The organism is Streptomyces sp. NPDC007983, assembly GCF_042958345.1.
Lineage (GTDB): Bacteria > Actinomycetota > Actinomycetes > Streptomycetales > Streptomycetaceae > Streptomyces.
Window position 1 is genome coordinate 168,202 of record NZ_JBIBJI010000012.1, and the last position, 93,966, is coordinate 262,167.

Consider the following 93,966-nt stretch of genomic DNA (forward strand, 5'->3'; position numbering starts at 1 on the left):
ACGCCGAGGACAAGCTGCGCACCCTGCTGTGGGGGTGGGCCGGGGAGCCGCTGCCGGACGACATGCTGGAGGTGCTGCGGCGGCTGGCGGACCAGCTCGCCGACGACGGCCCGCTCCACGCCCGGCTGGCGAAGCTGATCACCGAGGCCGAGATCGAGGCGCTGCGGGCCCGGGTGGCGGCCCTGCTGCGGACCGGGGTGCACCCCGCGCCCAGCGGCCAGTGGCCCGCCATTCCGTGGCCGCCGGTCTGAGCCGAGGGCTCACGGGGCGGCTACGGAGCGGCCGCAAAGCAGCTCGCGGCCGAATGCGCAAGACCGCCTATCCGGCCAACAAACGGTCAGCGGGGCCGGTCCGGTTCGTATCCGGAACTGGCATCCGGTTACGCTCATTGCATGTATGCCTGGCCCGCTTCCGAGGTTCCCGCCCTGCCTGGCAGAGGCCGCGACCTGAGGATCCACGACACCGCGACCGGGGGACCGATCACCCTCACCCCCGGCCCCGTCGCCCGCATCTACGTCTGCGGCATCACGCCGTACGACGCGACCCACATGGGTCATGCGGCGACCTACAACGCGTTCGACCTCGTTCAGCGCGTGTGGCTCGACACCAAGCGCCAGGTCCACTACGTCCAGAACGTCACCGATATCGACGATCCGCTGCTGGAGCGGGCCGTGGCGAACGGCGACGACTGGACGGCCCTCGCCGAGCGCGAGACCGCCCTCTTCCGCGAGGACATGACGGCCCTGCGGATGCTGCCCCCGCGCCACTACATCGGCGCCGTCGAGTCCATACCGGGGATCGTGCCGCTGGTGGAGCGGCTGCGGGACGCGGGCGCGGCCTACGAGGTCGAGGGCGACATCTACTTCTCCGTGGAGTCGGACCCCGCCTTCGGCTCGGTCAGCCGCCTCGACGCCGAGGCCATGCGGCTGCTGTCCGCCGAGCGCGGCGGCGACCCGGAGCGCCCGGGCAAGAAGAACCCGCTGGACCCGATGCTGTGGGTGGCCGCCCGTGAGGGCGAGCCGAGTTGGGACGGCGGCTCGCTCGGCCGCGGCCGCCCCGGCTGGCACATCGAGTGCGTGGCCATCGCCCTCGACCACCTCGGCATGGGCTTCGACGTCCAGGGCGGCGGCTCCGATCTCGCCTTCCCGCACCACGAGATGGGCGCCTCGCACGCCCAGGTCCTCACCGGCGAGCGGCCGTTCGCCCAGTCCTACGTGCACGCCGGGATGGTCGCGCTGGACGGCGAGAAGATGTCCAAGTCCAAGGGCAATCTGGTCTTCGTCTCCGCGCTGCGCCGCGACGGCGTCGACCCGGCCGCCATCCGGCTCGCCCTGCTGGCCCACCACTACCGCTCGGACTGGGAGTGGACCGACGGCGTCCTGCGGGACGCCGAGGCCCGCCTCGCCCGCTGGCGCGCCGCCGTCTCCCGGCCGGACGGCCCGTCGGCGGACGCGCTGGTGGAGGAGGTGCGGGAGGCCCTGGCGAACGACCTCGACTCCCCGGCGGCCCTGGCGGCCGTAGACCGCTGGGCCGCCGCCCAGTCGTCCTCCGGCGGCCCGGACGAGGGAGCCCCGGGCCTGGTATCCCGGGCGGTGGACGCCCTGCTGGGCGTAGCCCTGTAGGCCTCAGCGCCTCAGCCCGGCACCCCGACCCCAGGAGTGAAGCCCCCAGGACCCCGGGTCCTGGGGGCTTCACCGCAGCCCTGCCTCGCCCCGGTCCCCCGAGGGCCCCGGTCCCCCGAGGGCGGCCCGGGCGCTCGCCGGGGTCAGCCCCGGTCGTCCGGGCGGTCGTCCGGGCCGGTGCTGCCCGCGTCCTCGTCGCTCCCGCCGGGCTCGCCAGCGCCCTCGTCGTCGTCCTTCGCGGACGGCTTCCGGGGGCGGGGGTGGCCGCTGCCGGGGTCGCGCAGGTACGGGGCGCCCTCGCGGCCGTCGGCCACGCCGCCGGTGCCCGTCTCCGTCGCATGGCCGCCCGGCGTGCCCGGTGAGCCGTCCCGGCGGCGCAGGTAGCGCTCGAATTCGCGCGCGATCGCCTCGCCCGACGCCTCCGGCAGCTCCGCAGTGTCCCGGGCCTCCTCCAGCGACTGGACGTACTCGGCGACCTCGCTGTCCTCCGAGGCCAGTTGGTCCACGCCGAGCTGCCAGGCGCGCGCGTCCTCGGTCAGCTCGCCGAGCGGGATGCGGACGCCGATCAGATCCTCGAGGCGGTTCAGCAGGGCCAGGGTCGCCTTCGGGTTCGGCGGCTGGGAGACGTAGTGCGGGACGGCCGCCCACAGGCTCACCGCGGGGACACCGGCGTGGGTGCAGGCCTCCTGGAGGATGCCGACGATGCCGGTCGGCCCCTCGTAGCGGGTCTCCTCGAGGTCGAGGCTGCGGGCCAGGTCCGGGTCGGAGGTGACACCGCTGACCGGCACCGGCCGGGTGTGCGGCGTGTCGCCGAGCAGTGCCCCGAGGACGACGACCATCTCGACGCCCAACTCATGGGCGTAGCCGAGGATCTCGTTGCAGAACGACCGCCACCGCATGCTCGGCTCGATACCGCGCACCAGCACCAGGTCGCGGGTCTTCTCGCCGCCCTCCGCGCGGACCACGGAGAGCCGGGTGGTCGGCCAGGTGATCTTGCGGACCCCGTTGTCCAGCGCGACGGTGGGCCGGTTCACCTGGAAGTCGTAGTAGTCCTCGGCGTCGAGGGAGGCGAAGACCTCGCCCTTCCACTCCCGGTCCAGGTGCCCGACCGCGGTGGAGGCGGCGTCTCCGGCGTCGTTCCAGCCCTCGAAGGCACAGATCATGACCGGGTCGATCAGCTCGGGAACCCCCTCAAGCTCGATCACCCAGCGCCTCCTTCCGACCGGGGCGGACGGGATGGTGCCGCCCCCGGTTGCAGTTCGTTTGCGTGCGCCCCAAGCCTACGGCTTCGAGGGGCCCCCGCCGCAGCCCCCGTACAGGAACCCACACTCATTCATCCGACCTGTTTCCCGAAAGTTGCGGCACACCTCTGGACGAGACCCCCAAGTCAGCGCTATACATCGGATCACCGATAAAGGTCCGATGTTCTATTGCGCGTCGTTCAGGGAGCCCCCCATTGAGTTTGCGCCCGACCGTCACTGAGTTCGAGGTCCATGACATCCGGTTTCCCACCTCGGAGCAGCTCGACGGCTCGGACGCCATGAATCCGGACCCCGACTACTCCGCTGCCTATGTGGTGCTCCGTACGGACGCCGATGACACCACCGACGGCACCGCCGGGGCGGAAGGCCACGGTTTCGTCTTCACCATCGGCCGCGGCAACGACGTGACCGCCGCCGCCATCGACTCCCTGCGCCCCCATGTCGTCGGCCGCCCCGCCCCGCTCACCGCGGCCGGACTGGCCGACCTCTACCGCGACCTCACCCACGATTCGCAGCTGCGCTGGCTCGGCCCGGAGAAGGGCGTCATGCACATGGCGGCGGGCGCGGTGGTGAACGCCGCCTGGGACCTCGCTGCCCGGCAGGCCGGAAAGCCGCTGTGGCAGTTCCTGGCCGACATGTCGCCCGAGGAGCTGGCCGACCTCGTCGACTACCGCTATCTCAGCGACGCCCTCACCCGCGACGAGGCGCTGGAGATCCTGCGCGCCGCCGAGCCCGGCCGCGCCGAGCGCGCCGCGCGCCTGCGCGAGCGCGGCTACCCCGCCTACACCACCTCGGCGGGCTGGCTCGGCTACTCCGACGAGAAAATGATCAAGCTGGCGCAGGAGGCGGTCTCCGACGGCTTCGATCAGATCAAGCTCAAGGTGGGCGGCGACCTCGACGAGGACCTCAGACGGATGCGGCTGGCCCGCGAGGCGGTCGGCCCGGACATCCGGATAGCCGTCGACGCCAACCAGCGCTGGGACGTCGCGGAGGCGCTGCGCTGGATGCGCGCGCTGGCGCCGTACGACCCGCACTGGATCGAGGAGCCGACCAGCCCGGACGACGTCCTCGGTCACGCCGCCATCCGCGCCGGGCAGCCGGTCAAGGTCGCCACCGGTGAGCATGTCGCCAACCGCGTCGTCTTCAAACAGCTGCTTCAGGCCGAAGCCGTCGATTTCGTGCAGATCGACGCGGCGCGCGTGGCCGGGGTCAACGAGAACCTGGCGATCCTGCTGCTCGCCGCCAAGCACGGGGTGCCGGTGTGCCCGCACGCGGGCGGCGTCGGGCTGTGCGAACTCGTACAGCATCTGGCCATGTTCGACTTCGTGGCCGTCTCGGGCAGCTGGGAGGACCGGGTCATCGAGTACGTCGACCACCTCCACGAGCACTTCGCCGATCCGGTGGTCGTCGAGGGGGGCCGGTACCGCGCACCGGCCGCCCCGGGCTTCTCCGCCCGGATGCTCCCCGAGTCGATCGCCGCCTACCGCTTTCCCGACGGGCCCGAATGGCAGGCCCGGAACGCCGCACCGCAGGCGGCGCCGCAGTCGGCACCGCAGTCCGTACGACAGGAGGAGACCCCTTGAGCCCCACCGGCGACTTCGAAGGGCTGGCCGCGCTCGTCACCGGCGGCGCCTCGGGCATCGGCGCCGCCATCGCCGCCACGCTGCGCGACCGCGGTGCGCGGGTCGCCGTGCTCGACCGGGACCCGTCGGGCGCCCCGGCCGGCACCCTGCCGGTCAAGACGGACGTCACCTCCGACGAGGGAGTACGGACCGCGGTGGAAGCGGTGGTGGCCGAATTCGGCGCCCTGCACACCGTCGTCGGCAACGCGGGGATCGGCGCGATCGGCACCGTCGAGGACAACTCCGACGAGGAGTGGCAGCGGCTGCTGGACGTCAACGTGCTGGGCCTGGTGCGCACCGCGCGGGCCGCGCTGCCGCATCTGCGCGCGGCGGCGGCCGACCGGCCCGGCGCCGTCTCGATCACCCACACCTGCTCGATCGCCGCCACCGCCGGACTGCCGCAGCGCGCCGCGTACAGCGCGAGCAAGGGCGCGGTGCTGTCGCTGACCCTCGCCATGGCCGCCGACCACGTACGCGAGGGCGTCCGCGTCAACTGCGTCAACCCCGGCACCGTCGACACCCCGTGGGTGGGGCGGCTGCTCGGCCAGGCCGCCGATCCGGCGGCCGAGCGCGCCGCCCTGGAGGCCCGTCAGCCGACCGGGCGGCTGGTGTCGGCCGAGGAGGTCGCCGCGGCCGTCGCGTATCTGGCGAGTCCCGCCGCCGCGGCCGTCACCGGCACCGCGCTGGCCGTCGACGGCGGGATGCAGGGGCTGCGCCTGCGCCCGGCCACCTGAGCCCCACACCGGCCGCCGCTCCCGCGCCGTACGACGCGCCGCGCGGCACCGAACCGCGCCACCGCACCGAACCGCGCCACCGCACCACACCGCGCCGCCGCGCCCGCACCGCACACCGCCCCGCGCGGCGCCGCACCCCGCACGACCGCACCCCGCACGACCGCACCCCGCACGACCGCACCACTGCACCAGACATCCGCACCGCGCACCATCGCACCCCGCACCACGCACGTCGCACCACTCGACCAAGGACGGGACTCGATGACGAGACTCCGCACGACCGGAGCCGCGGCCTGCGCCGTGCTGCTCGCCGTCGCCGGGCTGGCCGGCTGCAACCGTGAGAGCAACGGCGCCGGAGGCGGCAAGGTCGGTATCGACATGCCGCGCACCGACACGGACTTCTGGAACTCCTACCAGCAGTACCTGGAGAAGGGCATCGACAAGGGCACGGTCTCCGCGCTCCCGCTGTCCAACTCGCAGAACGACATCTCCAAGCTCGTCTCCAACGTCCAGGCGTTCACCGACCAGGGCGCCAAGGCGATCGTCATGGCGCCCCAGGACACCGGGGCCATCTCCTCCACCCTGGAGCAGCTGGAGGAGAAGAAGATCCCCGTCATCAGCGTGGACACCCGTCCCGACTCCGGCAAGATCTACATGGTGGTGCGGGCCGACAACCGGGCGTACGGCACCAAGGCGTGCGAATACCTCGGCCGACAGCTGGGCGGCAAGGGCCGGGTCGCCGAACTCCAGGGCGACCTCAGCTCCATCAACGGCCGCGACCGCTCGCAGGCGTTCGCCTCCTGCATGAAGAAGAAGTATCCCGGCATCACGGTGCACGAGCTGCCCACCGACTGGAAGGGCGACGTCGCCTCCGCGAAGCTGCAGAGCCTGCTGGCCCAGCACCACAAGCTCGACGGCATCTACATGCAGGCGGGCGGCGCCTTCCTGCAGTCCACCCTGGCGCTGCTGGAGCAGAAGAAGCTGCTCAAGCCCGCGGGCCGGACGGGCCACATCACGATCATCTCCAACGACGGCATACCGGAGGAGCTGGACGCGATCCGCTCCGGGAAGATCGACGCCACCCTCTCCCAGCCCGCCGACCTCTACGCCCAGTGGGCCCTGAACTACGCGAAGGCGGCGCTGAACGGCGAGAAGTTCAAGCCCGGACCGACCAACCACGGCTCGAAGATCGTCAAGATCGAGAACGGTCTGGAGGACCAGCTTCCGGCGCCGCTGGTCACCAAGAAGAACGTCGACGACCCGAAGCTGTGGGCCAACCAGCTCGAAAAGAAGTAGTGATGACAGCGGCAGCACAGCCCACCGTGGTCCGGGCGCGGGGCATCGTCAAACGCTTCGGACCCACCGTCGCCCTGGACCACGCCCACCTGGCCGTGCGCCCCGGGGAGGCGCACGCCCTCGTCGGACGCAACGGGGCGGGCAAGTCCACGCTGGTGTCCGTCCTCACCGGCATGGAGCGCCCGGACGAGGGCGAGGTGACCTTCTCCGACGAACCCGCCCCCGGCTACGGCGACACCCAGGCCTGGCAGCGCCGGGTCGCCTGCGTCTACCAGAAGTCGATGGTGGTCCCGCATCTGACGGTCGCCGAGAACCTCTACCTGGGCCGCTTCCAGGGCACCGGGCGCATCCGGTGGCGCGCCCTGCGCGAGGAGGCCCGGGCGCTGCTGGGGGAGTACGGCGTCGACGTGGACCCCCAGACCCGGGCGAAGGACCTCGGCGTCGAGCAGCGGCAGTTCGTGGAGATCGCCCGCGCCCTGTCCTTCGGCGCCCGGCTGATCATCCTCGACGAGCCCACCGCACAGCTCGACGCGGGCGGCATCGACCGGCTCTTCACCAAGCTGCTCGAACTGCGCCGCCAGGGTGTCGCCTTCCTGTTCATCTCGCACCACCTCCAAGAGGTCTACGACCTCTGCGACACCGTCACCGTCTTCCGCGACGCCCGCCATGTGCTGACCGCCCCCGTCGCCGACCTGCCCAAGGAGGACCTGGTCGCGGCGATGACCGGCGACGGCGAAGCCGCCCGGGAGGGCGACTCCCGGGCCGCCGTCCACGCTCCCGTCACCGTGCGGAAGGCCGACCAGGGCGGCGAACCGGTGCTGCGCACCGAAGGGCTCACCCTGGAGGACGAGTTCGCGCCGCTGGACCTGGTGGTGCGGCCGGGCGAGGTGCTGGGTCTGGCCGGGGCGACCGCCAGCGGCAACACGGCGATCGGCGAGACCCTGGTGGGCCTGCGCAAACCGGGCGGCGGCCGGGTCTTGGTACGGGGCAGGCCGGTACGCCCCGGCAGCGTGCCGCACGCCATCGACGCGGGCATCGGCTACGTCCCGGAGGACCGCCACGACCAGGGCCTGGTCCTGGGCCGCAGCGTCGCCGAGAACGCCACGCTGACCGTCACCGACCAGCTCGGGCCGTACGGCACGGTGCTGCCGTCCCGCACCCGCGCCTTCGCCCAGCGCATGATCACCTCGCTCGACATCAAGACCTCGGGGCCCTCGCAGCCCGTCTCGGGCCTGTCCGGCGGCAATCAGCAGAAGGTCGTCATCGCCCGGGCGCTGGCCCGCGAACCGAGCGTGCTGGTCGCGATCCGGCCGACCGCCGGGGTGGACGTGAAGTCCAAGGACGCCCTGCTCGGCGTCGTACGGGATGTCGCGGCGGCCGGGAGTGGCGCGCTGATCGTCTCCGACGAGCTGGACGACCTGCGGGTCTGCGACCGGGTCCTGGCGTTCTTCCACGGGCGGGTCGTCGCCGAGTTCGGCAGCGGCTGGACCGACCGCCAGCTGGTCGCCGCGATGGAAGGCATCACGGAACCGGGCACGACGAGCGACACGGGCACGACGAGCGACTCGGGCACCACGGGCGCCACGGGCACCGCCAGCACACGAGGCACGCACGGCACGGCGAACGGCACGGCCGGGGGAACCGAAGACCGCACGGGAGGACCACAGACATGATCGGTACCGCACGGCAGCAGCCCGCCGAGGCGGTGGCGGACGGGGCGACGGGGGCCCGCAGCCGTCCGCGGATCGACATCGCGCGCTGGCGCGATCTGTCCCTGGTCCCGGTGATCTTCGTCCTGGGCGTGATCGGCTTCATCGTCTCGCCCGCCTTCCTCACCGAGGACAACCTGATCGGCGTCGTCCAGCAGTCCACCGAGCTGGGGCTGCTGGTGCTGGGCGAGGCGCTGATCCTCATCAGCGGCCGGATGGACCTCTCCCTGGAGTCCACCATCGCCGTGGCGCCCGTGATCGCCCTCTGGCTGGTGCTGCCCTCGCACGGCGCACGCTTCGAAGGGCTCGGGCTGCTGCCCGTATGGACCGCCATTCCGCTGTGCCTGGCGGTCGGCGCCCTGATCGGCGCGGCCAACGGCTTCCTGATGCTCAAGCTGCGCGTCAACGGCTTCATCGCGACCCTGGGCATGCTCACCATGCTGCGCGGACTCCAGGTCGGCATCGCGGAGGGCCAGTCCATCGTCAACGTCCCCGAGTCGTTCCGCTACCTCGGCAAGGCCGACTGGCTGGGCGCGCCCGCCGCCGTCTGGCTGTGCCTGGGCCTGTACGCGCTCGGCGGCCTCGCGCTGGGCTATCTGCGGCACGGCCGCGCCCTGTACGCGATCGGCGGCAACCCCGAGGCGGCGCGCGCCGCCGGTATCCGCGTCGACCGCATCACCTGGATCGTGCTCAGCGTCGGCGGCGTGCTGGCCGCCTTCGCCGGAATCCTTTACACCGGCCACTACGGCTCGGTCGCCGCGACCCAGGGAAACGGCTGGATCTTCCAGGTGTTCGCCGCCGCGGTCATCGGCGGCATCAGCCTCAAGGGCGGCCGCGGCACGCTCTTCGGAGCCCTCACGGGTGTGCTTACGCTGCAATTGGTCGTCAATGTGATGACCCTCGGCGGCGTTCCGCCACTGTGGAACCAGTTCATCAACGGCTCCATCATCATCGTCGCGCTGATCATCTCCCGCTACGCGAGCGGCGAGAAGCAGGACTGACGCACAGCACCGGGAAACAGGGAACAGAGGCGAGGAATCATGGCGCAGGTACCCCAAGGGACGCGCGAACTGGGGCGCTCGGGCGTCTACGTACCACCCCTCGGCCTCGGCTGCGCCCCGCTGGCCAATCTGTACGCCGCCGTGCCCGAGGAACGCGCCCTGGCGACCGTCCACACCGCCCTGGAACTCGGCTGCACCTACCTGGACACCGCGCCGCACTACGGCGTCGGGCTCTCCGAGGAGCGGCTGGGGCGCGCGCTCGCAGGTGCCGGGCGCGGCTCGTACACGCTCTCCACCAAGGTGGGGCGGCGGCTGCGGGACCGCGCGCCCGGCGAGCCCGTCCAGCCGGACGGCTTCGCGGACACCCCCGACCGCGTCCGCGAGTGGGACTTCTCCCGGGACGGCATCCGCGCCTCCCTGGAGTCCTCCCTGGAACGCCTCGGGGTCGACGCCCTCGACATCGTCTACGTCCACGACCCGGAGAACCACATCCGCGAGGTGTACGAGACGGCCTTCCCGGCGCTCGCCGAACTGCGCGACCAGAAGCTCGTCCGGGCCATCGGCTTCGGCATGAACTACAGCGACATCCTCGCCCGCTTCGTCGCCGACCTCGATGTGGACGTCGTCCTGTGCGCCGGGCGCTGGACCCTGCTGGAGCGCACCGCCTACGACGACCTGCTGCCGGAGTGCGAGCGGCGCGGCACCTCCGTGGTGGTCGGCGGCGTCTACAACTCCGGCCTGCTCGCCGACCCCCGCCCCGGCGCGCGCTACAACTACGAGGAGGCGCCGCCGGAGATCGCCGAGCGGGCCCGGCGGCTCGCCGCCGTCTGCGCCGAGTTCGGGGTGCCGCTGCGGGCCGCCGCGCTGCGCTTCCCCTTCGGCCACCCCGCCGTGGCCGCGGCCGTCGTCGGCTGCGCCTCCCCGGCCGAGGTGCGGGACAACGCCGAGATGTTCGGCCACGACATCCCCGACGAGCTGTGGCACGCGCTGGTCGAGCGCGGTCTGCTCGACGACGACATCCCGTTGCCGCTCTGACGGCCCGATCCCGAGGAAATTCCGTGCCGCTCAGCCGAATCGACGCCCACCACCACCTGTGGGACCTGTCCCGCCGGCCGCAGCCGTGGATGGACGGCCCCTGGGCCGACCCCATCAACCGCACCGTCACCCCGGCGGACCTGCTGCCGCATCTGGACGCCCACGGGATCGACGCCACCGTCCTCGTCCAGTCCAGCTCCTCGTACGACGAGACCCGTGAACTCCTCGCCCTGGCGGGTGCCTCGGACCGGATCGCGGGCGTCGTCGGCTGGGCCGACCTCACCGACCCCGAGCTGCCCGCGGTGCTCGCCGCCCTGGCCGCGGGACCGGGCGGTGACCGGCTGGTCGGGCTGCGGCACCAGGTGCAGGACGAGGCCGACCCCGACTGGCTGGCGCGCCCCGACGTACGGCGCGGCCTCGCCGCCGCGGCCGACGCGGGGCTCGTCTACGACCTGCTGGTCACCCCGCGCGAACTGCCCGCCGCGATCACGGCGGTACGGGAACTGCCCGGCGTGCGCTTCGTCCTCGACCACGCGGCGAAGCCGCCCGTCGCGAGCGGCGAGCACGAGCCGTGGACCGGCCTCCTGACGGAACTGGCCGCCCTGCCCAACGTCGACTGCAAGCTCTCGGGACTGGTCACCGAGGCCGACTGGACGGCCTGGAAGCCGGAGCAGGTGCTGCCCTACGCCCGCCATGTGCTGGAGGTGTTCGGCCCGGAGCGGGTGCTGTTCGGCTCGGACTGGCCGGTGTGCGAGCTGGCCGCGACGTACGCGGACGTCGTGGCCCTGGCCGACCGGGCGACGGCCGGACTCACCGACGCCGAGCGCGCCTCGGTCTTCGGCACAAGCGCCACTCGCGCGTACGGCCTGAAAACCTAGCGCGCTGCCCACCCCGCCGCGGCCGTTCGCCGGCCTGGGCCCGGTGCGTGAGGGCGGCGCCCCGGTGGCCGCCCGGGCCCCGTGCCTCGGCCGAGGGGCTGATGTGGGCCCCGAGGGGGGAGGGCAGTGTCCCGGTGGGCGCCGGGCTCTGTGCCTCGGCGCGGTCGTCCTGGGCATTGGGCCGGGGGCAGGGGCGAAGCCCCCGGCGGGCTCCGGGGAGGAGCGTCCGAGGGGCCCGGGGTGGCGCCCCGAGCCGCGGGGCGGGGGCGGTGCCCCGGTGGGTCGGTCGGGCCCGTGCCTCGGCGCGGCCGTCCTGGGCTTTGGTCCGGGGGCCTGGGGCGAAGCCCCCAGTGGGTCAACCGGGCCCCGCATCCTTGCGCGGCCGTTCTTCGGCCTCGGGCCGGGGGCTGGGCGGTGCCCCGGTGGGTCGCCCTGGCCCCGCACCCCAGAGTGGCCGGTCCTCGGCCTCGAGCCGCCCGGGCAGGGGTCTGAGTGTGAAGCCCGAGTGGGTCGCCCGGGCCCCGCGCCTCGGCGCGGTCGTTCCTGGGCATTGGGCCGAGGGTCTGGGGCGGAGCCCCAGCGGGGGCCGGGGGCGGAGCCCCGGTTCGGGAAGGGGCGGGGTGGGGAAAGCAGCCCCCCGCCGTCACAGCGTCGAGCGCAGCCACTGCTCCACGCTCGCCACATGCACCGTCGCCCACGACCGCGCCGCCTCCGCGTCCCGGTCCCGGAGCGCGCCCAGGATCGCCCGGTGCTCGTGCAGGGTGCGGCTGACCGCGTCCTCCTGCGTGAGGCCGCGCCAGACGCGGGCGCGGGTCGTGGGGCCGGAGAGCCCGTCCAGGAGGGAGCAGAGCACCGAATTGCCCGACGCGTGGACGATCCCCCGGTGGAATTCGAGATCGCAGGCGACCAGCTCCTCCACGGACGGCGTCTGCCCCAGCGCGTCCAGCTGTGCGCCGAGCGCGTCCAGCGCGGCGTCGCTGATCCGGCCGCACGCCTGCGCCGTGGCCGCGGGCTCCAGGATGCGGCGCACCGCCAGAAACTCCAGGACGGTGTCGTCCCGGTGGAAGTCCACGACGAAGCTCAGCGCCTCCAGCAGCAGCTGAGGGTCGAGGCTGGTGACGTACGTACCGTCGCCCTGCCGTACGTCGAGGATGCGGATCAGGGACAGCGCGCGGACGGCCTCGCGCAGCGAATTGCGGGACAGGCCCAGATCCGCGGCCAGCTCGCTCTCCTTGGGAAGCCGGTCACCCGGGCGCAGCGCACCCGAGACGATCATGCCCTTGATTTTTTCGATCGCCTCGTCGGTTACCGCCATGATGGACCTCCGGGTGAAACATCCGATGTATGGGTCCATTATGACGCGCGCGGACCGGCGGCGTCTTCAGGGGACGCCGCCGGTCCGCTGCCGGCTTCCGCCGAGGTGGCTCAGAAGGTGAAGGGGCCCGGGGACTGGGCCGAGGTGGCGGTGCAGTTGACCGTGATCAGGCCGAAGACCACCAGCTTCAGCGACTTGGCCGCCAGCACGTCGCCCGCGGCCACGGTGCCCTTGAGCGGGCCGGTGGTCACATCGGCGCCGGTCTTGATGGCCGGGTTGGCGTTGCCGGTGAAGGTCGTGGTGCCGGAGCCGTTCTTCGACAGGGTCAAGGTCGAGGCGACCGCGCCCGCCGGAATGTCGATCGGCGCCTTGACGGCCGCCGAGGAGAGGGTGATGGTCGCGGCGGTGCCGTTCTGCGTGGCCGTCAGCGTCGCCAGGCCGGAGCCGTACGTTCCGCAGTCGGCCGTCAGGGTCGCGGTGGTCGGGGTGACCGCGACCGCGCTCGGCGCCAGCGCGAGCGCGCCGGCGGCCAGTGCTGCTGCTCCCATTGCCGTGCCGATCCCGAGCTTGATGCGTCTCATGGGGGACTGCCTTCCGGAGTGGGGGAAGTGAGCGGTGGGCTTGTGGGGGGTGCGCTGCGCCCGCACGCTCTGACGGTCCGTCATGTGACGTGTGGGCGGAAGCTATTGATACGCGCGCAGCCGAAGAAGGCAAGAGTGATTCCGCAACTTTTTAACGCGCGAGTAAGGTCGCGCCCCGCACAGCGACAAGCAGCGACAGCAGCGACAAGCGGCAACAGGCGGCGACAAGCGGCAACAGGCGGCGACAAGCGGCAACAGGCGGCGACAAGCAGACGGCCGGGTGAGGAGAAACGTCTCCTCACCCGGCCGCCCGTATGCCCTCAGCCGCGCTTGGCCAGCAGCTCCTCGACCCGCCCGCGGATGCCGTCGTCGTCCAGACCGCGGATCGTCAGCGTGGTGCGGCGGCGCAGCACGTCGTCCGCCGTCTGCGCCCACTCGTGATCACGGGCGTAGACGACCTGGGCCCAGATCTCCGGGGCGTCCGGGTGGATCCGCTCGGCGAGCGCCGCGTCGCCGCTCGCCAGCCGCGCGATGTCGAAGGAGAGCGAACCGTAGTGGGTCGCCAGGTGGCGCGCGGTGTCCGCGGCCATGCGCGGGCCGGGCGTGCCGCCGTCCACCAGCAGCCGGTGGGCGACCGCGTGCGGATTGGCCAGGCCCGGCAGCGGCATGTGCTTGGGCAGCTGCCCGACCGGCTCCATGTCGTCCGCGAGCGGACGGCCCGGCAGCTGGGCGAGCTTGCTCATCACGGTGCGGCCGATGTGGCGGAAGGTGGTCCACTTGCCGCCGGCTATGGAGAGCATGCCGCCCTTGCCCTCGGTGACCACCGTCTCCCGCTTGGCCTTGGCGGTGTCGCCGGGGCCGCCGGGCAGCACCCGCAGCCCCGCGAACGAGTAGGTGATCAGATCGCGGGAGAGCTGCTGGTCGCGGATGGAGAAGGCGGCCTCGTCCAGGATCTGGGTGATGTCGGCCTCGTTGACCGCCACATCGGCCGGGTCGCCCTCGTACGGCTCGTCGGTGGTGCCGAGCAGCAGCATGTCCTCCCAGGGGAGGGCGAAGGTGATGCGGTACTTGTCAATGGGCGTCGCCAGGGCCGCCCGCCAGGGGGAGGTGCGCTTGAGGACCAGGTGAGCGCCCTTGGAGAGGCGGATGGACGGCGCCGCGTGCGGGTCCTCCATCCGGCGCAGGTGGTCCACCCAGGGGCCGGTGGCGTTGAGCACCAGCCGCGCGTCGACGCCGAACTCGGTGCCGTCGGTGCGGTCCTTCAGCTCCGCCCCGGTGACCCGGCCGCCGGTCTTGCGCAGCCCGGTGACCTCGGCGTGGTTGAGGACGGTGGCGCCCGCGTCGACCGCGGCCCGGACCGTCATCAGGGCCATGCGGCTGTCGTTCATCTGCCCGTCGCCGTACACGGCGACCGCCCGCAGCCCCTCGGTGCGCAGCTCCGGGACGTCCCGCGCGGCCTTCTCGGCGTTGATCACATGGCCGACGCCGTCGCGGAACGCGGAGAGCGCCGAGTACGCGAAGACGCCCGCGCCCAGCTTGGCCGCGCCGTGCGGGCCGCCCTTGTAGACCGGCAGGTAGAAGGTGAGCGGGTTGGACAGGTGGGGCGCGACGCTGCGCGAGACGGCGCGCCGCTCGAAGTGGTTCTCGGCGACGAGCTTGACCGCGCCGGTCTGGAGGTAGCGCAGGCCGCCGTGGAGCAGCTTGGAGGAGGCGGAGGAGGTGGCGCCGGCGAAGTCGCCGGCGTCCACCATGGCCACCCGCAGTCCGGACTGCGCGGCGTGCCAGGCAGTGGTGATGCCCAGGATGCCGCCGCCGATCACCAGGAGGTCGTACGAAGCCTTGGACAGCTGTTCCCGGGTTTCGGCGCGGGTCGGGTTCGAACCGGCAGCCGGGTGCGTCCCGAGGGAAGGAACGCTCTGCAGGGGGGTCATTGGGATTACTCCTCGTCCTCGATCCAGCCCATGGTCCGCTGCACGGCCTTGAGCCAGTTCTTGTACTCGCGGTCCCGTATGTCCGCGTCCATACGGGGGGTCCACTCGGCGGCCCGGCGCCAGTTGGCGCGCAGCGCGTCGGTGTCCGGCCAGAAGCCGACGGCCAGGCCGGCGGCGTAGGCGGCGCCGAGGCAGGTGGTCTCGGCGACCATCGGGCGCACCACGGGTGCGTCGAGGGCGTCCGAGAGGGTCTGCATCAGCAGGTTGTTGGAGGTCATGCCGCCGTCGACCTTGAGCGCGGTCAGCTCGACGCCGGAGTCCTTGGTCATCGCGTCGACGATCTCGCGGGTCTGCCAGGCGGTGGCCTCCAGCACGGCCCGCGCGATGTGCGCCTTGGTGACGTAACGGGTCAGGCCCGCGATCACGCCGCGCGCGTCGTCGCGCCAGTACGGGGCGAACAGGCCGGAGAACGCGGGCACGAAGTACGCGCCGCCGTTGTCCTCCACCGAGCTGGCCAGGGTCTCGATCTCGGCGGCGCTGTTGATCAGCCCCATCTGGTCGCGCATCCACTGCACCAGCGAACCGGTGACCGCGATGGAGCCCTCCAGGGCGTACACCGGCTTCTGGTCGCCGATCCGGTAGCCGACGGTGGTCAGCAGGCCGTTGTAGGAGTTGACCGGCTTGTCGGCGGTGTTCATCAGCAGGAAGGTGCCGGTGCCGTACGTGGACTTGGCCTCGCCCTCGCCGAAGCAGGTCTGGCCGAACAGGGCCGCCTGCTGGTCGCCGAGCGCGGAGGCGACGGGCACGCCCGCGAGAATGCCGTCGGCGGTGTGCCCGTAGACCTCGGCGGAGGAACGGATCTCCGGCAGTACGGCGGCCGGGATGTCCATCGACGCCAGGATCTTCGGATCCCAGTCGAGGGTGTGGAGGTTCATCAGCATGGTGCGGGAGGCGTTGGTGACGTCGGTGACGTGCACCCCGCCGTCGACCCCGCCGGTCAGGTTCCAGATGACCCAGGAGTCCATGGTGCCGAAGAGGATCTCGCCCGCCTCGGCCCGCTCGCGCAAGCCCTCGACGTTGTCCAGCAGCCAGCGGATCTTGGGCCCGGCGAAGTAGGACGCCAGGGGCAGGCCCGTCTCACGGCGGAAGCGGTCCTGGCCGACGTTGCGGCCCAGTTCCCGGCACAGGGCGTCGGTGCGGGTGTCCTGCCACACCAGCGCGTTGTGCACCGGCTCACCGGTGTTCTTGTCCCACAGCAGGGTGGTCTCGCGCTGGTTGGTGATGCCGATCGCCTTGACGTCGGCGGAGGTGATCTCGGCCTTGGTGATCGCGCCGGTCACGACCTCCTGCACGTTCTGCCAGATCTCGGCCGCGTTGTGTTCGACCCAGCCCGGCTTGGGGAAAATCTGTTCGTGCTCCTTCTGGTCGACCGAGACGATGCGCCCGTCCCGGTCGAAGACGATGCAGCGGCTGGACGTGGTGCCCTGGTCGATGGCGGCGATGAACGGACCGTGTCCGTGGGAGGAGGCGCTCGTGGTGTGGGTGTCGGTCATGGTGGGTTGCTCTCCTGCGAGTCCGATGGGGTGGGGGCTAGGCGAAGGCGATCTGGTAGATGCCGCCGGCGAGGGCTCCGCCGAGGAGCGGGCCGACGACGGGGATCCAGGCGTAGCCCCAGTCCGAGCCACCCTTGTTGGGCAGTGGCAGGAGGGCGTGCACGATGCGCGGGCCCAGGTCACGTACCGGGTTGATGGCGTAGCCGGTCGGGCCGCCGAGCGAGAGGCCGATGCCGACCACGACCAGGGCGGTGATCAGGACGCCGATCACGCCGAGCCCCTTGCCCTCGCCGTTCAGGCCCTGGGTGAGGATGGCGAGGACCAGTACGGCGGTGGCGATGATCTCGGTGGCCAGGTTCTGAGCGGTGTTGCGGATCTCGGGGCCGGTGGAGAAGATCCCCAGCACCGGGCCCGCGTCGGAGGTCTGGGCGGCGTCGGCCGTCTTCGTGTCCTGGGCGCCCGGACCGCCGACGATCTCGCGGTCGGTGAGATGCGCCCGGAAGTGGCCCACGTACGCGACCCACACCAGCACCGCGCCGATCATGGCACCGGTGATCTGCGCGAGGAGGTAGATCGGTACGTCGCTCCACTTGGTGCCGCCCTCGATCGCGAGACCGATGGTCACCGCCGGATTGAGGTGCGCACCGGAGAGCGGCGCCGAGATGTACGCGCCCGTGAGGACGGCGAAGCCCCACCCGAAGGTGATCGCCAGCCATCCCGCGTCGAACGCCTTGGACCGCTTCAAGAGAACGCCTGCGACGACACCGCAGCCGAGCAGGGTGAGTACGGCGGTACCGATGGTCTCGCCGATGAAGATGTCGGAGCTGGACACCCGCGACTCCTTTGTCCTTCGTCCAGGGGAAGGCGAACCCCCGGTCCCGCCGAGGATCCGCGCCCTCGTGGGAGGGCGTTGGTCGGCCCGCGGCGAGTCCACCATAGCGAATATTGTCGTCAGGTGTTCGACAATGCCGACCGATGAACGGCAGTTTTCTTCACGGCGAAGACCCCGTCAAGGGTCGTGTGGAGGAAAACTCCGGAGGATGTGAAACCGTGATGAATGACCATAGACCTGGCCAAAGGTCCTGGTCAGGCTCCCGGTCCAGGTCGGAGCCGGTCCAGGCCGGGGCAGGGGTCGAGCCGGGGTTGGTGCCGGGGTCAGAAGCGGCCGGCGCCCAGATCGCGGGAGACCGCCCGCGCGCAGTCCCGTACGGCGGCGATCAGGTCGGAGCGCAGCTCCCCGTCCGCGCACACCCGCTCCACCGCGCCCGCGATCCCCACCGCCCCCACCGGCAGCCGCCGCCGGTCGTGCACCGGGGCCGCGACCGAGGCGACGCCCTCCCAGGTCTCCTCCACATCGGCGCCCCAGCCGCGCGCCCGGGTGAGCGCCAGAACGCCCTCGAACGCGTCCGCCTCGGTCACCGTGCGCGGGGTGAACGGCTTCCGGTCGCCCTCGGCGGCCTCGCTGTGCGCCACCGGGTCGTACGCCGACAGCACCTTGCCCAGGGCGGTGGAGTGCAGCGGCTGCATGGCGCCGACCTCCAGCACCTGACGGCTGTCGTCCGGCCGGAAGACATGGTGGACGATGAGCACGCCCTGCTGGTGCAGTACGCCGAGGTAGACGCTCTCGCCGCTGGAGCGCGCCAGGTCGTCCGTCCACACCAGGGCCCGGGCGCGCAGCTCGTGGACGTCCAGATAGCTGTTGCCCAGCCGCAGCAGCTCGGCGCCCAGCTGATAGCGGCCCGAGTTCTCGTCCTGTTCGACGAACCCCTCCTGCTGGAGGGTGCGCAGGATGCCGTGGGCGGTCCCCTTGGCGAGGCCGAGGGTGGAGGCGATGTCGGACAGTCCCAGCCGGCGCTCGCCCCCGGCGAGCAGGCGTAGCATCGCGGCAGCCCGCTCCAACGACTGGATGTTCCGTGCCATCGCCAACCTCCTGACTGCGGTTCGACAATGCTGAACACTATCGGTCCATGTCGACTCCGCGGTACATGGAGCCAAACGTAAACGATCACCAGTCCGCGACGGCCGACCGGAGGATGTTCGTCCGGCTGCTGGGACGGACACCTGCCCCTTGCGCCCGGCAGCTAGGCTGGCCTGGTGCGTCCTCCCCGAGCGAGGGCGCAAAGCCGACAGCCGTCGCACTCCAGGGAGCACATCCATGGCCTCGCACACGTCATCGTCCGCATCCGCCGCCCGAGTCGACGCCCTCCGCGAGGCACTTGCCTCCCGCGTGGTGGTCGCCGACGGTGCGATGGGCACGATGCTCCAGGCGCAGGACCCCAGCCTCGACGACTTCCAGCAGCTCGAGGGCTGCAACGAGATCCTGAACATCACCCGCCCCGACATCGTCCGCTCGGTCCACGAGGCGTACTTCGAGGTGGGCGTGGACTGCGTCGAGACGAACACCTTCGGCGCCAACCACGCGGCGCTGGGCGAGTACGACATCCCCGAGCGGGTCTACGAGCTGTCCGAGGCGGGCGTCCGGATCGCCCGCGAGGTGGCCGACGAGTTCGCCGCCGACGGGCGCCACCGCTGGGTGCTCGGCTCGATGGGCCCCGGCACCAAGCTCCCCACCCTCGGCCACGCCCCGTACACCACGCTGCGCGACGCCTACCAGCAGAACGCCGAAGGCATGATCGCCGGTGGTGCGGACGCCCTCCTGGTCGAGACCACCCAGGACCTGCTGCAGACCAAGGCCGCGGTCCTCGGCGCCCGCCGCGCCCTGGACGCCACCGGCACCAACCTGCCCATCATCTGCTCGGTCACCGTCGAGACCACCGGCACCATGCTGCTGGGCTCCGAGATCGGCGCGGCGCTGACCGCGCTGGAGCCGCTGGGCATCGACATGATCGGCCTGAACTGCGCCACCGGCCCGGCCGAGATGAGCGAGCACCTGCGCTACCTCGCCCGCCACGCGCGCGTGCCGCTGTCGTGCATGCCGAACGCGGGTCTGCCGGTGCTCGGCAAGGACGGCGCCCACTACCCGCTGACCGCGGGCGAGCTGGCCGACGCCCAGGAGACCTTCGTCCGCGAGTACGGGATGTCCCTGGTCGGCGGCTGCTGCGGCACCACGCCCGAGCATCTGCGCCAGGTCGTCGAGCGGGTCCGCGACCTGACCCCGACCGCGCGCGACCCGCGCCCCGAGCCGGGCGCCGCCTCGCTGTACCAGACGGTGCCGTTCCGCCAGGACACCTCGTACCTGGCCATCGGCGAGCGGACGAACGCCAACGGGTCGAAGAAGTTCCGCGAGGCCATGCTGGAGGGCCGCTGGGACGACTGCGTGGAGATCGCCCGTGAGCAGATCCGCGAGGGCGCCCATCTGCTCGACCTGTGCGTGGACTACGTCGGCCGCGACGGCGTCGCCGACATGCGGGAGCTGGCCGGCCGCTTCGCCACCGCCTCCACCCTGCCCATCGTGCTGGACTCCACCGAGGTGGACGTCATCCAGGCCGGACTGGAGAAGCTGGGCGGCCGCGCGGTCATCAACTCGGTCAACTACGAGGACGGCGACGGCCCCGAGTCCCGCTTCGCCAGGGTCACCCGGCTCGCCCGGGAACACGGCGCCGCGCTGATCGCGCTGACCATCGACGAGGAGGGCCAGGCCCGCACCGCCGAGCACAAGGTGGAGATCGCCGAGCGGATCATCGCCGACCTGACCGGCAACTGGGGCATCCACGAGTCCGACATCCTCATCGACTGCCTGACCTTCACCATCTGTACCGGTCAGGAGGAGTCCCGCAAGGACGGCCTCAACACCATCGAGGCGATCCGCGAGCTGAAGCGCCGTCACCCCGATGTGCAGACCACGCTGGGGCTGTCGAACATCTCCTTCGGCCTCAACCCGGCCGCCCGCATCCTCCTCAACTCCGTCTTCCTGGACGAGTGCGTCAAGGCCGGGCTGGATTCGGCGATCGTGCACGCGAGCAAGATCCTGCCGATCGCGCGGTTCGACGAGGAGCAGGTCACCACGGCCCTGGACCTGATCTACGACCGGCGCGCGGAGGGGTACGACCCGCTGCAGAAGCTGATGGCGCTGTTCGAGGGCGCCACCGCGAAGTCCCTCAAGGCGGGCAAGGCCGAGGAACTGGCCGCCCTGCCGCTGGACGAGCGGCTCCAGCGGCGCATCATCGACGGCGAGCGCAACGGCCTGGAGGCCGACCTCGACGAAGCCCTCGCCGAGCGGCCCGCCCTGGAGATCGTCAACGAGACGCTGCTGGAGGGCATGAAGGTCGTCGGTGAGCTGTTCGGCTCCGGCCAGATGCAGCTGCCGTTCGTGCTCCAGTCCGCCGAGGTGATGAAGACCGCGGTGGCCTATCTGGAGCCGCACATGGAGAAGTCCGACGACGAGGGCAAGGGCACCATCGTGCTCGCCACCGTCCGCGGCGACGTCCACGACATCGGCAAGAACCTCGTCGACATCATCCTCTCCAACAACGGCTACAACGTCGTCAACCTCGGCATCAAGCAGCCGGTCTCCGCGATCCTGGACGCCGCCCAGGAGCACCGCGCCGACGTCATCGGCATGTCAGGGCTGCTGGTGAAGTCCACGGTGATCATGAAGGAGAACCTGGAGGAGCTGAACCAGCGCAGCCTGGCCGCCGACTACCCCGTCATCCTCGGCGGCGCCGCCCTCACCCGCGCCTACGTCGAACAGGACCTCCACGAGATCTACGAGGGCGAGGTCCGCTACGCCCGCGACGCCTTCGAGGGCCTGCGTCTGATGGACGCCCTCATCGCCGTCAAGCGCGGCGTCCCCGGCGCGGAGCTGCCCGCGCTCAAGCAGCGCCGCGTACCCAAGCGGGACACGGCGCTGAGCGACCCGGAGCCGGAGGGCCCCGCGCGCTCCGACGTGGCCACCGACAACCCGGTGCCCACCCCGCCCTTCTGGGGCACCCGCGTCGTCAAGGGCATCCAGCAGGTCGACTACGCCTCCTGGCTGGACGAGGGCGCGCTGTTCAAGGGCCAGTGGGGGCTCAAGGAGGCCCGCACGGGCGACGGGCCGAGCTACGCGGAGCTGGTGGAGTCCGAGGGGCGCCCGCGGCTGCGCGGCTGGCTGGACAAGCTGCGTACGGAGAACCTGCTGGAGGCCGCCGTGGTCTACGGCTACTTCCCCTGCGTCTCCAAGGGCGACGACCTCGTCCTGCTCAACGACGACGGCAGCGAGCGGACCCGCTTCACCTTCCCGCGCCAGCGCCGGGGCCGCCGCCTGTGCCTGGCGGACTTCTTCCGGCCCGAGGAGTCCGGCGAGACCGATGTGGTCGGGCTCCAGGTGGTCACCGTCGGCTCGAAGATCGGCGAGGCGACCGCCGAGCTGTTCGCCGCCGACTCCTACCGCGACTACCTGGAGCTGCACGGGCTGTCCGTGCAGCTCGCCGAGGCGCTGGCCGAGTACTGGCACGCCCGGGTCCGGTCCGAGCTGGGCTTCGCCGGTGAGGACCCCGGCGACATCGAGGACATGTTCGCGCTGAAGTACCGCGGCGCGCGCTTCTCGCTCGGCTACGGCGCCTGCCCCGACCTGGAGGACCGGGCGAAGATCGCCGATCTGCTGGAGCCGGAGCGGATCGGGGTGAAGCTCTCCGAGGAGTTCCAGCTGCACCCCGAGCAGTCGACCGACGCGATCGTCATCCATCACCCGGAGGCCAAGTACTTCAACGCCCGGTAACCGGTGGGCGCCCGACAGGAGGCGCCGCGACGCCCCGCGTCGTAGACTGGTCGATCCGGTAGAGGCCGGTCGTCTTCCCACCAGCGGAAGGGGGCCGGCCTTCGTGCCCCTTATCCGGAGGTGTTTGGATGACCAGCAGCATCCCCGCCGTCGACACCCGTTTCGCCGAGGGCTCCGCCCTGCAGGCGGTCCTGCTCGACATGGACGGCACCCTGGTGGACACCGAGGACATCTGGTGGGACGCGGAAGTGTCCATCTTCGCCGAGCTGGGCCACGCCCTCGCCGAGGAGTACCGCCAGGTGGTGGTCGGCGGCCCGATGGCCCGCAGCGCCTCGTTCCTCATCGAGGCCACCGGCGCCGACATCGCGCTCGCGGAGCTGTCCGGCCTGCTGAACAGCCGTTTCACCGAGCTGCTCGACGGGACCGTGCCCATGCTGCCCGGTGCGCGCCGGCTGCTCACCGAGCTGGCCGCGCACGAGGTGCCGACCGCCCTGGTCTCCGCCTCGCACCGGCGGGTGATGGACCGGCTGCTGCGGTCCATCGGACCTGAGAACTTCGCGCTGACGGTCGCGGGCGACGAGACCGGCCGCACCAAGCCGCACCCCGACCCGTATCTGTTCGCCGCCGCGGGGCTGGCCGCCGACCCGGCGCGGTGCGTGGTCATCGAGGACACCGCGACCGGGGTACGGGCCGCCGAGGCGGCCGGGTGCCGGGTGGTGGCGGTGCCCTCCGTCGTACCGATCGAGCCCGCGGCGGGCCGTACGGTCGTCGCGTCACTGGAAGAAGTCGATCTTCCATTTCTCCGCTCGCTGGTCACAGCGGTGCACTGATCGCGCACTGAGCGTATTTCTGTAAATTGCAGACTGAATAACGCGCTCCCCGTTTTTGTGCGGCGGCGACGGCATTTCGGGCGTGATGTTTATCACTGCATATGCCGTCGACAGGTGGGGCGGGTATCTGCTGCGCGTCCCGTCTGGTGCGATTTGGGCAAGCCCTTGTGTCCGGATTGGTGACATGCCGTACGATACGCGACCGCGTTCGGATATCGGTCGGCTCATATCCGTTATCGGTGCGTGATATCGCCTCAACTTCGTTGTGTCTGAGCATGGCTGGCGCCTCGGACTAATCTCGTCGCGAGTGGTTGATCGATCGCAGGGAGACTCCCGACAATGAAGCGCAAGTCGCTCGCGCTGCCGGCCGTGGCGGGCCTACTGACGTCAGTGCTCACCGCATGCGGTGGATCCGACAGCTCGGGCTCCGACGACGGCGCCATCGTCCTGGGGAGCACCGACCTGATCGAGGCCTCGAAGGCGGCGCCCGCCCCGCTGGACCCCGCCCAGGCCTACGACTTCGCCTCCTGGAGCGTCCTGCACAACAGCTTCCAGACGCTGATGCGGCTGCCCCGCTCGGGCACCGAGCCGATACCCGACGCCGCGCAGAAGTGCGGCTTCCAGGACCGGCAGAGCGAGCAGTACCGCTGTACCCTGCGCAGCGGGCTCACGTTCTCCAACGGCCACGAGCTCACCTCCGAGGACGTCAAGTTCTCCCTCGACCGCATGCTCCGCATCAAGGACCGCAACGGCCCGGCCTCCCTGCTCTCGAACGTGGACAAGGTCGAGACCCCGACCTCCCGCGAGGTCGTCATCCATCTCCGCGCGCCCGACGCGACCTTCCCGTCCAAGCTCACCACCCCGGCCGCGGCCATCCTGGACAGCGAGGTCTACCAGGGGAACGCGCTGCGCAAGGGCTTCGACCTCGTGGGCTCGGGCCCGTACCAGGCGAAGACCGAGGTCCGGGGCGACCGGCTGGTGAAGGTGCTCTTCACCCGGAACCCCAACTACCAGGGCGATGTGAAGCCGGACAGCGACAAGGTCGAGCTGCGGTTCTTCGAATCCGCGTCGGCGATGGAGAAGGCGCTGGCCAAGGGCGACATCGACGTGGTGCACCGCGGCTTCGCGCCCGGCCAGATCGACAAGCTCAACAAGGGCGAGGTCAAGGGCGTCCGGCTCTTCGAGTCCTCCGGCCAGGGCATCCGCTACCTCGTCTTCGACACCGAGGACCCGACGGTGAGGGCCAAGGCCGTACGGCAGGCCATCGCCCATCTGGTGAACCGGCAGGCGCTGGTGCGCGACGTCTACAAGCGGACCGCCGAGCCCCTGTACTCGATGATCCCGAACAACGTCATCTCGCACACCAACTCGTTCTACAACAAGTACGGCGACCCCGACCCGGACGCGGCCCGCGGCGCCCTGCGCGATGCCGGGATCAGCACCCCGGTGAAGCTGACCCTGACGTACACGACCGACCACTACGGTCCGGAGACCGCCCAGGAGTTCAAGGAGCTGCAGGGCCAGCTCAACCGCAGCGGCCTGTTCAAGGTCAAGATCAAGGGCGTCCGCTGGACCGAGTTCCGCCCCAACCTCCCCAAGCACGCGTACGCTGCCTACGGCATGGGGTGGCTGCCGGACTTCCCGGACCCGGACAACTACATCGCGCCGTTCCTGACCAAGGACAACTTCCTGGGCTCGCCCTACCGCGACAGCACCGTGCAGGACGAGCTGATCCCGCGGACCCGGCAGGAGAGCCAGCGCACCCGCGCGGCCGGAGACTTCCAGACCATCCAGAACACCGTCGCCGACGATGTGCCCTATCTGCCGCTGTGGCAGGGGAACACCTATGTGGCGGCCCGGGAGAACATCACCGGGGCCGAATACGCATTCGACTCCTCGACCATGCTGCAGCTATGGGAGCTGGGCCGAGGCGCCGGCAGCTGACGCGACGCCAGACGGGGGCCGGATACGAGACGACGAAACTGTGAGGAAACCACCCGTGAGGAAACGTGACCAGTGGCTGGCAGCTCCGCTCGGTGCGGGACTGGCCGCCGCCCTGCTCACCGGCTGTGGGAGCGAGGACGGGGACGCCGCGGGCAGCGGTGAGCACGTCGTCATGGGAATGTCGGACGAGGTGCTGGCCACCGACCCGGCATCCGGCTACGACCCGGGCTCCTGGCTGTTGTTCAATAACGTGTTCCAGTCGCTGCTGAGCTTCCCCAAGGGCGGCACCACCCCGCAGCCGGAGGCGGCGGAGAAGTGCGGCTTCAAGGACAACTCCAGCCGGGTCTTCACCTGCACCCTGCGGAACGACCTGACGTTCTCCAACGGGCATCCGCTCACCTCCGAGGACGTCAAGTTCTCGTTCGAGCGCACCATGCGGATCAACGACGAGAACGGCCCGGCGGTGATGCTCTCCACCATCGGGGACATCAAGACCCCGGACGAGCGGACCGTCGTCTTCAACCTGAAGACCCCGGACGCCACCTTCCCGCAGAAGATCGCCTCCGGCGCCGGGTCCATCGTGGACCACAGCGAATACCCGGCCGACAAGCTGCGCAGCGACAACAAGGCGATCGGCTCCGGCGTCTACAAGCTGGACTCCTTCAGCAAGAAGGAGGCGGACTTCTCGGTCAACGGCGACTACAAGGGTCCCGCCAAGGCCCAGAACACCGGGCTGACCCTGAAGTTCTTCCAGGGCCGGCAGCAGGAGCTGAAGGACGCCGTCCAGAACGGCGACGTGGACCTGGCCTACCGCGGACTGGCCATGAAGGACCTGGCCGACCTGCAGGCCGAGTCCCTCAGCGGCGGCAAGAACCTGAACGTCGTCGAGGGAACCGGCGCCGAGATCCAGCACCTGGTCTTCAACATGAAGGACCCGGTGGCCGGGAAGCTGGGCGTCCGCAAGGCCATGGCATACCTCATCGACCGCTCCACCCTGGTCCGGGACGTCTACAAGCGCACCGCCGAGCCGCTGTACTCGGTCGTCCCGGCCGGGATCACCGGCCACAACACGGCCTTCTTCGACAAATACGGCGACCGGCCGCAGCCCGAGAAGGCCAAGCAGGCGCTGCGGGAGGAGGGGATCACCGACAAGGTCAAGCTCACCCTGTGGGGCACCCCGATCCGCTACGGCCCCGGCACCGTGCCAGGCCTGCACGAGATCGCCAAGCAGCTCAACGCCAGCGGGCTGTTCGACGTCGACGTGAAGAGCACCGACGTCGCCACCTACGAGAAGGGCGTGGCCGCGGGCGACTACCCCGTCTACGTCAAGGGCTGGGTGCCCGACTACCCGGACCCGGACAACTTCGTCGCCCCGTTCTTCGGCGCCGGCAACGTCCTGGCCAACCACTACACCTCGGCGCAGCTGACCGGGCAGCTCATCCCGGCGACCGCGGGCCAGCCCAGCCGCGCGGCCACCGTCGGCGACTTCCAGAAGATCCAGAACCTGGTCGCCGACGACGTGCCGATGCTGCCGCTGTGGCAGGGCAAGCAGTACGCGGTGGCCCAGGAGTCCATCTCCGGGCTGCAGTGGACCCTGGACGCCTCGACGGTCTTCCGCTTCTGGGAGATCAAGAAGTCGCCGACCGACTGACGCCCGTCCCGCCCCGGCGCGCGCCTTTCACGCACCGCGCGCGCCGGGGCGGTGCGGCTACTGCGCGCCGGGGCGGACCAGCCCGCTCTCGTACGCGTAGACCGCGGCCTGCACCCGGTCCCGCAGCCCCAGCTTGGTCAGTACATGGCCCACATGCGTCTTGACCGTCGTCTCGCTCACGAACAGATCCGCGGCGATCTCCGCGTTCGACAGGCCCCGGGCCACCAGCTTGAGCACCTCGACCTCGCGCTCGGTGAGCGTGTGCAGGGTGTCCGGAACCGGCTCCTCGCCCGACGGCAGATGCCCGGCGTACTTGTCGAGCAGCCGCCGTGTGATGCTCGGCGCCAGCATCGCCTCGCCCGCCGCCACCACCCGGATGGCCTGCACCAGCTCGGTGGCCGGCGCGTCCTTCAGCAGAAAGCCGCTGGCCCCGGCGCGCAGCGCCTCCACCACGTACTCGTCGAGGTCGAAGGTGGTCAGCACCAGCACCTTCGCCGGGCCGTCCCGCCCGGGGCCGGTGATCTGCCGGGTCGCCTCCACCCCGTCCATCCGCGGCATCCGGATGTCCATCAGCACCACGTCGGGCTGGAGCGCCCGCACCTGGTCGAGGGCCTGCAGACCGTCCCCCGCCTCGCCGACGACCGCCAAGTCCTGCTCCGCCTCCAAAATCATCCGGAAGCCGGTGCGCAGCAGCGGTTGATCATCGACCAGTAGGACGCGGATCGCCACGGGATCTCCTTCGCTAGACCGCGTCCATTCTGCCGGAGCCGTCGCCCCCGGAGGGAGCGGGGGACGGAGCCGTGGACTGCGCCGGGATCACGGGCAGCGGATACGGCGGGGGAGTGCCACCGAATTCCGGACAGCGCGCCTGGTGATCGCACCAGCCGCACAGCTTGGTCCGGCGCGGCAGGAAGTCCCCCGTCTCCGTCGCCAGCCGGATCGCCTCCCACAGGGCCAGCACCTTGCGCTCCACCCCGAGCAGATCCCGCTCGTCCGGGTCGTAACTCAGCACATCGCCGCTGCCCAGGTAGACCAGCTGCAGCCGGCGCGGCACGGTGCCGCGCAGCCGCCACAGCACCAGGGCGTAGAACTTCATCTGGAACAGCGCCTCGCCCGCGTACCGCGGCCCGGGCGCCTTCCCTGTCTTGTAGTCGACGATCCGCACCTCACCGGTCGGCGCGATGTCCACCCGGTCGATGATCCCGCGCAGCGTCAGCCCCGACTCCAGCGCGGTCTCCACGAACAGCTCCCGCTCGGCGGGCTCCAGCCGGGTCGGGTCCTCCAGCGAGAACCACTCCTCCACCAGCTTCTCGGCCCCCGCCAGCCACTCGGCCAGCTGCTCCGGGGACTCCGCACCGTCCTCCCCCTGGAACAGCTCCGCCAGCTCCGGCTTGGCCGCCAGCAGCCGCTCCCACTCGCCCGGCACCATCGCCCGGGCGCGCGGCGCGGTGCGCTCGGCGGCGGGCGCGTCGAACAAGCGCTCCAGCACCGCGTGCACCACCGTGCCCCGGGTCGCGGCCGCGCTCGGCTTCTCCGGCAGTTTGTCGATCACCCGGAAGCGGTACAGCAAGGGGCACCGCATGAAGTCGGCCGCTCGGGACGGGGAGAGCGACGCGGCGCGGCCTGACTGCGGTGCCCCGTCCGGCTGTTCGGGGTGCCCTGAGGTGATTCCCATGGCCAAGACCCTACGACCCGCCACCGACAGCCGGACGCATACCATCGACGTCCGAGCCCCTCGCACTGCATGATCGTGGGGACCGTATCAAAACAGGGTGCGACGGACGCACCCGACGAGGGGACACCGTGGACAACAGCGGGCAGCGGCAGTCCGGCGACGGGGGAGCGGACCGCACGACCGAGCCCGAGGCGGACAAGCCGCGCCGCCCACGCGAGGCGGGCGGCGGCATCCTGATGGGGCGCCCCTTCGGCGTACCCGTCTACGTCTCGCCCAGCTGGTTCCTGGTGGCCGCCCTCATCACCTGGGTCTTCGGCGGCCAGCTGGAGCGGGTGCTGCCGGAGCTGGGCGCCGCCCGCTACCTGGTGTCACTGTTCTTCGCGGTCGCCTTCTACGCCTCCGTCCTGGTGCACGAGCTGGCCCACACCGTGGCCGCCCTGCGCTTCAAGCTGCCGGTGCGCCGGATCCAGCTGCAGTTCTTCGGCGGCGTCTCGGAGATCGAGAAGGAGTCCGAGACCCCCGGCCGGGAGTTCGTCCTCGCCTTCGTCGGCCCGCTGCTCTCCCTGGTCCTCTCCGGGGTCTTCTACCTCGGGATGCTGGTCGTGGAGCCCGACTCGGTGCCCGGGGTGCTGCTCGCCGGGCTGATGATCTCCAACCTCATCGTGGCCGCCTTCAACCTGCTCCCCGGCCTTCCGCTGGACGGCGGGCGGATGCTGCGCGCCGTCGTCTGGAAGATCAGCGGCAGGCCCATGGCCGGCACCGTCGCCGCCGCCTGGACCGGCCGGGCGCTCGCCGTCGCCGTCCTGGTGGGGCTGCCGCTGCTCACCCAGGCGGGCGGCCTCGGCGGCGAGCCCAAGGACTTCGGCAGCGTCGACTCGCTCACCGACGCGCTGCTCGCCGCCATACTGGCCGCGATCATCTGGACCGGCGCGGGCAACAGCCTGCGCATGGCCCGGCTGCGGGAGCGCCTGCCGGACCTGCGCGCCCGCAACCTCACCCGGCGCGCCGTGCCCGTCGCCGCCGACACCCCGCTGTCCGAGGCGCTGCGGCGGGCCAACGAGGCGGGGGCGCGCGCCCTGGTCGTGGTGGACGGCCACGGCGCCCCGACCGCCGTGGTGCGGGAGGCGGCCATCGTCGGGGTCCCGGAGCACCGGCGCCCCTGGGTCGCGGTCAGCGGCCTCGCCCAGGACCTCAAGGACGGTATGCGGGTCTCCGCCGAGCTGACCGGCGAGGAGCTGCTGGACACCCTGCGCGCCACCCCGGCGACCGAGTACCTGGTGGTGGAGGAGACGGGTGAGATCTACGGGGTGCTCTCCACGGCGGACGTCGAGCGCGCCTTCGTCAACGCCATGGCGCGCACCCCGACCGCCTGAGGCGGTCGCCCCGAGGCCCGCCGTCCCGGACAGCCTCCCGGCCCCGGTAGGCTGTTCACATGTCCGAACCGACCGGTGCCGCCCGCCGTCGCGGGCCCTTCCAGGTCGGGGACCAGGTCCAGCTCACCGACCCCAAGGGACGCCACTACACGTTCACGCTCGAAGCCGGGAAGAATTTCCACACCCACAAGGGTTCCTTCCCCCATGACGAGCTGATCGGCGCCCCCGAGGGAACTGTCGTGCGCACCACGGGAAACGTCGCGTATCTCGCGCTGCGTCCCCTGCTCCCCGACTATGTCCTGTCCATGCCACGCGGTGCCGCCGTGGTCTACCCCAAGGACGCGGGGCAGATCCTGGCGATGGCCGACATCTTCCCCGGCGCACGTGTCGTCGAGGCGGGCGTCGGCTCCGGCTCGCTCTCCACCTTTCTGCTGCGGGCCATCGGCGACCAGGGCATGCTGCACTCCTACGAGCGCCGGGCCGACTTCGCCGAGATCGCCTCCCAGAACGTCGAGCGCTACTTCGGCGCCCCGCACCCCGCCTGGCGGCTCACCGTCGGCGACCTCCAGGACAACCTGTCCGACACCGACGTCGACCGCGTCATCCTGGACATGCTCGCCCCCTGGGAGTGCCTGGAAGCGGTGTCCAAGGCGCTCGTGCCCGGCGGCATCCTGTGCGCCTACGTGGCCACCACCACCCAGCTGGCCCGCACCGTGGAATCCATCCGCGAGTACGGTACCTTCAACGAGCCGTCGGCCTGGGAGACCATGGTCCGCACCTGGCACGTCGAGGGCCTGGCGGTACGCCCCGACCACCGCATGATCGGCCACACCGGCTTCCTGCTCACCGCCCGCCGCCTCGCGGACGGCGTGGAGCCGCCGCTGCGCCGCCGCCGGCCCGCCAAGGGCGCGTACGGCGACGACTACCCGGGCTACGGCAGCGGGAAGGACACCGGCACCAACGGCGCCCCGGAGGGCAAGCGGGGCGCGTCCGGCGGCCAGGCCCCCGCGGCCGACGGCGGCTGACCGCCCGGTCACGTCAACGACTCGGCGCGGCCACCGACTTCCCCCCTGCGGGGCGGTGGCCGCGCCGGTGTGAGATGTGGCACGATGCGGAGCACCCCCTCCGCCGCAGCCATGTCATGGAGTCGTCCCGCGTGCAGTCTCTGGGCCCGGATCTCGCACACACCCGCACCCGTCCGGTGCACTGGATCGCGACCGCGGCCGCCGTGGCCGCCGTCGTCGCCGGGGCGGCGGTCTTCCAGCCCCCCGCCGCCAAGGCCACCCCGGCCCCCACCACCCTCTCCGCGCACCGCGCCGGCGGCCTCCCGGCCCTGCTGGCCCCCGATCCGCGGGCCGCGCACTACCCGATGGACTGCGGCCGGGCCGAGCCCGGCGTCGTGGACCGGGCCTCGGGAGACCTCGACGGGGACGGGCGGCCGGAAACCGTCGCCGTGGTCCGCTGCGAGACCGCGGCCGGCAACCCGCCCAGCGGCGTGTACGTGCTCGCCCAGCCGAAGCGCGCCGGTGCGGCCCCCCGGATCGTGGCGACCTTCGTCGATCCGAAGGAGGGGATGAGTGTCCAGGATTTCGCGGTGCGCGGAACGAAGGTTTCGGCCACTTTGCTGGGCTACTCGTCCACCAAGGTCCCGCGGTGCTGTCCCGATCTGCAGCGCAAGGTCAACTGGCAGTGGCACGACGGCGAGTTCGTACTGAAGGCCCTTCCCGTGCCGGGGAGTGTCTGACCGGTCACGCGGTGTTCCACGCCCGGGCGCTACTCCGCGTCCGGGCCGTACACCTCGACCTTGTCCGCGGCGCGCCGCACATGGATGCAGTCGCCCGGGCACTCCTTGGCGGAGTCCACGACCTCGGTGAGCAGCGGCAGCGGCACCTTGGTCGTCGCGCCCTTGTCCTGCAGAAGCTCGTCGTCGGCGCTCTTGACGTAGGCTAGACCGTCGATGTCGAGTTCGAAGACCTCGGGCGCGTACTGGGCACAGATCCCATCACCCGTGCACAGGTCCTGGTCAATCCAGACTTCAAGATCGCCGATCTCCTCGTTCCGCACGGTGCGTCGCCTGCCGTTCCCTCGATACGCGATTCAACATTGACTAAATATCGCCAGCCCTGGCGGGTGTTGACCGGGTCGACGATACAACCGCTCGCTTTCCGATGTTGTTGGGTGGGTATTCACCTGGCGTGAGGGAGTGCGCAAGGGTGAAGATCGGACACACGCCCGCCGGGTTTGTGATCTAGGGGTTTCAACCCGCACCGGCCCAGGTAGGGTCAGGAAGCGTCCAGCTCCCCTTGGAGGAGGTGAGGACCGTGGCAGCCCACGACGACGACATCAACCGCGGCATCCGGCCGGGGCGCGGGTCTGACGACCCCGCCGGTCAGGTTGCCTATCTCGAGCAGGAAATCGCCGTCCTGCGCCGCAAGCTCGCCGACTCTCCGCGTCACACGAGGATTCTCGAAGAGCGGATCGTCGAGCTGCAGACCAATCTGGCGGGAGTGTCCGCGCAGAACGAGCGGCTCGCGAACACCCTCCGTGAGGCCCGCGACCAGATCGTGGCCCTCAAGGAGGAGGTCGACCGGCTCGCGCAGCCGCCGGCCGGTTTCGGTGCCTTTCTGCAGGCGAACGAGGACGGCACGGCCGACATCTTCACCGGAGGCCGTAAACTCCGCGTGAATGTCAGCCCGAGCGTCGAGCTCGATGACCTCAGGCGGGGCCAGGAGGTCATGCTCAACGAGGCGCTCAATGTGGTCGAGGCCATGGAGTTCGAGCGTGCCGGGGACATCGTCACCCTCAAGGAGGTCCTTGAGGACGGCGAGCGGGCCCTGGTGATCGGGCACACCGACGAGGAGCGCGTGGTGCGGCTCGCCGAGCCGCTGCTGGAAACCACCATCCGCCCCGGTGACGCCCTGCTGCTGGAGCCCCGGTCCGGCTACGTCTACGAGGTCGTACCGAAGAGCGAGGTCGAGGAGCTCGTCCTCGAAGAGGTCCCGGACATCGACTACACCAAGATCGGCGGCCTGGGAAACCAGATCGAGCTGATCCGGGACGCGGTCGAGCTTCCGTACCTCTACCCCGACCTGTTCAAGGAGCACGAACTGCGGCCGCCCAAGGGCGTGCTGCTGTACGGCCCGCCCGGCTGCGGCAAGACGCTGATCGCGAAGGCCGTCGCCAACTCCCTTGCCAAGAAGGTCGCCGAGGTCACCGGTAAGCCCGCGGGGAAGAGCTTCTTCCTCAACATCAAGGGCCCCGAGCTGCTCAACAAGTACGTCGGTGAGACGGAGCGGCACATCCGGCTGGTCTTCCAGCGGGCCCGGGAGAAGGCCAGCGAGGGCACGCCGGTCATCGTCTTCTTCGACGAGATGGACTCCCTGTTCCGCACCCGCGGCTCCGGGGTCAGCTCGGACGTGGAGAACACCATCGTCCCGCAGCTGCTCTCCGAGATCGACGGTGTCGAGGGCCTGGAGAACGTCATCGTCATCGGCGCCTCCAACCGCGAGGACATGATCGACCCGGCCATCCTGCGCCCCGGCCGCCTCGATGTGAAGATCAAGATCGAGCGTCCGGACGCCGAGGCCGCCAAGGACATCTTCTCGAAGTACCTGACCGATACACTGCCGGTCCACACGGACGACCTCGCCGAGCACAGCGGCTCCGCGAAGGCGGCTGTCGCCGGCATGATCCAGTCGGTCGTCGAGCAGATGTACGCGGAATCCGAGGAAAACCGCTTCCTCGAGGTCACCTACGCCAATGGTGACAAGGAAGTCCTCTACTTCAAGGACTTCAACTCCGGCGCCATGATCCAGAACATTGTGGACCGGGCGAAGAAGATGGCCATCAAGGCATTCCTCGACCACAACCAGAAGGGCCTTCGGGTCTCCCACCTGCTCGCCGCCTGCGTGGACGAGTTCAAGGAGAACGAGGACCTGCCCAACACCACGAACCCGGACGACTGGGCCCGCATCTCCGGTAAGAAGGGTGAGCGGATCGTCTTCATCCGCACCCTGGTCACCGGAAAGCAGGGCGCGGACACGGGACGCTCCATCGACACGGTGGCCAACACCGGTCAGTACCTGTAACACCGCTGTCCGGCTGCGGATGTCCTGGACGGGGCATCCGCAGCCGGATGCGCTTTTCGGACGGCATTCATCGTATGAGTCCTACGAGCCCCACCGGAGCAATGACTGTCATGATCTCCGCAGCACCGCACAGCCGTAACCGGCTCATCGGTACCGCCGCGATCCCGCGGTGCGGCGGCTCGGGGGCCGGTCGCGGACCGGAAGCGCAGCGGTACTTGAGCGCCGGCCCCGGCCTGGGGCCGCGCCGGGCAAGGAGGGCCGCATGACCGTACGGCGCGTAATGGGAATCGAGACGGAGTACGGGATCTCCGTCCCGGGGCACCCCAACGCCAATGCCATGCTCACCTCGTCCCAGGTCGTCAACGCCTACGCGGCGGCGATGCACCGGGCGCGCCGCGCCCGCTGGGACTTCGAGGAGGAGAACCCGCTGCGGGACGCCCGCGGCTTCGACCTCGCGCGTGAGTCCGCGGACGCCAGTCAGCTCACGGACGAGGACATCGGCCTGGCCAACGTCATCCTCACCAACGGTGCGCGGCTCTACGTCGACCACGCGCACCCGGAGTACTCCGCCCCCGAGGTCACCAACCCGCGGGACGCGGTGCTGTGGGACAAGGCGGGCGAGCGGATCATGGCCGAGGCCGCGATGCGCGCCGCCGAGCTGCCCGGCGCCCAGCCGATCCACCTGTACAAGAACAACACCGACAACAAGGGCGCGTCCTACGGCACGCACGAGAACTACCTGATGAAGCGGGAGACCCCCTTCTCGGACATCGTGCGCCACCTGACGCCGTTCTTCGTCTCCCGCCAGGTCGTCACCGGCGCCGGCCGCGTCGGCATCGGCCAGGACGGGCACGAGCACGGCTTCCAGATCAGTCAGCGGGCCGACTACTTCGAGGTCGAGGTGGGGCTGGAGACCACCCTCAAGCGGCCCATCATCAACACCCGCGACGAGCCGCACGCCGACGCCGAGAAGTACCGCCGGCTGCATGTGATCATCGGCGACGCCAACCTCTCCGAGCTGTCGACGTACCTCAAGCTCGGCACCACCTCGCTGGTGCTGTCGATGATCGAGGACGGCTTCATCGCCGTGGACCTGGCCGTCGACCAGCCGGTCCGCACGCTCCACCAGGTCTCGCACGACCCGACGCTGCAGCGCCTGATCACGCTGCGCAGCGGCCGTACGCTGACCGCCGTACAGCTCCAGATGGAGTACTTCGAGCTGGCCCGCAAGTACGTCGAGGACCGCTTCGGCGCCGACGCCGATGAGCAGACCCGGGACGTGCTGACCCGCTGGGAGGACGTGCTCAACCGGCTGGAGCGCGACCCGATGTCGCTGTCCGGCGAGCTGGACTGGGTGGCCAAGCGCGAGCTGCTGGAGGGCTACCGCAGGCGCGACAGCCTGGATTGGGACGCCGCCCGGCTCCATCTGGTGGACCTGCAGTACGCCGACGTACGCCCCGAGAAGGGCCTGTACAACCGGCTGGCGGCGCGCGGCAAGATGAAGCGGCTGCTGGACGACTCCGACGTCGCACGGGCCCAGAACAAGCCCCCGGAGGACACCCGCGCCTACTTCCGCGGCCGCTGCCTGGAGCAGTACGCGGACGACGTGGCCGCGGCCTCCTGGGACTCGGTGATCTTCGACCTCCCGGGCCGTGACTCTCTGCAACGGGTCCCCACGCTGGAGCCCCTCCGGGGCACCCGCAACCACGTCAAGGAGCTGCTGGACCGCTGCCGCACTGCCGAGGACCTGGTCCGGGTGCTGTCCGGAGGCTGAAATGGGCTCCGACCGGGAATCATCGTGGTGGCCTCCACGCGTTGTAGCGAGTGGGAGGCCGATGTCGGACCCTGCTTGTAGGGTCTGATCTTGACACCGATCGAATCAGCGGGCGAACCGAGCGGGGTGAGGGACATGGCGACCAAGGACACCGGCGGCGGTCAGCAGAAGGCGTCGCGCACGACCGAGGAGGTCGAGGAGCAGGCGCAGGACGCACAGGCCGCGGAGGATCTCAAGGAGCGGCAGGAGAAGCTCTCGGACGACGTCGACTCCGTGCTGGACGAGATCGACGACGTGCTCGAGGAGAACGCCGAGGATTTCGTGCGGTCCTTCGTGCAAAAGGGCGGCGAGTAAAGCGCGTCCCCTCCGTCCTGCGCCCCATCGAGGGGGCGCAGGACGGATGACTTCCATGGCCAGGGGTAAGGTCCGAGCAGTATTTCAAGATCTGGTGGAAGGAATCGTGTGGAAGCCAACACTCGAAGCACAGGGCGTCTGCCGGCTGCCTTCCTGACGCCCGGCTCCTCGTCGTTCATGGACTTCCTCGGCGCGCATCAGCCCGAGCTGCTTCCGGGGAACCGCCCGCTTCCCCCGGTGCAGGGTGCCATCGAGGCGCCGCATGGCACGACGATCGTGGCGGCGACGTTCGCCGGCGGGGTGGCGCTCGCCGGTGACCGTCGCGCGACCATGGGGAACGTCATCGCGCAGCGCGACATCGAGAAGGTCTTCCCGGCGGACGAGTACTCGGCCGTCGGCATCGCGGGCACGGCCGGCATCGCCGTGGAAATGGTCAAGCTCTTCCAGCTGGAGCTGGAGCACTTCGAGAAGGTCGAGGGCACCGTCCTCTCCCTGGAGGGCAAGGCCAACCGGCTGTCGACCATGATCCGCGGCAATCTCGGCATGGCGATGCAGGGGCTGGCCGTCGTCCCGCTCTTCGCGGGTTATGACGTCGACCGGGAGAAGGGCCGCATCTTCTCCTACGACGTGACCGGTGGGCGTTCGGAGGAGCACGGCTTCGCGGCCACCGGCTCCGGCTCGATGTTCGCTCGCGGTGCGCTCAAGAAGCTCTACCGCGAGGACCTGAACGAGGAGCAGGCCGGCACCGCCGTGATCCAGGCGCTGTACGACGCCGCGGACGACGACTCGGCGACCGGCGGCCCCGATCTGGCCCGGCGCATTTATCCCATCGTCACGGTCATCACCGAGGACGGTTTCAGGAAGTTCACCGAGGCAGAGGTGGCCGAGATCGTCCGCGCCATCCACGAGCGTCGGCTCGAAGAGCCGGACGGCCCGCGCGCCGCCCTGCTCTGAGGGGACGGTTGACCCGGAATGCATTCGCCAATGACAGAAAGGGACGGATAGCCGGTGACGACGCCGTTCTATGTATCGCCTCAGCAGGCCATGGCCGACCGCGCGGAATACGCCCGCAAGGGCATCGCGCGTGGCCGCAGCGTGGTAGTGCTGCAGTATTCCGACGGCATCCTCTTCGTCGCCGAGAATCCGTCCCGTGCCCTGCACAAGGTCAGCGAGATCTACGACCGGATCGCCTTCGCGGCGGTCGGCAAGTACAACGAATTCGAGAACCTGCGCATCGGCGGCGTCCGCTACGCCGATCTGCGCGGCTATACCTATGATCGCGACGATGTCACGGCCCGTGGCCTCGCCAATGTCTACGCACAGACGCTCGGCACGATCTTCTCCAGCGCCGCCGAGAAGCCGTACGAGGTCGAGCTGATCGTCGCAGAGGTCGGGGAGGGCCCCGCCGACGACCAGATCTACCGGCTGCCGCACGACGGCTCCATCGTGGACGAGCACGGTTCGGTCGCCGTCGGTGGCAACGCCGACCAGATCAGCAGCTACCTCGACCAGCGCCACCGGGACGGCATGACGCTGGCCGAAGCCCTCAAGCTGGCCGTCGACTCGCTGGCCCGGGACAACAACGGTGGCGAGCGCAGCCTCACCGCCGAGCAGCTGGAGGTCGCGGTCCTGGACCGCAAGCGGCCTCAGGCCCGGAAGTTCAAGCGCGTCCTGGGCGGGCAGCTGGCCCGTCTCCTGGAGGGTTCCGGGGCCGCGGCGGAGACCGACGAGGAGTCGGAGTCCGGTGAGGCCCCGGAGTCCGGCGACTCCGGAGAGTCCTCCGCGAGCGAGGAGTAGGCACCGTCCCGTCGCGGTGGGCCCCGGCCGGGGCCCACCGCGACGGCGCGTCAGCGCCTCATCCGCCCGGCGGGGGAGGGGCGCTGGAGTCCCGTACGACCAGTTCCACGGGCAGCGTCGTGTCCCCGGCCGGTTCCCCGTCCAGGACCGCCATCAGCGCCCGCATCCCCTCCGCCCCGACCGCCTGCGCGGGCAGCGTCACGGTGGTCAGCTCCGGTTCGACCGCCGTGGCCAGCGCCAGGTCGTCGACGCCGGTCACCGACACGTCCTCCGGCACCCGCAGCCCCAGCCGCCGGGCGGCCTTGCACGCGCCCGCGGCGAGGATGTCGTCGTCGCACATCAGCGCCGTGGGCCGGGGCCCCGCGCCGGTGAGCGCCCGCAGCGCCGCCTGCCGCCCCTCCTCGACGCCCAGCGCCGCGTGCTCGGTGTGCAGCACGGTGCCGGGCACCGCGCGCACCGCCCCGGCCAGGGCCCTGGCGCGCACCCGGAAGGTCCAGGAGTCCACCGCCGCCGCCACATGGACGATCCGGCGGTGTCCGAGCCCCAGCAGATGCTCCGCCGCCTGCCGCATGCCGTCGCCGATGTCCAGGTTGACGGTGGCGGCGGCGGCCGGGTCGTCGGGGTCGCTGTCGAGCATCACCAGCGGCAGCCCGCCCCCGCGCACTGCGGCCAGCGCGTCGGCGGCCATCGAGGAGGCGATCACGCCGTCCAGCGAGGCCCGCGCCGAGTCGAAGGGGTCGCGGGCCGGGCCGGTGCCCTCGGGGGACGGGTAGAGGACCACGCCGAAGCCGTGGTCGGCGGCGACCCGGGCGGCGCCGGTGTACACATGCGCGAAGAACTCGTTGGTCAGGGCCGGGACGACGAGCAGCACGGTCCGGGTGCGGCCCAGCCGCAGGCTGCGCGCCGCCAGGTTGGGCCGGTAGCCCAGCTCGCGCGCCGCGGCCCGCACGGCGTCCGCGGTGCGCTCCGAGACCCGTCCGCGCCACTTGTCGCCGAGCACGAGGGAGACGGTCGCCTGGGACACGCCGGCGCGCCGCGCCACGTCCCGGCTGGTGACCCGCGCCGCGGACGGCCCGGTCCCCTGTGCGGTCCCGTGTGCCACATCGCCTCCGCTCGGTTCGTCCCCGCTGTCCGCCCGCCACGGGTGGACCCGGGGCAGGCCGCCATGGTACGTATAACGACGCGTCGTTATACGTAAAACTCGATCCATCACCCACCAGGAGGGGCAGCCCATGGCCGCCGGTTACGGGGAACTGCTGCGCACCCGCCATGCGGCACGGCTGCTCACCGGCACGCTGATCGGCCGGCTCCCGAACGCCACCGCCGCGCTCGCCGTGGTGCTCTTCGCCCGCTCCGAGGGCGGGAGCTACGCGCTCGCCGGGGCGCTCTCGGCGGTCTACGGCGTGGCCAACGCCATCGGGCAGCCACTGCTGGGCCGGGCGGTGGACCGCTGGGGCCAGCCGGTCGTGATGCTCCCGGCCGCCGTGGTGTCCGCGCTCGGGATGGCGCTGTTCGCCGTCGTGGGCCTCGACCCGCTGCCGCTGGCGTACGCCGCCATGCTGCTCGCGGGCCTGTTCACGCCCCCGCTGGAGGGCGGGCTGCGGGCCCTGTGGCCGGACGTCCTGCGCCGCGGGGACCAGGTGCACGCGGCGTACGCGCTGGACGCCGTGGCCCAGGAGGTGATGTTCGCCGTCGGCCCGCTGCTGGTCACCCTCCTGGTCGCCGGATGGTCCGAGGCGGCCGCGCTGCTGGTCATCAACGCGGCCGGGGTCCTGGGCGCGCTGTCCGTCGTGGTGTCCCCGCCGTCCCGGCGGTGGCGCTCCGCGCCGCGCGAGGCGCACTGGCTGGGCGCGCTGCGCTCCTCCGGGATGCTGGTGCTGCTCGGCTCGTTCTTCTTCGTCGGGATCGCGCTCGGCGCGATCGCGGTGGCCGCCGTCGCGTACGCGGACGAGCACGGCGGCGGCATGGTCTCCAGCTATCTGCTCTCCGCGCTCGGCGCGGGCGCGCTGGTCGGCGGCGTGGCCTACGGGGCCCGCCCGTGGGCCGGCCCGCCCGAGCGGCGGCTGCGGCTGCTGGTGGCCGCCCTGGCGCTCGGCTACGTGCCGCTCGTCCTGGTGCCGGGCGTCCCCGCGATGACGGCCCTCGCGGGCGTGGCGGGGGTGTTCCTGGCCCCGGCGCTCGCGTGCGCCTTCGTCGTCATCGACCGGCACGCCCCGGCGGGGACCGTCACCGAGGCGTTCTCCTGGCTCGTGACCACCTTCGTGGTGGGCAGTTCGGTCGGCACGGCGGCCGCCGGCCCCGCCGTGCAGCTGGGCGGGGTGGGCCTCGGATTCGCCGTCCCGGGGGCCGCCGGAGCGGCCGCCCTGGCCGTCCTGCTGGCCGCCCGGAGGCACCTGAAGGAGGCGCCGGGGCGAACGCCGGATGACCTTCGTCCGGAAAATGATCGCAGCCATGCCGCCGAACCCGGTTTCAGAGCAGGCCATCAGGCGTAATGTTCAGGCATGGACCGCCGCATTTTCGGGCTGGAGAACGAGTACGGCGTCACGTGCACATTCAGGGGACAGCGCCGGTTGTCTCCTGACGAAGTGGCGCGGTACCTCTTCCGCCGTGTCGTCTCGTGGGGCCGTAGCAGCAATGTCTTTTTGCGCAACGGTGCCCGCCTCTATCTCGACGTGGGCTCGCACCCGGAATACGCCACACCCGAGTGCGACAACGTGACCGAGCTGGTCACCCACGACAAGGCCGGCGAGCGCATTCTCGAAGGTCTGCTCGTCGACGCCGAGCGCCGCCTGCACGAGGAGGGAATCGCGGGCGACGTCTATCTCTTCAAGAACAACACCGACTCGGCGGGCAACTCCTACGGATGCCACGAGAACTATCTGGTGGCCCGGCACGGGGAGTTCTCCCGGCTCGCCGACATTCTCATCCCGTTCCTGGTGACGCGGCAGCTGCTGTGCGGGGCGGGCAAGGTGCTGCAGACCCCGCGTGGCGCGGTCTACTGCGTCAGCCAGCGCGCCGAGCACATCTGGGAGGGCGTCAGTTCGGCGACGACCCGCTCCCGGCCGATCATCAATACCCGCGACGAGCCGCACGCCGACGCCGAGCGCTACCGGCGGCTGCACGTCATCGTAGGCGACTCCAACATGTCCGAGACCACGATGCTGCTCAAGGTCGGCGCCACCGACCTGGTGCTCCGCATGATCGAGGCGGGCACCGTGATGCGCGACCTGACCCTGGAGAACCCGATCCGGGCGATCCGCGAGGTCAGCCACGACATCACCGGGCAGCGCAAGGTGCGGCTCGCCAGCGGGCGCGAGGCGTCCGCCCTGGAGGTGCAGCAGGAGTACTACGAGAAGGCCGTCGACTTCTGCGAGCGCCGGGGCATCCGCACCGGCACCGTCGAGCGGGTGCTGGAGCTGTGGGGCCGCACCCTGGAGGCGATCCGCACCGAGGAGCTGGACCGGATCGGCACCGAGATCGACTGGGTGATGAAGTACCAGCTCATCGAGCGGTACCGGGCGAAGAACAACATCACCATGTCCCATCCTCGGATCGCCCAGATGGACCTCGCCTACCACGACATCCACCGCCGCCGGGGGCTGTACTACCTGCTGGAGAAGCGCGGCCAGGCGGCCCGGGTGTGCAACGACCTGAAGATCTTCGAGGGCAAGTCGGTGCCCCCGCAGACCACCCGCGCCCGCCTGCGCGGTGACTTCATCCGCCGCGCCCAGGAGCAGCGCCGCGACTTCACGGTGGACTGGGTGCACCTCAAGCTCAATGACCAGGCCCAGCGCACCGTGCTGTGCAAGGACCCGTTCCGTTCGGTCGACGACCGGGTGGAGAAACTCATCGCCGGTATGTAGACCGCCGCCTGAGTCGGCGTACGGCTCACGTATGACGCGGGCCCCGTGCGTTTCTCGGACGGGGCCCGCGTCACGCCGTAAAGTGGCGCGCATTGGCCATCGCAAGATCTACCTAACGAGGACTCCGTGCGCCGACGCTCCGTACTCCTTGCCGTGCCCGCGGGCCTGCTCACGCTCGCGGGCTGCGGTGACGACAAGTCAGGATCCGACAAGGCCAAGCCCTCCCAGGAGCCGACCGGGCCTTCACCGGCGCCCAGCGGGAAGATCGTGAGCGGGCCGGTGCCGGAGATCACCGGCGGCAAGGAGTTCGGCGAGAAGCCGAAGGTTGCCAAGGGCAGCGGGAAGCCGTCCTCCGATCTCGCCGTCAAGACGGTGATCAAGGGGGACGGGCGGAAGACGGTCAAGGGCGACTATGTCCAGGTGAACTACCTCGCCCAGATCTGGAACACCGGCAAGGTCGTGGACAACACCTACGACAAGAAGCAGACGGCCGCGTTCCCGATCGGCAAGGGCCAGGTTCTCCCGGGCTGGGACCAGGGGCTGGTGGGCCGCACCGTCGGCAGCCGGCTGGAGCTGGCCGTCCCGCCCGCGTACGCGTACGGCAAGCAGGGCCAGCCGCAGGCGGGCATCAAGGGCACGGACACCCTGGTGTTCGTCATCGACCTCAAGGGCGCCTTCGACGCCAAGAGCTCCGCCAAGGGCAAGAAGGTCGCGCAGAGCAACATCGACCTGCCCAAGGTGTCCGACAACACCGACGGCAAGGCCCCCACCATCACCGTCCCCAAGAAGGACGCGCCGAAGAAGCTCGTCTCCGAGTACGTCATCGAGGGCGACGGCCCCGAGGTCACGGCGAAGGACGCGCTGCTGGTGCAGTACAAGGGCGTGCTGTGGGACGGCGGCAAGGAGTTCGACTCCACCTACAAGCGGGGTGAGCTGGCCCAGTTCTCCCTGCAGCAGGTCGTCAAGGGCTGGTCGCAGGGGCTCACGGGCAAGAAGGCCGGCAGCCGGGTGCTGATCGTCGTACCCCCGGACCTGGGCTACGGGAAGAAGGCCCAGAAGGGTATCCCGGCCAACTCCACCCTGGTCTTCACCGTCGACATCCTGGCCGTTCTGTAGGGTGTGCGGGTTGCCCACAACGTAACGAGGAGCAATTTCGTGAGCATCGACAAGCCCGAGGTCGACTTCCCGGGCGGCGAGCCGCCGGCGGACCTGGAGATCAAGGACATCTGGGAGGGCGACGGGCCCGCGGCCAAGGCCGGCGACAACATCGCCGTCCACTACGTGGGCGTGGCCTTCTCCACCGGTGAGGAGTTCGACGCGAGCTACAATCGCGGCACCCCGCTGCGTATCCAGCTCGGTGTCGGCCAGGTCATCTCCGGCTGGGACCAGGGCCTGCAGGGCATGAAGGTCGGCGGTCGCCGCCAGCTGATCATCCCGCCGCACCTGGCCTACGGCGACCGTGGCGCCGGCGGCGGCCGGATCAAGCCGGGCGAGTCGCTGATCTTCGTGTGTGACCTGGTCTCCGTCTGAGACCCCACGTCTGTCGAAGCTGGGGGTCCCCGCCTGTGGGCGGGGGCCCTCGGCTTTTGCGGTGCGTGCCCGGAGCGGTACGGTCACGGTCGTAAGGTCAAGAAGAAAGGGCGTCGATGGCGATTGCCAAGGCCGAGCGGCTGATGAATCTGGCGCTGTGCCTGCTGGGAACCCGGCGTCCGCTGACCAAACGGGAGCTGCGGGGCTCCATAGAGGCGTACCTGGAGGGGACGAGCGGGCCCACCGCCGCGGGTGACGAGGCGTTCAACCGCATGTTCGAGCGCGACAAGGACGATCTGCGCGAACTCGGCCTGGTCATCGAGACGGTGGAGGGCCTGGACGGCGAAGTCGGCTACCTCGCCCGCCGGGACAGCAACCGCCTCCCCCCGATCACCCTGGACGCCGAGGAGGCCGCCGCCCTCGGTCTGGCCGCCAAGGTCTGGCAGCAGGCCCGGCTCGCGGGCGCCGCGAGCGGCGCGCTGCAGAAGCTGCGCGCCGCCGGGATGCCGGTCGCCGAGGACCCGTACGACACCCAGCCGCAGAGCGCGCTGCAGCCGCACATCCCGGTCCACGAGGCCGCGTTCGAGCCGCTGATGCTCGCCTGCCGCGACCGCCGCCCGGTCGTCTTCGACTACCGCAAGTCCAACGCCGCGCGCCCCGAGCAGCGCCAGGTCGAGCCGTGGACGCTGGAGTGCTGGCGCGGCCACTGGTACCTCGCCGGATGGGACCGCGGGCGGTCCGCCGAGCGCGTCTTCCGGCTCTCCCGGATCACCGGCCGGGTGCGGCTGCGCTCCGGCGCGTACACCGCCGAGGTGCCCGACCACTCCACCGTGCGGGAGACCGTGGAGAGCTGGGCGGGGGAGACCGCCACCGGCACCGCCCGGATCAGGGTGCGGGCCGGGCACGGCTATCCGCTGCGCGCGAAGGCGCTCACCACCGGCGCCGGGGACGACGGGTGGGACGAGCTGGAGATCCCGTACGGACACGGACTGGACGCCTGGCTCGTGGAATTCGGCCCGGACGTGGTCGTACTGGCGCCCGACGAGCTGCGGGCGGATGTCGTCGACCGGCTGCGCGCCGTGGCCAAGGGCTGAGGGGACGGAACGACTTCATCATGGCCGGAAACGCCATTGACCAGACCCGCCGGATGCTGTCCTTGGTGACGTATCTGCGGGAGCGCCCCGGGGCCCGCGTCGCCGAGGTCGCCCGCGCCTTCGGCATCAGCGAGGACGAGCTGATCGCCGACCTCGATGTGCTGCCGCTGTGCGGGACCAGCTTCCGCGGCGGCGACCTGCTGGACATCGACACCGACGGCGAGCGCATCTGGTGGCACAACCCCGACGACGTCGCCGAGCCGCTGCGGCTGGCCGCCGACGAGGCCACCGCGCTGCTCGTCGCCGCCCGCGCGGTCGCCACCCTGCCCGGGCTGCGCGAGAGCGACCGGGAGGCGCTGCTGCGGGCCACCGCCAAGCTGGAGGCCGCGGCGGGCGAGGTGGCGGGCGCCAGCTCCCGGCTCTCGGTCACCTTCGAGTCCGAGGGCGGCGTCTTCGCCGACGTCGACCGGGCTATCTCCGAGCGCCGCAGGCTGTGGCTGCGCTACTACTCGCCCGCGCGCGACGAGGTCACCGAGCGCGAGGTCGACCCGATCCGGCTGTTCGCCGTCGGCCACACCTACATGGAGGCCTGGTGCCGGCTGTCGGAGGCCCGCCGCACCTTCCGGCTCGACCGGGTCGTGGAGATCAAGCTGCTGGACGAGGCGTCCGACCCGCCCCCCATCGAGCTGCGCGACCTCTCCGATCCGTCCACCGGGCTGGTGCAGACCGGCGCCGAGGACCCGGAGGTGGTCGTCGAGGTCGGTCCGGGCGGGCGCTGGGTCGCCGAGTACTACCCGCACGACAGCGCGGAGGAGCTGTCCGACGGGGCCCTGCGGATCACGCTGCGCGCCCCCGACCCCGGTAGCCTGCGCCGGCTGGCGCTGCGGCTCGGCAGGGACGGCCGGATCGTCGCGCCGCAGGGGCTCGCGGACAGTGCCCGGGACGCGGCGCGGCAAGCGCTTGCGGCATATGGTGAGTGACGGCTTCGGTGAGTGACGGCTTCGGTGAGTGACGGCTTGCGGTGAGTGAAGGGACGCACACAGTGACCGCTGAGGGGAATCCCACCTCGGTGATCTTCAAGGCAGCCTGCCCGGAGTGCCGGGGCCGGTTCGAGCTGGCCGCCGGTGCGCTGCGGCTGGCGATCGGGGCCAGTGACCGCACCACCTTCTACTCCTTCACCTGTCCCGACTGCGGCAGCGCGGTACGCAAGCCCGCGGGGGAGCGGATCGTGGAGCTGCTCACCGGCGGTGGGGTGCGCACCCTGCGGCTGCACTCGACCGTCTGACGTCGGGCCGACCGCCGATCGGGCGCCGCGGCGGCCCCGATAGGCTCGTTCCATGCTCTGGCCGATGCTCGCCCTCGCCCTCGCCTTCTGCGGAATCGCCGTCCTCGCCGTGCTCTCCGTACGGGTCTACGCCGAGGTGCGCAGACTGGCCCGGCAGGTATCGGACAGCTCCGCCCGGATCACCCGGGCCGCCGAGGACCTGGAGCGGGCCACGGAACCGCTGAGTGCGCAGGTCGGAGCGGTGCGCCGGGACGGGAGCGCCGCGCACGGCCACTGATCGACGGCGCCCTGCTGCATCACGGGCAAGCGGGGTACGCTGGCTGGTCGTGGCCCTGGAATCGAGGCGGAGGGCCGCAACCAGGCGTCTGCATGGGGATTGCCCTGCATTTACCCCTGCGCGCTACGATCGCTGACAGCACGGCTGCCGGACTTTTGTCCGAACGGTCGGCAGCCCCACCCCCCAGCCGCCTCGGTGAGAAGGTAGACGAATATGTTCGGAAGGCTCGGCGCTACCGAGATCATCCTCATCCTGATCATTGTTCTGCTGCTGTTCGGTGCGAAGAAGCTCCCCGACATGGCGCGCTCGCTGGGTAAGTCGGCCCGCATTCTCAAGAGCGAGGCCAAGGCGATGAAGTCGGAAGGCAAGCAGGACCAGGACGCCCCGGCGGACCCGCCGCACCCCGGTCAGGACCAGGGCGCGCACCGCACCATCCAGGCCGCCCCGGGCGATGTCTCCAGCTCCCGTCCGGTGGCCGAACCGAGCGACACCACCAAGCGCTGACCCAGGGCCACTTGCAGGCGGCGCCGACGGCCGCCGTCCGACGCACGAGATGAGGACGTGGGTTGCTCAAGTCTGCCCGCAACAAGAAGGAGAAGGACCCTGAGGGGCGGATGCCCCTCGCGGACCACTTGCGCGAGTTGCGCAACCGATTGATGAAATCGGTCCTGGCGATCTGCGTGATCACGATTGTCGCGATGTTCTTCTACAAGGACATCGTCGACTTCCTGATGAAACCGGTCCTGGATTCCGTCGGCTGCCCGGACGGGGCCCGGCTGTCCCAGCTGGCCAACAACGATGCCAAGAAGCAGTGCGCCTACTTCACCGTGAACGGTCTGCTGTCACCGTTCACGATCATGCTGAAGGTCTCCTTCACCACCGGCCTGGTCCTGGCCACCCCGGTCTGGCTGTACCAGCTGTGGGCGTTCCTCGCGCCCGGTCTGCACCGCAACGAGAAGAAGTACGGACTCTTCTTCGTGGGCCTCGGAGTGCCGCTGTTCGTCGGCGGCGCCTTCTTCGCCTACAAGATCCTGCCGACCAGCGCCAAGGTCCTGCTCGACTTCACGCCCGGCGGGGCCAACAACCTGCTCCCGCTGGACGACTTCCTCGATCTGCTCGCCCGCATGATCGTCGTCTTCGGTCTGGCGTTCGAGCTCCCGCTGCTGCTGATCCTGCTGAACTTCACCGGCATCCTCAGCGGCCGCCGGATGCTCGGCTGGTGGCGGGCCATGATCATGGGCATCACGGTCTTCGGCGCCGTGGCCACCCCCAGCACCGACCCGATCGGCATGTTCGCCCTCGCCGGACCGGTCACCGTGCTCTACTTCGGCGCGGTCGCCGTCGCCCTCGTCAACGACCGTCGCCGGGCGCGCCGCCGGGCCGCCGACCCTGACTTCGGCCTGAGCGACGACGAGGCGTCGAGCCTGGATCTGATGCCGGAGGCCATCGAGGAGACCGAGCGCGTCGGCGCGGGCGAGCTGACGGCCGGTGACGACCCCGCGCGGCGCAACGGGTACGACGACGTCACGTAGGCGGGCCGCCGGCGGATGACCGGGGCCCTCCCGGGGCCCCGGATCCCCATCCCGCCGTAAAGATCGCGTGCGTTGTCGGAGGTGGCCGGTAGTCTCGTACATACGATGACCGACGAGCTGACTCCCGCCGAGCGCTATGCGGCGGCCCGCGTCCGGGCCGCCGAGCAGGCCACCGCGCTGGCCCCCTTCCGCGAGATGTACGCCTTCGCCCTGGACCCGTTCCAGATCGAGGCGTGCCAGGCCCTCGAGGCCGGCAAGGGCGTGCTGGTCGCCGCCCCCACCGGCTCGGGAAAGACCATCGTGGGCGAGTTCGCCGTCCACCTGGCGCTGACCCAGGGCCGCAAATGCTTCTACACCACGCCCATCAAGGCGCTGTCGAACCAGAAGTACGCCGACCTCGTCAAGCGCTACGGAGCCGACAAGGTCGGCCTGCTCACCGGCGACAACAGCGTCAATTCCGAGGCCCCGGTGGTCGTCATGACCACCGAGGTGCTGCGCAACATGCTCTATGCGGGCTCCCAGTCGCTGGTCGGCCTCGGCTATGTGGTGATGGACGAGGTGCACTACCTCTCCGACCGCTTCCGCGGCGCCGTCTGGGAAGAGGTCATCATCCACCTCCCCGCGTCGGTGACGCTCGTCTCACTGTCCGCGACGGTCTCCAACGCCGAGGAGTTCGGCGACTGGCTGGACACCGTGCGCGGCGACACCGAGGTGATCGTCTCCGAGCACCGCCCGGTGCCGCTGTGGCAGCACGTGCTGGCCGGGCGCCGGATGTACGACCTCTTCGAGGAGAAGAGCGGACAAGACGGTGACCAGTCCGGCCGCCGCGAGGTCAATCCCGACCTCGTCCGGCTGGCCCGGATGGAGAACAGCCGCCCCGCCTTCGGCCGCGACAAGCGCCGGGGGCGGAACAACATGCGGGAGGCCGACCGGGAGCGCGAGCGCCGCCAGCGCAGCCGGATCTGGACCCCGGGCAGGGCCGAGGTCATCGACCGGCTCGACGCCGAGGGGCTGTTGCCCGCCATCACCTTCATCTTCAGCCGGGCGGGCTGCGAATCGGCCGTCCAGCAGTGCCTGTACGCGGGCCTGCGGCTCAACGACGACGCGGCGCGCGCCCAGGTGCGGGCGATAGTCGAGGAGCGCACCGCGGGCATCCCCGACGAAGACCTGCACGTCCTGGGGTATTTCGAGTGGCTGGAGGGCCTGGAGCGGGGCATCGCGGCCCACCACGCCGGAATGCTCCCCACCTTCAAGGAGGTCGTCGAGGAGCTGTTCGTCCGCGGCCTGGTCAAGGCGGTCTTCGCCACCGAGACCCTGGCGCTGGGCATCAACATGCCCGCCCGCTCGGTGGTGTTGGAGAAGCTCGTCAAGTGGAACGGCGAGCAGCACGCCGACATCACCCCCGGCGAGTACACCCAGTTGACCGGGCGGGCCGGGCGGCGCGGCATCGACGTCGAGGGCCACGCGGTGGTGCTGTGGCAGCGCGCCATGGACCCGGCCGCCCTCGCGGGTCTGGCCGGCACGCGCACGTATCCGCTGCGCTCGTCCTTCAAGCCCTCGTACAACATGGCGGTCAACCTGGTCTCCCAGTTCGGCCGGCACCGCTCGCGGGAGCTGCTGGAGACCTCCTTCGCCCAGTTCCAGGCAGACAAGGCGGTCGTCGGGATCTCCCGTCAGGTGCAGCGCAACGAGGAGGGGCTGGAGGGCTACCGCGCCTCCATGACCTGCCACCTCGGCGACTTCGACGAGTACGCACGGCTGCGCCGCGAGCTGAAGGACCGCGAGACCGAGCTGGCCCGGCAGGGCGCCGCGCAGCGCCGCGCGGCCGCCGCGGTGGCGCTGGAGAAGCTCCGCCCGGGCGATGTCATCCACGTGCCCACCGGCAAGTTCGCCGGGCTCGCCCTGGTGCTGGACCCGGGGCTGGCCGCCGGGCGGGCGGACCGCCACCGCGGCTTCGAGCACCACGACGGGCCGCGCCCGCTGGTGCTCACCGCCGAGCGCCAGGTCAAGCGGCTGGCCTCGATCGACTTCCCGGTGCCGGTCGAGCCGCTGGACCGGATGCGGATCCCCAAGTCGTTCAACCCGCGCAGCCCGCAGTCCCGCCGGGACCTCGCCTCCGCGCTGCGCACCAAGGCCGGTCACCACGATGCGCGGCGGCACCGCAAGGAGCGCTCGCGCGCGGCCGACGACACCGAGATCGCCCGGCTGCGCGCCGCGATCCGCGCCCACCCCTGTCACGGCTGCTCCGACCGCGAGGACCACGCCCGCTGGGGCGAGCGCTACCACCGCCTGCTGCGCGACACCCGCCAGCTGGAGCGGCGCATCGAGGGGCGTACGAACACCATCGCCCGCACCTTCGACCGGATCTGCGCCCTGCTGTCGGAGCTGGACTATCTGCGCGGTGACGAGGTCACGGACGTCGGCAGACGGCTGGCCCGGCTCTACGGCGAGCTGGACCTGCTGGCCAGCGAATGCCTCCGGGAAGGCGTGTGGGAGGGGCTGAAGCCCGCCGAGCTGGCGGCGTGCGCCTCGGCGCTGGTGTACGAGTCCCGGGCGGCGGACGACGCGCTGCCGCCCAAGCTCCCCACCGGCCCCGCCAAGGAGGCGCTGGGCGAGATGGTCCGGATCTGGGGCCGGTTGGACGCCCTGGAGGAGGAGCACAGGATCAACCAGGCGGAGGGGGTCGGCCAGCGCGAACCGGACCTGGGCTTCGCCTGGGCCGCCTACCGCTGGGCGTCCGGCCACGGGCTGGACGAGCTGCTGCGGGAAGTGGACATGCCCGCCGGTGACTTCGTGCGCTGGTGCAAGCAGCTGATCGACGTGCTGGGCCAGATCGCGGCGGCGGCCCCGGACGGCACGGTGGCGCGCAACGCCCGCAAGGCGGTCGACGGGCTGCTGCGCGGGGTCGTGGCGTACTCCTCCGTCGGCTGAGACCGAGCGCGCGGGCCGGATCACGAGGGGCAGGAGTCACGACGGGTCGTAGGTGAACGGCAGGGCGTTGCTGTTCCCGGCCGGGGTGTGGGCCACGACGCTCACCACCCCGGGCGCGCCGCCCGGGGTGGTGGCGATGACCTGGGTGTCCGAGATCGCGGCGAACGAGGCCGGGACGCCGCCGAAGGTCACCGAGTCGGTGTAGGTGAGGTTGCCGCCGACGAGCACGACCGACTCGCCCCCGGTGTCCTGGCCGTCCGGCGGGTTGAGGCTGGTGAGGACCGGGGCGCCGAGATACGTGTAGTACGGGTTCCCGGTCCCCGTCGAGCTGGTGCCGCCGGGTGTGGTGACGGTGACCTGGACCGTGCCGGACCCGGCCGGGGCGGTGACGGTCAGCTGGCTGTCGGAGATGACGTTGATGGCGGTGGCGGGGTTTCCCCCGAAGCTGACGGCGCTGGTGAGGGTCAGGTTGCTGCCGAAGATGGTGACGGTGTTGCCGCCGGTGTCCGGGCCGAGGTGGGTGGACAGATCGGTGACGGTCGGCGCGGTGATGTAGAAGTACGGCAGCGGATTGCTGGTGCCGCCGGGTGTGGTGACGATGACGTTGACCGCGGACGGCGGCCCGGCGGGCGCGGTCACGGTGATCTGGGTGACGGTGGTGGTGAGGATGGCCGCCGCGTTGATCCCGAACGTGACCGAGGTCGCCCCGGAGAGGTTGGCGCCGTTGATGGTGACGGTGTTGCCGCCCGAGGTCGGCCCCGAGGCCGGGTTGAGGCTGCTGATGGACGGTGCGGGGGCGGCGGCGTAGGTGTAGCCGAGCGCGTTGCTGGTGCCGCCGGGGGTGATGACGACGACGCCCACGCTGCCGGTGCCCGCCGGGGCGGTGACGGTGATCTGGGTGGGGGTGTCGGTGAGGATGGTGGCGGGGGTGGGGCCGAAGAGCACCTGGGTGGCGCCGCCGAGGCCGGTGCCGGTGAGCGTGACCGTGGTGCCGCCGGAGGGGGGACCCGAGGCCGGGCTGAGCGTGGTGAGGACGGGGGCCGCGACGGTGGTGTAGGTGAAGAACACGTTCTGGGTGCTGGTTCCCGACGGCCCGGTGACCGTGACCTTGACCGTGCCGGTCCCCGCGGGCGTCCTGGCCGTGATCTGCGTGCTGTTCACGACGACCACGTTCGTGGCCAGGCCGGGGCCGAACCTGACCGCCGTGGCGCCGGTGAAGCCGGAGCCGGTGATGGTGACGGCTGTGCCTCCCGCCGGGGCGCCTTGGACGGGGCTGACGCTGGTCACGATGGGGGCCATGACGCTGTTCTCCTTCTCGTACCTCGACGGCGGCGCCCTGGCCGGCGGTTGTCGGCCAGGGCGCGGGGCGGCGGTGCGGTGACACTGCCGGCGCTCGGTCGTCCCCGGCCGTCAGGTGATGGTGAAGGCTTGCGCGTTGGAGGTCCCGCCGCAGGTGTGAACCGTGATGGTCCCGGCGCCGGGGGTGAGCGCCGCGGGCACGGTGGCCACGAGCTGGGTGCTGCTGAAGGGCGTGAAGACCGCGGTGGCGGTGGCGGCGGTGCTGTCGGTGAAGGTCACGGTGTCGACGCCGACGAAGGAGGTTCCGTTGATGGTGACGTCGTCCCCGGCGGTGCCCGTCGCGGTCACCACGGAGGTGATGGCCGGGGTGAGGTAGTAGTCGACCAGGGTGGTGCCCGACGCGCTGGTGCCGCCGGCCGTCCTGATGGTCACCGCCTGGGTCGACACGTCGGCGACCTGCCCCGGGTTGGCCGGTGCGGTGAAGGTGACCTGGTTGGTCTGCGTGGGGGTGACCGCGACGTTGCCGACGGTGCCCACGCCGACCTGCGTCCCGGTCAGGAAGTTGGTGCCGAACAGCGTCGCCGCGCCACCCGTGGCGGCCGGCAGGCAGGTGACGCTCAGCCCGGTGGTCGTCGGTGCGGCGATGACGAAGAACGGCAGTGCGTTGCTGGTGGCGCCGGTGTTGCTGGTCACGCTGACGGCGACCTGACCGGAGCACGGCGCCGTGCTGGGCACGACGAAGGTGACCTGGGTGGCGGTGACGCCGGTCGGGGTGACGGCGGCCGACCCGAAGTTCACGCGGGTGGTGGTGGCCAGCGCGGTGCCGTTGATCTGGACGGTGTCCCCGGGTTTGCCTTGGTTGGTGGTGGTCGTCGTGTCCACCAGCGAGGTGATGGTTGCCATGATCCTTCTCCTTCGAACGTGCCGCTTCGCCGGGGGTGCGGAGAGCAGGCCGACGGCTGACGCGCTCCGTGGCCGCGGAGGACGTCCCGGTGGGCGGGAAGGGCGGGTGAAAGACCCGTGGCCTCGGGGCCGGCGCCTGGGGGCGGGTCTTCGGAGTGAAGCGACTCGGCGCCGTCAGCGAAGGGCGCCTCGAGCTCGCTGCTTCCGATTTAAGCCAGCGGGCCAGAGGCCCGGAAGGTGGAACTGGAGCAACCGGGAATTTATGTGTAAATAGGGTAAAAGCCTGTTAACGGGGTTTCTCTGCCGTCGTGCGCCCCTCGCAGGCCCCCGCCCGCAGACCCCCGCGGGTCCCTCGTAGGCCCTCGCGGGTCCCTCGTAGGCCCTCGCGAGTCCTCGCAGGTCCTCGAAAAGCAACGGGGCGGGTGGGCGGCCTCAGCCGCCCACCCGCCCGCCGTCCGCGCGCGCCCGCGGTGCCCTACGCCGCGGCCTCGGGCCTCCGGCCCTCCTGCTCGGCCTCCACCTGCTGGTTCCACTCCCGCTTCGACGCCTGCCAGCCGTCCTCGTCATGACCGCGCCGCCAGTAGCCGGAGATGGACAGCCACTCGCGCGGCACCTCGCGCTCCAGCCGCAGATGGCGGCGTATCTCCTTCACGAAGCCCGCCTCGCCGTGCACGAACGCCTGCACCTGACCGGCCGGGAAGTCCAGCCCGCGGACGGCCGCCACCAGCGCCTCGCCGACCGGCGCGGCGCCCCGGTGCAGCCACACCACCTCGGCCCCGTCCGGAACGGCCAGCTTGTGCTCCTCCTCCGGGCCCGCGACCTCGATGAAGGCGCGCACCGGAGCCGTGCCCGCGCCCTGCGGCCGGTGGGCCAGTCGCTCCAGCGCGGCGGCGATCGCGGGCAGCGCGCTCTCGTCACCGGCGAGCAGATGCCAGTCGGCGTCCTCGCGCGGGGCGTAGGCACCGCCCGGCCCCTGGAAGTGGATCTCCTCGCCGGGCCGCACCCGCGCCGCCCACGGCCCGGCCAGGCCCTCGTCGCCGTGGACCACGAAGTCGAGCGTCAGCTCGCGGGCGGCCGGGTTCCAGGCGCGCACCGTGTACGTACGGCTGACCGGCCACTGCTCGCGCGGGAACTCCTCCCGGATCCGCTCCGGGTCGAACGGTTCGGGATATGCCACGCCCTCGGCGGGGAACAGCAGCTTGACGTAGTGATCGGTCCATTCACCGGCACTGAAATCGGCGAGACCGTCGCCACCGAGCACCACCCGCACCATGTGGGGGGTCAGCCGTTCGGTGCGCACCACTTGGGCCCGGCGGGGCCGCGGACGTTTACGGGCCGGACGGTCTGCCATGGCGGCCTCCTTGATCGACAACAGTTAGGTTAAGCTAACCTAACACTTTATCCCTCAAGGGTGGAGAGCAGCCGCCGGAGGGATCCACCCAGACCCCAGCGCTCCGCGAGCGCGTCCACCGCGCGCGGGTCGCGCGGCGCCCGCGGCACGGCGGCGTCGAACGGGGGCAGCGGAACGTCCGAGGCGACCCGGACGACCTTCGGGGCGACCGCGAGATACGGCCTCGCCTCGTCCAGCCGCTTGCGCTGCGCGGGCGTCAGCTTCGACCCCGGATCGTCGACCGCGGCCATGATCCCGGCCAGATCGCCATGGGCGGCCAGCAGCTTGGCGGCGGTCTTCTCGCCGACCCCGGGAACGCCCGGCAGGCCGTCGCTCGGATCGCCGCGCAGCAGCGCCAGGTCCGCGTACCCCCCGCCGTCCACCCCGTACTTCTCGCGCAGCAGGGTCTCGTCCACCAGCTGCAGCGTGCCGACGCCCTTGACCGGGTAGAGCACCCGCGCCCGGCGCTCGTCGCTGACCAGCTGGAAGAGGTCGCGGTCGCCGGTGACGATGTCGACCGGCCCGGCCGCGCGCCCGGCGAGCGTGCCGATCACGTCGTCCGCCTCGTAGCCCGCCGAGCCCACCCGGGCGATGCCGATCGCGTCCAGCACCGCGTCGATCACCGGGACCTGGGGCGAGAGGGTGTCCGGAACCTCCTCCTGGTCGACCCCGGCCCCCTCCGGGGCCTCCTCGGCGACCCGGTGCGCCTTGTACGTGGGGATCAGCTCGACCCGCCAGGCGGGTCGCCAGTCGAAGTCCATGCACGCCACCAGATCGTCCGGCCGGTGGTCCTGGACGAGCCGGGCGATGAAGTCGAGCAATCCGCGTACGGCATTCACCGGAGTGCCGTCGGGGGCCCTGACCGAATCGGGAACCCCGAAATAGGCGCGGAAGTACAGAGAAGCGGTGTCGAGAAGCATCAGGCGTCGGGTCACGACTCGATGATGCCGTATGCCGGTGACAGCCTCGGACTGGGAATGTGAGCTGGGTCACCGTATGGTTTACGCCATAAGGACAGGGGCAGGTGCGCCCCCGGAGCGAGGCCCTTGAGTGATTCAACTATTGCGTAGGGCATGCGGTCCGGTGCCGTACTGTTCCACGACCCGCCGGCGGGGGTGGCGGGTCGTTTTTTGGTGCGATCTGAGAGGTATATGTGTCCAAACTGCGAGCCGAACACCTCTACAAGGTGTTCGGCAGAAGACCCGATGAGGCGGTAGCCGATCTCGAGGGCGGTGCGGACCGCGAAAAACTGCGAGCGGAGGGCACGACGGCCGCGGTCGTCGACGCCACCTTCGCGGTCGAGGCGGGTCAGACATTCGTCGTCATGGGTCTGTCCGGGTCCGGGAAGTCCACGCTGCTGCGCATGCTGAACGGGCTGCTGGAGCCGACCGCCGGACGCGTCCTCTTCGATGACGACGACCTCACCGCGCTCAGCCCGCGCGATCTGCGCCGGGTGCGCTCCCACAAGATCAGCATGGTTTTCCAGCACTTCGCCCTCTTCCCGCACCGCAGCGTCCTGGAGAACGCCGCGTACGGTCTGGAGGTCCAGGGCATAGCACGCGAGGAGCGCGACAAGCGCGCCACCGAGGCCCTGGAGATGGTCGGCCTGGCCGGCTGGGAGAAGTCCTGGCCCGACGAGCTGTCCGGCGGTATGCAGCAGCGCGTCGGCCTCGCCCGCGCCCTGGCCACCGACGCCGACGTGCTGCTGATGGACGAGTCCTTCAGCGCGCTCGACCCGCTGATCCGCCGCGATATGCAGGACCAGCTGGTCGAGCTGCAGAAGCGGCTCAAGAAGACCATCGTCTTCATCACCCACGACCTCAACGAGGCCATGCGGCTCGGCGACCGCATCGCCGTCATGCGTGACGGCCGGATCGTCCAGATCGGCTCCGCCGAGGACATCCTGGTGACCCCGGCCAACGACTACGTCGCCTCCTTCACCAAGGACGTCGACCGCAGCCGGGTGCTCACCGCCGGAGCGATCATGTCCGACCCCGCCGATGTGCTGGGCACCACCGCTGACGACGGCACGCCGCTGCGCACCGAGCAGGACGTGCTGGACGCCGCCCCCGCCACCGTCGGCACCGACACCCCGATCGTCGAGCTGTTCACCCCTTGCTCGCGCAGCGGTACCGCGGTCGCGGTGACCGACGGCGACGGCGCCCTCGTCGGCGTCGTCCCCCGCGCCCGGCTGCTCGCCGTCCTCGGCGACGGGGACACCGGTGGCGACGGCGCGACGCCGACGTCACCCGGCAGCCCGGACGCGCCCGAGTCCGCGAAGAAGGTGATCTCCGGTGCCTAGGCTCGAACTCGGCGACTGGATCAATTCCGGCGTCAACTGGCTCCGTGACAACCTGAGCTGGCTCTTCGACTTCATCTCCTCCGTCGTGCAGGGCATGTACGACGGGGTGAACTCGGTGCTCAGCGCGCCCGAGCCGCTGCTGTTCGCGGGCATCCTCGCGGTGCTCGCCTGGTGGCTGCGCGGTCTGCTGCCCGCCGTCCTCGCCTTCCTCGGCTTCGCGCTCATCGATTCGATCGAGCTGTGGGGCGAGGCGATGAACACCCTCGCGCTGGTGTTGGTCGCCGGTGTGATCACCATCGTGTTCGCGGTACCGCTGGGCATCTGGGCGTCCCGTAACCGCGGGGTGAGCGCGTCGATCCGCCCGGTGCTGGACTTCATGCAGACGATGCCCGCCTTCGTCTATCTGATCCCCGGCATCTTCTTCTTCGGCCTCGGGGTGGTCCCCGGTGTCGTCGCGACCGTCATCTTCTCGATGCCTCCGGGCGTCCGCATGACGGAGCTGGGCATTCGCCAGGTCGACGCCGAGCTGGTGGAGGCGGCCGACGCCTTCGGCACCCATCCGCGCCGCACCCTGATGCGCGTCCAGCTGCCGCTGGCCCTGCCCACCATCATGGCGGGCATCAACCAGGTGATCATGCTGGCGCTGTCCATGGTCGTCATCGCCGGCATGGTCGGCGCCGAGGGCCTGGGCTCCACCGTCTTCCAGGCGATCAGCTCCGTCGACGTGGCCATGGGCTTCGAGGGCGGTATCGCGGTCGTCATCCTGGCCATGTACCTGGACCGGATGACCAGCGCGCTCAATCAGCGCGTCTCCCCGCTCGCCCGCCGCGCGCTGGCCAAGGAGCGGGCCAAGGCGCTCAGCGGTGCCAAGGTGCTCCACTGGCGGCCCGCGACCTCGGTCGCCATGGTCGGCGTGGTCGTCCTGGCCCTGGTCGCCGGCGGCATGAAGATGTTCGGCGGCAACGAGAGCGGCCCCACCGTCTCCGCCAACGTCGGCAAGGGCCAGTCGGTCAACCTCGGCTACATCAACTGGGACGAGGGCGTCGCCTCCACCTTCCTGTGGAAGGAGCTGCTGGAGGAGCGCGGCTTCAAGCCCAAGGTGCAGTCGTACGACGTCGGCGCCCTGTGGACCGGTATGGCCGCGGGCAACATCGACCTGCAGACCGACGCCTGGCTCCCGGCCACCCACGCCACGTACTGGGCGAAGTACAAGGACAAGCTGGAAGACCTCGGCTCCTGGTACGACAAGACCTCGCTCGAGGTTGCCGTGCCCTCGTACGTCAAGGGCGTGAAGTCCCTCGACGACCTGAAGAGCAAGTCCGGCACCTTCCAGAAGAAGATCATCGGCATCGAGCCCGGCGCCGGTGAGATGAAGCTGATGCAGGACAAGGTCATGCCGGGCTACGGCCTGAACAAGGACTACAGCCTGGTCAAGGGCTCCACCGCGGCGATGCTGTCCCAGCTGGACCGCTCGTACCAGAAGAAGGAGCCGATCGCGGTCACCCTGTGGTCCCCGCACTGGGCGTACGACAAGTACAAGCTCACCAAACTGAAGGACCCCAAGGGCGCCTTCGGCAAGGGCGACCACATCGACACGATCGCGCGCAAGGGCTTCTCCAAGAAGAACCCGCAGATCGCCAAGTGGATGAAGAACTTCAAGCTGAGCGAGAAGCAGCTCACCAGCCTGGAGTCGGCCATCCAGGACGCCGGTAAGGGCAAGGAGCAGCAGGGCGTGCGCGCCTGGCTGAAGGACAACCCGGGGGTGGCGAACAAGCTCGCCCCGGTGCCCGGCGGTGCCGAACAGAAGGGCAAGGACGCGGGCGCCGCCCCGCAGATCGGCTACTTCCCGTGGGACGAGGACATCGCGACCACGTACCTGTGGAAGAACGTCCTGGAGAAGCGCGGCTACAAGCCGGAAATCAAGCAGTACGACGTTGGTTCCATGTTCACCGGGATGAGCACCGGTCAGGTCGACGTCGAGTTCGACGGCTGGTTGCCGGTCGCGCAGAAACAGTACTGGGACAGATACAAGAAGAACCTGGTCGACGTCGGCTCGTGGTACGACAAGACCTCTCTTGAGATCGCCGTCCCGTCGTACGTCAAGGACGTGAAGTCCTTGGCCGACCTCAAGGGGAAGGCCGATCTCTTCAAGGGGAAGATCGTCGGCATCGAACCGGGTACCGGTGAGATGAAGCTCCTCAAGGGCAAGGTCCTGAAGCAATACGGCCTGGACAAGGAGTACACGGTTTCCGACGGCTCCTCCCCGGCGATGCTGGCGCAGCTCGAGCGCAGTTACGCCAAGAAGGAGCCGGTGGCCGTCGTCCTGTGGACCCCGCACTGGGCGTACAGCAAGTACAAGCTCACCAAGCTGGCGGACCCGGACAAGGCCTTCGGGGCCAGCAACCAGCTCCACACGCTCGCCAACAAGTCCTTCCCGAAGAAGTTCCCGGAGTTCAACGGGTGGCTGAAGAAGTGGCACATGACGGAGAAGGAGCTCGCGACACTCGAGCAGGCCGTGCAGGACGCGGGTAAGGGCAACGAGGAGAAGGGCGTCCAGAAGTGGATCGACGCCCATCCCGGCATCGTCGACAAGATGGCGCCGGTCACCCCCTGACCCCCGTCCCACCGTGGTGACACCCGCCGCCGCGGTCCGGAGCCTCACCGCTCCGGACCGCGGCGGCGGTCTTTTGCCCGCCGTGAGCGGCCGTACGGTGGGGCGATGAGTCCTCGTGCCCGCGTACGCGGTGTGGTGTCCCTGGTTCCCTCGCTCACCGAGTCCGTCGCCGCCACCGCGCCCGGCCTGCTGACCGGGGTGACCGACTGGTGCAGCCATCCGCCCGGGCTGCGCGCGGAGCGCGTCGGCGGCACCAAGAACCCCGACACCGCCCGGATCGCGGCCCTCGCCCCGGACCTCGTCCTCGCCAACGAGGAGGAGAACCGCGCCCCGGACATCGCCGCGCTGCGCGCCGCCGGGCTCGATGTGCTGGTGACCGAGGTACGAACACTGGAGCAGGCGTTCGCCGAGCTGGAACGGGTCCTGGTGCGCGGCTGCGGCCTGCCGCGTCCCGGCTGGCTGGACGAGGCCGAGGCCGCCTGGGCGGACGTACGGCCCACCGGGACGCCGCTGCGGGCCGTGGTGCCGGTATGGCGGCGGCCGTGGATGGTGCTGGGCCGGGACACCTTCGCGGGGGACCTGCTGGCCCGGCTCGGCGTACGGCATCTGTACGCGGAGCACGCCGAGCGCTATCCCCGGATCCCGATCGACGAGCTGACCGGGTGCGGCGCTGAGCTGGTGGTGCTGCCGGACGAGCCGTACCGCTTCACGGCCGACGACGGGCCCGAGGCGTTCCCCGGGCTGCCCGCCGCGCTCGTCAGCGGCCGCCATCTGACCTGGTACGGCCCCTCGCTGGCGGAGGCGCCCGCCGTCCTCGGCGCGGCGCTCGCGGCGGCGCGCTGACGCCGGGCGCTTCTACGGCGGCGCGCTGACGCCGGGCGCTTTCACGGGCGGCGCGCGACAGCGGCCCGCTACGGCGTGAGCAGCGTGCCGCGCGCCAGGCCGAGCGCCGTGCGCGCCGCGACCAGGCCCCACGCCGCCACCAGGGCGCCGTAGAGCCCCACCGCCAGCCAGCCGAACGCGTGCAGACCGGTGTGCCGGGACAGCGCCGCCGCCCCCGTGACACAGGTGCCCACCGGGAAGGTGAACCCCCACCAGGTCATCGCGAACGGCATCCCGCGCCGCGCCGCCCGCACCACCAGCGCCCCCGCCGACGCCAGCCACAGCAGCGCGAACCCCATCACCGGCACCCCGTACACCACCGAGGCGAACCGGGCGGCGGCCTCCGGCACCCCCGCCGCGTACGCCGCGGCGTCGGCCAGCCCGCCCGCGGCCGTCGTGGACTGCCCGAGCGGGCCCAGCACCAGGAACAGCGCGGGCGTCAGCGCCGCCGGGAGCGGACCGTGGCGCACCAGCCGGTCGAAGATCAGCGGCAGCATCAGGAACGTCCCCAGCAGGCTCGCCCCGGCCAGCGCCACGCACCCCAGCAGCAGCGCCTCCCGCCCCTGCCCGGGCGGCAGATGCGGCACCAGCGCCGGACCGGTCGCCGCCGACACCATCGGCGCCACGACCGGCAGCAGCCACACCGGGGACGCGTCCCCGGGCCCGATCCGGTGCCGTACGACCATCAGCACCGGGATCCCGGCCGCCGTCAGCAGGGCGGTGAGCGTTCCGGCCGTCCACAGGGCCGCGTCCACGGCCGCCGCCGCCCGTACGCCGATCACCTCTGCCCCCACCGACAGCGTCGCCGCGCCGACCGCCTGCAGCGCCATGGGGAGGCAGCCGTGGAAGGGGGCGACCGCCGGGTCCAGGAGATCGGCGCGGGCCCGGTCGCGATGGCGCGCCCAGTGCGCCGCGCGGGCGGCCAGCACGGCGCCGAGCATCAGCACCGACATCGCCCACACCACCCGGCAGAGCCCGCCCAGCCCCGGGACGCGCACCGGCAGCCCGGCGCCCGCGATGGCCACGATCGCGGTGCCCATCACCGTGGCGTACCAGTTCGGGCCGAGGAGGCGTACGGACGGCCGGGGGCGGTCCCGGATGGCGGTGGGGAGGGGCGGGGCGGGCGCGGCAGTGACCATGACCGCACCCTCGCCCGGTACCGCGCCTCCCACCAGGCCCTTTTCTCCTATGAGGGCATAAGCTGGCTTTATGAGCGACGGCTTTATGAGCGAGCAGAGCCGGATGAGCCCCGCCCCCGGCGGTGACGGCCTGACGCCCCCCGCCCCGCTCGCCCACCGCGTCCCCGACCTCGGCGCGCTGGAGCTGCTGATCGCCGTCGCCCGGCTCGGCAGCCTCGGTCGCGCCGCCCGGGAGCTGGGCATCACCCAGCCCGCCGCGAGCAGCCGGATCCGGGCGATGGAACGGCGGCTCGGTGTCGCGCTCGTGGACCGCTCGCCGCGCGGCTCCCGGCTCACCGAACCCGGGGCGCTCGTCACGGACTGGGCGCGGCGCGTGGTGGAGGCGGCCGAGGCGTTCGACGCGGGCGTCCACGCGCTGCGCGACCGCCGCGACTCCCGGCTGCGGGTCGCCGCCAGCATGACGATCGCCGAGTATCTGCTGCCCGGCTGGCTGATCGCCCTGCGCGGCCTGTACCCGGACACCGCCGTCTCGCTCCTCGCCGGGAACACGGCGGCCGTCGCCGGGCGGCTGCTGGACGGCGAGGCGGACATCGGCTTCGTCGAGGGCCTGGACACCCCGGGCGGGCTGGACGGCGCGGTCATCGGCCACGACCGCCTCGTCGTGGTCACCGCCCCCGGCCACCCCTGGGCCGGACGCCGCACCCCGCCGACCGCCCCGGAGCTGGCCGCCACCCCGCTCATCCTCCGGGAGCGCGGCTCCGGCACCCGGCAGGTGCTGGACGCCGCCCTCGCGGCCCACGGCGGCCTGCCCGCGCCGCTGCTGGAGCTGGCCTCCACGACCGCCGTCAAGGCGGCGGCGGTGAGCGGCGCGGGCCCGGCGGTGCTCAGCCGTCTGGCCGTCGGCGAGGAACTGGCCGCCCGCCGTCTGGTCGAGATCGCCGTCCCGGACATCCCGCTGCGCCGCGACCTGCGCGCCGTCTGGCGCTCCGGCCCCCACCCCACCGGCCCGGCCCGCGACCTGCTCGGCCTGACCAGACCGGGCCCGGCTCCCACCGTCTGAGCCGGGCCGCGGCCGTCCGGACACGCGTCAGATGTGCAGCTCGCAGCACCCGTCGCGCCGCAACTGCCGTCCCACCTCCAGCCAGTGGTCCGCCGACCGCCCGTGCGCCATGGCGCCGGCGGGCGCCGGGAACGCCTCGACGAGCTGCCGCTGCTCGAACGGCACCCCGCCCCGCAGCACCGAGACCGTCCGTACCAGCGAGTCGAAGTCGGTGAACGGGTCACCGTCCACGACCGTCAGGTCCGCCAGCTTGCCGACCTCCAGGGTGCCCAGATCCCGGTCGGCGCCGAACGCCCGCGCCGGGAGGACGGTCACCGTGCGCAGCGCCTCCGCCGGCGACATCCCGAACCGGTGCAGCGCCCGCAGCCCCATGTGCAGGTTGAGCCCAACCGGCGTCAGCGGCTGGTCCGTCCCCAGGGCGAACACACCGCCACCGGCGAGGACCCGCCGGTATATGTCGATCTCGGTGCGCAGGGTGGCCAGCTGGGCGTCGGTCGGCGGCGCTCCGGCGAGCTGCCGCACGAGGGCGGTGTCCCACGGCGGCATCAGCCGGGTGACCCGCTCGTCCTCCGCCAGCTCGGGATCCGCGCCGACCAGCGGCTGGGCGGCGAACGGCGTGCCGATCAGCCGGAAGTCGGAGGCGGTGTAGATCTCCGTCACGTCCTGCTCGGCGCGTCCGGTCGCCGTTGTCACATGTCCGAACTCCAGTCGCTGGGTGGCCTGCAGATGGGTCGTCAGGTCCTGTCCGAGCTGTATCCCGGGCGTGCACAGATGGCTGCCGGAGCGCACCCCGAGCTTGTCGTGCGCGAAGCGGGCGGCCTCCTCCATGATCCAGCCGGGTGCGCGGACGTACGTCTTGACGAAGTCCCAGTCGAGCGCGGCCGCGCGGTCCAGCGAGCGCCGCAGCCCGTCCCGGGTGCGGTGCGCCCGGGCCATGCTGTACGCCACCCGCGACCCGTCCAGCAGCTCCCCGGTGGCCAGCAGCCGCGGCCCGGCCAGATCGCCCGCCGCGACGGCCTCCCGCAGCCGCGCCTGCTCATAGGCGAAGCCGCCGAACGAGACGGCGGTGGTGATGCCGTACGCGAGCTGCAGCGCGGTCTGGCGGCCGCCGTAGGTGTACTGCCAGGGGTGGGTGTGGGCGTCCCACAGCCCGGGGACGACGGTGTGGGACGAGGCGTCGACACGGCGCTTCGCGGCCCGCCCGGCGCGGTGCGCCTCGACGGCGGCGATCCGCCCGCCGCGCACCACGATGTCGACGTCCTCGCGGACCGTGCCCCCGCCGCCGGTGCCGTCCCAGAACCTCCCGGCGTGCACCACGGTGTCGGCCGGGCGCGGCCGCCGGTGGTCGAGCGCGATGCGCACCGTACGGGCGTCGCCGCTCGCGACGTCCAGCAGCCGCAGCTTGCCCGCCGACAGGTACAGGATGCTGCCCGAATCCCCGGACCAGGACGGATGGTCGGCCGCCTCGTCGGTCATCCGGCGCGGATCGCCGTCCGGGCTGCCGTCCGGGCGGACCGGCAGCAGCCACAGGACGGATTCGGCGACGACGGCCATATGGCGGCCGTCCGGGGACCAGACGGGGCCGGAGTCATAGCGGTCCGTCAGGGAGGTGTGCGGCGCGACGGCGTGCAGTTTCGCGGTGCCGCTGTCCGTGTCGACGACTCGGATGAGGTTGTAGCCCTCGCGGAATCTCTGGTTCAGCCGGTTGCGGTCGCACAGGGCGACATACCGGCCGTCCGGTGACCAGGTCGGCCGCCCGGGCAGCCCGCCCGCCCCGAGCGGCGCGGCCAGCACCTTGTCCGTACCGGCGGCCAGGTCCCGCAGCACGAGGTTTCCCGACATGTCGATACTGGCGAGCCGCTTGCCGTCGGGGGAGAGCGCGGGGTGCACCCGGCCGCCCGAGGCGAGCACCGTCTCCTTGCCGGAGGCGAGGTCCCGGCGGCGCACGGCGAGCAGCCCGTCGCGGTCGTCGGCGTACACCAGGGCGTGCCCGTCGCGCGTCCAGGAGGGGGCGAGCAGATACCGGGTGGCGTCCGCCCGTACGACCCGGCGCGGGGCGCCGCCGCCCGAGACGTCCGCGATCCAGAGGGAGTTGAGGGCGGCGAAGGCCACCTTGCGCCCGTCCGGCGACAGCGCGGGCAGATGCAGCCCGCGCACCGGACGCGCCCCGCCGCCCTCGAAGTCGTACCGCTTGACGGCGTACCGGGGCCGGTCGACCGGCAGCGTGGCGGCGAACGGGATCACCTCGCCCTTGGCCGGAGCCTCGGGGCGCACCAGCCGGAACCGCCCGTTCACCGTCAGCAGCAGCTCATCGCGCGAGACCCACCGCGGCGGCACCGGCTGCACATCGCCCTCGACCGCGACCGCCGCGCCGTCGACGACCAGCGTGCAGGACGCGTCCGGCGCGACGGTGGTGCGCAGATAGGCGAGCGTGCCGCCCGCCGACACGGACGGCGTCATCACCTGGGCACCCGTGGTCGCGTCGGTGTGCTCGACGGTCACCGGCCCGGTGCCGTCCGCCCGTACGGAGGCCACCGTACGGGCGTCCAGGACGGTCCCGGCGGGCACGCCGCGGACGAACAGCACGCGCTCGCCGTCCGGGGACCAGGTGGGGTCGAAGTCCTCCCAGGCACCGCCCTGGAGCGGCCCCTCCTGGCCGGGCAGCCCGGTCAGCCGGGTCAGCTCGCCGCTGGCCACGTCCAGCACCCACACCCGGTACGGGCTGCCTGCCACCGGGTCGCCGCCGCGCTCGGAGGCGAAGGCGATCCGGGTGCCGTCCGGCGACCAGGCCGGACCGCGGTCGTCCCACGGCCCGTCCGTGCGCTGCCGCACATCGGAGCCGTCGGGCCGCAGCGTCCAGATGTGGAAGCCGCCGCCCCGGTACGCGCACACGGCCAGCAGCTTCCCGTCGGGGGAGTGGACCGGACGGGTGGGCTCCAGATCGGGCGGGGTGAGCGCGACGGCATCACCGCCCTTACGGGGGACGGACCACAGCACGTTCTGGACCTCGGCGATCAGCCGGTCGCCGGAGGGGGAGAGGGACGCGGCGCCGTTGGTGGCCGCCGTGAAGGAGAGCGAGACCCGCCGCGCCTCCGCCCGGGCCGCGGCCTGGGCCACCGCCTCGGCCGGCAGCGCGGTACCGGCGGCGACGGCGGCGCCCGCGGCGGCCGCCTGGAGAAGGCGCCGCCGGGAGAGGGCGGAGGGACTGCCCGACGGCGCGTCCGATGCTTCGTATGTAGCCAACGATCCTCCTGGTACAGGGAATTGCACGGTTCAGGAGTTGCGGGTGGTACGGAAAGCGCTTGATCGTTACACACCGCACGTGCTCCCGGTCAACACCCCGTCAGCACCTTGTCGGCGCTGCGTCAACGCCCCTCCATGGGCCTTGGCTTGGCGGCCCGGCGAGGGGAGAGTGGGATTCCGCCCTCACCATCGGCCCAGGAGACGAGATACGCATGCCAGCCGGCGGCATCACCCACCGCACCGACCACCTGACCGCCCCGGACGGCGTGCGCGTCGCGACGTACACCTGGCAGCCGGAGTCGAGCACCGCGCGAGCGATCGTCCAGATCGCCCACGGCGCCGCCGAACACGCCCGGCGCTACGACCGGTTCGCCCGCTTCCTGGCCGGACACGGCTACGTGGTCGTCGCCTCGGACCACCGCGGCCACGGGGCGACCGCCGAGTCCACCGGCGGCCTCGGGGTCGTCGGCGACGAGGGCGACGGCTGGCGGGCCATCGTCGCCGACCTGCGCGCCATCGGAGACCGGGCCCGCGCCGACCACCCCGGGCTGCCGCTGGTCCTGCTCGGCCACAGCATGGGCTCCATGCTGGCCCGCGACTGCGCCCAGGAGTACGGCGGGGAACTGGCCGGGCTGATCCTCTCCGGCACCTTCCGCTCGCTGCCGGGAGCCGAGATCGAGGAGGCCATGGCGGATATCGAACGGGAGATCGCGGACCGCGGCCGTACCGCCCTGTCCACCTTCACCCCCACCCTCTTCGCCTCGTTCAACGACCCGTACGAGTTCGGGACGGGCTTCGAATGGCTCTCCCGGGACCGGGCCGAGGTCGCCGCCTACGCCGCCGACGAGCACTGCGGCTTCCCCTTCAGCACCGGCCTCTCGCTGGACTGGCTGCGCGCCGTCCGCAAGGTCAACGACCCGCGCAACCAGGCCCGCGTCCCGGCCGCGCTCCCCGTCCACCTCGCGGTGGGCACCGAGGACCCCTGCAACCAGCGGATGACCCTGGTCTACGAACTCCTGGAGGACTTCCGCTACGGCGGCACCCGGGACCTGAGCTGGAAGGGCTACCACGGCGCCCGGCACGAGATCCTCAACGAGACCAACCGCGAGGAGGTCCAGCAGGACCTCCTGGGCTGGCTGGACAAACACATCTGAGCCGCCGCCGTCACGTAAGCCGCAGAAAACCGCCGATGCGCTCACGCAGCGAGACCGCGTCCAGTCCCTGCCCCGCCAGGTGCTCCTCGATCGTCCCGTAGCGCCGCAGCTCGCGCCGGGCGATGCCGAGCCCGAGCACCCGGTGCGGCACGTCGGCGAGGGCGTCGTTCGCGGCCGCCGTCGAGGTCCCCGCGAGATACGGCTCGACGAGCACGACGTCCGCCGCGGCCGCACCGCTGCCCACGGCGCCCCCTCCGGCGGCGGCCGCACCGGCGGCGGCCGCACCGGCGGCGGCCCGCAGCGCGCGCCCGTCGAAGGGGCGCACGGTCGTGGCGTACAGCACGGTCACGTCCAGCCCCTCGACGGCCGCGAGCACGCCGTCGAGCATCGGCCCGACCGCGACCACCACCCCGCCGTGCCCCTCCCGCACGGTCAGGAACCGCCCCGGGGCGACGGTCCGCGGCGCCGCGTTGGTGTGCGCCGACAGCCGTACGTACACCGAGTCGTCCCCGGCCCCGGCCGCGTCCCGCAGCAGCGCCTCGGCCTCGTCGGGGTGGCCGGGCACGTGCACCGTCCAGCCGTCGAGCGTGTCCATCAGGGCGACGTCACCGGGCGCCATATGGGTGAGGCCGCCAGCGGGCCAGTCGTACGAACCGGCCGCGCTCACCAGCACCCCGCCCACCCCCTGATGCCCGAAGTCCAGCTTCAGCTGCTCGAACGGCCGCTCGACCAGAAAGCTGGCGAAGGTGTGCAGGATCGGCCGCATCCCGGTCAGCGCCAGTCCGCCGCCGACACCGACGAGCAGCTGCTCCCGGATGCCGACGTTGATCACCCGGTCGGGGTGGGCGCGCTGGGCGTCGGCGAAGCCGTCCTTGCCGATCTCCGCCAGGACGACGGCCAGCCGGGGGTCGTCGTCGAGGAGCCGGGAGACGGTGGAGGCGAAGCGCTCACGCATGGTGTCCACGAGGAATTCCCCTTAAAAGTCAAAAACTTCGATGCAGAACTGGATGCAGAACTGGACGCGGAACTCGGCGCGCCGGTGGCTCATGACCCCTTGGCCTCGACCCGGGTGACGACCGCGCGCGGCCGCCCCGGATGCGGTGCGGTGAAGGCCTCGTACAGCGCGTCGTGGTCCCGCCCGTCGACCGTCGCCGCGGACCAGCCCGCGGCCTCGAACCGGGAGGCGATGCCGCCGGGCCAGCCGTAGGTGGCGGAGGCGTTGTCCACGACGAGCGTGTGCAGCCGCTCCAGCCCCGCGGCGCCCGCGTACGCGATCGCCTCGTGGTTGCTCCCCTCGTCCAGCTCGGCGTCGCCGATCAGCACCCACACCGCGGGCCCGCCGGCCCCGGCGCGCCCCTGCGCCCGCAGCCCCAGCGCCGTCCCCACGCCCAGCGGCAGGCCGTGCCCGAGCGAACCACTGCTGATCTCGGCCCCCGGCACCAGCACCCGGTCCGGATGGTGGCCGAGCGGCGAGTCGTACGAGCCGAACCCTGGCAGCAGCGCGTCGGCGAAGAACCCCTTGGCCGCGAGCACGGCGTAGTACGCCATCGGCCCGTGCCCCTTGGACAGCAGAAACCGGTCCCGGCCGGGATCGTCCACGGTCTCCGGCGAGACCCGCAGTACCCGGTCGTACAGCACCCAGAGCGCGTCGAGCGTGGAGGTGGCGGCGGGCCCGTGCTTCTCGTCGCCGGTCATCAGGCTCATCAACCGAGGAAGGTCGGTGTAGGTCGAGGTCATGCACCGAGCCTGAAACTTCAAGTCCCCTTGAAGTCAAGCGCCAGCATCGCCGTCCATGAACTCGTCCTCCGACCGCCTCACCATCGGCGAGCCGGCCGCCCGCAGCGGGCCTCGCCACCTCGGCCCTGCGCTACTACGAGGAACTCGGCCTGATCCACTCCGAACGCACCGCCGGCCGCCAGCGCCGCTACACCCGCGCCACCCTCCGCCGCGTCGCCTTCATCCGGGCGGCCCTGCACGTCGGCCTCAGCCTCGACGAGGCCGCCGAGGCCCTCGCCCGCCTCTCCGCCGACCGCGCCCCCACCGCCACCCGGTGGAACGCCGTCGCCCGCACCTGGATCCATCGCATCGACCAGCGCATCGCCGACCTGGAACGCCTGAAGCGCAAGCTCACCGGCTGCATCGGCTGCGGCTGCCCTCCCTGCGCAAATGCGCCCTCTACAACCCCTCCGACACCGCCTCCACCCACGGCCCCGGCGCCCGCTACCTCCTCGGCGACACCCCGCCACCCTCCGCGAACACCCCGTGACCCCAGGTCGCCCCCGCGCCCGACCCGGGGTGGAAGCGAGCACCCCCTGAAGTGCGGTATTGTTCTTCATGCGCGCCCGGCAAGGGGGAAACCCCGAGCCGGACAAGCACCGGGACGTGGCGCAGTTTGGTAGCGCACTTGACTGGGGGTCAAGGGGTCGCAGGTTCAAATCCTGTCGTCCCGACCAGCGTTTTCGCAGGTCGGAGGCCGTTTCCGCGGGTAGCGGAGGCGGCCTTTGTCGTGTCTGGGCAGGGAGCGATGGGGAGCCCTCTGGGAGCCCTCGTGCTCCCAACTCGCAGACGTGTCAACGGTGTCCGATTCGTCCGTCACCCGATCCGGTAGATCTGCGGCGCCGTACCGAGCCCCTGTGTGCCGTCGTCAACCGTAGGCCCCTGAGGTCACCCCATCGATCTGGATGCTCTCTGCATCGAGAGGCATAAGAACCCCTTGGCGGCTCCCGACCCCCTTTCCGGGTGGGAGCACGGCACCGTGCTCCCCATGCGACAGGGATGGGGTGGACCACTGGTGATCTCTCCGGGCCGGTTTCCGCAGGCAGGTCGCGCGCGGGTGTCCCGGCCGTCGTGGAGTGTCTGCGTCAAGGCACGGCAAAGCCCCTTGGCGTCCGCCGGCAGATAGGGCTGCCCTTGCCGGAAACCTCATCCGTGCAGGTCACGCCGCATGTTGATATTCGTGGAGGATGCCGCCGAGGCGATCGTGTCGGCGTATGTCGAGGCGGGCTAACGCGTCGGGATCGTCGATCGGCGGGGGCAAGGGGTGCAGCGGCCTGGCGTTGGCGATGCCCTGGTGTGGTCGGTGTCCGTTGTAGAACTGCTCGAACTCGCGCAGGGTGTGGAGGAGGTGTCGCTGGTTCCAGATCAAGGTCCGGTCTAGCAGCTCGCGGCGACAGGTCTGTATCCAGCGCTCCGTGATCGAGTTCATTCGTGGCATCTGGATGCCGCTGAGCACGACGTCGATCCCCGCGTCCTTGAGGATGGCATCGAAGAGGGCGGGGAACTTCCCGTCCCGGTCCCGGATCATGAACCGTGCGCGGCAGCCGAGGTCTTCGAAGTCCATGACGAGGTTCTTCGCCGCTTGCGCTACCCAGGACGCGTTTGGGTGCGCGGTTGCGCCCAGGACGCGGATCCGGCGGCTGCCGTGTTCGATCACCACGAGCACGTACATCCGCATTCCCGACAGGGTGACTGTTTCCATGAAGTCGCAGGCCAGCAGGGCATCAGCCTGGTTGCGAAGGAAGTTGGCCCAGGTACTGGCGTTCCGCTCGGGCGCCGGGTCGATGCCTGCGTCCTTCAGGATTTCCCAGACAGTGGAGGCGCCCACCTTCACTCCCAGCACGAGCAGCTCGCCGTGCAGGCGTCTGTACCCCCAGCTCGGGTTCTCCCTCGCCAGGCGCAGCACCAGGATGCGGATCGAGCGCACCGTGCGTGGTCGTCCCGGGCGTTTGGGCCGGCAGGAGACGGCATGGCGGCGTGCGACGAGGTTGCGGTGCCAACGCAGCACCGTGTCGGGGCGGACGAGCAGCTGTAACTGTCGCAGGACGTGCATCGGCAGCCGGTGCAACAGGGCCGCCAGGAACGCCCGATCGCTCGGCGTGAACCGGATCTTGTCCTTGCCAAGTTGGCGTTCCAGCACGGTGATCTGGTGGCGCAGGGCGAGGATCTCCGCGTCCTTGTCTCGATCGGCCATCGGCAGCAGGCGAAGCATCGCGAACGCGTTCGTCACACCCAGGTAAGTCAGTCGCAGCAGCACGATCGATCATCATGACGCGCTGACGGCAACTGCGCGAGAGCGCGAGCTCGAGTGACCGCGGCCAGTTTTCGGGAAACCCGAAGAACCGCCCCCACCAGGGCGGATGAGGTTTCCGGCAAGGGCAATCTGCACCACCTGCCACCAACCTCTGCCCAGCAGGACCACACCAAGATCAAGACAGACCTGCACGGAGCCCTACTAGGACGTGCCTTAGATGCGGCTAAGACGCGGCTTGGGACGTTCCTTTAGACCTTGGGACGGCACTGCAGCGTGTGGTGGTTCGCCTGCTGGTTGTGGCGAGTCCGCTGGGGCGCTGCGTGCCGGATCGTCCACTGACCCAGAACCGTCTGGAGGAGACATGACGCAAGCCATCACTGCCGACGTCGAGTTCGACCTCGACCTCGATTTGGAGGTCACCCTCGAGGACTCTCCGGCCATGGAGGCCAAGTCCTTCACGGGGACCGGGACCTGCCTGTCCTGCCCGGTGACGTCCTGGAACTGTTGATCGGCTGAGGCGCACCGGGTGGAGCGGCCCACGGCCGACCACCCGGCGCGTCCGGCGAAGTACGGGGAAGACAGCGGGAGGGCAGGGTGCGGCTGATGAGTGCTGAAAGCGAGTTCGAGGCGGCCGGGATAGCGCTGCTCCGGGCAGCTGCGCTGCCGCTGCCGGAGGGTATCGACGGGACTGGCGAGGAAAGCGGCGGGCCGGATCAGGGCCGCGCCAGGTGTCGGAGCGGTCCGGACAGCGCCGACGAGCTGTGGCGTCAGGTAAAGCTCCTGGCCGACGACGAGGAGTTCATGACGGCCGTGCGACTGGCCAGCCCCAGCCTTGCCGACGACGTCCGCCGCGTCCTCGACGGCGCCGCGCTCAAGGAAAAGAAGCTGCGCCGGGTCGTGGTGTCCTTGGCCAAATACCGCCTGAGGATGACACACCGGCCCACCCCGTTCGGCTTCTTCGCGGGCGTCGCCATGGCGGGCGTCGGGCCGTCGCCCGTGCTGGAGACGAGCGGCAGTTCCCAGAGCGTGAGCCGCCCGGACGCGGCATGGCTCCACGCCGTCATCGAGAGCCTGCTGGCGACGCCGGGCATCGTGGAACGCACCAGGCTCGTGGCCAACCCACTGCGCGCGTCCCGCGACGGGCGGCTCGTCCTGGTCGACGCCCACGCTGCCGATGGTACCCACCGCCTCGCCCACTCCCTGCGCGATTCGGCGGTCGCACGCTGCGCCCTCGAGTACGCGGCGTCGCCCGTTGCTTGGCAGGAGCTCGTCGAACACCTCATGAACCGTTTCCCCGAGGCCTCCGCCGAGGCGGTGCGGCGCGCCGTCGCCCAGATGGTCCGCGGCCGCTTCCTGCTCAGTGACCTCATACCGCCACCGGACCGCACCGATCCGCTCGGTCACGTCCTGGAGCACCTCGGGGGGCTCGGCCACCCCGCCGCCGATGACCTGCACGCCGTACAGGAGGCGCTGGCCGCGCTGGATGCCGCGTCGCCCTCTGATCGCGGAACCGCCCTCACCACCGCCTGCGCGCGGATGCGGGTAGTGCACCCGGCCGAGGACCTCATCCAGTCCGACCTGGCCTTGGACACCCGGCTCGTGCTGCCGTCCGCCGTGGGCCGAGAGGTAGAGCGGGCCGCGAGCGCGCTCTGGCGGACCAGCCTCGTCCAGCCCGGCGTATCCGAACTGCGGGATTACCACCTCAACTTCCTCGAACGGTACGGCACCGATCGGCTCGTTCCGGTGCTCCACCTCCTCGACGAGGCAGGCGGACTCGGCCTGCCCCACGGGTACCGGCTGCGTCCGGCCGAGGCGGTCGCCGCCCAGCCGCCGCACCCGCGCGCCCACCGACGCGACCAAGCGCTGGCCGAGCTGCTTCTCCAGGCCACGAAGCACGGCACCGGCGAAGTGGTCCTCGATGAAGTGGCGCTGAACGCGCTCACACTTGGTGAGACGGGCCGACCCACCCCGCCCTCCATGGAGATAGCGGCCGAGGTGGTGGCGGAGAGCTGGCAGTCGCTGTGCTCGGGTGAGTTCCAACTCCTCCTGGGAGCGGGGCAGGGATCGCCGCGCGGCGGTGCCACCTTCGGCCGCTTCTCACCCGCGCTGGGGGACCGGGCTGACGACGTCCGCAACCTTGTGCGCCGAGCCCGGGAGAGCCAGGCGGAGGACGAGGTGACCGCCGCCGTGGCCTACGTACCGCGTGTGATCCGCTCCGCCAACGTCGCCACCGTCCCCCAATGGCTCGACCACCGCATCCCGCTGGGCATCGGGCCGGCCGCCACGGACGGCGTCACCGACATGCCCCTGGACGAGCTGGCCGTCCACGCCACCCTCGACCACCTGCGGCTCGTGCACGCTCCGACCGGCACGAGGGTCCGCCCGGTGTCGTACTCGATGCTCAATCCCGCCAGCGGCCACCTCCCCGACGTGGCGCGCTTCCTGCTGGACCTCGGGTACGAAGGACGGGAGTGGTGCGCCCCCTGGAACTGGGGCGCCTGGGCCGCGGCCCCCGCCCTGCCACGGGTTCGCCACGGCAGGACCGTGCTGTCCCCGGCTCGCTGGCTGCCCGATCGGGAGCTGCGGGAGGCGGCCGCGCGGCGGGCCGCCCCGGCCGGAGCGCCGGACGTGTGGAGTGGGCATGTGGAGCGGTGGCGCAGCCGCTGGGACGTGCCCCGGTACGTCCTGCTGACCCGCGTGGACAACCGCGTCGCCGTGGACCTCGACGATCCGCTTCATCTGCTCGTGTTCCAGGAAGAGATGAAGCAGCCCAAGGGCCTTGCGGTGACGGAGTGGTTCGGCGGCCCCCGCGCGAGCGCGTGGTTCACCGCGCCGGGCGGGGCGCACGCATCCGAGTTCGTCTTCCCGCTGCTGGCCCGGGAATCCTCCGGAGCCACCCGGCCGGAGAGGCTCCGGAAGCGGCCGGCGCCCGTTGCCACCGGCGTCAGGCCGCGCACGCACGTGCCGGGCGGCGAGTGGCTCTATGCCAAGGTGTACGTGCCCGGTGCGCTGCAACCGCATGTCCTTGCCCGACACCTGCCTCGTCTCGCCGCCCCGGACGTACTGGAAGCCGCCGAGGTGGACACCTGGTTCTTTCTGCGATACGCGGACCCCGACCCGCATCTGCGGCTGCGCTTTCACGGCGAGCCCGACCGCTTGTGGCGGGTTCTGCTGCCCGCCGTGCGGGCCTGGGGCGAGGAACTGCGCACCGCGGGGCTCGCGGGCCGGCTGGTGCTCGATACGTACGAACCCGAGGTCGAGCGGTACGGCGGCCCGGCCGCCATCGGCCACGCCGAGCGCGCCTTCCACACCGACTCCGCCGCTGTGCTCCAGCAGTTGACCGCGTCCCCGGGCGGCGGCACGGAGCCGGTGGTGGCAGCCGGGCTCGGCATCCTCGCGGCCCTCACCCCTTTCGGCACCACGGACGAGGTCCTCGGGTGGCTGAGCGACGCGAGCGTTCTGAACCTGCGGGGCGAGGTATCCCGCGCCCGCAAACGCACGGTGGCCGACCTCCTCGACGCCCACGGCCGCCCCGCTCCGCCCGACCCATTGGCTGGTGAGCGGTGGGCCGCCCGCGACACGGCGCTGGGCCGCCTTCGTGCGGCACTTCCCGAAGCCGAAGGCCCGGACGGGCGCGCGGCGGTCGCCTTGAGCCTCGCCCACATGCACTGCAACCGGCTTCTCGGTCCCCATCGCGACGAGGAATTGCTCGCGCACGCCACGGCCCGCGAAGGACTCGCGGTACACCTCGGCCGGAGGAGGCACGGCGGATGACCTCCGCACCCGGCCATGGCCCGGCGGCGCTGGATGTGGCGTATGAGGTTGCCGAGCGGCTGCGGCATCCCGGCCACGTGGCCCGAACCGCCCGTGCCGCCTTCGCCGCCGTCCCTGAAGCGCTGCTGCTCCCCGGGTGGCAGCCGGCGTCGGTGCTGCTCGGACACGCAGGTATCAGCATGCTGCATGCCCGGCGGGCCCGCGACGACGTGCGCTGGGCCCAGGTCGCGCACGCGCATCTGGCGGCCGCCGCCGAGGCCACGCGGGAGGCGGGTCCGGTGGCGGCCGGGGACCTGGTCCTGCCCGCCCGTCTGCTCGCCGCCCAACTCGGCGGCTACGACCGCCTGCTGGCGCGGGCCACCGAGATCCATGCCGAGGCAGCCGCGCGGCGGGTCGCACGACTCGCGGACCGCCGCGCCGAACCGGGCCGTGGCCTGTCCTACCTGGACTACGACGTGATCGCGGGCCTGGCCGGTCAGGGGCGGACCCTTCTCCTCTCCGCCGGCCACGGCGACGAGCGCAGTGCCCACGCCCTCACGGATGTCCTCACCTACCTGATTCGCATGACCGAGCCCGTGCGCGTCGCCGGGACCCGGGTACCGGGATGGTGGTGTGACCCAGAGCAGTACGTGGTCCCGCGCGACCGTGAGACCTTCCCCCGCGGAGACTTCAACCTGGGTGTGGCCCACGGCATTTGCGGCCCGCTCGCTCTGCTCTGCCTGGCCCGTCTCGCCGGGCACGACGTGCCCGGCCTCACCGACGCCATTCGCCGTGTCACCGACTGGCTATGTGTAAGAGGGCGCACGGTCGATGGGGGCGGGGCGACCTGGCCGGGGCGCGTCGCGTACGAGGACGAGATCGCCCATATCGCGGATGCGGACCAGGCCGAGACCCCCGGTGCGCGGAACGACGCACCGGGCGCCGGGGGCGGCGCGTCGCGGGAGCGGGCCGGATGGTGCTACGGCACTGTGGGGGTGGCGTGGGCCCTGTACCTGGCGGGCCGGGCACTCGCCGATCACGCCCTGACGGGCCGGGCCACTGCCGCCATCAGTGCCGTTCTGCGCGCGCCGCTCGACCACTCGGTCGGCGACGACCCGGGATTCTGCCACGGCCGGGCCGGAGTGTTGCAGGCCGGAGTGCGCATGGCTGCAGCCACGGGGGATGCGCGGTTGTGGACGGGCGTCGACGCGGCCGCCGAGGGGGTCCTGGCGGTGTACGACGAGCAAACGCTTTTCGGCTTCCGGCAGCGGGTGCGAACCCAGAAGTGGGCAGGCGGCATCGACAGTCCCGCGCTGATCGATGGCGCGGCCGGGGCCGCACTCGCCCTCGCCTCGTACGCGGATGCCCGGAGCGGGCAGCCGGTCGGTGACCACATCTGGGACGCGGTGTTCCTGATGAGCTGAGCCCCGGGGCGGATACTCAGGCGTCCCACGTCGTCGAAGGGCCCACGACGCCCGCCTCGGTCATAACCCGAGCCAGCGCTGCCCGTGACCTGATATTGAGCTTGCGATAAATGCGCGTCAGGTGCACGTCAACCGTACGCGGACTCATCCGCAGCTCTTCCGCGATTTCGCGCGTGCGCATACCGGTACCCGCGATGGACGCGACCTCGCGCTCCCGCCTGGTAAGCATGGCCAACAGATCCAGCACCGAGGTGGCGCGGCGGCGGGACTCCTTGCGGACCTCGGCGAGTGAGGCAGGATGGGCCTGTGGCGCTGTGGTCAGCGGGCGACACCCGGACTGGTGGGTAAGCTCCTCGGCGAGGGCGAACAGCGAGTTGGCCTCCTCGTACTCTCCGTCGGCCGTGAGGTGGACCGCGGTCTCCTGCAGTGCCCAAGCCTGCGCGACCAGCATCCCGGTCGATGCGAACAGACAGGCGGCCCGCTGGTACAGCCGCGCCGCTTCCCTCGGGCGCTTACGCAGGACATGGGCCTGTGCCATGGTCGCGTAGGCGAACGGCACCGGGGTTTTCAGTTTCTGCGCCGCCACCCGGGCGCGCCATGCCCATCGCGGCGCGATGGCATTGTCGGCGGCCACCGCCGACGCGGCGAGTACCTCGTAGCAGGCGGGGCGCAGGGCTGTAGGAATGCCGAGCAGATCCGGGCCGCTGCCCGCGACGAGGATGAGCGATTCGGCGCGGAGCAGGTCGCCCTGCTCGCGCGCGGTGCGTGCCAGCGTCAGCGCGGTCAGCGCCACTCCGCCCCGCGACCCGGCGGGCAGATCGTTCAGCGTCGGTGTTGGCACGGCAGGGGGCGCCACCGTCGAAGCCGACTCCTCACCGCTCACCTGCGTGGTCCAGGACTCCAATGCCCCCGCCAGCCCCGTGAGATGGAGCGGATCGGTCCCGGTCAGGGCATTCCGCGCGGCGCGCGCGGCGGCCCGTGCCGCGCGCACCCGGCCCGAGTGGGAGCCGGCGTAGGCGATGCCGAGTTGGAAGGTCGGCAGCAGGAAGGTGCGGCCATGTGAGGACAGTAGGCCCAGCCCACGCTGGCAGTGCTGGTTCGCGCGCTCGAACTGGCCGAGGAAGTTCTCCGCCCAGCTGAGCACCGCCATGTACTCGGGATGTGCGCACACCACATTGTCGGGCAGCGTAGCCAGAATGGCCGCGCTGTGCTCCGCGTACCGCAGCGCGAGCACGGCGTCGTCGGCCAGGGACTCGGTGTACGCGAGGACGGCGAGCGCCCCCGCCTGGACCAGCCGCTCGCCGTGCTCCCGCGCCGTCTGCAGCGCCAGTGTGATGCACTGAACCTGCGGAGTGCTCTCGTACAGCAGCGCCGTGATCTCGCCCTGTAGGAGAAGCGCCGCCGAAGCTCGCGGCAGGTGGCGCGGCGGCAGGTCCGCAAGCGCCCTGTCGATCGTCGTGCGGGAATACTCGCGGCTTCCCAGGAAGGCCTCGGCGAGCGCGCAGAAGACCACCATGCCGGTGCGGGCCGGGCCGGGCTCGGGCGGCGCGCAGTCGAACGCCGCCCGCAGCAGATCGCGGTGACCGTGAAGCGACCGCTGCGCGCCCAGCACCCGTACGAGCAGCCCGCCCAGCTCCTGCCGTTCGGCTTCAGACCGGTCGCAGGGGGCCGAGGCGCGCAACGCCACCCGCAGCCAGTGGGCGGCCCGTTCCGGTGAGTCTGCGAGACACTCCTCGGCGGCACGTAGCAGGGCGCGCCGCTCCGCGAGGCCCGGATTGCCCGCGGAGTGCTCGATGTGCGGTGCGAGGATGGAAGCGGGCGCGCCCCTGCCGGACAGGGCGGCGAAGGCGCGGCTATGCGCGTAGGTGCGTGGGCAGGGTGGGACCGCCTCGTACACCAGACGGCATAGCAGCGGGTGCCGGAAGGTGTGGTCGGGGGAGTGGTCCACGCGCCGCAGCAGATCACGCTGGACCAGGTCGGAGACGCTGTGACAGACGGTGGCTCGCTCGAGGCGTGCTACCTCGGCAAGCAGGTCCACATCGAAGCGATCACCGAGTACGGCTGCCGCGTGCAGGACGGTGCTCAACGGTGGTTCCAGACCGGCGAACTCACCGTAAAGCGGTGTGGCGAACTCCTCAGGAACGGGCAGGTTGTGCCGCTCGGCGGCGGAGGGTGCCCGCTCCATCTCGCTGTGCGCGAAGGCCAGGCGCAACGGATTGCCCTCGCTGGACGCGTACAGCTCCTGGACGTGCTCGTCGATGGCGGGCAGGCCCAGCATGGCCGCGGATTCGGCAAGCGTCAGTGGCCCGAGCTCGATCCGGTGGACTAGGCCCAACTGGCTGGCCTGTACTAAGGAGTTACGCAGCCGCGGTGACGTCTGGCGGGGGCGGCAGGCGACGGCTAGGAGGATTGGCGCGTCAGGAAGCAGTTGCAGGAAGTCCTCGACGAGACGCTGCGACGGCCGGTCGGCCCAGTGGAAGTCGTCGAGCAGGAGTACCAGGCCGTCGCCGGCGCGGACGCACAGCGCCTCGTAAGCGCGTCGGCACCAATCGTCCAGAGCGCTCTCGGCCGAGAGGCCTGGCGCGTCGGCCGAGATGCGGGCGCAGTCGTCGCCGAGAACATGGCGGAAAGGGTGTCCCCAGGTACCGCGGGTGAACTCCGCGCTTTGGCCGTGCTCGACGGCGAATCCCAGCGTGCGTGCCCGGCGTGCCAGTTGGGACAGCAAGTGGGTCTTGCCGGTGCCCGGGTCCCCTACAAGGTTGACGACGCCCGCCTTGCCGGAATTCAGCGTGTCCAGGACGGTCAGGAGGTGGTGCCGCTCGGTCGGCCTTATCTCCTGCTGCGATGGGTGGTCCGGGGTCCTGGCTGTGTGCACTCGCGTGCATCCCCTTCCGGTGTTGGGTGAGCCGCTGACCACAAGGTGTCCAACGAGCGGGAAACATGGCTGTTCGACCGCTCGGTCATTGACCCGCACAAGTATTCCATAGGGGATGTCCGGGCGTCAGATCAAATCCGGCTTCTTCACACAGATTCACACAGAGTCAAAATGTTCCCGTCGCGACTTCCGGTAAGCGTACGTGGTTTCCCTGATGTGAGTAGCGGTCATCTTGGGCATGCTTCACCATCGGACGGTCAGCAATGCAGCTCAACGTCGCGCTGCCGCGCTGAGCAACCCTGTTCAGCTCAACGGAGGGGAGATATGAGGTACGAGATGCTCGGCAGTCTGAAGGTGAAGCGCGAGGACCTCGTCACCACCGTCAGCGCGCCCAAGACCGAACTGCTCCTGGCTACTCTGCTGGTTCGGGCGGGTCAGGTCGTATCCAGCGACCAACTCGGCCGGGAGATATGGGGTGACGAGCCGCCACGCAGGACAATGGCCGCGATGCACGTACATATATCCCAATTACGCAAGTTACTCGGCGGAAGCGGGCGCGGCACCAGTCCGGTAGAGACCAGATCGCCTGGGTACCTGCTGCGCCTCGGTGCCGATGACGAACTCGATGTGGCCGAATTCCGGCGTCTCGTCGAGTCCGGTCGGGAGGTCGGTGAGCTGGGCCACTATGAGGAGTCGTCCCGGCTGCTCGGGAAGGCCCTCGACCTGTGGCGCGGCACGGTTCCCGAGCACTGGCAGGGCGGCCCCATCCTGGGCGAGTTCGTCACCTGGGCGGAAGAAGCTCGGCTCGAGTGCCTGGAGCTGAAGCTGAACGCGGACCTGTGCCTCGGCCGTGATCGGGAGTTGATCGCGATGCTGCGCAGCCTGGTGACCGAGCACCCGCTGCGTGAGGCGTTCCATCGGCAGCTCATGCTGGCGCTCTACCGCGCCGACCGGCAGGGTGACGCGCTCAAGGTCTACCAATACGCCCGTGAGACTCTCGACCGCGAGTTGGGGGTGGGGCCGGGGCGGGCGCTGCGAGAGATCTACCAGGCCATTCTCACCTGCGATGGCACACTGGAGCTACGGGCGGCCGCGTGACCCGGGGGAGACCACAGAGGCGAGCGAGCAACGTCTGCTCCGCATCAGCGCCGTGTGAAGCGGATAGTCGCCGACCTCACCGAGCTGTGAGGCCATCGCTTCTGTGTCGGTCGCCACCGCCCATAACCCATTCGCCGATGGTGTGGCGGCGCACGGCGGCCTGACGCGACGGTGCGAGTCGGCCGTGTGGTGCCTCGCCGCCATCCGCGGTGCGCCGCAGCGACCTGGCAGGGCTGTGGGAGAAGGGTGCAGTGGATTGCGTCCGGTCTGGACAACGGCCCGGACCGTCTGCCGCCCGCCTACGTCGCGATCGCGTCGCGACGGCTTCTATGCTCCTGCTGACGGTCGCAGTGCGGTCGGTTGTGGGGGCCACCGGTGGGGCTGAGGCACGGCCGCGTGGGATGATCCGGCGCGCAAGTTTGGGCTGTGCAATCAGCCGTCCGGGGCGGCCAGGAAGCGCATACTAGTGAGGAGGGGCAGAGTGAAAGGCAGGGGGGAACCAGCAGTTCATTCCCGGTTTTCCGCGGATTGCGGTGTTCCGGTCCCTCGGTGGTCCGAGCGACAGTCGGGTTGCCCTAGGCCATGATAAGCGCAGGGATCGGCATGGCTTGCCTTCCGGTCGCAGTGAGCTATCCGCAGCAAGCCTTCCGACCCCTTTGAGATGGCGCTTACAACGGGTCTTATTCCTCTTGTGTCAAGCGAATTTGTTTCAGCCGATTTTCTTGTTGCATCTGGCCAGACGGGTTACGTCGCACTGCCCTCGGGAACCTCGTCCCTCCGCGCTTCGCCGTTGTCCTGATCCGAGCCCTGAGCGTCTGTGACCGCCTTGCCGGGCAGGAACCAGCCGGAGACGAGGACGGCGATCGCTGCCCCGAACACCCACCAGGACGTGGTCTGGAACGCCTCCACGCGGCTGTGCCCGTCGCCGGTCTGGCTCTGCAGCAGCAGTGCGACCACGGCGATGCCGAGCGAGGCGCCGAGCTGGTTGACGATGTAGAGGGCGGAGGTGCCCTGCGCAGCTGACTCCGCGGGCAGCGTCCGGTACAGGGAGCCCATGGTCGGGGCGCCGATGAAGCCGAGTCCGACGCCGGTGGTGAACGCACAGAGGCCGAGGAGGGCTTCGCTGGTGTGCTCCCCGGCCTGGGTATAGGCGAGGGAGCTGAGCGTGATCAAGAGCGCGCCGGCCGGAGCGAGTCGCTTGGCGCCGACCCGGTCGCTGAGCCGTCCGGCCACCGGCATGGCGAGGAATGACCCGACTCCGAGTGGCGCGAGCAGCAGCCCGGCGGCGAGCACGTCGTGCCCGCGGACCTCCTGTTGATACAGGGGTACGAGGAACAGCATCGAGAAGAGCATGATGCCGGTCAGGCCCATGACGGTGACGCTGGCGGTGAAGGCACGGCTGCGGAACAGGCCCAGGCTGATGATGGCCTTGGCGCCGGCGTGCAGCGCATGCAGCACATAGCCAAGGAGTAGGACGGCGCCCAGTACGAGCGAGACGACCACCGGTGCGGAGCCGAACCCCGCGTCCTCGGCCGCCCGCGACAGCGCAAAGGCGAGGATGGCGAAGGCAGGCCCGAGCAGGGCGAGTCCGATCACGTCGAGCCGGGCCGCGGAGCGCTCCTCGCGCGGGGGGTCGCTCGGCACCACACGCAGGGACAGCAAGAACGCTACGACGCCGATGGGAATGTTCACCAGGAAGATCCAGCGCCAGTCGAGTCCCTGGATGATCAGGCCACCGAGGATGGGGCCGAGGACTGGGCCGAGCGGGATGACGATGCCCATCAAACCCATCACCCGGCCTACCCGCTGGGGCCCGGCGACTCGCGCGAGCAGCGTCAACATGATCGGGTCCAGCATGCCGCCGCCGAAGCCCTGGATGACCCTGAAGACGATCAGGCTCTCGATGTTCCAGGCGAACCCCGATGCGAGCGACGCCCCGGTGAACAGGCCGAGCCCGATCAGCCACATCCGCTTGCTGCCGAACCGGTCGACCGCCCACGCGGTGAACGGGATGGCGATGGTGACGGCGAGCAGGTATCCGGTCGCGACCCAGCCGACTGTGCTGAGGGACGTGTCGAAGTGGTCGCTCAGGGTGCCGATGCCGACGTTCACGATCGTGCCGTCGAGCAGGCCCATGAGGCCGCCCATCAGGAGCACGCCGATCAGCCGCAGCAGCGCCGCGTCCAGGCGGTCACCACGTGCTTGCGTCATGTGTCTCTCCGGTCCCAACAGAAGTGAGGTGCTAGCAAATCTGAACCAGTCAGTTCAATCTAATGCCCGTCGTTGGACGTTGCAACTTATCGGCAGGGTCTTTTGAACCAAGTAGTTCAGGTTTTTGAGTTCCAGGGTAGGATGGGTGCCGTGAGCGCACCGAAACTCTCAGCCAGGGACAGCCGGGACGGACGGCGGACATCGCGCGGTCGCATCGACAAACGGGAGTCGATGCTGGACGCGTCCTTCGCGGTCTTTGCCAGGGAGGGCTACAACCAGGCGAGCGTGGACGAGATCGCCAGTGAGGCCGGGGTCGCCAAGCCCACGGTCTACAACCACTTTGGCGGCAAGGAGGAGCTGTTTCGCGAGGCCATGACGGCCACCGCCGAGCGAGCCACGGCCAAGTCCCTTGCCGTCGTCGCTGAACTCTCCATCGACATCGAGAACTTGGCGCCCGCACTGGAGAGCGTCGGTTACCGCCTGCTCAACTGTTACTGCAGCGAGGACGCCTGGGCGCTGCGGCGCCTGCTGTACGCCGAGATCGTCCGCTTTCCCGACCTGTTCGAGAAGGTATGGGGCAGCGGCCCGAGTCAGCTGTCGGAGGCGCTGGCCGATCGGCTCGCCCGACTGGCGCTCGCCGGGCGGTTGCGGCTCACCGATCCAGTTCGCGCGGCCGAGCAGTTCATCGCGCTCATCACCGGTCCCCTGGAGGGCCGGTCGGTCCTGGGCACCCGCCAGGTGCCCGACAAGGAATTGCGGGAGACGGTCCAGGCCGCCGTGGAAACCTTCACGCGCGCCTTCGCCGCCCCAGCCAAGGACTGACCTGGCTGACGGGGCTCGAGCGGCAGGCGCCCCGAGGTCACGGCCGCGGCGTCGCCCGCGCGCCGTTGCCCAGCTCACCGGAGACCTTGGAGAGAAGTTCGTACGACCGGATACGGTCGGCGTGGTCCGGCACCAGCGTGATCCCCATCAGCTCGTCCGCCTCGGTCTGGGTGTACAGCGTCGTGAGCTTGCCGCGCAGCGTCTCCGGACCGCCGAACAACTGCGCCGCAGAATGCTCGACGGCGAACGCGCGCTCGGCTGTCGTGAAGGTGTGGGCCGCCGCTTCGGCGGCTGCCGGGTACAGGCCGTACAGGTCGCCGTGCTGGATGCGTATCTTGCGCAGGAGGTACGGGCGCGCCAGCTCCTCGGCGTGCTCGTCGCTCTCACCCACGATCACCATCGCCGCCACGATCACGTACGGCCGCTCCAGGGCGGCGGACGGCCGGAACGCCGCCCGATAGGCGGCCACCGCGCTCGGCGTCAATTGCGGCATCAAGTGGTGGGCGAACGCGTACGGCAGGCCGAGCCGCCCGGCGGACTCGGCACTCGACAGGCTTGACCCGAGCAGACACACCCAGGGGCTGCCGGGCGGTGCGGGCAGCGCGACCGTCGTACGGGACGACGCGGTCGACGCGTCGGTGCCCAGGTAGCCGAGCAGCTCCTGGAGCTGGTCGGGGAAGTCGTGTCCCGGGGACTGCCGCAGGGCCTGCGCTGTTTTCGGATCGCTGCCGCCCGCACGGCCGATGCCCAGGTCGATGCGGCCGGGGTGCAGCGCCTCCAAGGTGCCGAACTGCTCGGCCACGGCGAGGGGCGCGTGGTTGGGCAGCAGAACTCCGCCCGAGCCGACGCGCAACGTCGAGGTGACGGCCGCCAGTTGGCCGGCGAGCACGGCGGGCGCCGACGTGGCCAGGCTCGGCGTGTTGTGGTGCTCAGCAACCCAGTAGCGCAGAAAGCCCAGGCGCTCCACATGCTGCGCGAGGTCGACGGCGTGCTGCAAGGCGTCCACACCGGTGGCACCGGTCCACACGGGCGCGACATCGAGCACGGACAGGCGCGGGGCGGGGGCGTGGGTCATGGGGCGGGAGTCCTCTCTGTTGTGGGGTGGCGGTGCGTCGTCCATCGGTGTGCGGCACGGACGGCGCGGTACGACAGTTCGCTTGTACGGCTGCGGGGGCGTTCGGGTCAGAATGCATCCTGGGGGCGCGGAACCGCCGCGAGCAGTTCTCGTGTGTACGCGTGCTCCGGTTGGCGGAAGACCCGTTCGACGACGCCGTGCTCGACCACCTCGCCCGACCGCATCACCAGGACCCGGTCGCTCGTGTGCTGAATGACGCCGAGGTCGTGCGAGATGAACAGGACGGACAGGTTCAACTCGCTTTGCAGATCTGCCAGGAGGTCCAGGATCTGTGCCTGCACCGACAGATCGAGGGCGGACACCGGCTCGTCGCATACCAGTACCTCCGGCTCCGGGGCGAGCGCACGGGCGATCGCCACCCGCTGACGTTGCCCGCCCGACAGCTCGGCCGGGCGTCGCTCCAGTACCCGTTCGTCCAGGCCCACTTGGTGGAGCAGCGCCACGGTGCGGTCCACCACACGCCGGGACGCGCGGGCACCGGGAGCGCCCAGTGCCTCGCCCACCAGGCGCCGCACGGTGTACCGGGGGTCGAAGGAGCCAAGCGGGTCCTGGTGCACCAGCTGGATGCGACGACGCAGCGGCCGGCGCCGTGCTTCCGGCAGCCCCGACCACTGCCGGTCGAGTAGCCGGACACCGCCCCCGTCCGGTTCGATCAGGCCCATCACCATGTGCGCCACGGTGGTCTTGCCCGATCCGGACTCGCCGACGATGCCCAGGGACTCGCCCCGGGCCAGTGTGAACGATACGTCTCGCACGGCGACACGCCGTCCGCGGTCCACGGTCCGGTACTGCTTGACCAGCCCTGTCGCCTCCACGACAGGCTCGGCGGAGGACGGCCGTACGGGGGCGTCGGCGTCACGTACCTCCGTCGTAGACGCGCGGGACGGGGAGGCTTGTGCGGACGCCGGGGTCGGAACGCGGCTCAGGCGCGTGCCCTTGGGGTGGGCCGTCGGCTGGGCGTCGAGTAGCGCCCGTGTGAACGGGTGGGTGGGCGAACCGAGGACTTCCTTGGCTGGTCCCTCCTCCACGAACACGCCGTCGCACATCACCGCGATCCGGTCGGCGAGCCGGGCCACCACCGCCAGGTCGTGACTGATCAGCAGCAGTGCCGTGCCTGCGGCTCGCTTCGCCGCGAGCAACTCCAGGAGTCGGGCCTGCGTGGTGACATCGAGTGCCGTGGTCGGCTCGTCGGCGATCAGCAGATCGGGCTCTGCGGCGAGCGCGGCGGCGACGAGCGCGCGCTGGCGCAGCCCGCCGGACAGCTGGTGCGGATACTGCCGCGCGCGTTGCGCGGGTTCGGGGACGTGCACTTCCTCCAGCAGCTCCACGGAGCGTGCACGGCGCCGTGCACGGGGCACGAGGCGGTGGTTTCTCAGGGCCTCGGCGATCTCGGCGCCCACCTGGCGCACCGGGTCGAGCGAGGAGAGCGCGTCCTGCAGCACCAGACCGACGCGCCGCCCGCGAACGGTACGCCATTCACGCTCGCCGAGCGCCGTCAGGTCGGTGCCCCCGAGGCGTAGCGTCCGGGCGGTCACCAAGGAGCGCGGCCCGGTCAGTCCGACCAGGGCACGGGCCGTGACGCTCTTGCCCGACCCGGACTCGCCGACCACCGCAAGGCACTCGCCCGGGTGGACACGGAAGCTGACGCCGCGTACCGCCTCGATGCGCTCCCGCCCGGCGCTGAAGGCGACGAACAGGTCCGACACGGTTAACAGAGGTTCGGTAAGGGGGAGGTCAGGACTGCTCTGCACGGTGCTCTGACTGGATTCAGCGGACATCGATGGCCATCCCGGTAAAGCGGCGGCGGAGATCCCGGCCGACGACGTGGCAGCAGATCACCGTCAGCGCCACGGCCACGCCGGGGTATACGGTCAGGCCCCAGGCGCTGCCGACATAGGTGCGGCCCTCGGCGAGCATGGCGCCCCACTCGGGCGTGGGTGCCCTGGGGCCGAGACCGAGGAAGCTGAGCGAGGAACCCGCGATCAGCGCGGCTCCCGCGTAGACGGTGGCGAAGACCAGCAGCGGCGGCAGCGCGTTCGGCACCAGGTGCCGCAGATACACCGTTGCGCGCCGGTGCCCGAACATGAGGGCCGCGCGTACGTACGACGAATCCCGGATCGCCGCGGCCTGCCCGCGCGCGAGCCGGATGAACCCTGGCGCTGCTGAACAGCCGATCGCCACCGTCGCATTGACGGTTCCCGGGCCGAGCACGGCCACCACCAGCAGCGCGAGGAGCAGCCCGGGAAAGGCGAGCAGAACGTCCGTCACACGCATGACGACCTCGCCCACGAGCCGCCCTGCGGTCGCCGCCACCATGCCCAGCAGCCCGCCGGCGACCAGTGCGATGGCGGTGGATCCCAGGCCGATCACCACAGACCACCGGGCCCCGTACACGATGCGGCTGTACACGTCCCGGCCGAGCACGTCGGTGCCGAGCAGGTGCCGCCGACTGGGCCCGGCGAGCGGCTCGCCGAGGCTCACCGTGTCGGGAGCGTGTGTGGCCAGGAACGCTGGCCAGGCAGCGGCGAGCAGCACGAGTGCGAGCATCACCCAGGCGGCTGCCGTGCCGGGACCGATGCGGCGTCGGCGGACGCGAGAGGACGGTGGCCCGGCGAATCTCCGGGCCTCTGGACCGACGGTGGGTGGTGCGGGATCGGGGGCCGGGCCGGGCACGGCCAGTCGATCGGCGGTCATGCGGCTCTCCTCGGGGACGGTACGATCGGGGTGTGCCAGCGGCCCCTGCTCACGACGGCCAACGGGCGTCGCAGCGGTGCCAGGCCGGTGCGCGGGTCGCCCGCCACTACCAGAAGGTCCGCATCGAGGCCCGGCGCGATCCGGCCGGTGCGCTCGGCCAGTCCTAGAGCCTCGGCGGCGTCGACGGTGGCGGCGCGCAGCACCTCATCGGCGGTCATGCCTGCGCGCAGGAACCAGTCGAGAGACTCCGCGTAACGGCTGAAGCCCGCGCCCGGCACCCCGGCGTCCGTACCGGCGATCAGGCGTACCCCGGCCGCGTGGTGGTCGCGGATCTGCCGCAGCAACCGCCGCAGTTCATCCTGATCGACTTGGTCGGCGAGGTCGGAGATACCGCCGTGCAGAGTCGGGCAGACGGCGATGTCCTGGGCGACGATGGCCTTCACAAGGTCGACGGGCGCGGGGGGCCGGGGGCCGTCGAGGATCTGGGCCGGGCCCGCCAAGGGCGGCTCCGTGAAGGTGCAGTGCTCGATGGTGTCGACGCCGACGGCCACGGCCGTGGCGATCGCGGCGGTAGCGTGCGCGTGGGCTGCGACGCGACGGCCGAACCGGCGCGCCTCCTGTACCGCGGCGCGCACCTCGTCGAGTGTGAACTGAGGCTGCCACGACGGCGGCCCGCCCGGTGTGAGCGCGCCACCGCTCACCATGATTTTGACGAGGTCGGCGCCTGCGCGCAGCGTGCGTCGTACCACCGCCCGTATCTCGTCCTTGTTGTCCGCCTGCCCGCCGAGCATCCAGCAGTGTCCGCCGGTCACCGTGACCGGCGGCCCGCTTGTCAGGAGTCGTGGCCCAGGCAGCCGACCCGCTGCGATGGCATCCCGCAGCCGCGTCGCGAGCCCCGAGCGGTCGCCCAGGTCGCGCGCCGTGGTCACCCCGGAGTCCAGCAGCTGCCGCGCGCGGCCCGCCATGGCGAGAAGGAGGTCGTGGTCGTGCCAAGCCGCCAGCGATCCCAGTGGGTCCGGGCCCGCGTCCAGGACGAGATGCACATGGCAGTCGATCAGACCGGGCATCACCGAGGCACCGGGGTAGTCGACGCGGACCGCGTCCGCGGGGGCCTGCGCCATCACCTCGCGCACCGGCCCCACCGCGGCGATCGTTTCCTCGCGTATCAGGACCGCTGCCTCCTGGATGACCTCACCGGATGGGCCGAGCAGCGCCCGGTCCGCGGTGACCAGACGAGCGGTCATGCGCGGAACTCCTTCAGACGCGGGTCGACCACCTGGTACAGCCAGTCGACCACGATGTTGATCAGCGTGAAGAGAACCGCCGACACGACGACCACGCCGGTCACGACCGGCAGGTCCCGGTTGGTGATCGCTGTCGCCATGACCCGGCCGAGGCCCTGCCGGTTGAAAACGGTCTCGATGACCACGGCACCGCTCAGCAGCGAGCCCACCGTCCACCCGGAGAGCGTGACCAGCGGGATGAGAGCGTGCCGCAGGGCGTGCCGCAGCCGGACCGTGAACTCCCGCGTGCCGCGCGCCCGCGAGCTCAGCACGAACGGCTGCTCCAATGTCCGTTCCACTTCCTCGCGCAGCACCTGTGTGAACACTCCGACGAGCCCGAGCGCCAGCGTCGTCGCGGGCAGGACGAGTGCCGCGACGCCCGCACCGCCCGCCACCGGGAACCAGTGCAGCCGGAACGAGAACAGGCTCAGGAGCAGCACCCCGGTCCAGAACGGTGGGCTTGCGATCGCCAGCAGCTCGAGCCCCGACGACATACGTCGCCACCTGGGCCGTCCCGCAGTCGCCGCCGCGAGCAGCACCGAGAGGGCGAGCCCCACCGCGAACGCGGCGAGCGACAGGGTGACCGTCGCTCCGATCTGTTGGCCAATCAGGTCGGTTACCGGCTGCTGGAGCTGGTACGAGCGCCCCAGGTCCCCGGTGGCCAGGTCCTGGAGGAAGATCCCGTACTGCACGAGCAGCGGCCGGTCCAGGCCCATGTCGTGGCGTATCCGCTCCAGGACGGCAGGCGTGGGTGAAGAGTTGCCGAGAAGGGTGCGCGCCGGGTCGCCGGGCGTCAGGTGCACCGCGGCGAACGCGGCGGTGGCCGCGCCCAGCACCACCAAAACCGTCAGGGCGAGTCGGCGCACCAGCCACAGCACGTTCATCGACGCACCTCCTTCAGACGCACGCCGTAAAAGAGGGGAAAGCCAACGGCGTCGAAGGTCATGCCGCGAACCTGGTCCGCACTGCCGACCAGTTGCGCCGGCACGTACACCGGCAGGACCAGCGCCCGGTCGACCAGGATCTGCTGCGCCGCCGCGTAGGCTCGCTCGCGCGCCCGCGGATCCGAGCTGCGGGCAGCGCCGTTCAGCGCCCGGTCGAGGTGCGGATCGGCCACGCCGAAGACGTTGCCTCCGCCCTGCTCGTGGGTCTGATCGGAGGCGTAGAAGAAGCGCAGGATGTCCGGCTCGGCGCGCACAAAGCTCGTGCCGTAGAGGTCGAGCCTGCGGTGGGCGATGGTCTCTCCGAAGGCGCCGGTGTCCTGCCCGACGTAGTCGATTTCGATGCCCGCTTTCTTCGCCTCCGCCTGGATGCCCTGTGCGAGGGTGTTGGCGCTCGCCTGGTACTGGGCCGCGAACGGCCAGATGAGGCGCAGGCGCCTGCCATCGCGGACCCGGTAGCCCTCGCTGTCACGATCGTGCCAGCCGGCCGCGTCCAGGAACCGCGCGGCGCGTTCCGGGTCGTGGGGCCAGGATCGCGACACCGACGGGTCGTAACCGAAGCTCACTGGACTCAGCGGGCTCCAGGCACGTTCGTACTGCCCGAAGTACACGGCCTTCACCAACCGGTCGAGGTCGATCGAGGCCAGCAGAGCGCGGCGCACCCGCAGATCGGCCAGCGGCCCGGAGCGGGAGTTGAGCTGCAGGGCGTAGACGGCTCCGGGGGAGCGCACCCGCTGGTAGCGCAGCTCATCGTAGCGGCGCAGGTTCTTCGCCTGTACGGGCGGCACCTCGTCGATGACGTCGGCCTGGCCGCTGGTGAGCGCTCCGAACCGGGCGGCCTCCTCGGTGATGAACCGGATCACGAGCGAGTCCAGGCGCACCGGCCCGCGGTGGCCGAGTCCGGGCGCGGCCCACCGGTAGGCGTCATTGCGGCGCAGCACCACACTGGTGTTCTTCGTCCAGGACACCATGCGGAACGGGCCGGAGCCCACCGGCCGCACGCACAGGTTCCCGGCGTTCTCGCCGATCGCTTTGGGTGACTGGATGCCCAGGTAGGGGGTGCTGAGTGCCTGTAGGAACGGCGTACTTGGATGCTTCAGGCGCACTCGCACCGTCAGGTCGTTCACGACCTGTGCCTCGCGGTAGGCGCTGATGAGACCGGCCGCGTACTGCGACTTTGTGCCCGGGTCGACGGCGTGGTCGAGGGTCGCCTTGACAGCGGCGGCGTCCAGGCGGCTGCCGTCGTGGAAGGTGACGCCGTCGCGCAGCCAGAACGTGTAGGTCAGGCCGTCCGGTGAGATCCGCCAACGGTGTGCGAGCCACGGCTTGAACTGCCTGTCGGGGGTCATGAGGACCAGCGAGTCGAAGATGTTGCGGTCGATAAGCCCGGCGATGTCCGTTGGGCTGACTTGCGGGTCCAGACAGTCCGGCTGTCGGCCGGTGGCGAAGACCAGTTCTCCGCCGCCCGCCGTACCGGGCGGAGGCGCAGCGGGCGAGCCGGCACAGCCGCTGACCGAGGTGACACCGGTCATGAGTACGGCGGCGAGCGCGGCCGCGCGCCGCCGTACCGCGGTCAACAACGCCGTCTGCGGGCGGACTGCCCGCCGTGCGTGTCCGGTCCGGAGCACGCGGCCGGTGCGGGGCGCGCGGGCCATGTGGTGTGTGTCGGCTGCCGAGGTCATGGCGGCGCGCCTCCTCCGTTCCGCTCACGGCGTGCGGCGGAGACCTCCCGCCGCCTGGACTCAGGGATTGTCGGCGCACCCTCTAAGCAAGATCCAACGGAGCCCTAAGCTCGGTCGGAGCTCCGGACCGGACGGGTCAGCCGGCGCCCTTGGCCTGCGTGCGGCCGGGCCGGGCGCTCTCGTTGGCCGCGGCGGTCCGGGAGGGCTTCGGGGCGCGGAGGACGAGCACCGCGAGGAGCAGTGCGCACACCATGAAGCAACTGCCCACCGTGAAGGCGGTCGAGATGCCGTCCGCGAGCACCGTGGTGCTGTTGTTGCCCTCCGCGGCTGACTCCCGCGCCGCGGTGCCGAACACCGTGACCAGAACGGCGAGTCCGAGCCCGCCACCGAGGCGCTGTGCGACGTGGACCATGCTGGACGCGGTGCCCGAGTGCTGTGGCGCCACGCCGGCCACCCCCGCCGAGGTGGCGAGCACCAACAGGAAGCCCAGGCCTACCCCGAACAGGATCAGTGGGCCGAGCAGCCCGGCCGCGTACGTGGTGTCCGCGGAGATCCTGGTGAGCCACAGCATGCCGATGGTGCCGGACAGTGCGCCCGCGGCCATCAGCGGCCGCGCAGGTACGCGGCTGGACAGGTGGCCCGCCCATCGCGAGCACAGGAACGTCGCCGCCGACATCGGCAGGAACGCCAGCCCCGTTTCCAGTGGGCTGAACTTCCTCACGTCCTGCAGGAACTGGACGAGGAAGAAGAACTGGCTCATCATACTCGCCGCGAGCAGCAGCAGGATCACATAGGCACCCGACCGGTTCCGGTCCGCGAAGACCCGCAGCGGCACGATCGGCTCCCTCGCCCGCAGCTCCACCATGGGGAACAGGGCGAGGGACACCACGGCCACGGCGAACGAGCCCAGCGCCATGGTGTCACCCCAGCCCTCGGCGGCGGCCCGAATGAACCCGTACGACAGGCCGATCACACCCACCACGGATGTGAGCGCACCCCCGATGTCGAAGCGGCCCGGGCGCCGATCGGACTCCCCGACGAACAGCGGTACGAGCAGGAGGAGCGCCAGGCCGATCGGCACGTTCACCAGGAGGACCCAGCGCCAGGACCCCAGGTCGGTGAGGAGCCCGCCGACGATGAGGCCGACCGCGCTGCCCACGCCCGACACCGAGGCGTACACGCCAAGCGCTCGGTTACGGGCGGGCCCAGGGAAGTTTGTGACCAGCAGGGCGAGCGCCGCAGGGGTGGCCAGGGCGGCGCCCACACCCTGCATGGCGCGGGCGGTCACCAGCCACCACGCCGCCGGAGCGAGGCCACTGAGCAGCGAGCCCACGGCGAACAGCCCGACACCCGTCCGCAGCACCACCCGGCGGCCGAGGATGTCCCCGGCCCTGCCGCCGAGCAGCAGCAGCCCGCCGAAGCCCAGCATCTCGGCATTGACCACCCAGGACAGGCCGGCGGTGCTGAAGTCCAGGCTGTCGCGGATGCGGGGGAGGGCGACGTTCACGGCCGCGGTATCCAGGATGATCATTAACTGACAGGTGGCGAGAAGGGTGAGGACGACGCCGGGGCGCCTGGGCAGCGACGGTCCTGGGGCGGGCCTCGGAAGCGTGGCGGGAGGAGGACTGGACGGGGGGTGTGCGGGCACGGCGGCCTCCTGCGGTGGTAGTCGGTCACGTGTTTGGGGGGTGTTGGGCACTCCGGCGGCCCTGGCCGTTCCGGGTGCGGCGGGTGACATGGCCGGCAATCTCCTGGGTGACCGGGTCGACCCAGTCTTTGCGGGCGGCGTACGCGACCATGGCGGCGAACGCGTCAGCTCGCGGCCCGGAGTTGTAGCCGCCGGCCCGCACCAGCCAGTCGTGGTCGACCCACGCCTGCACGTCGGAGCCGAACCGCACCTGCCCGGTCAGGAGCTCGGCCGCTCGGTTGAGGTCGACCGCGTCGTCGACCTCAACCGAGAACGTCGTGAAGTCGTCGCCTTCGGCCAGGTGCACGCTGACACCCGCACCCACGCTGTGGATGAGGACGCGCATGTCAGGACGCGCCGCCGGCGCCATGAGGGCCGCCGAGTCCGTCGAGGTGCGGAAGGACCTCGGCCGCGAAACGCTCCATGGACTTCTGTGCGATCTCCTTGCGGAGATAGCCGAAATTGAACCCGGCGATGACATACGTGATTCCGGCCTCGGCGAGTCGGCGGAACTCCGCGAGCACCTGTTCCGGCGACCCGGACACCAGGACACCCTCGGCCTTGGCCTCGAGGCCCGGGTCGATGGCTGTGGGGGCCGGGGCATCTCCCAGGACGGGGTAGGTGCCTCGTGTGAGCGCCGCCGAGGTCTGCAGCTGCCGCGCGATTTCGCGCACCACCTCGCGGCGGCCCTCCTCGTCCTCACCGCAGTACACAAATCGGTTGACTTGGAACTCCCGCTGGCCGAGTCCTCCCTGGGCTGTGGTCTCCTCCTCGATCCAGGCGCGCCGCTGCACGATCTCTTCGTAGGTCGTCACGGCGGGCAGCATGAAGTGGAAGCCGCGTCGGGCCGCGAATGCCAGGGACTCCCGGCTGGTCGCCGCCATCCAGATCGGCGGGTGCGGTGCTTGCGTGGGTCGCGGCAGCAGCGTCACCGGCGCGTCGATGGAGGTGTACTTCCCGTGGAAGTCGTTGTCCCGCTCGGTGAACAGCTGCATGACGACGTCGACGGCTTCCTCGAAGATCGCCCGGTTGTCGTCCGGGTTCCGGCCGAAGCCCAGAAATTCGTGAGGCTGGTAGCCACGCCCGATTCCCAGGTCGAAGCGGCCCGACGACAGGGCATCGAGTGACAGGACGTCGGCGCTCAGCCGCACCGGATCCCAGAACGGCAGGACCAGGATCGATGTGCCCAGGCGCAGTCGAGGTGCGAGCGCCGACGCCTTGGCGAGCAGCAGCAGCGGGGAGGAGGTCAGGCTGTAGGTGGAGAAGTGGTGCTCCGTGACCCAGATGCCCGCGAAGCCTTTGTCGTCCGCCCATTGGACGTCCTGGAAGAAGTCGTCGAACGTCGCCTGGGTGGTGGCGGCGTCACCGGCCGGGGCCATGTTCAGGTAGCCGAGTCCTACGCGCATGAGGGATGCCTCCGTGAGGATGAGACGGTGAGAGTGGTTGTGTCGAGAGAGGTCTCAGGCCGTATTCGTGCGGGGGCCTGGTGCGAGTTCCGTCGCGAGGTGGGAGGCCAGATCGCGGGGCGTCGGGTGGTCGAAGAGCAGCACCGGAGGGAGTTCGAGCCCGGTGGCTTCGCACAGCCGGTTGCGCACCTCGAGTGCCGTGAAGGAGGAGAAGCCAATCTCCAGAAAGTTGTCTTCGGGCTCGATCAACTTGGGTGAGGCGTATCCCAGCACTTCGGCGGCGTGAGTGCGCACCACGTCGAGGAGCGCTGCCTCCCACTCCTCGTCGGACGCCCCGGAAAGCGTGTCGGGCAGTATGGGGACTGGCGCTTCGTCGGTTGCCTCGGCTTCCTCGTTCATGGTGGCATCGGCCTCGCCGGGCGGTGGGGTGTGCGGGCATCGAGCGGGCGCGTCGAGCCAGTAGCGCTGGTGTTGGAAGGGGTAGGTGGGTAGTTCGTGGGGTGGGGTGGGGTGGTGGTTTTCGTAGTAGGTGGTCCAGTTGATGGGGGTGCCGTGGGTGTGGAGGGTGGCGATGGCGGTGGTGAGTGTGTGGTTTTCGGGTTTGGTGCGGTGGAGGGTGGGGGTTATGAGGGTGTTGGGGGGTGTGGTGGTGTGGATGTGGGGGGTGAGGGTGGTGTCGGGGCCGATTTCGAGGTAGGTGGTGACTGCGTGGTTGTGGAGGGTGGTGATGGCGGTGGTGAAGT

The 93,966-nt window shown here is 70.9% G+C and carries 74 protein-coding genes, 1 tRNA gene and 1 pseudogene (1 of these 76 only partly in view); 44 read left to right on the forward strand and 32 right to left on the reverse strand.

Translation table 11 applies throughout. The annotated features are described in order from the left end of the window. Window positions 1–251 carry the 3' portion of an SCO1664 family protein gene (locus ACFZCY_RS31065; protein ID WP_391180569.1) on the forward strand. It extends 631 nt beyond the left edge of the window, so only the last 251 of its 882 coding nucleotides appear in the window; its start codon lies beyond the left edge, outside the window; it ends in the stop codon at window positions 249–251. A gap of 141 nt (window positions 252–392) precedes the next feature. Next, a complete protein-coding gene (gene mshC, locus ACFZCY_RS31070) occupies window positions 393–1,622 on the forward strand; it encodes a cysteine--1-D-myo-inosityl 2-amino-2-deoxy-alpha-D-glucopyranoside ligase (protein WP_391180571.1) in 1,230 nt (409 codons plus the stop codon). A 143-nt stretch (window positions 1,623–1,765) separates the two neighbouring features. Here the strand turns inward: mshC and ACFZCY_RS31075 are convergent, their stop codons facing one another. Further along, window positions 1,766–2,827, reverse strand: a complete 1,062-nt coding sequence (locus ACFZCY_RS31075; RefSeq protein WP_391180574.1) for a PAC2 family protein — start codon at window positions 2,825–2,827, stop codon at window positions 1,766–1,768. Between the two features lie 257 nt (window positions 2,828–3,084). Here ACFZCY_RS31075 and ACFZCY_RS31080 point away from each other — a divergent pair, with 257 nt between their 5' ends. From ACFZCY_RS31080 to ACFZCY_RS31110, 7 genes are all read left to right on the forward strand, one after another. Continuing rightward, window positions 3,085–4,467, forward strand: a complete 1,383-nt coding sequence (locus tag ACFZCY_RS31080) for an enolase C-terminal domain-like protein (RefSeq protein WP_391180791.1) — start codon at window positions 3,085–3,087, stop codon at window positions 4,465–4,467. After that, entirely contained in the window at window positions 4,464–5,240 is a 777-nt protein-coding gene (locus ACFZCY_RS31085; RefSeq protein ID WP_361479438.1) for an SDR family oxidoreductase, read from the forward strand. The genes ACFZCY_RS31080 and ACFZCY_RS31085 overlap by 4 nt, the downstream gene beginning before the upstream one ends. A 261-nt stretch (window positions 5,241–5,501) precedes the next feature. Continuing rightward, the gene (locus ACFZCY_RS31090; protein WP_391180578.1) at window positions 5,502–6,536 is read left to right on the forward strand and encodes a substrate-binding domain-containing protein; all 1,035 of its coding nucleotides are present in this window, start codon (window positions 5,502–5,504) and stop codon (window positions 6,534–6,536) included. Between the two features lie 2 nt (window positions 6,537–6,538). After that, on the forward strand, window positions 6,539–8,209 hold the full coding sequence (locus ACFZCY_RS31095) for an ATP-binding cassette domain-containing protein (RefSeq protein ID WP_391180581.1): 1,671 nt from the start codon (window positions 6,539–6,541) through the stop codon (window positions 8,207–8,209). After that, a complete protein-coding gene (locus ACFZCY_RS31100; protein ID WP_391180584.1) occupies window positions 8,206–9,246 on the forward strand; it encodes an ABC transporter permease in 1,041 nt (346 codons plus the stop codon). The genes ACFZCY_RS31095 and ACFZCY_RS31100 overlap by 4 nt, the downstream gene beginning before the upstream one ends. Window positions 9,247–9,285: 39 nt before the next feature. Continuing rightward, on the forward strand, window positions 9,286–10,281 hold the full coding sequence (locus ACFZCY_RS31105; protein WP_391180586.1) for an aldo/keto reductase: 996 nt from the start codon (window positions 9,286–9,288) through the stop codon (window positions 10,279–10,281). A 23-nt stretch (window positions 10,282–10,304) separates the two neighbouring features. Next, a complete protein-coding gene (locus tag ACFZCY_RS31110) occupies window positions 10,305–11,159 on the forward strand; it encodes an amidohydrolase family protein (RefSeq protein ID WP_391180589.1) in 855 nt (284 codons plus the stop codon). 643 nt (window positions 11,160–11,802) lie between these two features. Here ACFZCY_RS31110 and ACFZCY_RS31115 read toward each other — a convergent pair. From ACFZCY_RS31115 to ACFZCY_RS31140, 6 genes are all read right to left on the reverse strand, one after another. Further along, the gene (locus tag ACFZCY_RS31115) at window positions 11,803–12,474 is read right to left on the reverse strand and encodes a FadR/GntR family transcriptional regulator (RefSeq protein WP_361479453.1); all 672 of its coding nucleotides are present in this window, start codon (window positions 12,472–12,474) and stop codon (window positions 11,803–11,805) included. 110 nt (window positions 12,475–12,584) lie between these two features. After that, window positions 12,585–13,055 (reverse strand): hypothetical protein, encoded by a 471-nt coding sequence (locus ACFZCY_RS31120; RefSeq protein WP_391180592.1) that lies wholly within the window; start codon window positions 13,053–13,055, stop codon window positions 12,585–12,587. Between the two features lie 320 nt (window positions 13,056–13,375). Continuing rightward, the gene (locus ACFZCY_RS31125) at window positions 13,376–14,986 is read right to left on the reverse strand and encodes an FAD-dependent oxidoreductase (RefSeq protein ID WP_391180594.1); all 1,611 of its coding nucleotides are present in this window, start codon (window positions 14,984–14,986) and stop codon (window positions 13,376–13,378) included. 5 nt (window positions 14,987–14,991) lie between these two features. Further along, window positions 14,992–16,539, reverse strand: coding sequence for a glycerol kinase GlpK (gene glpK, locus ACFZCY_RS31130; RefSeq protein WP_391180597.1), 1,548 nt, complete (start codon window positions 16,537–16,539; stop codon window positions 14,992–14,994). Window positions 16,540–16,576: 37 nt separating this feature from the next. After that, window positions 16,577–17,371 (reverse strand): aquaporin, encoded by a 795-nt coding sequence (locus tag ACFZCY_RS31135; protein WP_391180600.1) that lies wholly within the window; start codon window positions 17,369–17,371, stop codon window positions 16,577–16,579. Between the two features lie 323 nt (window positions 17,372–17,694). Next, a complete protein-coding gene (locus tag ACFZCY_RS31140; RefSeq protein ID WP_391180604.1) occupies window positions 17,695–18,459 on the reverse strand; it encodes an IclR family transcriptional regulator C-terminal domain-containing protein in 765 nt (254 codons plus the stop codon). Between the two features lie 235 nt (window positions 18,460–18,694). Here ACFZCY_RS31140 and metH point away from each other — a divergent pair, with 235 nt between their 5' ends. The 4 genes from metH (at window position 18,695) to ACFZCY_RS31160 (ending at window position 26,623) form a co-directional block, all read left to right on the forward strand. After that, on the forward strand, window positions 18,695–22,198 hold the full coding sequence (metH, locus tag ACFZCY_RS31145; protein WP_391180606.1) for a methionine synthase: 3,504 nt from the start codon (window positions 18,695–18,697) through the stop codon (window positions 22,196–22,198). A gap of 128 nt (window positions 22,199–22,326) precedes the next feature. After that, on the forward strand, window positions 22,327–23,028 hold the full coding sequence (locus tag ACFZCY_RS31150) for an HAD-IA family hydrolase (RefSeq protein WP_391180609.1): 702 nt from the start codon (window positions 22,327–22,329) through the stop codon (window positions 23,026–23,028). 339 nt (window positions 23,029–23,367) lie between these two features. Next, window positions 23,368–24,972, forward strand: coding sequence for an ABC transporter substrate-binding protein (locus tag ACFZCY_RS31155; RefSeq protein ID WP_391180612.1), 1,605 nt, complete (start codon window positions 23,368–23,370; stop codon window positions 24,970–24,972). Between the two features lie 55 nt (window positions 24,973–25,027). Continuing rightward, on the forward strand, window positions 25,028–26,623 hold the full coding sequence (locus tag ACFZCY_RS31160) for an ABC transporter substrate-binding protein (protein ID WP_391180615.1): 1,596 nt from the start codon (window positions 25,028–25,030) through the stop codon (window positions 26,621–26,623). Between the two features lie 57 nt (window positions 26,624–26,680). Here ACFZCY_RS31160 and ACFZCY_RS31165 read toward each other — a convergent pair whose 3' ends face one another. Further along, complete coding sequence (locus ACFZCY_RS31165; RefSeq protein WP_009719179.1) at window positions 26,681–27,352, reverse strand: response regulator transcription factor; 672 nt, start codon at window positions 27,350–27,352, stop codon at window positions 26,681–26,683. 13 nt (window positions 27,353–27,365) lie between these two features. Beyond that, window positions 27,366–28,298, reverse strand: a complete 933-nt coding sequence (locus ACFZCY_RS31170; protein ID WP_391180619.1) for a PD-(D/E)XK nuclease family protein — start codon at window positions 28,296–28,298, stop codon at window positions 27,366–27,368. 128 nt (window positions 28,299–28,426) lie between these two features. Here ACFZCY_RS31170 and ACFZCY_RS31175 point away from each other — a divergent pair, with 128 nt between their 5' ends. The 3 genes from ACFZCY_RS31175 to ACFZCY_RS31185 all read left to right on the forward strand — a co-directional run bounded on the left by ACFZCY_RS31175 (window position 28,427) and on the right by ACFZCY_RS31185 (window position 31,415). After that, window positions 28,427–29,671 carry a site-2 protease family protein gene (locus tag ACFZCY_RS31175; RefSeq protein ID WP_391180621.1) on the forward strand — a complete coding sequence of 415 codons (1,245 nt, stop codon included), beginning with the start codon at window positions 28,427–28,429 and terminating at the stop codon, window positions 29,669–29,671. A gap of 59 nt (window positions 29,672–29,730) precedes the next feature. After that, window positions 29,731–30,696 carry a tRNA (adenine-N1)-methyltransferase gene (locus tag ACFZCY_RS31180; protein WP_391180624.1) on the forward strand — a complete coding sequence of 322 codons (966 nt, stop codon included), beginning with the start codon at window positions 29,731–29,733 and terminating at the stop codon, window positions 30,694–30,696. Window positions 30,697–30,812: 116 nt separating this feature from the next. Beyond that, window positions 30,813–31,415: a hypothetical protein gene (locus ACFZCY_RS31185; protein WP_391180626.1), complete on the forward strand. Its 603-nt coding sequence runs from the start codon at window positions 30,813–30,815 to the stop codon at window positions 31,413–31,415. Between the two features lie 29 nt (window positions 31,416–31,444). Here ACFZCY_RS31185 and ACFZCY_RS31190 read toward each other — a convergent pair whose 3' ends face one another. Beyond that, a complete protein-coding gene (locus ACFZCY_RS31190; RefSeq protein WP_361479492.1) occupies window positions 31,445–31,735 on the reverse strand; it encodes a ferredoxin in 291 nt (96 codons plus the stop codon). A 257-nt stretch (window positions 31,736–31,992) separates the two neighbouring features. Between ACFZCY_RS31190 and arc the strand changes: the two genes are divergently transcribed. The 5 genes from arc (at window position 31,993) to prcA (ending at window position 37,684) form a co-directional block, all read left to right on the forward strand. Beyond that, a complete protein-coding gene (gene arc / locus ACFZCY_RS31195; protein WP_055553583.1) occupies window positions 31,993–33,759 on the forward strand; it encodes a proteasome ATPase in 1,767 nt (588 codons plus the stop codon). A gap of 262 nt (window positions 33,760–34,021) precedes the next feature. Then, window positions 34,022–35,533, forward strand: a complete 1,512-nt coding sequence (dop, locus tag ACFZCY_RS31200) for a depupylase/deamidase Dop (protein ID WP_391180630.1) — start codon at window positions 34,022–34,024, stop codon at window positions 35,531–35,533. Between the two features lie 135 nt (window positions 35,534–35,668). Then, window positions 35,669–35,887, forward strand: coding sequence for a ubiquitin-like protein Pup (locus ACFZCY_RS31205; protein ID WP_055553398.1), 219 nt, complete (start codon window positions 35,669–35,671; stop codon window positions 35,885–35,887). A gap of 108 nt (window positions 35,888–35,995) precedes the next feature. Further along, window positions 35,996–36,841: a proteasome subunit beta gene (prcB, locus tag ACFZCY_RS31210; RefSeq protein ID WP_391180634.1), complete on the forward strand. Its 846-nt coding sequence runs from the start codon at window positions 35,996–35,998 to the stop codon at window positions 36,839–36,841. Window positions 36,842–36,895: 54 nt separating this feature from the next. Then, window positions 36,896–37,684 carry a proteasome subunit alpha gene (gene prcA, locus ACFZCY_RS31215; protein WP_391180637.1) on the forward strand — a complete coding sequence of 263 codons (789 nt, stop codon included), beginning with the start codon at window positions 36,896–36,898 and terminating at the stop codon, window positions 37,682–37,684. Between the two features lie 58 nt (window positions 37,685–37,742). Here the strand turns inward: prcA and ACFZCY_RS31220 are convergent, their stop codons facing one another. Beyond that, window positions 37,743–38,786 (reverse strand): substrate-binding domain-containing protein, encoded by a 1,044-nt coding sequence (locus ACFZCY_RS31220; protein WP_391180639.1) that lies wholly within the window; start codon window positions 38,784–38,786, stop codon window positions 37,743–37,745. Between the two features lie 130 nt (window positions 38,787–38,916). On the opposite strand from ACFZCY_RS31220, the gene ACFZCY_RS31225 reads away from it, so the two are divergent. The 11 genes from ACFZCY_RS31225 (at window position 38,917) to ACFZCY_RS31275 (ending at window position 50,196) form a co-directional block, all read left to right on the forward strand. Next, the gene (locus ACFZCY_RS31225; RefSeq protein ID WP_391180642.1) at window positions 38,917–40,176 is read left to right on the forward strand and encodes an MFS transporter; all 1,260 of its coding nucleotides are present in this window, start codon (window positions 38,917–38,919) and stop codon (window positions 40,174–40,176) included. 9 nt (window positions 40,177–40,185) lie between these two features. Continuing rightward, complete coding sequence (gene pafA, locus ACFZCY_RS31230) at window positions 40,186–41,547, forward strand: Pup--protein ligase (RefSeq protein ID WP_055553407.1); 1,362 nt, start codon at window positions 40,186–40,188, stop codon at window positions 41,545–41,547. Window positions 41,548–41,673: 126 nt separating this feature from the next. Continuing rightward, window positions 41,674–42,663: an FKBP-type peptidyl-prolyl cis-trans isomerase gene (locus ACFZCY_RS31235; protein WP_391180646.1), complete on the forward strand. Its 990-nt coding sequence runs from the start codon at window positions 41,674–41,676 to the stop codon at window positions 42,661–42,663. 39 nt (window positions 42,664–42,702) lie between these two features. After that, entirely contained in the window at window positions 42,703–43,077 is a 375-nt protein-coding gene (locus ACFZCY_RS31240; protein ID WP_055553411.1) for an FKBP-type peptidyl-prolyl cis-trans isomerase, read from the forward strand. Between the two features lie 116 nt (window positions 43,078–43,193). After that, a complete protein-coding gene (locus tag ACFZCY_RS31245; protein WP_391180649.1) occupies window positions 43,194–44,171 on the forward strand; it encodes a WYL domain-containing protein in 978 nt (325 codons plus the stop codon). Between the two features lie 20 nt (window positions 44,172–44,191). After that, window positions 44,192–45,151 (forward strand): WYL domain-containing protein, encoded by a 960-nt coding sequence (locus ACFZCY_RS31250; RefSeq protein WP_391180651.1) that lies wholly within the window; start codon window positions 44,192–44,194, stop codon window positions 45,149–45,151. Between the two features lie 62 nt (window positions 45,152–45,213). Beyond that, entirely contained in the window at window positions 45,214–45,456 is a 243-nt protein-coding gene (locus ACFZCY_RS31255; protein WP_391180654.1) for a hypothetical protein, read from the forward strand. A 52-nt stretch (window positions 45,457–45,508) separates the two neighbouring features. Beyond that, window positions 45,509–45,733 (forward strand): hypothetical protein, encoded by a 225-nt coding sequence (locus ACFZCY_RS31260; protein ID WP_391180656.1) that lies wholly within the window; start codon window positions 45,509–45,511, stop codon window positions 45,731–45,733. Between the two features lie 213 nt (window positions 45,734–45,946). After that, the gene (tatA, locus tag ACFZCY_RS31265) at window positions 45,947–46,237 is read left to right on the forward strand and encodes a Sec-independent protein translocase subunit TatA (protein WP_361479526.1); all 291 of its coding nucleotides are present in this window, start codon (window positions 45,947–45,949) and stop codon (window positions 46,235–46,237) included. A 62-nt stretch (window positions 46,238–46,299) separates the two neighbouring features. Next, window positions 46,300–47,265: a twin-arginine translocase subunit TatC gene (gene tatC / locus ACFZCY_RS31270; protein WP_391180659.1), complete on the forward strand. Its 966-nt coding sequence runs from the start codon at window positions 46,300–46,302 to the stop codon at window positions 47,263–47,265. A gap of 105 nt (window positions 47,266–47,370) precedes the next feature. Then, the gene (locus ACFZCY_RS31275; RefSeq protein WP_391180661.1) at window positions 47,371–50,196 is read left to right on the forward strand and encodes a DEAD/DEAH box helicase; all 2,826 of its coding nucleotides are present in this window, start codon (window positions 47,371–47,373) and stop codon (window positions 50,194–50,196) included. 36 nt (window positions 50,197–50,232) lie between these two features. Here ACFZCY_RS31275 and ACFZCY_RS31280 read toward each other — a convergent pair whose 3' ends face one another. The 4 genes from ACFZCY_RS31280 to ACFZCY_RS31295 all read right to left on the reverse strand — a co-directional run bounded on the left by ACFZCY_RS31280 (window position 50,233) and on the right by ACFZCY_RS31295 (window position 54,708). Next, entirely contained in the window at window positions 50,233–51,495 is a 1,263-nt protein-coding gene (locus ACFZCY_RS31280) for an IPT/TIG domain-containing protein (protein ID WP_391180664.1), read from the reverse strand. A gap of 111 nt (window positions 51,496–51,606) precedes the next feature. Next, complete coding sequence (locus ACFZCY_RS31285) at window positions 51,607–52,398, reverse strand: IPT/TIG domain-containing protein (RefSeq protein ID WP_391180667.1); 792 nt, start codon at window positions 52,396–52,398, stop codon at window positions 51,607–51,609. A 475-nt stretch (window positions 52,399–52,873) separates the two neighbouring features. After that, window positions 52,874–53,749 (reverse strand): siderophore-interacting protein, encoded by an 876-nt coding sequence (locus ACFZCY_RS31290; RefSeq protein ID WP_391180670.1) that lies wholly within the window; start codon window positions 53,747–53,749, stop codon window positions 52,874–52,876. A gap of 47 nt (window positions 53,750–53,796) precedes the next feature. Then, on the reverse strand, window positions 53,797–54,708 hold the full coding sequence (locus ACFZCY_RS31295; protein WP_391180794.1) for a 5'-3' exonuclease H3TH domain-containing protein: 912 nt from the start codon (window positions 54,706–54,708) through the stop codon (window positions 53,797–53,799). 233 nt (window positions 54,709–54,941) lie between these two features. Here ACFZCY_RS31295 and ACFZCY_RS31300 point away from each other — a divergent pair, with 233 nt between their 5' ends. The 3 genes from ACFZCY_RS31300 (at window position 54,942) to ACFZCY_RS31310 (ending at window position 59,547) form a co-directional block, all read left to right on the forward strand. Further along, window positions 54,942–56,090 carry a betaine/proline/choline family ABC transporter ATP-binding protein gene (locus ACFZCY_RS31300; protein WP_391180672.1) on the forward strand — a complete coding sequence of 383 codons (1,149 nt, stop codon included), beginning with the start codon at window positions 54,942–54,944 and terminating at the stop codon, window positions 56,088–56,090. After that, window positions 56,083–58,704: a glycine betaine ABC transporter substrate-binding protein gene (locus tag ACFZCY_RS31305; protein WP_391180676.1), complete on the forward strand. Its 2,622-nt coding sequence runs from the start codon at window positions 56,083–56,085 to the stop codon at window positions 58,702–58,704. Before ACFZCY_RS31300 ends, ACFZCY_RS31305 begins: the two co-directional genes overlap by 8 nt. A 105-nt stretch (window positions 58,705–58,809) precedes the next feature. Continuing rightward, complete coding sequence (locus ACFZCY_RS31310; RefSeq protein WP_391180678.1) at window positions 58,810–59,547, forward strand: helical backbone metal receptor; 738 nt, start codon at window positions 58,810–58,812, stop codon at window positions 59,545–59,547. A gap of 68 nt (window positions 59,548–59,615) precedes the next feature. Here ACFZCY_RS31310 and ACFZCY_RS31315 read toward each other — a convergent pair whose 3' ends face one another. After that, window positions 59,616–60,725, reverse strand: coding sequence for a TDT family transporter (locus ACFZCY_RS31315; RefSeq protein ID WP_391180681.1), 1,110 nt, complete (start codon window positions 60,723–60,725; stop codon window positions 59,616–59,618). Between the two features lie 103 nt (window positions 60,726–60,828). On the opposite strand from ACFZCY_RS31315, the gene ACFZCY_RS31320 reads away from it, so the two are divergent. Next, a complete protein-coding gene (locus ACFZCY_RS31320; protein ID WP_391180797.1) occupies window positions 60,829–61,785 on the forward strand; it encodes a LysR substrate-binding domain-containing protein in 957 nt (318 codons plus the stop codon). A 27-nt stretch (window positions 61,786–61,812) separates the two neighbouring features. Here ACFZCY_RS31320 and ACFZCY_RS31325 read toward each other — a convergent pair whose 3' ends face one another. Beyond that, complete coding sequence (locus ACFZCY_RS31325; RefSeq protein ID WP_391180684.1) at window positions 61,813–65,028, reverse strand: amidohydrolase family protein; 3,216 nt, start codon at window positions 65,026–65,028, stop codon at window positions 61,813–61,815. A 212-nt stretch (window positions 65,029–65,240) separates the two neighbouring features. On the opposite strand from ACFZCY_RS31325, the gene ACFZCY_RS31330 reads away from it, so the two are divergent. Beyond that, a complete protein-coding gene (locus ACFZCY_RS31330) occupies window positions 65,241–66,182 on the forward strand; it encodes an alpha/beta fold hydrolase (protein WP_391180687.1) in 942 nt (313 codons plus the stop codon). A gap of 10 nt (window positions 66,183–66,192) precedes the next feature. Here the strand turns inward: ACFZCY_RS31330 and ACFZCY_RS31335 are convergent, their stop codons facing one another. Both ACFZCY_RS31335 and ACFZCY_RS31340 read right to left on the reverse strand, forming a co-directional pair. Next, complete coding sequence (locus ACFZCY_RS31335) at window positions 66,193–67,146, reverse strand: transketolase family protein (RefSeq protein WP_391180689.1); 954 nt, start codon at window positions 67,144–67,146, stop codon at window positions 66,193–66,195. Between the two features lie 80 nt (window positions 67,147–67,226). Further along, window positions 67,227–67,919: a transketolase gene (locus ACFZCY_RS31340; protein WP_391180692.1), complete on the reverse strand. Its 693-nt coding sequence runs from the start codon at window positions 67,917–67,919 to the stop codon at window positions 67,227–67,229. Between the two features lie 55 nt (window positions 67,920–67,974). Between ACFZCY_RS31340 and soxR the strand changes: the two are divergent. Together soxR and ACFZCY_RS31350 are read left to right on the forward strand one after the other, a co-directional pair. Then, window positions 67,975–68,448: pseudogene (soxR, locus tag ACFZCY_RS31345) on the forward strand (redox-sensitive transcriptional activator SoxR). A gap of 110 nt (window positions 68,449–68,558) precedes the next feature. Next, a tRNA-Pro gene (locus ACFZCY_RS31350) sits at window positions 68,559–68,635 on the forward strand. Between the two features lie 482 nt (window positions 68,636–69,117). Here ACFZCY_RS31350 and ACFZCY_RS31355 read toward each other — a convergent pair. Beyond that, the gene (locus ACFZCY_RS31355; protein WP_391180694.1) at window positions 69,118–70,215 is read right to left on the reverse strand and encodes an integrase core domain-containing protein; all 1,098 of its coding nucleotides are present in this window, start codon (window positions 70,213–70,215) and stop codon (window positions 69,118–69,120) included. A 358-nt stretch (window positions 70,216–70,573) separates the two neighbouring features. Here ACFZCY_RS31355 and ACFZCY_RS31360 point away from each other — a divergent pair, with 358 nt between their 5' ends. The 3 genes from ACFZCY_RS31360 (at window position 70,574) to ACFZCY_RS31370 (ending at window position 75,389) form a co-directional block, all read left to right on the forward strand. Then, entirely contained in the window at window positions 70,574–70,720 is a 147-nt protein-coding gene (locus ACFZCY_RS31360) for a hypothetical protein (protein WP_391180696.1), read from the forward strand. 95 nt (window positions 70,721–70,815) lie between these two features. Continuing rightward, a complete protein-coding gene (locus ACFZCY_RS31365) occupies window positions 70,816–73,986 on the forward strand; it encodes a thiopeptide-type bacteriocin biosynthesis protein (RefSeq protein ID WP_391180699.1) in 3,171 nt (1,056 codons plus the stop codon). Next, complete coding sequence (locus ACFZCY_RS31370) at window positions 73,983–75,389, forward strand: lanthionine synthetase LanC family protein (protein ID WP_391180702.1); 1,407 nt, start codon at window positions 73,983–73,985, stop codon at window positions 75,387–75,389. The genes ACFZCY_RS31365 and ACFZCY_RS31370 overlap by 4 nt, the downstream gene beginning before the upstream one ends. A 16-nt stretch (window positions 75,390–75,405) precedes the next feature. On the opposite strand, the gene ACFZCY_RS31375 is transcribed toward ACFZCY_RS31370, so the two are convergent. Further along, window positions 75,406–78,264, reverse strand: coding sequence for an AAA family ATPase (locus tag ACFZCY_RS31375; protein WP_391180705.1), 2,859 nt, complete (start codon window positions 78,262–78,264; stop codon window positions 75,406–75,408). A 324-nt stretch (window positions 78,265–78,588) separates the two neighbouring features. On the opposite strand from ACFZCY_RS31375, the gene ACFZCY_RS31380 reads away from it, so the two are divergent. Beyond that, a complete protein-coding gene (locus ACFZCY_RS31380) occupies window positions 78,589–79,362 on the forward strand; it encodes a BTAD domain-containing putative transcriptional regulator (protein ID WP_391180707.1) in 774 nt (257 codons plus the stop codon). Between the two features lie 744 nt (window positions 79,363–80,106). Here the strand turns inward: ACFZCY_RS31380 and ACFZCY_RS31385 are convergent. Then, complete coding sequence (locus ACFZCY_RS31385) at window positions 80,107–81,573, reverse strand: DHA2 family efflux MFS transporter permease subunit (protein ID WP_391180710.1); 1,467 nt, start codon at window positions 81,571–81,573, stop codon at window positions 80,107–80,109. Between the two features lie 231 nt (window positions 81,574–81,804). Between ACFZCY_RS31385 and ACFZCY_RS31390 the strand changes: the two genes are divergently transcribed. Beyond that, window positions 81,805–82,395 carry a TetR/AcrR family transcriptional regulator C-terminal domain-containing protein gene (locus tag ACFZCY_RS31390; RefSeq protein ID WP_391180800.1) on the forward strand — a complete coding sequence of 197 codons (591 nt, stop codon included), beginning with the start codon at window positions 81,805–81,807 and terminating at the stop codon, window positions 82,393–82,395. 37 nt (window positions 82,396–82,432) lie between these two features. On the opposite strand, the gene ACFZCY_RS31395 is transcribed toward ACFZCY_RS31390, so the two are convergent. The 10 genes from ACFZCY_RS31395 to ACFZCY_RS31440 all read right to left on the reverse strand — a co-directional run. Then, window positions 82,433–83,470: an MsnO8 family LLM class oxidoreductase gene (locus tag ACFZCY_RS31395; protein ID WP_391180713.1), complete on the reverse strand. Its 1,038-nt coding sequence runs from the start codon at window positions 83,468–83,470 to the stop codon at window positions 82,433–82,435. Window positions 83,471–83,577: 107 nt separating this feature from the next. Further along, on the reverse strand, window positions 83,578–85,236 hold the full coding sequence (locus ACFZCY_RS31400; RefSeq protein WP_391180716.1) for a dipeptide ABC transporter ATP-binding protein: 1,659 nt from the start codon (window positions 85,234–85,236) through the stop codon (window positions 83,578–83,580). Between the two features lie 61 nt (window positions 85,237–85,297). Next, window positions 85,298–86,224: an ABC transporter permease subunit gene (locus tag ACFZCY_RS31405; protein WP_391180719.1), complete on the reverse strand. Its 927-nt coding sequence runs from the start codon at window positions 86,222–86,224 to the stop codon at window positions 85,298–85,300. Then, window positions 86,221–87,468, reverse strand: a complete 1,248-nt coding sequence (locus tag ACFZCY_RS31410) for an amidohydrolase family protein (RefSeq protein WP_391180723.1) — start codon at window positions 87,466–87,468, stop codon at window positions 86,221–86,223. Before ACFZCY_RS31410 ends, ACFZCY_RS31405 begins: the two co-directional genes overlap by 4 nt. Next, entirely contained in the window at window positions 87,465–88,391 is a 927-nt protein-coding gene (locus ACFZCY_RS31415) for an ABC transporter permease subunit (RefSeq protein WP_391180725.1), read from the reverse strand. Before ACFZCY_RS31415 ends, ACFZCY_RS31410 begins: the two co-directional genes overlap by 4 nt. After that, window positions 88,388–90,130 (reverse strand): ABC transporter substrate-binding protein, encoded by a 1,743-nt coding sequence (locus tag ACFZCY_RS31420; RefSeq protein WP_391180728.1) that lies wholly within the window; start codon window positions 90,128–90,130, stop codon window positions 88,388–88,390. Before ACFZCY_RS31420 ends, ACFZCY_RS31415 begins: the two co-directional genes overlap by 4 nt. A 136-nt stretch (window positions 90,131–90,266) precedes the next feature. After that, entirely contained in the window at window positions 90,267–91,829 is a 1,563-nt protein-coding gene (locus ACFZCY_RS31425; RefSeq protein WP_391180731.1) for an MFS transporter, read from the reverse strand. After that, window positions 91,804–92,163: a hypothetical protein gene (locus ACFZCY_RS31430; protein WP_391180734.1), complete on the reverse strand. Its 360-nt coding sequence runs from the start codon at window positions 92,161–92,163 to the stop codon at window positions 91,804–91,806. The genes ACFZCY_RS31425 and ACFZCY_RS31430 overlap by 26 nt, the downstream gene beginning before the upstream one ends. A gap of 1 nt (window position 92,164) precedes the next feature. Next, entirely contained in the window at window positions 92,165–93,223 is a 1,059-nt protein-coding gene (locus ACFZCY_RS31435; protein ID WP_391180737.1) for an LLM class flavin-dependent oxidoreductase, read from the reverse strand. A gap of 54 nt (window positions 93,224–93,277) precedes the next feature. Then, on the reverse strand, window positions 93,278–93,966 hold a 689-nt coding region (locus ACFZCY_RS31440), incomplete at its 5' end, for a phosphopantetheine-binding protein (protein WP_391180740.1).

Coding starts and splice junctions, on each gene's coding strand:
- ACFZCY_RS31260 (WP_391180656.1), top strand. CDS start 45,509: ATGCTCTGGCCGATGCTCGCCCTCGCCCTCGCCTTCTGCGGAATCGCC.
- tatA (WP_361479526.1), top strand. CDS start 45,947: ATGTTCGGAAGGCTCGGCGCTACCGAGATCATCCTCATCCTGATCATT.
- ACFZCY_RS31410 (WP_391180723.1), bottom strand. CDS start 87,468: ATGACCGCTCGTCTGGTCACCGCGGACCGGGCGCTGCTCGGCCCATCC.
- ACFZCY_RS31430 (WP_391180734.1), bottom strand. CDS start 92,163: ATGCGCGTCCTCATCCACAGCGTGGGTGCGGGTGTCAGCGTGCACCTG.
- ACFZCY_RS31095 (WP_391180581.1), top strand. CDS start 6,539: ATGACAGCGGCAGCACAGCCCACCGTGGTCCGGGCGCGGGGCATCGTC.
- ACFZCY_RS31285 (WP_391180667.1), bottom strand. CDS start 52,398: ATGGCAACCATCACCTCGCTGGTGGACACGACGACCACCACCAACCAA.
- ACFZCY_RS31180 (WP_391180624.1), top strand. CDS start 29,731: ATGTCCGAACCGACCGGTGCCGCCCGCCGTCGCGGGCCCTTCCAGGTC.
- ACFZCY_RS31185 (WP_391180626.1), top strand. CDS start 30,813: ATGGAGTCGTCCCGCGTGCAGTCTCTGGGCCCGGATCTCGCACACACC.
- ACFZCY_RS31115 (WP_361479453.1), bottom strand. CDS start 12,474: ATGGCGGTAACCGACGAGGCGATCGAAAAAATCAAGGGCATGATCGTC.
- ACFZCY_RS31370 (WP_391180702.1), top strand. CDS start 73,983: ATGACCTCCGCACCCGGCCATGGCCCGGCGGCGCTGGATGTGGCGTAT.
- ACFZCY_RS31170 (WP_391180619.1), bottom strand. CDS start 28,298: ATGGGAATCACCTCAGGGCACCCCGAACAGCCGGACGGGGCACCGCAG.
- ACFZCY_RS31385 (WP_391180710.1), bottom strand. CDS start 81,573: ATGACGCAAGCACGTGGTGACCGCCTGGACGCGGCGCTGCTGCGGCTG.
- ACFZCY_RS31225 (WP_391180642.1), top strand. CDS start 38,917: ATGGCCGCCGGTTACGGGGAACTGCTGCGCACCCGCCATGCGGCACGG.
- ACFZCY_RS31310 (WP_391180678.1), top strand. CDS start 58,810: ATGAGTCCTCGTGCCCGCGTACGCGGTGTGGTGTCCCTGGTTCCCTCG.
- ACFZCY_RS31125 (WP_391180594.1), bottom strand. CDS start 14,986: ATGACCCCCCTGCAGAGCGTTCCTTCCCTCGGGACGCACCCGGCTGCC.
- ACFZCY_RS31330 (WP_391180687.1), top strand. CDS start 65,241: ATGCCAGCCGGCGGCATCACCCACCGCACCGACCACCTGACCGCCCCG.
- mshC (WP_391180571.1), top strand. CDS start 393: ATGTATGCCTGGCCCGCTTCCGAGGTTCCCGCCCTGCCTGGCAGAGGC.
- ACFZCY_RS31290 (WP_391180670.1), bottom strand. CDS start 53,749: ATGGCAGACCGTCCGGCCCGTAAACGTCCGCGGCCCCGCCGGGCCCAA.
- ACFZCY_RS31120 (WP_391180592.1), bottom strand. CDS start 13,055: ATGAGACGCATCAAGCTCGGGATCGGCACGGCAATGGGAGCAGCAGCA.
- dop (WP_391180630.1), top strand. CDS start 34,022: ATGACCGTACGGCGCGTAATGGGAATCGAGACGGAGTACGGGATCTCC.
- ACFZCY_RS31150 (WP_391180609.1), top strand. CDS start 22,327: ATGACCAGCAGCATCCCCGCCGTCGACACCCGTTTCGCCGAGGGCTCC.
- ACFZCY_RS31380 (WP_391180707.1), top strand. CDS start 78,589: ATGAGGTACGAGATGCTCGGCAGTCTGAAGGTGAAGCGCGAGGACCTC.
- ACFZCY_RS31395 (WP_391180713.1), bottom strand. CDS start 83,470: ATGACCCACGCCCCCGCCCCGCGCCTGTCCGTGCTCGATGTCGCGCCC.
- ACFZCY_RS31420 (WP_391180728.1), bottom strand. CDS start 90,130: ATGACCTCGGCAGCCGACACACACCACATGGCCCGCGCGCCCCGCACC.
- ACFZCY_RS31415 (WP_391180725.1), bottom strand. CDS start 88,391: ATGAACGTGCTGTGGCTGGTGCGCCGACTCGCCCTGACGGTTTTGGTG.
- ACFZCY_RS31360 (WP_391180696.1), top strand. CDS start 70,574: ATGACGCAAGCCATCACTGCCGACGTCGAGTTCGACCTCGACCTCGAT.
- ACFZCY_RS31100 (WP_391180584.1), top strand. CDS start 8,206: ATGATCGGTACCGCACGGCAGCAGCCCGCCGAGGCGGTGGCGGACGGG.
- ACFZCY_RS31275 (WP_391180661.1), top strand. CDS start 47,371: ATGACCGACGAGCTGACTCCCGCCGAGCGCTATGCGGCGGCCCGCGTC.
- ACFZCY_RS31090 (WP_391180578.1), top strand. CDS start 5,502: ATGACGAGACTCCGCACGACCGGAGCCGCGGCCTGCGCCGTGCTGCTC.
- ACFZCY_RS31390 (WP_391180800.1), top strand. CDS start 81,805: ATGCTGGACGCGTCCTTCGCGGTCTTTGCCAGGGAGGGCTACAACCAG.
- ACFZCY_RS31280 (WP_391180664.1), bottom strand. CDS start 51,495: ATGGCCCCCATCGTGACCAGCGTCAGCCCCGTCCAAGGCGCCCCGGCG.
- ACFZCY_RS31315 (WP_391180681.1), bottom strand. CDS start 60,725: ATGGTCACTGCCGCGCCCGCCCCGCCCCTCCCCACCGCCATCCGGGAC.
- metH (WP_391180606.1), top strand. CDS start 18,695: ATGGCCTCGCACACGTCATCGTCCGCATCCGCCGCCCGAGTCGACGCC.
- pafA (WP_055553407.1), top strand. CDS start 40,186: ATGGACCGCCGCATTTTCGGGCTGGAGAACGAGTACGGCGTCACGTGC.
- ACFZCY_RS31405 (WP_391180719.1), bottom strand. CDS start 86,224: ATGACCGCCGATCGACTGGCCGTGCCCGGCCCGGCCCCCGATCCCGCA.
- ACFZCY_RS31245 (WP_391180649.1), top strand. CDS start 43,194: ATGGCGATTGCCAAGGCCGAGCGGCTGATGAATCTGGCGCTGTGCCTG.
- ACFZCY_RS31205 (WP_055553398.1), top strand. CDS start 35,669: ATGGCGACCAAGGACACCGGCGGCGGTCAGCAGAAGGCGTCGCGCACG.
- ACFZCY_RS31320 (WP_391180797.1), top strand. CDS start 60,829: ATGAGCCCCGCCCCCGGCGGTGACGGCCTGACGCCCCCCGCCCCGCTC.
- ACFZCY_RS31105 (WP_391180586.1), top strand. CDS start 9,286: ATGGCGCAGGTACCCCAAGGGACGCGCGAACTGGGGCGCTCGGGCGTC.
- ACFZCY_RS31155 (WP_391180612.1), top strand. CDS start 23,368: ATGAAGCGCAAGTCGCTCGCGCTGCCGGCCGTGGCGGGCCTACTGACG.
- glpK (WP_391180597.1), bottom strand. CDS start 16,539: ATGACCGACACCCACACCACGAGCGCCTCCTCCCACGGACACGGTCCG.
- ACFZCY_RS31140 (WP_391180604.1), bottom strand. CDS start 18,459: ATGGCACGGAACATCCAGTCGTTGGAGCGGGCTGCCGCGATGCTACGC.
- ACFZCY_RS31250 (WP_391180651.1), top strand. CDS start 44,192: ATGGCCGGAAACGCCATTGACCAGACCCGCCGGATGCTGTCCTTGGTG.
- ACFZCY_RS31295 (WP_391180794.1), bottom strand. CDS start 54,708: ATGCTTCTCGACACCGCTTCTCTGTACTTCCGCGCCTATTTCGGGGTT.
- ACFZCY_RS31435 (WP_391180737.1), bottom strand. CDS start 93,223: ATGCGCGTAGGACTCGGCTACCTGAACATGGCCCCGGCCGGTGACGCC.
- ACFZCY_RS31365 (WP_391180699.1), top strand. CDS start 70,816: ATGAGTGCTGAAAGCGAGTTCGAGGCGGCCGGGATAGCGCTGCTCCGG.
- ACFZCY_RS31340 (WP_391180692.1), bottom strand. CDS start 67,919: ATGACCTCGACCTACACCGACCTTCCTCGGTTGATGAGCCTGATGACC.